At 71.3% G+C, this 114,993-nt stretch carries 97 protein-coding genes and 5 tRNA genes (1 of these 102 only partly in view); 29 read left to right on the forward strand and 73 right to left on the reverse strand.

Features of this window, described 5'->3' with window-relative positions; translation table 11 throughout:
- Window positions 1-86: 86 nt before the first annotated feature.
- Window positions 87-704 carry a serine hydrolase gene (locus tag Bequi_RS09975; protein ID WP_249737797.1) on the reverse strand — a complete coding sequence of 206 codons (618 nt, stop codon included), beginning with the start codon at window positions 702-704 and terminating at the stop codon, window positions 87-89.
- A gap of 60 nt (window positions 705-764) precedes the next feature.
- On the opposite strand from Bequi_RS09975, the gene Bequi_RS09980 reads away from it, so the two are divergent.
- Window positions 765-1,295, forward strand: a complete 531-nt coding sequence (locus tag Bequi_RS09980) for a DUF3515 family protein (protein WP_347271990.1) — start codon at window positions 765-767, stop codon at window positions 1,293-1,295.
- Window positions 1,296-1,314: 19 nt separating this feature from the next.
- Here Bequi_RS09980 and Bequi_RS09985 read toward each other — a convergent pair whose 3' ends face one another.
- From Bequi_RS09985 to leuC, 6 genes are all read right to left on the reverse strand, one after another.
- Window positions 1,315-2,430, reverse strand: a complete 1,116-nt coding sequence (locus tag Bequi_RS09985) for a D-alanine--D-alanine ligase family protein (RefSeq protein ID WP_249737799.1) — start codon at window positions 2,428-2,430, stop codon at window positions 1,315-1,317.
- Between the two features lie 40 nt (window positions 2,431-2,470).
- A complete protein-coding gene (locus tag Bequi_RS09990) occupies window positions 2,471-3,481 on the reverse strand; it encodes an NAD(P)H-dependent glycerol-3-phosphate dehydrogenase (protein ID WP_249737800.1) in 1,011 nt (336 codons plus the stop codon).
- 46 nt (window positions 3,482-3,527) lie between these two features.
- Window positions 3,528-4,208: a DUF2867 domain-containing protein gene (locus Bequi_RS09995; RefSeq protein ID WP_249737801.1), complete on the reverse strand. Its 681-nt coding sequence runs from the start codon at window positions 4,206-4,208 to the stop codon at window positions 3,528-3,530.
- 6 nt (window positions 4,209-4,214) lie between these two features.
- Entirely contained in the window at window positions 4,215-5,531 is a 1,317-nt protein-coding gene (murA, locus tag Bequi_RS10000) for a UDP-N-acetylglucosamine 1-carboxyvinyltransferase (protein WP_249737802.1), read from the reverse strand.
- 143 nt (window positions 5,532-5,674) lie between these two features.
- Window positions 5,675-6,280: a 3-isopropylmalate dehydratase small subunit gene (leuD, locus tag Bequi_RS10005; RefSeq protein ID WP_249737803.1), complete on the reverse strand. Its 606-nt coding sequence runs from the start codon at window positions 6,278-6,280 to the stop codon at window positions 5,675-5,677.
- A gap of 81 nt (window positions 6,281-6,361) precedes the next feature.
- Entirely contained in the window at window positions 6,362-7,813 is a 1,452-nt protein-coding gene (gene leuC, locus Bequi_RS10010) for a 3-isopropylmalate dehydratase large subunit (protein WP_249737804.1), read from the reverse strand.
- Window positions 7,814-7,961: 148 nt separating this feature from the next.
- Between leuC and Bequi_RS10015 the strand changes: the two genes are divergently transcribed.
- Entirely contained in the window at window positions 7,962-8,699 is a 738-nt protein-coding gene (locus Bequi_RS10015; protein ID WP_249737805.1) for an IclR family transcriptional regulator, read from the forward strand.
- Window positions 8,700-8,830: 131 nt separating this feature from the next.
- Here the strand turns inward: Bequi_RS10015 and Bequi_RS10020 are convergent.
- From Bequi_RS10020 to Bequi_RS10040, 5 genes are all read right to left on the reverse strand, one after another.
- Window positions 8,831-8,903 (reverse strand) — tRNA-Glu (locus tag Bequi_RS10020).
- A 77-nt stretch (window positions 8,904-8,980) separates the two neighbouring features.
- Window positions 8,981-9,053, reverse strand: a tRNA-Glu gene (locus Bequi_RS10025).
- Window positions 9,054-9,086: 33 nt separating this feature from the next.
- Window positions 9,087-9,158, reverse strand: a tRNA-Gln gene (locus tag Bequi_RS10030).
- A 204-nt stretch (window positions 9,159-9,362) separates the two neighbouring features.
- A complete protein-coding gene (gene gltX / locus Bequi_RS10035) occupies window positions 9,363-10,889 on the reverse strand; it encodes a glutamate--tRNA ligase (RefSeq protein WP_347271991.1) in 1,527 nt (508 codons plus the stop codon).
- A gap of 111 nt (window positions 10,890-11,000) precedes the next feature.
- Window positions 11,001-11,777 carry a fumarylacetoacetate hydrolase family protein gene (locus Bequi_RS10040; RefSeq protein ID WP_249737806.1) on the reverse strand — a complete coding sequence of 259 codons (777 nt, stop codon included), beginning with the start codon at window positions 11,775-11,777 and terminating at the stop codon, window positions 11,001-11,003.
- Between the two features lie 58 nt (window positions 11,778-11,835).
- Here Bequi_RS10040 and Bequi_RS10045 point away from each other — a divergent pair, with 58 nt between their 5' ends.
- The 3 genes from Bequi_RS10045 to Bequi_RS10055 are packed head-to-tail and all read left to right on the forward strand — an operon-like array spanning window position 11,836 to window position 16,018.
- A complete protein-coding gene (locus Bequi_RS10045) occupies window positions 11,836-12,792 on the forward strand; it encodes a 3-methyladenine DNA glycosylase (protein ID WP_249737807.1) in 957 nt (318 codons plus the stop codon).
- Between the two features lie 40 nt (window positions 12,793-12,832).
- Window positions 12,833-13,417: a PH domain-containing protein gene (locus tag Bequi_RS10050; protein ID WP_249737808.1), complete on the forward strand. Its 585-nt coding sequence runs from the start codon at window positions 12,833-12,835 to the stop codon at window positions 13,415-13,417.
- Window positions 13,418-13,468: 51 nt separating this feature from the next.
- Window positions 13,469-16,018 carry a DEAD/DEAH box helicase gene (locus Bequi_RS10055; RefSeq protein ID WP_249737809.1) on the forward strand — a complete coding sequence of 850 codons (2,550 nt, stop codon included), beginning with the start codon at window positions 13,469-13,471 and terminating at the stop codon, window positions 16,016-16,018.
- A 36-nt stretch (window positions 16,019-16,054) separates the two neighbouring features.
- Here Bequi_RS10055 and Bequi_RS10060 read toward each other — a convergent pair whose 3' ends face one another.
- From Bequi_RS10060 to Bequi_RS10095, 8 genes are all read right to left on the reverse strand, one after another.
- Entirely contained in the window at window positions 16,055-16,672 is a 618-nt protein-coding gene (locus Bequi_RS10060; protein WP_249737810.1) for a glycine cleavage system transcriptional repressor, read from the reverse strand.
- Window positions 16,673-16,742: 70 nt separating this feature from the next.
- Entirely contained in the window at window positions 16,743-17,834 is a 1,092-nt protein-coding gene (locus Bequi_RS10065; RefSeq protein WP_249737811.1) for a branched-chain amino acid aminotransferase, read from the reverse strand.
- 94 nt (window positions 17,835-17,928) lie between these two features.
- Window positions 17,929-18,990: a 3-isopropylmalate dehydrogenase gene (locus Bequi_RS10070; protein WP_249737812.1), complete on the reverse strand. Its 1,062-nt coding sequence runs from the start codon at window positions 18,988-18,990 to the stop codon at window positions 17,929-17,931.
- Between the two features lie 25 nt (window positions 18,991-19,015).
- A complete protein-coding gene (gene serA / locus Bequi_RS10075; protein WP_249737813.1) occupies window positions 19,016-20,638 on the reverse strand; it encodes a phosphoglycerate dehydrogenase in 1,623 nt (540 codons plus the stop codon).
- 105 nt (window positions 20,639-20,743) lie between these two features.
- Complete coding sequence (locus Bequi_RS10080; protein ID WP_249737814.1) at window positions 20,744-22,051, reverse strand: hypothetical protein; 1,308 nt, start codon at window positions 22,049-22,051, stop codon at window positions 20,744-20,746.
- A gap of 160 nt (window positions 22,052-22,211) precedes the next feature.
- Window positions 22,212-23,243: a ketol-acid reductoisomerase gene (gene ilvC, locus Bequi_RS10085; RefSeq protein WP_249737815.1), complete on the reverse strand. Its 1,032-nt coding sequence runs from the start codon at window positions 23,241-23,243 to the stop codon at window positions 22,212-22,214.
- 131 nt (window positions 23,244-23,374) lie between these two features.
- On the reverse strand, window positions 23,375-23,908 hold the full coding sequence (gene ilvN / locus Bequi_RS10090) for an acetolactate synthase small subunit (RefSeq protein WP_249737816.1): 534 nt from the start codon (window positions 23,906-23,908) through the stop codon (window positions 23,375-23,377).
- Between the two features lie 2 nt (window positions 23,909-23,910).
- Window positions 23,911-25,668, reverse strand: coding sequence for an acetolactate synthase large subunit (locus Bequi_RS10095; protein WP_249737817.1), 1,758 nt, complete (start codon window positions 25,666-25,668; stop codon window positions 23,911-23,913).
- A 516-nt stretch (window positions 25,669-26,184) separates the two neighbouring features.
- On the opposite strand from Bequi_RS10095, the gene nirB reads away from it, so the two are divergent.
- The 4 genes from nirB to Bequi_RS10115 all read left to right on the forward strand — a co-directional run bounded on the left by nirB (window position 26,185) and on the right by Bequi_RS10115 (window position 31,342).
- Window positions 26,185-28,770, forward strand: coding sequence for a nitrite reductase large subunit NirB (gene nirB / locus Bequi_RS10100; protein ID WP_249737934.1), 2,586 nt, complete (start codon window positions 26,185-26,187; stop codon window positions 28,768-28,770).
- Window positions 28,771-28,802: 32 nt separating this feature from the next.
- Window positions 28,803-29,201, forward strand: a complete 399-nt coding sequence (locus Bequi_RS10105) for a nitrite reductase small subunit NirD (RefSeq protein ID WP_249737818.1) — start codon at window positions 28,803-28,805, stop codon at window positions 29,199-29,201.
- Window positions 29,201-30,805, forward strand: a complete 1,605-nt coding sequence (gene cobA, locus Bequi_RS10110) for a uroporphyrinogen-III C-methyltransferase (protein ID WP_249737819.1) — start codon at window positions 29,201-29,203, stop codon at window positions 30,803-30,805. Before Bequi_RS10105 ends, cobA begins: the two co-directional genes overlap by 1 nt.
- A 78-nt stretch (window positions 30,806-30,883) precedes the next feature.
- Window positions 30,884-31,342 (forward strand): DUF3817 domain-containing protein, encoded by a 459-nt coding sequence (locus tag Bequi_RS10115; RefSeq protein ID WP_249737820.1) that lies wholly within the window; start codon window positions 30,884-30,886, stop codon window positions 31,340-31,342.
- 106 nt (window positions 31,343-31,448) lie between these two features.
- Here the strand turns inward: Bequi_RS10115 and ilvD are convergent, their stop codons facing one another.
- The 5 genes from ilvD to Bequi_RS10140 all read right to left on the reverse strand — a co-directional run bounded on the left by ilvD (window position 31,449) and on the right by Bequi_RS10140 (window position 37,618).
- Window positions 31,449-33,281, reverse strand: coding sequence for a dihydroxy-acid dehydratase (gene ilvD / locus Bequi_RS10120; RefSeq protein WP_249737821.1), 1,833 nt, complete (start codon window positions 33,279-33,281; stop codon window positions 31,449-31,451).
- Between the two features lie 133 nt (window positions 33,282-33,414).
- On the reverse strand, window positions 33,415-34,929 hold the full coding sequence (gatB, locus tag Bequi_RS10125; RefSeq protein ID WP_249737822.1) for an Asp-tRNA(Asn)/Glu-tRNA(Gln) amidotransferase subunit GatB: 1,515 nt from the start codon (window positions 34,927-34,929) through the stop codon (window positions 33,415-33,417).
- Complete coding sequence (gatA, locus tag Bequi_RS10130) at window positions 34,926-36,440, reverse strand: Asp-tRNA(Asn)/Glu-tRNA(Gln) amidotransferase subunit GatA (RefSeq protein ID WP_249737823.1); 1,515 nt, start codon at window positions 36,438-36,440, stop codon at window positions 34,926-34,928. Before gatA ends, gatB begins: the two co-directional genes overlap by 4 nt.
- A 2-nt stretch (window positions 36,441-36,442) precedes the next feature.
- Window positions 36,443-36,739 carry an Asp-tRNA(Asn)/Glu-tRNA(Gln) amidotransferase subunit GatC gene (gene gatC, locus Bequi_RS10135; RefSeq protein ID WP_249737824.1) on the reverse strand — a complete coding sequence of 99 codons (297 nt, stop codon included), beginning with the start codon at window positions 36,737-36,739 and terminating at the stop codon, window positions 36,443-36,445.
- Between the two features lie 51 nt (window positions 36,740-36,790).
- Window positions 36,791-37,618 carry a GNAT family N-acetyltransferase gene (locus Bequi_RS10140; protein WP_249737825.1) on the reverse strand — a complete coding sequence of 276 codons (828 nt, stop codon included), beginning with the start codon at window positions 37,616-37,618 and terminating at the stop codon, window positions 36,791-36,793.
- Between the two features lie 96 nt (window positions 37,619-37,714).
- Between Bequi_RS10140 and Bequi_RS10145 the strand changes: the two genes are divergently transcribed.
- Both Bequi_RS10145 and Bequi_RS10150 read left to right on the forward strand, forming a co-directional pair.
- Window positions 37,715-37,960, forward strand: a complete 246-nt coding sequence (locus tag Bequi_RS10145) for a hypothetical protein (protein WP_249737826.1) — start codon at window positions 37,715-37,717, stop codon at window positions 37,958-37,960.
- A 148-nt stretch (window positions 37,961-38,108) separates the two neighbouring features.
- Window positions 38,109-40,334 (forward strand): DEAD/DEAH box helicase, encoded by a 2,226-nt coding sequence (locus tag Bequi_RS10150; RefSeq protein ID WP_249737827.1) that lies wholly within the window; start codon window positions 38,109-38,111, stop codon window positions 40,332-40,334.
- A gap of 3 nt (window positions 40,335-40,337) precedes the next feature.
- Here the strand turns inward: Bequi_RS10150 and Bequi_RS10155 are convergent, their stop codons facing one another.
- The 16 genes from Bequi_RS10155 to Bequi_RS10230 all read right to left on the reverse strand — a co-directional run bounded on the left by Bequi_RS10155 (window position 40,338) and on the right by Bequi_RS10230 (window position 58,659).
- On the reverse strand, window positions 40,338-41,360 hold the full coding sequence (locus Bequi_RS10155; RefSeq protein ID WP_249737828.1) for a LacI family DNA-binding transcriptional regulator: 1,023 nt from the start codon (window positions 41,358-41,360) through the stop codon (window positions 40,338-40,340).
- Window positions 41,361-41,518: 158 nt separating this feature from the next.
- Window positions 41,519-42,619 (reverse strand): substrate-binding domain-containing protein, encoded by a 1,101-nt coding sequence (locus Bequi_RS10160; protein WP_249737829.1) that lies wholly within the window; start codon window positions 42,617-42,619, stop codon window positions 41,519-41,521.
- Window positions 42,620-42,699: 80 nt separating this feature from the next.
- Entirely contained in the window at window positions 42,700-43,989 is a 1,290-nt protein-coding gene (locus Bequi_RS10165; RefSeq protein WP_249737830.1) for a sugar ABC transporter permease, read from the reverse strand.
- 23 nt (window positions 43,990-44,012) lie between these two features.
- On the reverse strand, window positions 44,013-45,560 hold the full coding sequence (locus tag Bequi_RS10170) for a sugar ABC transporter ATP-binding protein (protein WP_249737831.1): 1,548 nt from the start codon (window positions 45,558-45,560) through the stop codon (window positions 44,013-44,015).
- 222 nt (window positions 45,561-45,782) lie between these two features.
- Entirely contained in the window at window positions 45,783-46,325 is a 543-nt protein-coding gene (locus Bequi_RS10175) for a YdeI/OmpD-associated family protein (RefSeq protein ID WP_249737832.1), read from the reverse strand.
- 16 nt (window positions 46,326-46,341) lie between these two features.
- Window positions 46,342-48,891 (reverse strand): NAD-dependent DNA ligase LigA, encoded by a 2,550-nt coding sequence (gene ligA, locus Bequi_RS10180; protein WP_430623113.1) that lies wholly within the window; start codon window positions 48,889-48,891, stop codon window positions 46,342-46,344.
- Between the two features lie 52 nt (window positions 48,892-48,943).
- Complete coding sequence (locus Bequi_RS10185) at window positions 48,944-49,804, reverse strand: DUF2127 domain-containing protein (RefSeq protein WP_249737833.1); 861 nt, start codon at window positions 49,802-49,804, stop codon at window positions 48,944-48,946.
- Complete coding sequence (locus tag Bequi_RS10190) at window positions 49,801-50,946, reverse strand: hypothetical protein (RefSeq protein ID WP_249737834.1); 1,146 nt, start codon at window positions 50,944-50,946, stop codon at window positions 49,801-49,803. Before Bequi_RS10190 ends, Bequi_RS10185 begins: the two co-directional genes overlap by 4 nt.
- Window positions 50,943-52,019 (reverse strand): tRNA 2-thiouridine(34) synthase MnmA, encoded by a 1,077-nt coding sequence (mnmA, locus tag Bequi_RS10195; RefSeq protein WP_249737835.1) that lies wholly within the window; start codon window positions 52,017-52,019, stop codon window positions 50,943-50,945. The genes Bequi_RS10190 and mnmA overlap by 4 nt, the downstream gene beginning before the upstream one ends.
- A gap of 51 nt (window positions 52,020-52,070) precedes the next feature.
- The gene (locus Bequi_RS10200) at window positions 52,071-53,267 is read right to left on the reverse strand and encodes a cysteine desulfurase family protein (protein WP_249737836.1); all 1,197 of its coding nucleotides are present in this window, start codon (window positions 53,265-53,267) and stop codon (window positions 52,071-52,073) included.
- Entirely contained in the window at window positions 53,264-54,181 is a 918-nt protein-coding gene (locus tag Bequi_RS10205; protein WP_249737837.1) for a hypothetical protein, read from the reverse strand. Before Bequi_RS10205 ends, Bequi_RS10200 begins: the two co-directional genes overlap by 4 nt.
- The gene (locus tag Bequi_RS10210) at window positions 54,178-55,200 is read right to left on the reverse strand and encodes a vWA domain-containing protein (RefSeq protein ID WP_249737838.1); all 1,023 of its coding nucleotides are present in this window, start codon (window positions 55,198-55,200) and stop codon (window positions 54,178-54,180) included. The genes Bequi_RS10205 and Bequi_RS10210 overlap by 4 nt, the downstream gene beginning before the upstream one ends.
- Window positions 55,201-55,207: 7 nt before the next feature.
- Window positions 55,208-56,230 carry a vWA domain-containing protein gene (locus Bequi_RS10215; protein ID WP_249737839.1) on the reverse strand — a complete coding sequence of 341 codons (1,023 nt, stop codon included), beginning with the start codon at window positions 56,228-56,230 and terminating at the stop codon, window positions 55,208-55,210.
- Window positions 56,221-56,712 (reverse strand): hypothetical protein, encoded by a 492-nt coding sequence (locus Bequi_RS10220; protein ID WP_249737840.1) that lies wholly within the window; start codon window positions 56,710-56,712, stop codon window positions 56,221-56,223. Before Bequi_RS10220 ends, Bequi_RS10215 begins: the two co-directional genes overlap by 10 nt.
- Complete coding sequence (locus Bequi_RS10225) at window positions 56,699-57,580, reverse strand: DUF58 domain-containing protein (protein ID WP_249737841.1); 882 nt, start codon at window positions 57,578-57,580, stop codon at window positions 56,699-56,701. The genes Bequi_RS10220 and Bequi_RS10225 overlap by 14 nt, the downstream gene beginning before the upstream one ends.
- Before the next feature lie 32 nt (window positions 57,581-57,612).
- Entirely contained in the window at window positions 57,613-58,659 is a 1,047-nt protein-coding gene (locus Bequi_RS10230; RefSeq protein ID WP_430623114.1) for an AAA family ATPase, read from the reverse strand.
- A gap of 175 nt (window positions 58,660-58,834) precedes the next feature.
- On the opposite strand from Bequi_RS10230, the gene glgX reads away from it, so the two are divergent.
- From glgX to glgB, 3 genes are all read left to right on the forward strand, one after another.
- Window positions 58,835-61,129: a glycogen debranching protein GlgX gene (glgX, locus tag Bequi_RS10235; protein WP_249737842.1), complete on the forward strand. Its 2,295-nt coding sequence runs from the start codon at window positions 58,835-58,837 to the stop codon at window positions 61,127-61,129.
- A 228-nt stretch (window positions 61,130-61,357) separates the two neighbouring features.
- Complete coding sequence (locus Bequi_RS10240; RefSeq protein ID WP_249737937.1) at window positions 61,358-63,331, forward strand: maltotransferase domain-containing protein; 1,974 nt, start codon at window positions 61,358-61,360, stop codon at window positions 63,329-63,331.
- Window positions 63,332-63,333: 2 nt separating this feature from the next.
- On the forward strand, window positions 63,334-65,580 hold the full coding sequence (glgB, locus tag Bequi_RS10245) for a 1,4-alpha-glucan branching protein GlgB (RefSeq protein ID WP_249737843.1): 2,247 nt from the start codon (window positions 63,334-63,336) through the stop codon (window positions 65,578-65,580).
- Window positions 65,581-65,719: 139 nt separating this feature from the next.
- On the opposite strand, the gene Bequi_RS10250 is transcribed toward glgB, so the two are convergent.
- Genes Bequi_RS10250 through Bequi_RS10260 form a run of 3 tightly spaced genes read right to left on the reverse strand, consistent with a single transcriptional unit; the run spans window position 65,720 to window position 68,786 of the window.
- On the reverse strand, window positions 65,720-66,622 hold the full coding sequence (locus Bequi_RS10250; protein WP_249737844.1) for a co-chaperone YbbN: 903 nt from the start codon (window positions 66,620-66,622) through the stop codon (window positions 65,720-65,722).
- A 29-nt stretch (window positions 66,623-66,651) separates the two neighbouring features.
- Entirely contained in the window at window positions 66,652-67,686 is a 1,035-nt protein-coding gene (locus Bequi_RS10255; protein ID WP_249737845.1) for a DUF8094 domain-containing protein, read from the reverse strand.
- Window positions 67,683-68,786, reverse strand: coding sequence for a hypothetical protein (locus Bequi_RS10260; protein ID WP_249737846.1), 1,104 nt, complete (start codon window positions 68,784-68,786; stop codon window positions 67,683-67,685). Before Bequi_RS10260 ends, Bequi_RS10255 begins: the two co-directional genes overlap by 4 nt.
- A 90-nt stretch (window positions 68,787-68,876) precedes the next feature.
- On the opposite strand from Bequi_RS10260, the gene nucS reads away from it, so the two are divergent.
- Both nucS and Bequi_RS10270 read left to right on the forward strand, forming a co-directional pair.
- The gene (nucS, locus tag Bequi_RS10265) at window positions 68,877-69,584 is read left to right on the forward strand and encodes an endonuclease NucS (protein WP_249737847.1); all 708 of its coding nucleotides are present in this window, start codon (window positions 68,877-68,879) and stop codon (window positions 69,582-69,584) included.
- Between the two features lie 23 nt (window positions 69,585-69,607).
- Entirely contained in the window at window positions 69,608-70,825 is a 1,218-nt protein-coding gene (locus tag Bequi_RS10270) for an N-acetylglucosamine-6-phosphate deacetylase (protein ID WP_249737848.1), read from the forward strand.
- Window positions 70,826-70,828: 3 nt separating this feature from the next.
- On the opposite strand, the gene Bequi_RS10275 is transcribed toward Bequi_RS10270, so the two are convergent.
- The 20 genes from Bequi_RS10275 to lysA all read right to left on the reverse strand — a co-directional run bounded on the left by Bequi_RS10275 (window position 70,829) and on the right by lysA (window position 90,907).
- Window positions 70,829-71,260, reverse strand: a complete 432-nt coding sequence (locus Bequi_RS10275; protein WP_249737849.1) for a DUF2550 family protein — start codon at window positions 71,258-71,260, stop codon at window positions 70,829-70,831.
- A gap of 33 nt (window positions 71,261-71,293) precedes the next feature.
- A complete protein-coding gene (locus Bequi_RS10280; RefSeq protein ID WP_249737850.1) occupies window positions 71,294-71,566 on the reverse strand; it encodes a F0F1 ATP synthase subunit epsilon in 273 nt (90 codons plus the stop codon).
- Entirely contained in the window at window positions 71,563-73,035 is a 1,473-nt protein-coding gene (gene atpD / locus Bequi_RS10285; protein WP_249737851.1) for a F0F1 ATP synthase subunit beta, read from the reverse strand. The genes Bequi_RS10280 and atpD overlap by 4 nt, the downstream gene beginning before the upstream one ends.
- A gap of 49 nt (window positions 73,036-73,084) precedes the next feature.
- Window positions 73,085-73,999, reverse strand: a complete 915-nt coding sequence (locus Bequi_RS10290) for a F0F1 ATP synthase subunit gamma (protein WP_249737852.1) — start codon at window positions 73,997-73,999, stop codon at window positions 73,085-73,087.
- A gap of 75 nt (window positions 74,000-74,074) precedes the next feature.
- A complete protein-coding gene (gene atpA, locus Bequi_RS10295; RefSeq protein ID WP_249737853.1) occupies window positions 74,075-75,700 on the reverse strand; it encodes a F0F1 ATP synthase subunit alpha in 1,626 nt (541 codons plus the stop codon).
- A gap of 77 nt (window positions 75,701-75,777) precedes the next feature.
- Window positions 75,778-76,593 carry a F0F1 ATP synthase subunit delta gene (locus Bequi_RS10300; RefSeq protein ID WP_249737854.1) on the reverse strand — a complete coding sequence of 272 codons (816 nt, stop codon included), beginning with the start codon at window positions 76,591-76,593 and terminating at the stop codon, window positions 75,778-75,780.
- A 9-nt stretch (window positions 76,594-76,602) separates the two neighbouring features.
- On the reverse strand, window positions 76,603-77,151 hold the full coding sequence (locus tag Bequi_RS10305; RefSeq protein WP_249737855.1) for a F0F1 ATP synthase subunit B: 549 nt from the start codon (window positions 77,149-77,151) through the stop codon (window positions 76,603-76,605).
- Between the two features lie 10 nt (window positions 77,152-77,161).
- Window positions 77,162-77,389, reverse strand: coding sequence for an ATP synthase F0 subunit C (atpE, locus tag Bequi_RS10310; protein ID WP_347271992.1), 228 nt, complete (start codon window positions 77,387-77,389; stop codon window positions 77,162-77,164).
- Window positions 77,390-77,460: 71 nt separating this feature from the next.
- The gene (gene atpB, locus Bequi_RS10315; protein ID WP_347271998.1) at window positions 77,461-78,273 is read right to left on the reverse strand and encodes a F0F1 ATP synthase subunit A; all 813 of its coding nucleotides are present in this window, start codon (window positions 78,271-78,273) and stop codon (window positions 77,461-77,463) included.
- Between the two features lie 251 nt (window positions 78,274-78,524).
- The gene (locus Bequi_RS10320) at window positions 78,525-79,007 is read right to left on the reverse strand and encodes a Cg1360 family ATP-synthase-associated protein (RefSeq protein ID WP_249737857.1); all 483 of its coding nucleotides are present in this window, start codon (window positions 79,005-79,007) and stop codon (window positions 78,525-78,527) included.
- On the reverse strand, window positions 78,994-80,121 hold the full coding sequence (locus Bequi_RS10325) for an MraY family glycosyltransferase (RefSeq protein ID WP_249737858.1): 1,128 nt from the start codon (window positions 80,119-80,121) through the stop codon (window positions 78,994-78,996). The genes Bequi_RS10320 and Bequi_RS10325 overlap by 14 nt, the downstream gene beginning before the upstream one ends.
- Window positions 80,118-81,098 (reverse strand): L-threonylcarbamoyladenylate synthase, encoded by a 981-nt coding sequence (locus Bequi_RS10330; RefSeq protein ID WP_249737859.1) that lies wholly within the window; start codon window positions 81,096-81,098, stop codon window positions 80,118-80,120. Before Bequi_RS10330 ends, Bequi_RS10325 begins: the two co-directional genes overlap by 4 nt.
- Window positions 81,095-82,138 carry a N5-glutamine methyltransferase family protein gene (locus Bequi_RS10335; RefSeq protein WP_249737860.1) on the reverse strand — a complete coding sequence of 348 codons (1,044 nt, stop codon included), beginning with the start codon at window positions 82,136-82,138 and terminating at the stop codon, window positions 81,095-81,097. Before Bequi_RS10335 ends, Bequi_RS10330 begins: the two co-directional genes overlap by 4 nt.
- Window positions 82,135-83,271, reverse strand: a complete 1,137-nt coding sequence (prfA, locus tag Bequi_RS10340) for a peptide chain release factor 1 (protein ID WP_249737861.1) — start codon at window positions 83,269-83,271, stop codon at window positions 82,135-82,137. Before prfA ends, Bequi_RS10335 begins: the two co-directional genes overlap by 4 nt.
- 84 nt (window positions 83,272-83,355) lie before the next feature.
- A complete protein-coding gene (rpmE, locus tag Bequi_RS10345; RefSeq protein WP_249737862.1) occupies window positions 83,356-83,568 on the reverse strand; it encodes a 50S ribosomal protein L31 in 213 nt (70 codons plus the stop codon).
- A gap of 162 nt (window positions 83,569-83,730) precedes the next feature.
- Window positions 83,731-85,737 (reverse strand): transcription termination factor Rho, encoded by a 2,007-nt coding sequence (gene rho / locus Bequi_RS10350; RefSeq protein WP_249737863.1) that lies wholly within the window; start codon window positions 85,735-85,737, stop codon window positions 83,731-83,733.
- Window positions 85,738-86,077: 340 nt separating this feature from the next.
- Window positions 86,078-86,989, reverse strand: coding sequence for a homoserine kinase (gene thrB, locus Bequi_RS10355; RefSeq protein ID WP_249737864.1), 912 nt, complete (start codon window positions 86,987-86,989; stop codon window positions 86,078-86,080).
- Window positions 86,986-88,044: a threonine synthase gene (thrC, locus tag Bequi_RS10360; RefSeq protein WP_249737865.1), complete on the reverse strand. Its 1,059-nt coding sequence runs from the start codon at window positions 88,042-88,044 to the stop codon at window positions 86,986-86,988. Before thrC ends, thrB begins: the two co-directional genes overlap by 4 nt.
- Before the next feature lie 3 nt (window positions 88,045-88,047).
- The gene (locus Bequi_RS10365; RefSeq protein WP_249737866.1) at window positions 88,048-89,376 is read right to left on the reverse strand and encodes a homoserine dehydrogenase; all 1,329 of its coding nucleotides are present in this window, start codon (window positions 89,374-89,376) and stop codon (window positions 88,048-88,050) included.
- A 115-nt stretch (window positions 89,377-89,491) separates the two neighbouring features.
- Complete coding sequence (gene lysA, locus Bequi_RS10370) at window positions 89,492-90,907, reverse strand: diaminopimelate decarboxylase (RefSeq protein WP_249737867.1); 1,416 nt, start codon at window positions 90,905-90,907, stop codon at window positions 89,492-89,494.
- 213 nt (window positions 90,908-91,120) lie between these two features.
- Here lysA and Bequi_RS10375 point away from each other — a divergent pair, with 213 nt between their 5' ends.
- A complete protein-coding gene (locus Bequi_RS10375) occupies window positions 91,121-93,373 on the forward strand; it encodes a bifunctional alpha,alpha-trehalose-phosphate synthase (UDP-forming)/trehalose-phosphatase (RefSeq protein ID WP_249737868.1) in 2,253 nt (750 codons plus the stop codon).
- A gap of 85 nt (window positions 93,374-93,458) precedes the next feature.
- On the opposite strand, the gene Bequi_RS10380 is transcribed toward Bequi_RS10375, so the two are convergent.
- From Bequi_RS10380 to Bequi_RS10400, 5 genes are all read right to left on the reverse strand, one after another.
- Window positions 93,459-93,531, reverse strand: a tRNA-Arg gene (locus Bequi_RS10380).
- 104 nt (window positions 93,532-93,635) lie between these two features.
- A complete protein-coding gene (tsaD, locus tag Bequi_RS10385) occupies window positions 93,636-94,700 on the reverse strand; it encodes a tRNA (adenosine(37)-N6)-threonylcarbamoyltransferase complex transferase subunit TsaD (protein WP_249737869.1) in 1,065 nt (354 codons plus the stop codon).
- Window positions 94,697-95,596 carry a peptidoglycan DD-metalloendopeptidase family protein gene (locus Bequi_RS14400; protein ID WP_249737870.1) on the reverse strand — a complete coding sequence of 300 codons (900 nt, stop codon included), beginning with the start codon at window positions 95,594-95,596 and terminating at the stop codon, window positions 94,697-94,699. Before Bequi_RS14400 ends, tsaD begins: the two co-directional genes overlap by 4 nt.
- Window positions 95,597-95,894: 298 nt before the next feature.
- On the reverse strand, window positions 95,895-96,947 hold the full coding sequence (locus Bequi_RS10395; protein ID WP_249737871.1) for a hemolysin family protein: 1,053 nt from the start codon (window positions 96,945-96,947) through the stop codon (window positions 95,895-95,897).
- Complete coding sequence (locus tag Bequi_RS10400) at window positions 96,940-98,274, reverse strand: hemolysin family protein (protein ID WP_249737872.1); 1,335 nt, start codon at window positions 98,272-98,274, stop codon at window positions 96,940-96,942. Before Bequi_RS10400 ends, Bequi_RS10395 begins: the two co-directional genes overlap by 8 nt.
- Window positions 98,275-98,436: 162 nt before the next feature.
- Here Bequi_RS10400 and Bequi_RS10405 point away from each other — a divergent pair, with 162 nt between their 5' ends.
- From Bequi_RS10405 to Bequi_RS14440, 5 genes are all read left to right on the forward strand, one after another.
- Entirely contained in the window at window positions 98,437-99,207 is a 771-nt protein-coding gene (locus Bequi_RS10405) for a response regulator transcription factor (protein WP_249737873.1), read from the forward strand.
- Between the two features lie 38 nt (window positions 99,208-99,245).
- Window positions 99,246-100,340, forward strand: coding sequence for a sensor histidine kinase (locus tag Bequi_RS10410; RefSeq protein WP_249737874.1), 1,095 nt, complete (start codon window positions 99,246-99,248; stop codon window positions 100,338-100,340).
- Between the two features lie 95 nt (window positions 100,341-100,435).
- A complete protein-coding gene (locus tag Bequi_RS10415; protein ID WP_249737875.1) occupies window positions 100,436-104,320 on the forward strand; it encodes a multifunctional oxoglutarate decarboxylase/oxoglutarate dehydrogenase thiamine pyrophosphate-binding subunit/dihydrolipoyllysine-residue succinyltransferase subunit in 3,885 nt (1,294 codons plus the stop codon).
- Window positions 104,321-104,469: 149 nt separating this feature from the next.
- Window positions 104,470-105,117, forward strand: coding sequence for a GDSL-type esterase/lipase family protein (locus tag Bequi_RS10420; RefSeq protein WP_249737876.1), 648 nt, complete (start codon window positions 104,470-104,472; stop codon window positions 105,115-105,117).
- A gap of 59 nt (window positions 105,118-105,176) precedes the next feature.
- Window positions 105,177-105,251: a 50S ribosomal protein bL37 gene (locus Bequi_RS14440; RefSeq protein WP_370297284.1), complete on the forward strand. Its 75-nt coding sequence runs from the start codon at window positions 105,177-105,179 to the stop codon at window positions 105,249-105,251.
- Between the two features lie 132 nt (window positions 105,252-105,383).
- On the opposite strand, the gene rsrA is transcribed toward Bequi_RS14440, so the two are convergent.
- Window positions 105,384-105,695, reverse strand: coding sequence for a mycothiol system anti-sigma-R factor (rsrA, locus tag Bequi_RS10425; protein WP_249737877.1), 312 nt, complete (start codon window positions 105,693-105,695; stop codon window positions 105,384-105,386).
- Complete coding sequence (locus Bequi_RS10430; RefSeq protein WP_249737878.1) at window positions 105,692-106,312, reverse strand: sigma-70 family RNA polymerase sigma factor; 621 nt, start codon at window positions 106,310-106,312, stop codon at window positions 105,692-105,694. The genes rsrA and Bequi_RS10430 overlap by 4 nt, the downstream gene beginning before the upstream one ends.
- 181 nt (window positions 106,313-106,493) lie before the next feature.
- Here Bequi_RS10430 and Bequi_RS10435 point away from each other — a divergent pair, with 181 nt between their 5' ends.
- The 7 genes from Bequi_RS10435 to Bequi_RS14265 all read left to right on the forward strand — a co-directional run bounded on the left by Bequi_RS10435 (window position 106,494) and on the right by Bequi_RS14265 (window position 113,273).
- Window positions 106,494-107,048, forward strand: coding sequence for a hypothetical protein (locus Bequi_RS10435; protein WP_249737879.1), 555 nt, complete (start codon window positions 106,494-106,496; stop codon window positions 107,046-107,048).
- 2 nt (window positions 107,049-107,050) lie between these two features.
- Window positions 107,051-108,376 (forward strand): 3-phosphoshikimate 1-carboxyvinyltransferase, encoded by a 1,326-nt coding sequence (aroA, locus tag Bequi_RS10440; protein WP_249737880.1) that lies wholly within the window; start codon window positions 107,051-107,053, stop codon window positions 108,374-108,376.
- A gap of 11 nt (window positions 108,377-108,387) precedes the next feature.
- On the forward strand, window positions 108,388-109,416 hold the full coding sequence (gene rsgA, locus Bequi_RS10445) for a ribosome small subunit-dependent GTPase A (protein WP_283774928.1): 1,029 nt from the start codon (window positions 108,388-108,390) through the stop codon (window positions 109,414-109,416).
- A 27-nt stretch (window positions 109,417-109,443) separates the two neighbouring features.
- Window positions 109,444-110,235, forward strand: coding sequence for a histidinol-phosphatase (gene hisN, locus Bequi_RS10450; protein ID WP_249737882.1), 792 nt, complete (start codon window positions 109,444-109,446; stop codon window positions 110,233-110,235).
- 162 nt (window positions 110,236-110,397) lie between these two features.
- Window positions 110,398-111,627 carry a pyrophosphate--fructose-6-phosphate 1-phosphotransferase gene (locus tag Bequi_RS10455; protein ID WP_249737883.1) on the forward strand — a complete coding sequence of 410 codons (1,230 nt, stop codon included), beginning with the start codon at window positions 110,398-110,400 and terminating at the stop codon, window positions 111,625-111,627.
- A gap of 52 nt (window positions 111,628-111,679) precedes the next feature.
- Window positions 111,680-112,561: a C2 family cysteine protease gene (locus Bequi_RS10460; protein ID WP_249737884.1), complete on the forward strand. Its 882-nt coding sequence runs from the start codon at window positions 111,680-111,682 to the stop codon at window positions 112,559-112,561.
- A gap of 127 nt (window positions 112,562-112,688) precedes the next feature.
- Window positions 112,689-113,273 (forward strand): DUF937 domain-containing protein, encoded by a 585-nt coding sequence (locus Bequi_RS14265; protein ID WP_283774909.1) that lies wholly within the window; start codon window positions 112,689-112,691, stop codon window positions 113,271-113,273.
- Window positions 113,274-113,398: 125 nt separating this feature from the next.
- Here the strand turns inward: Bequi_RS14265 and Bequi_RS10470 are convergent.
- Window positions 113,399-113,472: transfer RNA gene (locus tag Bequi_RS10470), tRNA-Met, on the reverse strand.
- 104 nt (window positions 113,473-113,576) lie between these two features.
- Window positions 113,577-114,993 carry the 3' portion of a UPF0182 family membrane protein gene (locus Bequi_RS10475; RefSeq protein ID WP_249737885.1) on the reverse strand. Its footprint extends 1,679 nt past the window's final position, so the window shows 1,417 of its 3,096 coding nt (coding positions 1,680-3,096); its start codon lies off the right edge, out of view; its stop codon occupies window positions 113,577-113,579.

Genomic DNA, 114,993 nt, shown 5'->3' on the forward strand with positions numbered 1-114,993 from the left:
ACACCGTGCGACGCCACTCGGCGCTGGGCTACCTCACCCCGGCCGACTATGCTCGCCACTGCACCCACGAAATGGAACCCGACGACTCACACAGAGACCGGACCTAACAACGGGGGCGGCCCAAGGGGATCGAACACGTATCGCTTCGCGAGCGTCCACCAGTCCTGATCGGCCGCTACCTCGAGGACGCGCGTGAGGATGGCATACCCGAGATTCGAGTACTCGAAAGTCCCCACCTGGCCGCGCAGCTGCTCTCCGATGTCCGGCAGAATGTCAGAGTCGAAACGAGCAGTGGTGTACTTCGCGTAGGGATCCCGCGCGTCCCCCATGCTCGTGATCATTCGCCTGGGCAACCGCGGCAGCCCCGAGGTATGTTCCGCGAGGCTGCGAACGTCTGCATCCAGCGGAAGGCGCGACTGCGGCAGGTACTCGGTCACTGGCATCGACAGATCGATCACGCCTTCGCGTCCAAGACGGTCCGCGATGCTTGCGGTGACGGTCTTCGTGACCGATCCCCACTCGAGCATGGGAGCCCCCTGGTGCAAGGTTCCGATCCGCTCCACGTCGACACGGCCGTCGCTTCGGAGGCGGTAGGCCTTGCTCTTCGTGCGCACCATCCAGCTCATTGCCTCGACAGTATCCGCGGCCGCCGACGGCTGTCGAGGCATCTGCGCCGTGCGCGGCGTCCTCGCCTGCAATTCCACCGCCGCACTCTGCCGACTCAGGCCCCGGCCCGGGCCCCTCCCTCCCGGTAGGGTCTTTCAGTGCCCACACGTCATGATTCCCGCTGTTCGGCCACGGCGCTGAGAACCGCTCCCCGCGCTGTAGTCGCCGCCGGTGCCCTGTCGGCCGTGCTCCTCGGCGCTGCGGGTTGCACGGCGGTCACCGTGCCACCGGGCCCGGCGGCTGCGGATCCCGCCTGCGCGGATGTCATCGTCGGCGCGCCCGAGGAGCTGCTCGGGCTTCCCCGCCAGGAGACGACGAGCCAGGGCACCCTCGCCTGGGGCACCGGGGACGGTGCGGTGGTGCTGCGCTGCGGTGTCGCCCCTCCCCCGCCCACCACCGAGCACTGCGCGACTCTCGAGGACACCTCCGGCACGCAGATCGACTGGATCGTGCGTGAAGACGAATCCGGCTACGTGCGGTTCACGACCTACGGGCGCGAGCCCGCGATCGATCTGACGGTTCCGCGGGCCTCCGCACCGGACCAGCCCTCCGCCGCGGCGCTGGATCTCGGGCAGCTTGTCGGCGCGATCCCGGCGACCGCGCACTGCGTAGGCGCCGGCGACCTCTGAGGCCTGGGCGGCGAGCGCCTCAGCGCAGGCCGACGCGCCGGGCGCGGGCCTGCTCGATGAGATCGGCGATGAGGTCGGCGTACTCGAGCCCCATGTTTCGCCACAGGACGGGGAACATCGAGAACGGCGTGAAGCCGGGCATCGTGTTCACCTCGTTCACCACCACCTCGCCGCTCCCGGTCACGAACACGTCCACCCGGGCGAGCCCCTCGAGACCCAGCGCGGTGAACGCGCGCGCGGCGACCTCCCGCACCGCATCCGTCTCCTCGTCCGACAGAGCCGCAGGCACCTCGATCGTGATCGTGCCCTTGCCGAAGTACTTCGACTCGTAGTCGTAGAAGTCGAGGTCATCTCCCACCACGACCTCACCGGGGATGGTGGTGCGCGGCGCCTGCCCGGGCGGCGAGGCGAGCACGCCGCACTCGACCTCGCGGCCCGTGACGCCCTCCTCGATCAGGATGCGGGGGTCTTCGGCGAAGGCGGTCTTCACCGCGTGCTCGAGCGCAGCGGGATCGGTGACCCGGGAGACGCCGAGGCTCGAGCCCGCGCGGGCGGGCTTCACGAACCAGGGTGCGCGCAGCTCCGCGCGCACGCGGGCCAGGGCCTCCTCGCCGCGCGCGGCCCACTCGTCCTCGTGCAGCACGATGCCCCGCGCTGTCGCGATTCCCGCCGCCTCCAGCGCGGCCTTCGTGGCAGCTTTGTCCATGCAGGTCGCCGAGGCGAGCACACCGCTGCCCACATACGGGATGTCCAGCAGCTCGAGCGCTCCCTGGACCGTGCCGTCCTCGCCGTAGGGGCCGTGCAGGAGCGGCAGGACGACGTCGACCGCGGCGAGGTCCTCCACGCGCCCCTCCCGGATCACGCGCAGCTGCACCTTCTCCCCCGGCCTCTTCACGGCGGCGGGCAGCAGCACCTCGTCGCCGTCGGACGGCACCTCGGGCGCCGTGCCGTCGTGCAGGCGCCACTGCGCAGGGTCATCGCTGACGTGGAGCCACCGTCCGTCGGCAGTGATGCCGATCGCGATCACGTCGAAGCGGCTGCGGTCGATCGCGCCGAGGATCCCGCCGGCCGTCACGCAGGAGATGCCGTGCTCGCTCGAGCGTCCGCCGAACAGGAGTGCGATCGTGGTCGTCATCGCTCCAGCGTAGTCACTCGCCGCCGCTGCATGCGACGCGTCATTCGGCGCGGACGGACCTCGACAGGAGCGCCGTGGTGACCTCGCTGATAGGGGTCCCCCCGTCGACCACCGCCACGACTCCGCGGGTGATCGGCATGTCGATCCCGAGGCGCTCGGCCATGTGGGCGACCGCCCGGGCGGTCGCGACGCCCTCGGCGGTCTGGCCGACCTCCCGCACGGCCTCGTCCAGTCCGAGTCCCGCGCCGAGCGCCGCCCCGAGGCGGTGGTTGCGCGAGAGCGGGGAGGCGCACGTGGCGACCAGGTCCCCCATACCGGCGAGACCCGCGAAGGTCTGCGCCTGGCCGCCGAGGGCGACGCCGAAGCGGGAGATCTCCGCGAGACCCCGGGTGATGAGGCTCGCGCGGGTGTTGTCGCCGTAGCCGAGTCCGGCCGCGGCGCCGACGGCGATCGCGATCACGTTCTTCACCGCGCCAGCGACCTCTACCCCGATCACGTCGCTCGAGGTGTACGCGCGGAAGTACGGGGCGTCGCACCAGGAGGCGAGCTCGCGGGCGAGCTGCTCCTGCGGGGCGGCGATCACGCTCGCGCAGGGCTGCTCGGCGGCGATCTCGCCGGCGAGGTTCGGCCCGGAGAGCACTGCGATGAGCGACGGGTCCAGCCCGCCTGCCTCTGCGATCACCTCGCTCATCCGCAGGTCCGTGCCCCGCTCGATGCCCTTGGCGAGGGACAGCACCGGTACGGAGGGAAGGCCTTGCGCGAAGGCGGGAAGACCGCGCCATCGCTCGAGGTTCTCGCGCAGGCTCTGCGCGGGCAGGCTCATCACGATGCCGTCGGCGCCGCTGAGCACCTCGGAGATGTCCGCGCTCGCGCTCAGCGAGTCGGGAAGCTCCCGGTCCCCGAGATACGCGGAGTTCCGCCGGCGCTCCCGGATCTCCCGGGCGACCTCCTCGCGGCGGGTCCACAGCACAGGCGAGTGGCCCGCCGCCGCGAGGACCAGGGCGAAGGTGCTGCCCCAGCTGCCTGCTCCGAGGACTGCGATGCGGGCCATGGGGACCTCCGGGGAGACGTCGGGACGGCGAGGCTGCGGGGCGGGGTCAGCGGCCGGCGGTCGGGCCCCGGCCGATGGCGCGGCGCGCCGCCTGAGCTCCGAGGGAGCGCCGGGGCGCAGCGCCCGCAGCGATCTCGCGCCGACGCACCGTGGCAGGGGCGCGACGAGCGAGCGAGTGCACGGCCGCGGCATGCATCAGGCGCCGAGGGGCGAATGCGAGACGGCCTCGCACGGAGCGGTACTTCACCGCCGTCGTGATCTGAAGCAGCTCGCCGCCCGGCAGGAGGGCGACCCCGATGCGCACCGAGAGCTTGTCGTCGTCGTCCTTGATGAGCGCCTCGCTGCCGCGCACCTCGTCGGTGACGTACTGCCGCTCCGGCGGGGGCACCATGTCGAACAGCCGGACCGCCTCATCGCGCAGGGCGCGCAGACCGCGGCGGGAGAGCGGGGTGTTCTCGTGCGAGAAGATCGCCTCCGCCCAGACGCGCGGATCGCTCTCCTGGACACCCCGCGTCGGCACGATCACCACATCGCAGTAGTCCGGGACGGGGATGTCGCGCAGGGCGAGAGAGGAGACGGCCGACGTAGGCACGACGGCATCCTCCTCCGTCTCGCCGCCCTGGAGGGCGGGGGACGGCGCCTCGCGAAGACCGGCCTCCCGGACCGCCGGGGTCTGCTCGTGCAGGATCTCGCCGTCCAGGATGCCGTCGTCCTCGCGCTGGCTCATCGCCGCTCAGTCCTCCCAGTAGTCGGCGCCGAGCGCCGTGAGCTTCTCGCGGAAGCTCTCGTAGCCGCGGTCGATCAGATCGATCCCGCGGATCGTGGAGACGCCCTCGGCGCCGAGAGCGGCCACGAGGTACGAGAACCCTCCCCGGAGATCGGGGACGGTGATGTCCGCTGCGGTGAGGGCCTTCGGCCCGGAGATCACCGCGGAGTGGTTGAAGTTGCGGCGCCCGAAGCGGCAGCTCGAGCCGCCGAGGCACTCGCGGTACACCTGGATGCGGGCGCCCATGTCGTTGAGGGCCTCCGTGAAGCCGAGGCGGTTCTCGTAGACGGTCTCGTGGACGATCGAGATGCCCTCGGCCTGGGTGAGCGCGACCACGAGCGGCTGCTGCCAGTCGGTCATGAAGCCGGGGTGGACGTCGGTCTCCATGGCGATCGCGCGCAGGGGGGTCTCCGGCATGAAGAAGCGGATCCCCTCCTCGGTGATGTCCATGCCGCCGCCGATCTTGCGGAACACGTTGAGGAACGTGGCCATCGGCTTCTGCTGGGCGCCGCGGACGAGGACGTCGCCCTTGGTCACGAGCGCGGCGCAGGCCCACGAGGCGGCCTCGATGCGGTCGGGGATCGCGACGTGGTCGTAGCCGCCGAGGCGCTCGACGCCCTCGATCGTGATCGTGCGGTCCGTCTGCAGGGAGATGATCGCGCCCATCTTCTGCAGCACCGCGATGAGATCCTCGATCTCCGGCTCGACCGCGGCGTTGCTGAGCTCGGTGATTCCCTCGGCGCGCACGGCCGTGAGCAGCACCTGCTCGGTCGCGCCCACGCTCGGGTAGTCCAGGTGGATCTTCGCGCCCTTGAGCCCGCCGGGAGCGGTGATGTAGATGCCCTGCTCGCGCTTGTCGACCACAGCGCCGAAGTTGCGCAGCACATCCATGTGGAAGTTGATCGGGCGATCGCCGATGCGGCAGCCGCCGAGGTCCGGGATGATCGCCTCGCCGAGGCGATGCAGCAGGGGGCCGCAGAACAGGATCGGGATGCGGGAGGATCCCGCGTGCGCGTCGATCTCGGCGGCATGCGCGCGCTCGACGTTGGTCGAGTCCATGCGGATGGTGCCGGCCTCGACGTCGCGCTCGACCTTGACGCCGTGGACCTTCAGCAGCTCGGTGACGATCTGCACGTCGCGGATATCCGGGACGGAGCGCAGGATGCTGGTCTCGTCGCCGAGGAGCGCTGCGACCATCGCCTTGGAGACGAGGTTCTTCGCTCCGCGCACGGTGATCTCACCGTTCAGAGGCTTCCCGCCGCGGACGTGGAATGTCGAGGTCATGGTGTCCTTGCAGATGTTCGGGGTCGCGACTGCGGCCCGGTTTCCGATCCGCTCACCCTACCGGAGGCCCATCGTCCCGCACCTGCGCGGTGCCTGCATGCTTCACCACATGCCGGCACCGGCACGGAGCACCAGTCGCGGCCTCAGTCCTCGGTGCGCACCGGCAGGGTCTTCGGCATCCACGCGGGGCGGCGGGCCTCGAACGCGGTGATGTCGGCTTCGTGGCGCAGGGTGAGGCCGATATCGTCCAGCCCCTCCATGAGGCGCCAGCGCGTGTACTCGTCCACCTCGAAGCGGAACACGGCTTCGCCGGCGCGCACCTGCTGCGCCTCGAGATCGACCGTGATCTCCGTCCCGGGGTTCTCCTCGAGGATCTTCCAGATCAGCTCGATGTCGTCCTGGGAGAGCTCCGCGGCCACCAGACCCTGCTTGCCGGCGTTGCCGCGGAAGATGTCGGCGAACCGGCTCGAGAGCACGGCGCGGAATCCGTAGTCGCGCAGCGCCCAGACGGCGTGCTCGCGCGAGGAGCCGGTGCCGAAGTCGGAGCCGGCCACGAGCACCGAGCCGCGCGAGTAGGGCTCCTGGTTGAGGATGAACGAGGGGTCCTTGCGCCAGCCCGAGAACAGGCCGTCCTCGAAGCCGGTCTTCGTGACTCGCTTGAGGTACATCGCGGGGATGATCTGGTCGGTGTCGACGTTGCTGCGGCGCAGCGGCACGCCGATGCCGGTGTGGGTGCTGAACTTCTCCATGGGGGTCTCCAAGCGGTGGTGTCGTCGGGCCCTGGCGCGCGGCGGAGCGCGGGCCCCGGGTGCAGTGGGGGCGCGCGGCGGTCAGGCCGCAGCCGCAGCGCCGCCCGCGGGGGCATCGCCGACGGGCGCATCGAGCAGGTCGCCCGGCGAGCTCAGGGTTCCGCGCACGGCGGTCGCGCCGGCGACGACGGGCGAGACCAGGTGGGTGCGGCCTCCCTTGCCCTGTCGGCCCTCGAAGTTGCGGTTCGAGGTGGAGGCGCAGCGCTCCCCGGGAGCGAGCTGATCGGGGTTCATCCCCAGGCACATCGAGCATCCGGCCTGGCGCCATTCCGCGCCGAAGGCGAGGATCTCCTCGTGCAGCCCCTCCTTCTCGGCCTGCAGCTTCACGCGGGCCGATCCGGGGACCACCATGACGCGCACGTCGGGGTGCTTCCGGCGACCGCGGATCACGTCGACGAAGGCCCGCAGATCCTCGATGCGCGAGTTCGTGCACGAGCCCATGAACACCGTGTCCACGGCGATGTCCTTCAGCGGAGTGCCGGGGACGAGGTCCATGTACTCCAGCGCCCGCTCGGCGGCGGAGCGCTCGGTGTCGTCGCCGAAGTCCTCAGGCCCGGGGACGACGGCCGACAGCGGCAGTCCCTGCCCGGGGTTCGTGCCCCAGGTGACGTACGGCTCGAGGGCGTCGGCGTCGATGACGACCTCGGCGTCGAACGTCGCATCGTCGTCGCTGTGCAGCGAGCGCCAATGCTCGACGGCCTCGTCCCACAGCGCGTTCTCGGGCGCATGGGGGCGGCCTTTCAGATACGCGAACGTGGTCTCGTCCGGCGCGATCATGCCGGCGCGCGCCCCGGCCTCGATCGACATGTTGCAGATCGTCATGCGGCCCTCCATGGAGAGCGCGCGGATCGCCTCGCCGCGGTACTCGAGCACGTAGCCCTGCCCGCCGCCGGTGCCGATCTTCGCGATCACGGCGAGGATGATGTCCTTCGCGCTGACGCCAGGCCGCAGCGTCCCGTCGACCGTGATCGCCATGGTGCGGAAGGGCTTGAGCGGCAGGGTCTGCGTCGCCATGACGTGCTCGACCTCGCTCGTGCCGATGCCGAAGGCGAGCGCACCGAAGGCGCCGTGGGTCGAGGTGTGGGAGTCGCCGCATACCACGGTGATCCCCGGCATCGTCAGCCCCAGCTGAGGGCCGACGACGTGCACGATCCCCTGCTCGGCATCGCCCAGGGAGTGCAGGCGCACGCCGAACTCCCGCGCATTGCGGCGCAGGGTCTCGATCTGGGTGCGGGAGGTGATGTCGGCGATCGGCTTGTCGATGTCGATCGTGGGGGTGTTGTGATCCTCTGTGGCGATCGTCTGATCGACGCGGCGCAGGGGGCGTCCCTCCTGGCGGAGTCCGTCGAACGCCTGGGGGCTGGTGACCTCATGGAGGAGCTGGAGGTCGATGTAGAGGAGATCGGGCTCGCCGTTCTCGCCTCGGCGCACCACATGGTCGCTCCACACCTTCTCCGCGAGCGTGCCCGCCATGAAATCCTCGTCCTCTCGTCTGCCCGGCACTTCCGGGCGTCGGCTCGGCGTGCGCCAGCGGCGCGACGACGTCGTTCTCCAGCCATGCTGGCCGTGTCCACGTCGTGATGCACTTGCGTCTCACCAAATAAGACGGCAATATCGGACCATGGACAGCAATTCCCCGGATGAGGGCGGCAGCGGCGTCGGTGTTCTCGACAAGGCCGCGATCGTTCTCGGCGCCCTTGAAGCAGGGCCCGCCACTCTCGCGCAGCTGGTGCAGGCCACTGGTCTCGCCCGGCCCACCGCCCACCGCCTCGCGGTCGCGCTCGAGCACCACCGGATGGTCGCGCGCGACATCCAGGGGCGCTTCATCCTCGGGCCCCGCATGGGCGAGCTCTCCGCGGCCGCGGGCGAGGATCGCCTGCTCGCCGCCGCCGGCCCCGTGCTGGCGGCCCTGCGCGACCACACCGGAGAATCCGCCCAGCTGTACCGCCGCCAGGGCGAGCACCGCATCTGCGTGGCGAGCGCCGAGCCGCCCATCGGCCTGCGCGATTCCGTGCCGCTGGGCTCCACGCTCACCATGAAGGCGGGCTCCGCCGCGCAGATCCTGCTCGCGTGGGAGGAGCCCGATCGCCTGCACCGCGGTCTGCACGGCGCACGGTTCACCGCCACGATGCTCTCGGCCGTGCGCAGGCGCGGCTGGGCGCAGTCCATCGGCGAGCGCGAAGCGGGAGTGGGATCCGTCTCCGCACCCGTGCGCGGCCCCGGCGGGCGCGTCATCGCCGCGCTCAGCGTCTCGGGCCCTCTGGAGCGCATCACCCGCCAGCCCGGCCGTCTCCACGCGGCCGCGGTGATCAGCTCCGCCAACCACCTCAGCGAGATCCTGCGCCGCTCCGCCTCCTGAGGCGGCGGCGCAGCAGCTCGCGGCGCCGGCTCGTCGGGATCGCTCCCGGCGAGCCGGTGCCGGGAGCGGAGGGACCTGCAGACGCACGAAGGGCCGGCACCTTTCGGTGCCGGCCCTTCGTGACCTGCTCGTACCCCGTACCGGATTTGAACCGGTGTTACCGCCGTGAGAGGGCGACGTCCTAGGCCGCTAGACGAACGGGGCCGGTGCGGATCGAGATCCGCTGGAATCCGAGGATTCCGTGCAGTCCTCGCGGACTGCGCAGCTCAGAGAGCTGTTCGTACCCCGTACCGGATTTGAACCGGTGTTACCGCCGTGAGAGGGCGACGTCCTAGGCCGCTAGACGAACGGGGCGCGGGCCATCTCCGAGTCTTCCGGAGGAAAGCGCTGGGGTACCAGGACTCGAACCTAGAATGACGGTACCAGAAACCGTTGTGTTGCCAATTACACCATACCCCAATCATTCCAGCCCTTTCCGGCGATCCGCGGATCATCCGGCGAGCACTGCAACGAGGTAAGACACTACCCGGTCCCCTGGCCCGGGAGCAAAGCGAAAGCCCTGCTGGGGGCTGTGAGGTCCCCCACCTGGCACGACGGCGCCCGCACCGGAAAGGCGCGGGCGCCGTCGGACCGGGCGCTGCCGGACCGGGCGCGGCCCTGGCCTCAGAGCGCGGCGAAGACCTCTCGCCCTGCGCGCAGTCGCCGCAGCGAGGACTCCTGGCCGAGCAGCTCCATCGACTCGAACAGCGGCGGGGAGATGCGCCGGCCCGAGATCGCGCTGCGCAGGGGCCCGAAGGCGAGGCGGGGCTTCACGCCCATCTCATCGATGATCCCGGCGCGCAGCACCTCCTCGAGGCCGGCGGCGGTGAACTCCTCTGCCCCGAGCGATTCGACGGCGCTGATCGCCCGGTCGAGCACCGCGACGGGCTGATCGCCCATCTTCTGCGTGGCGCTCTCCTCGATCACCAGGTCGTCGTCCTCGACGAACAGGAAGCCCAGCATCCCCGGCGCTTCGGCGAGCAGGTTCATGCGGGGCTGCACGAGCGGGGTCGCCGCTTCGAGGATCGCCTGCTCCTGCGCCGTCACGGGATCGGAGACCACGCCCGCCTGCTGGAGGTAGGGGACCATGCGCGAGGTGAAGTCGGCCGGGTCCAGCAGGCGCATGTGGTCGGCGTTGATGGCGGTGGCCTTCTTGAAGTCCACGCGCGCGGGGTTCGGGTTCACGCTGCCGGCGTCGAAGCGCTCGATCATCTGCTCGCGCGTGAAGACGTCCTGGTCGGCGCTGTAGCCCCAGCCCAGCAGCGCGATGTAGTTGATCATGCCCTCGGGCAGGAAGCCCTGCTCGCGGTAGAGGAACAGGTTCGACTCGGGATCCCGCTTGGAGAGCTTCTTGCTCCCCTCCCCCAGCACGTAGGGGAGGTGGCCGAACACGGGGATGCTCTCAGCCGCGCCGATCTCGATCAGCGCGCGGTAGAGCGCGATCTGCCGGGGCGTCGAGGAGAGCAGGTCCTCGCCGCGCAGCACGTGGGTGATGCCCATGAGCGCGTCGTCCACCGGGTTCACCAGCGTGTAGAGCGGCTGGCCGTTGGCGCGCACCACCACGAAATCGGGGGTGGACCCCGCGGGGAAGGTGATCTCCCCGCGCACGAGGTCTGTGAAGGTGATCGCCGTATCGGGCATGCGCAGGCGCCACACGGGCTCGCGGCCCTCGGCGCGGTACGCCTCCTTCTGCGCGTCGGTGAGGTCGCGATCCGAGCCGTCGTAGCCGAGCTGCGGATCGCGGCCTGCCGCGAGGTGGCGCTCCTTGATCTCCTCGGCCGTGGAGTAGGACTCGTAGATCGCGCTGCTGGCCTTGAGCTTCTCGATGATCTCGCGGTAGATCTCGCCGCGCTCGGACTGGCGGTAAGGACCATCGGGCCCGCCCACCTCGACGCCCTCGTCCCAGTCGATGCCGAGCCAGCGCATCGCGTCGAGCAGCTGGTGGTAGGACTCCTCGCTGTCGCGCGCCTGATCGGTGTCCTCGATGCGGAAGATCAGCTTGCCGCCGTGGTGGCGGGCGTGGGCCCAGTTGTAGAGCGCGGTGCGCACCATGCCGACGTGCGGCGTGCCGGTCGGGCTCGGGCAGAAGCGCACGCGGATGTCGGCGCCCGTCGCGGTGGAGGTCGGGGCAGGGGCGGGAGCGTGGGTCACGCGGGGTCTCCTTCGGGAGGGATCGGGAGCAAATGTGCGCCGGAGGGCGCGAGAGAGCGGTGGGGGCGTCGGCCGGGATGGCCGCGAGGCGCCAGGGGCCGAGCGCGAGGATCAGCGGCGCACGACGGGGTTCGACAGCGTGCCGATCCCTTCGATCTCCACGTCGATGCGCGAACCCTCGCCGACGGTCCGCACCCCGGCGGGGGTGCCGGTGAGGATGACGTCGCCGGGCAGGAGCGTGACGACGCGGGAGATCTCCGAGACGAGCTCGGCGACGCCGCGCAGCATGTCGGCGGTGGTGCCGTCCTGCGCGGTCTCGCCGTCGACGCGGGAGGTGATCGAGAGCGCCGCGGTGTCGAGGTCGGTCTCGATCCAGGGGCCGAGCGGGCAGGAGGTGTCGAAGGCCTTCGCCCGGAACCACTGGTTCTCCGCGCGCTGGGCGTCGCGAGCGGTGAGATCGTTCGCGCAGGTGTAGCCGAGGATGACGCCCGGCGCCTGCTCGGGGTCGATGTCCTTGGCCATCCGCTGGATGACCACGGCGAGCTCAGCCTCCAGGCTCATCTCCTCGGTGTACGAGGGCAGGACGATCGGATCATCCGGACCGATGACCGCCGTGTTCGGCTTGAGGAACAGGAGCGGCTGCTCGGGGACCTCCGTGCCCATCTCCGCGGCGTGCGCGGCGTAGTTCTTGCCCACGCACACCACCTTCGAGCGCGGGATGACCGGGGCCAGCAGCCGCACCTCCGAGAGCGGGAGGATCGTGCCGGTCGGCCGGATCTCGGTGTACAGGGGGTCCCCGGTGATGCCGAAGACCATGTCCTGCCCGTCCTTCTCCTGGACGATTCCGAACATGGGGTCCTCGCCGGTGGTGAATCGTGCGATGCGCATGGCGTCAGTCTACGAGCCCCGTCCTCTCCCCTCGTGCCCCGCCTGGGACACTGGGGGCATGGCCCTCCCCGTCTCTCTCCGCGATCCTGCAGCGGCGCCCCCGCTCCGGCTGCTCTCCGCCGACGAGGCCCGGGAGCACCGCCGCGCCCACGAGGCGCGCGCCGACGCCCTCACCGCGGGGTACCGGGAACGCCGTGCCCGCACGGAGAAGCACCCGGTGGAGGACTTCCTGTTCACCTACTACCCCTTCTCCCCCGCCCGGCTGCGGCGCTGGCATCCCGGCTGGGACACCGCCTACGCCGCCGCGGCCGACGCCCCCGGCGCCGACGTGCAGGAGGACGGCTCCCGCTCCTGGTACATCGACTCCGCCTTCCCGGAGCGCGGGATGATCGCGCGCCGCGCCGACGTCGGCCGATATCTCGCCGAGCGTGCCGACGCGCTCGCCTTCATGGCCCGGCTCCTGCGCTCCTCCTCCCTGAGCCGTCGCACCCCGAACTTCTCCTGCTTCGGACTGCACGAGTGGGCGATGGTCTACGGGCTCGCGCCCGGACAGCAGCGGCATGAGGCGCTGCCGCTGCGGCTCAGCCAGGAGCGCACCGACGCGGTCGTGGAGTCCGAACGCCTGGTGTGCTCCCACATCGACGCCTTCCGCTTCTTCACCCCCGGCGCCGCGCCGCGCAACTCGATGACGCCCACCCGCGAGACCCAGGCGATGCGCGACAACCCCGCGTGCCTGCACGTGGGGATGGACCTCTACAAGTGGGCGATGAAACTGGTGCCGCTCGTGCCCTCGGATCTGATCCTCGACTGCTTCGAGCACGCCCGCGCCACGCGCGTGCTCGACATGGAGGCGAGCCCGTATGACGTGCGCCCGCTGGGCTACGGCGCGGTGGAGATCGAGACGGCCGACGGCAAGGCGGAGTACCAGCGCCGCCAGCGCGATCTCGCCGCGACGGCCGACGCGCTGCGCGAGCGGGTCCTCGCCGTCATCGAGCCGCTGGTCGCTTCGGACTGACTCCCGGCGCAGCGGCACGGCCGGGCGGTACTGTTCGGGCATGTCCGCCCCTCTCCCCGATCGCCCCGGATCCTCGGCAGCCACCGGAGCCGAGGCACCTGGGCTGGTCATCACCTGGGCGCCCTGGCTGCGGATCTTCCATGTCCTCGGACTCATCGCCCTGGGCCTGCTCGGAATGTTCTATCTCGGAGGTCTGCTGCTCGCCGCGATCACCGCTCTGCATGACGAGGAGAATCAGCTGGCGCTTCTCTTCGGAAGCCTCGCGGCGACCTGGCTGCTGCTCTTCACTGCGCTCTGGCTGCTGGCGTTCAGGAGCACCAGAGCCGCCCTGATCCTCTCCGATGATGCGATCACGATCCGCGGCACCTATCGCACCCGCGTCATCCCGTGGGAGCAGGTGGCGCGGATCGAGCAGCATGACGGCTGGTACTGGCGCCGTGCCGTCCGCGTCGTCACCCACGAGGGGCAGTCGTGGATCTCCACGGTGACCTCGTACCAGTACGTGATCATGCGCGGAGAGCCCTGGCATCCGCACTCGAGCCCCGACGGCGCCGGACCTCTCGAAGCGCCCGTGCGCGCCGCGATCGCCGCGCACCAGCGCTGGCTCGCTGCACACCGACGCTGAGGCCCGAGCTCGAGGTCATCGTTCGTCGGAGCGCCCTGTCACACTGGAGGCATGGCTTCCCTCTCCGCGTTCCTCCCGCCCGTCCCTGCGTCCCAGGATGAGATCGTGGACGGCTTCATCGCGGCGCAGGGCAGCGTCGGTCGCACGCTGTACCCCCACCAGGAGGATGCGCTCCTCGCGATCGCCGCGGGCGATCACGTCATCGCTGCGACGCCGACCGGGTCGGGGAAGACGACGATCGCCTACGCCGCGATGTTCGCGGCCCTCGCGCGCGGCGAGCAGGCGTACTACACCGCCCCTATCAAGGCGCTCGTGAGCGAGAAGTTCTTCGACCTGGTCGCGATGTTCGGTGCCGAGAACGTCGGCATGATGACCGGCGACTCCTCGGTGAACCATGAGGCGCCGCTGATCGTGTGCACCGCCGAGATCCTCGCGAACCACGCTCTGCGCGACGGGCCGACGTCCGACGTCCGCCTCGTGGTGATGGACGAGTTCCACTACTACGGCGACTCCCAGCGCGGCTGGGCCTGGCAGGTGCCGCTCATCGAGCTGCCCGCCTGCCAGTTCGTCCTGATGAGCGCCACCCTCGGTGACGTCTCCTTCTTCGTCGAGGATCTCGAGGACCGCACCGCACGACCGGTCACCGTGATCGCCGACGCCCCCCGCCCCGTGCCGCTGGACTTCCGCTGGTCGCTCGAGCCGCTGCCCGACACGATCACGCGGATCCTCGAGCAGCAGGACGCCCCCGTCTACATCGTGCACTTCACGCAGAAGGATGCGCTGGACCAGGCGATCGCCCTGCTCGGCACCAAGGTGCTGACCGCCGAGCAGAAGCAGCAGATCCGCGAGCTCATCGGCGACTTCCGCTTCTCCAAGGGCTTCGGGCAGACCCTCTCGAAGCTCGTGCGCGAAGGCATCGGCGTGCACCACGCCGGCATGCTGCCGAAGTATCGACGGCTCGTGGAGCGCCTGGCGCAGTCGGGACTGCTGAAGATCATCTGCGGGACCGACACCCTCGGCGTCGGCATCAACGTGCCGATCCGCACCGTGCTGCTGACGGGGCTCGCGAAGTTCGACGGGAAGCGCATGCGCCTGCTGAACGCGCGCGAGTTCCACCAGATCGCCGGTCGCGCCGGCCGTGCCGGATTCGACACCGTCGGCCACGTGGTCGTCCAGGCTCCCGAGTGGACCATCGAGTTCGAGAAGGAGCAGGCCAGGATCCGCAATCGCCAGCAGGCAGGTGCGGCCCCGAACTCGGCGAAGAAGCGCAAGAAGGAGCCGAAGCCGCGAATCCCCGAGGGCGCGGTGAGCTGGTCGGAGGCGAACATGCTGCGCCTCATCGAGAACGGCCCCGAGACGCTGCGCCCGCACCTCACCATCACCCCCTCGATGGAGCTCGCTCTGATCTCCCGCCCGGGCGATGCGATCGCCTCGGCCCGGCACCTGATCATGGCCTCCCACCAAACCCGCGCCCAGAAGCTGCGCCTGGTGAAGGACGCCGTGGAGATCTTCCGCGGTCTGCGGGAGGCGGAGATCGTGGAGCTGCTGGAGGCGCCGGACCATCTCGGCAGGCGCATCGCGCTGGTGGAGGATCTGCAGCTCGACTTCACGATGAACCAGCCGCTCGCCCCGTTCGCGATCGCCGTGATCGACTCCTTCGACGAGGAGTCCGAGACCCTCACCCTGGACACGGTCTCCACGATCGAGGCGATCCTCGAGGATCCGATGCAGATCCTCCTGGCGCAGCAGAACGCCGCGCGCGGCGAGCTGCTCGCGGAGCTCAAGGCCGACGGCGTCGAGTACACCGAGCGCATGGCGCTGATCGACGAGGTGACCTGGCCGAAGCCGCTCGCCGAGGAGCTCGAGGCCGCTCTCGAGATCTACCGCAAGGACCGGCCGTGGGTGCGTGCCGGCGATCTCTCCCCCAAGTCGATCGTGCGCGAGATGTACGAGACGGGGCAGACGTTCAGCGAGTTCGTGCAGCGCTACAGCCTCATGCGCTCCGAAGGGATCGTGCTGCGCTACCTCTCGAGCGCCTACCAGGCGCTGCGCCGCACGCTCCCCCAGGACCTGCGCACCGAGGAGCTCGAGGATGTCATCGAGTGGCTCGGGGTGCTCGTGCGCGGCATCGACTCCTCGCTCCTGGACGAGTGGGAGGCGCTCTCGCACCCCGAGGACGAGGGCGACGCTGCCAGCGAGGTGCGCCCCACGTCCCCGCGCGGACTCTCCGCTCAGACCAAGGTGCTGCGCCAGATGGTGCGCGCCGCGATGTGGCAGCGGGTGGAGCACTTCGCCTTCGAGCGCGAGGAGAGGCTCGGCCAGCTCGACGCCGCCTCCGGCTGGGACCGCCGGAAGTGGGCCGAGGCGATGGACGCCTTCTACGACACCTACGACTCCGTCGGCATCGACGCCCCGGCCCGTTCGCCGAAGCTCCTGCAGATCGACGAGGAGTCGAAGGTGTGGCGGATCCGCCAGGTGATCGACGACCCCGACCGCAACCACGACTGGGGCATCGAGGCCGAGCTCGACCTCGACGCGACCGACGAGGCCGGAGAGCCGGTCCTCGCCATCACGCACGTGGGCGAGTTCGGGAGGGGCTGAGCCCGCTCGGCAGCGGAGGGACCGCGAGCCCGGCGCTCAGGCCTGCTCGCCGGTCTCGGCCTCTCCCCTGCCGTGCAGGCGCCCGCCGAGCTCGAGATCGATCATGAGCTCGTCGGCTATGGGCTCGAGCGCCTCGCGCACAGCATCCTCATCTGCGTCGGAGGGGAGCCGTACGAGCGCCTCGGCCTCGAAGAGAACGCCGCCGTCCATCGGCGCGGCCGAGGTCCAGGAGCGGAAGGTGCTGATGCTGATCCCCTGATCGGCAAGGGCGCCCGTGATCTGACGGACCATCCCGGGGCGGTCCGTGCCGATGAGGTGCACGCGCAGCGGCTCGGCGCGGTACTCGCCCTCGCCCGTCCCGCCCAGGAAGCCCTCGCGCTCGGCGGCGGCATCGTCCTCAGCTGAGGGACCGGCCTCGGCGCGCGTGACCTCGATCTTCCAGCCGACCTCTCGCAGCAGATCGGCCACGGCGCTCTCGAGCTCGTCGGAGCGATCGGCGTCGAGCTCGATGAGCACGAGACCGGCGAACTTCCCTCCGAGGCGCGCGAACTGGGAATCCAGCCAGTTCCCGCCGTGGGAATCCACCACGCGGGAGAGAGCGGACACGAGGCCGGCGCGATCATCGCCGATCGCCGAGAGCACGAGTTTCGTCATGCGTTCAGAATAGACGACGCCCCGAGCCGCTGTGATCGCGGTCTCAGGGCGTCGTGCGCGCGGCCGCGGCTCAGACGAGCTGCGTCAGCCAGCCGTGGCGGTCCTCGATGCGGCCGTACTGGATGCCGGTGAGCTCCTCGCGCAGAGACATCGTCACCTCTCCCGGTCCGCCGTCGCCGATGGTCCAGGAGCCGACCGCCGAGCGGAACTCGCCGATGGGGTTGATGACGGCGGCGGTGCCGCAGGCGAACATCTCCACGATGTCACCGGAGGCGATGCGGTCCAGGACCTCGCTCATCACGAGGCGGTCCTCGGACGGTGCGAGGCCGCGATCCGCCGCCAGCTGCAGGATCGAGTCGCGAGTGACGCCCTCGAGGATCGAGCCGGTCAGCGCCGGGGTCTGCAGACGGCCGTCCTTCGTGATCACGACGACGTTCATGCCGGAGAGCTCGTCGATCGCGGTGTGGGTCTCGGAGTCGAGGAAGAGCACCTCGTCGGCCCCGTTCGCCTGCGCCTCCTTCTTGCCGAGCATGGAGGAGGCGTAGTTGCCGCCGCACTTGGCGGCGCCGGTGCCGCCCGCGCCGGCACGCGCATAGGAGTCGGAGATCCACACGACCAGCGGCTGGATCCCGCGCGGGAAGTAGGCGCCGGCCGGGGAGGCGATCACGTAGTAGTCCACACCGTGCGCGGCCCGCACCCCGAGGAACTCCTCCGAGGCGAACATGAACGGGCGCAGGTACAGGGACTGCTCGCCCGCGGGAGAGGGCACCCAGGGTTCGTCGGCCTGGACCACGGCGCGCAGCGAGGCGATGAAGTCCTCGGTGGGGAGCTCGGGCAGTGCGAGGCGGCGCGCCGAGCGCTGGAGGCGCTCTGCGTTCTTCTCGGGACGGAAGGTCCATACGGTGCCGTCCTCGTGGCGGAACGCCTTGAGGCCCTCGAAGATCTCCTGCGCGTAGTGCAGGACCGCGGCCGCGGGGCTGAGCTGCAGCGGGCCGAAGGGGATGACCTCGTCGCTCCCCCAGCCCTCGCCCTCGCGCCACTGGGCGTGGGCCATGAAGTCGGTGAAGTGCTGGCCGAAGCCGGGGGCGGCGCGGATCGCCTCGCGGTCCGCGTCGGCGACGCGACGGGCGGGATCGGCCAGCGGGAATGCGAGCGAGGACATGAGGTCTCCTTCGTGGGGCGTCAGATGCAGGATACGGCGGCGGGCCGGGCGGCGGCAGCGCCGCGCCCTGCGGACCGGTCGCGGCGCGGAGCGCTCAGCTGGAGCGGACCGCCGCGGCGAGGGCATCGCCGATCTGGGAGGTGGAGCGGGGGGCTCCGGAGGTGCGGCCTGCGAGATCGGCGTCGACAGCTGTGCGCACCCGGGCGGCCTGCGCGGGCAGTCCCAGATGGTCCAGCAGCATCGCGACCGACAGCACCGTGGCGGTGGGATCGGCGATCCCCTGCCCGGCGATGTCGGGAGCCGAGCCGTGGACGGGCTCGAACATCGAGGGGAAGGCGCCCGTGGGATTGATGTTCCCGCTCGCCGCGAGGCCGATGCCGCCGCTGATGGCCCCGGCGAGGTCGGTGAGGATGTCGCCGAACAGGTTGTCGGTGACGATCACGTCGAAGCGGGACGGGTCGGTGACGAGGAAGATCGTGGCTGCATCGACGTGCAGATAGTCGACGGCGACGTCAGGGTGCTCAGCGGCGACCTTCTCCACGATGCGCTGCCAGAGCCCGCCCGCGTGCACGAGCACGTTGTGCTTGTGCACGAGGGTGAGCTTCCTGCGGCGGGAGCGGGCCTGGTCGAATGCGAAGCGCACGAGCCGCTCCACGCCCACGGCGGTGTTGAGCGAGACCTCGGTGGCGACCTCGAGATCGGTCCCGACCCGCATCGCTCCGCCGTTGCCGACGTACGGCCCTTCGGTGCCTTCGCGCACCACGACGAAGTCCACCTCGCCCGGATCGGCGAGCGGGGAGTCGACCCCGGGGCTGAGGCGCGTGGGCCGGAGGTTCACGAAGTGGTCGAAGCCGAAGCGCAGGCGCAGCAGCAGGCCGCGCTCGAGCACTCCCGAGGGGACCTCGGGATCGCCGACGGCGCCGAGCAGGATCGCGTCGTGCTGGGCGAGCTGCTCCATATCGGCGTCGGTGAGGGTCTCCCCCGTGCGATGCCAGCGGCCGGCCCCGAGATCGAACGGCGTCTCCTCCAGCGTGCGCCCGCTGCCCTCGAGCGCGGCCCGCAGGACATTCAGGCCCTCGGGCACGACCTCATGGCCGATGCCGTCGCCCTCGATGACGGCGAGGCGGATGGGCTGGGCGGCGGATGCGGCGGTCATGCGCGGGGGCTCCTCTGGGGGGGGATCAGTAGCTGATGTCGACGGCGTCGCAGGCGTGCGCGCCGATGGTCTCGCCGATGTGCGCGGCGAGCTCGGGGCTGACGGGCGAGTCGAGCGTGAGCACCACGAGCGCCTCAGCCCCGGGCTCCGCGGAGCGGCGCGAGACCTGCATGCCGGCGATGTTCACCTGCGACTGCCCGAGGAGGGCACCGTACTGGCCGACCAGGCCCGGCCGGTCCTCGTAGCGGATCAGCAGGAGATGGTCGCTGAGCGGGACGTCGAGCTCGTGGCCGTCGACCTCGATCAGCTTGTGCGCCTGCTCGGTGCCGGCGAGGGTCCCCGAGACGGAGACGACGGAGCCGTCGCGCAGCGTGCCGCGCAGCTGGATGGTGCTGCGGAAGCGATCCGCGGCGTCCTCGGTGAGGAGCTCGACGCGGATGCCGCGCTCCTGCGCGAGCACGGGGGCGTTCACATAGGAGACCTGCTCGGTGACGACCTGGCGGAACATTCCGCGCAGCGCCGAGAGCTTGATGGCCGTGACGTCCTTGCTCGCGATCTCGCCGCGCACGGCGATCTCCAGCAGCTCGGGACTTCCGCCGGCGAGAGCCGTGAAGAGCTGGCCGAGACGATCGGCGAGGCCGATCCCGGGCCGCACCGCATCATCGATCGCCCCGCCGGCGACGTTGACCGCGTCCGGCACGAGCTCTCCCGCCAGCGCGAGCCGCACCGAGTGGGCGACGGCGACGCCCGCCTTCTCCTGCGCCTCGGCGGTGGAGGCGCCGAGATGCGGCGTGAGAAGGATGTTCTCCAGCTCGAGCAGCCGGCTCGCGCTCGCAGAGCCCGACGGCGGCTCGCTCGAGTACACATCCAGCGCGGCCCCGGCGATCCGCCCGGCGCTCAGCGCCTCGTAGAGGGCGTTCTCGTCGATGAGCCCGCCGCGCGCGGCATTGACCACGTGCAGGCTCGGCTTGGCGAGCGCGAACTGGGCCTCGCCGATCATGCCGGTGGTCTCCGGGGTCTTCGGCATGTGGACGGTGACCACGTCCGCCAACCGCATCAGCTCGTCGAGCTCGACGACGCGCGCCCCGAGGTCGGCGGCGCGGGCGCGGTTCACGTAGGGGTCATAGGCCAGCAGGTGCACGCCGAAGGGCCGCAGGCGCTCCGCGACGAGCTGGCCGATGCGCCCGAAGCCGACGATCCCCACGGTCTTCTCGTGCAGCTCGGTGCCCGTGAGGTGCTTGCGGTCCCAGCGGCCCGCCTTCACCGAGGCGTCGGCGCGACCGATGTTCCGCAGGGAGGCGAGGATGAGGGCGATCGCGAGCTCTGCGGCGGAGGTGATGTTCGAGGTCGGGGCGTTGATGACCATGACGCCCGCGGCCGTCGCGGCCGGGACGTCGACGTTGTCGAGCCCCACGCCGGCACGCGCCACGACCTGGAGCGTCGGCGCAGCGGCGAACACCTCGGCATCGACCTGCGTGGCGGAGCGCACGAGCAGCGCGCTGGCCTCGCGCACCGCCTCCAGCAGGGCGGCGCGATCAGTGCCGTCGACAGAGCGCACCTCCACATCCGGGCCGAGCACCTCGACCGTTGCCGGGGAGAGCTCCTCGGCGAGCAGGACGACGGGACGGGGGCTGTTCGGGGCAGTCACCGGGAGACCTCCGGGCGGGAGAAGGGGCGCGGCCGCGGTGCGCGGCACGGACCTTCAGCATAGGACGGCGTCCGCTATTCGGTCACATCGCTCACACTGCGGACATCAGGCGGAGAGGTCCAGCCCTCCCGCGAACCGGTGGAGCACATCCTCGACCTCTGCGGCGTCCGTCGCTGCCACGGTCGCCCGCATATCCAGGAGGTCCTCGGTGCGCTGTGCCCGCAGCGCGATCACCCAGGTGCCGTCCCCCTGGTCCGTGGCCGTCGCCACCGCCAGGTCGGCTCCCTCCAGGGGCACGCGGGCGGCGAAGCTCCCGAGCGGCAGGGAGAGCAGCTCGGGGGCAGGCTCCAGCTGGCGCATCAGCGTCCCCTGCTCGCCGGCATCGCCCGCGAAGCCGCTGCCGAACTGGATGGGGCTGGTGACGGCGTATCCCGGCGGGAGCATCGCGCGCGCCCCGGGGATCTCGATCGCGGTCCAGTCCTGACCCGGTTCGAGGGCCTCGACCTCCGGCAGTGCGAGAGGATCCGCGATGAAGAGCACGGCCCGCACACCGGAGGTCAGGGAGAAGATGACCTGGTTCCCGGCCTGGCCGAAGCCCAGCCCGATCTCCCGCTCCAGATGCACGCTCCGCTCACCCCGCATGCCGGGGAAGAGCCCGCGCGCGCAGGTCATGATCATGCCCGCGCCGTCCGGCACGGTGGTCAGGGGAACGATCTGAGTCCCGTGGCCGAGCAGGTGGAAGCGGTGGCGCGTCGGATCATTGGGAGCGGGCTCGGCCCCCAGGTACTCCTCGACCGTCGAACCGGGGATTCCGGAGAGCCCCGCGGGCCGGAGGATCTCCGTGAGCTGATTCGGATCCGCCATCTGCAGTCCAAGCGTCTGAGCGAGAGACGCCGCGTCCTCCCCCAGCCGGGAGTCGTCGGCCTCGAAGGCGGTCTGGGCGTCCAGGAGCGCCGTGATCATGGCCAGTCGCACGTTCGCGGCGGTGGCGTCCGCCTGCGCGGGATCCTGCAGCAGCCGCTGGACGGCGCCCTCGTCGGCGGCCGACGGCGGCGCCGTGCGCACAGGCGAGTCCGGGGTGAAGTCCGGTGCCATCCAGCTGCCGTAGCGATCCGACCTGACCGCCGACCCGGGGATCAGCCCGGCGGCGGCATCGAGGGCGTCGCCGTCCGGGTCGACGCCCTCCAGATCGTCGGTCCTCACCCATTCGGCGAATCCGGCCGGAGCCGCGGAGCTCTCGGCGGGCGTGGAAGGCGCAGCCTGCGAGGGAGCGGAGGATGGATCCTGCCTGCCGGGCAGGAGCGAGCAGGCGCTCCCGCCGGCGATCACGGCGAGCCCCGCGCCGGCGGTCAGCACCGTGCGGCGCGAGCGGAGGGACGACGGACGAGATTCTGCGTGATCTGCATCGCTCATGCCTTCACGGTGCCATGTTCGGCGGCGACGGCGAAGCCCTGCCGCGCGGATTCTCGTGCTCCGGACTCGTGCGATCCGCGCATGCCGAAGGCCGGCCGCACCTGGGGTGCGACCGGCCTTCGGGTTCGAACGGTGCTCGCGCGAGCGGCGAGCAGCGGGATCAGCGGCCTGCGCTGCCCTCGACGTAATCGGAATCCAGCTGCTCGGAGTTCCACGAGAACATCTGGCGCAGCTCCTTGCCGACGGACTCGATCGGGTGGCCGGCCTCCTTCTCGCGCAGCTCGGTGAACTTCGGGGCGCCGCCGTCCTGGTCCTCGATGAAGGTGCGGGCGAAGGTGCCGTCCTGGATGTCCGAGAGCACGGCCTGCATGCTCTTCTTGACGTTCTCGTCGACCACGCGGGGGCCGGAGACGTAGTCGCCGAACTCTGCGGTGTCGGAGATCGACCAGCGCTGCTTGGAGATGCCGCCCTCGATCATGAGGTCGACGATCAGCTTGAGCTCGTGGAGGACCTCGAAGTACGCGATCTCGGGCTGGTAGCCGGCCTCGGTCAGCGTCTCGAAGCCCGCCTGGACGAGGTGGCTCATGCCGCCGCACAGGACGGCCTGCTCGCCGAAGAGATCGGTCTCGGTCTCCTCGGTGAAGGTCGTCTTGATGACGCCTGCGCGCGTGCCGCCGACGCCCTTCGCGTAGGAGAGCGCGGTGTCCCAGGCGGTGCCGGAGGCGTCCTGCTCCACGGCGATGATGTCCGGGATGCCGCGGCCGGCGACGAACTCGCGGCGCACGGTGTGGCCGGGAGCCTTCGGCGCGATGAGGATGACGTCGATGCCGTCCGGCACGGAGATGTAGTCGTACCGGATGTTGAAGCCGTGCGCGAAGGCGAGCGTCTTGCCCTCGGACAGGTTCGGCTCGATCGACTCCGAGTAGATGGATCGCTGGGACTGGTCCGGCGCGAGCACCATGATCAGATCGGCCCAGGCGGTCGCGTCGGCGACGTTCTTGACCTCGAAGCCCTCGTCCTTCGCCTTCTGAGCGGAGCGCGAGCCGTCCTTGAGGGCGACGACGACCTCGACCCCGCTGTCGCGGAGGTTCATCGCGTGGGCGTGGCCCTGGGAGCCGAAGCCGACGATCGCGACCTTCTTCCCCTGGATGATCGAGAGGTCTGCGTCGTCGTCGTACAAGATCTCAGCCATGTGCTGTGCTCCTTCGTGGGTTTTCGCGGGCGTGGCGACGCTGGTCATCCTAGCGTCCGGCCTCGCGGGGGTGTCTTACGTTCTGGTCAGTGAGATCGGAATGTGAGACCGCATCGGGTCTCATCTCCGTCTCAGTCGGCGAGGATCTCGCCGATGATGGAGTCGCCGCCGCGCCCGATGGCCACGGCCCCCGACTTCACGATCTCGCGCACGCCGTACTCATCGAGCATCCCGAGCAGCGCGGAGAGCTTGTCCGCCGTGCCAGTCGCCTCGATCGTGACCGCGCTCGCCGAGGCGTCGACCACCTTCGCGCGGAACATCTGCACGATCTCGAGCACCGAGGTGCGCGTCGTCTGGTCGGCGCCCACCTTGATAAGCACCAGCTCGCGCTGGACCGATTCGCGCGGCTCCAGCTGCACGATGGTCAGGACGTTCACCAGCTTGTCGAGCTGGCGGATGATCTGCTCGAGCGGCTGCTCGGCCACGTTCACCACGACGGTGATGCGGGAGACCTCGGGGTGCTCCGTCGGCCCGACGGCGAGCGAGGCGATGTTGAATCCGCGCCGCGCGAAGAGGGCCGCCACGCGCGTGAGCACGCCGGGCTTGTTCTCCACGAGGACGGAGAGGGTCTGGGTCTGGAGCGGGTCCAGGTGTGCGGTCGCCATGATCAGATGTCCCTCTCCCACTCGGGGCTCATGCCCTGAGCAATCTGGATCTCGTCGTTGGAGACGCCGGCGGGCACCATCGGCCACACCATCGCGTCGGCGCTGACGTGGAAGTCGACGACCACGGGGCGGTCGTTGATCTCCATCGCCGCCTCGATCGTGCGGTCGATGTCCGCATCGCTCTCGCAGCGCAGGCCCGCGCAGCCGTAGGCATCGGCGAGCTTCACGAAGTCGGGGATGCGGCGCGAGCCGTGGCCCGTGTTCAGCTCCGTGTTCGAGAAGCGCTTGTCGTAGAACAGGTTCTGCCACTGGCGCACCATGCCGAGGCTCGAGTTGTTGATGACCGCGACCTTGATCGGGATCTCGTTGATGACGCAGGTCGCGAGCTCCTGATTGGTCATCTGGAAGCAGCCGTCGCCGTCGATCGCCCACACGGTCCGATCGGGCTGGCCGACCTTCGCGCCCATCGCCGCGGGAACGGAGTAGCCCATCGTCCCCAGGCCCCCGGAGTTGATCCAGGAGTTCGGGCGCTCGTAGCGGATGAACTGGCTGGACCACATCTGGTGCTGGCCGACGCCCGACACGAAGATCGACTCGGGACCGGAGATCTCGCCGATGCGCGAGATGACCTTCTGCGGGGCCGTGAAGCCGTCCTCCGTCTGGGTCCATCCCAGGGGGTAGGTGTCGCGCAGGTTCGAGAGCGTCGCCCACCAGGACTCGTAGTCGCGCGGGTCGCCCTGCGCGAGGCGCTCGCGCACGACGCCGGCGAGCGCGGAGGCGGCAGAGCGCGCGTCGGCGATGATCGCGACATCCGCGTGGCGGTTCTTGGAGATCTCCGCCGCGTCGATGTCGATGTGCACGATCCCCGCGTTCGGGGCGAAGGAGTCCAGGCGGCCGGTGACCCGGTCGTCGAACCGCGCGCCGATCGCGATGATGAGATCCGCCCGCTGCAGAGCGGAGACGGCCGCGACCGTCCCGTGCATGCCCGGCATCCCGAGCTGCTGCAGGTGGGAGTCGGGCAGCGCTCCGCGACCCATGAGGGTCGTGACGAAGGGCGCTCCGGACAGCTCGACCAGCTCGCGCACCTGGGCGCTCGCCCCGGAGCGGATCACGCCGCCGCCGAGCAGGAACACCGGGCGCTTCGCGCCGAGCAGGAGATCAGCGGCCTCGCGCACGGCGGCGTCGGCAGGATCCCCAGCGGGCCGGTAGCCGGGGAGGCTGATGTCTCCCGGCCAGGAGAACTCGGTCGTCGCCTGCTGGGCGTCCTTGGTGACATCCACGAGCACCACGCCGGGCCGGCCGGTGGAGGCGATGTGGAACGCCTGCTTGATGACGGTGGGGATCTCCGCAGGATCCTTCACCAGGAAGTTGTGCTTGGTGACGGGCATCGTCATGCCGACGATGTCGGCCTCCTGGAAGGCGTCGGTGCCGATGAAGGAGGAGCCGACCTGCCCGGTGATCGCGACCATCGGGATGGAGTCCATCTGGGCATCGGCGATCGCGGTGATGAGGTTCGTCGCTCCCGGGCCGGAGGTCGCCAGGCACACGCCGACCTTGCCGGTGGCATGGGCGTAGCCGCTCGCTGCGTGGCCTGCGCCCTGCTCGTGGCGCACCAGGATGTGGCGCAGCTTCTCGGCGTCGAGCAGCGGATCGTAGGTGGGGAGGATCGCGCCCCCGGGGAGGCCGAAGACGACCTCGGCCCCGGCGTGCTCGAGCGATCTGATGAGGGACTGCGCGCCGGTGACGCTCTCGCCTGCCATCGGGACTCCTTCTGTGGTGCGGTTCGGGGCTGTGCAGGTGGCCTGGATGCGCCGCGCTCGCCCTGACGCGGGATCCTCTCCCGCGCCGGGACATGAGAAAGCCCCTCGGCCAGGGGCTCTCGAGGGGCGCGCGGGACGTCTCGCTGTGAGAACGGGACGTCAGCCGCGCTCGATAACGACGAGAAGGATGATCTGCATGGATCCACTCTAGCGCTGTGTCCTCCCCCACTCCAGCGCGTCCACGATTCGGACTCCGTGGGACGAAGGCCCAGGCAGGCGAAGGACCGAAGTCCTCTCTTGCCGGCGTCTGCCCGGCTACGGTCGAGGGGAAAGGTCGCCCCCCTTCTCGCCTGAAAGCACGTGAGCCCCATGAGCATCCCCGCCACTCCCGATCCCACCGCCCCGGCCCCGGATCCCCAGGACATCGACGCCCCCGCTCCCGTGGACGCCGCTCCGCTGCGCGGCGGCCCCGCCCGTTCGCTCGACGGCGAGAGGATCGTCGTGATCGGCGGCGGCATGACCGGCCACCGCTTCGCCGCCCGCCTCCAGGCGCAGGACCCCGACGGCCAGTGGCAGCTCACCGTGATCGGCGAGGAGCCGGAGAAGCCGTACGACCGCGTGCACCTGTCGAACTGGTTCACCCGCCAGGACGCCAGCATGCTGACCCTCGATGCCGCCGTCTGGGACGATCCGCGCACCACCCTCGTCACGGGCGATGAGGTCCTCTCCCTCGACCTCGCGGCCCGCACCGTCACCTGCGCCTCGGGCGCCGTGCACCCCTACGACCGCCTCGTGCTCGCCACGGGCTCCTGGGCCTGGTCCCCGCGCGCCGAGGGCAAGGACCTCCCCGGCGCCTTCAACTACCGCACCGTGGCCGACCTCGAGCACATGGCCGCCTGGGTGCGCAGCCGTGGCGAGCAGCTCGGCCGCCCCCTCACGGGCGTCGTCGTCGGCGGCGGCGTGCTGGGCCTCGAGGCCGCAGCCGCCCTGCAGAACCTCGGCGCCGACAGCACCGTCGTCGAGTTCGCCGACCGCCTCATGTCCGTCCAGCTCGACTCCGGCGGCGGCGAGATGCTGCGCCTGCTCGTCCAGGACCGCGGGATCCATGTGCGCACGGGCGTCGGCGCCACCGCCTTCCATCCTGCAGAGGACGGCGCGATGGGCGAGGCGGAGCTGACCGACGGCAGCCGCATCGACGCAGACGTCGTCGTCTTCTCCACCGGCATCCGCCCCCGCGACGGCGTGGGGCGCGAGGCGGGCCTCGCCATCGCCGAGCGCGGAGGGATCATCGTCGGCGAGACCTGCCAGACCTCCGATCCGCACGTCTGGGCGATCGGCGAGTGCGCCTCTTTCGAGGGCGTCTGCGCCGGTCTCATCGCGCCGGGCAACGACATGGCCGACGTGGTCGTGGACCGGTTCCTCGGCGGCTCGCGCGTGCACAAGCGTCTGAACGACGGGACCAAGCTCAAGGGCGTGGATGTGGACGCGGCCTCCTTCGGCGACGTCAACGCCCTCACGGCCGACGCGCTCGAGGTCTCCTTCGTGGATCCCGTGAACCGCAAGTACCGCAAGCTCGTGATGAGCGATGACGCGAAGATCCTGCTCGGCGGCGTGTTCGTCGGCGATATCGACCTGTATTCGCAGCTGCGGCCGATGATCGGCCGCGAGCTCGGCGCGGACCCGTCGGCCGTGATCGCCCCCGAGGGCGGAGCCGACGCGATGGCCGGAGCCGAGCTGCCGGACGATGCGATCGTCTGCTCCTGCAACAACGTCGAGGCCGGCGCGATCCGCCACGCCGTCAACGAGCAGGGCTGCCACACGCTCGGCGCGGTCAAGGAGTGCACGAGCGCGGGCACGGTCTGCGGCTCCTGCGTGCCGAGCCTGACGAAGATCCTGAACAGGGAGCTCGAGAAGAGCGGCATCGAGGTCTCCCGGGCGCTGTGCGAGCACTTCGCGCACTCTCGCGCCGAGCTGTTCGCGCTCATCGAGGAGGGCGGGCAGGAGACCTTCACCGAGGTCATCGCCGCCCACGGCAACGGGGGCCGCGGCTGCGCCGTGTGCCGCCCGACTGTCGCCTCGATCCTCTCGACCCTCGGGGCGATCTCCGGCAAGCGGCACAACCCGGTGGGCCGCCAGCTGGGCTCGCTCCAGGACACCAACGACTTCGTGATGGCCAACATCCAGAAGGACGGCACCTACTCGGTGATCCCCGCGATGCCGGCGGGCGAGGTCACCCCTGAGGGCCTCATGGTCATCGCGCAGGTCGCCCAGGACTACGGGCTGTACGTCAAGCTCAACGGCGCCCAGCGCGTCGGACTGTTCGGCGCGCGACTGGACCAGCTGCCGGAGATCTGGAAGCGACTGGTCGATGCCGGATTCCAGTCCGGGCACGCCTACGGGAAGTCGCTGCGCATGGTCAAGGCGTGCCTGGGCACGAACTGGTGCCGATTCGGCGTGCAGGACTCCACCACCCTCGCGGTCCACTTCGAGAAGCGCTATCGGGGTCTGCGCTCCCCGCACAAGCTGAAGATCTCGGTCTCGGGCTGCGCGCGCGAGTGCGCCGAGGCCCAGGCCAAGGACGTCGGCATCATCGCCACAAACCGCGGCTGGAACCTCTACGTCGGCGGCAACGGCGGCGCGCAGCCCGCGCACGGCAGACTGCTGGCGGAGGATCTGGACGCCGACACCCTGCAGCGCTGCATCGACCGCTTCCTCATGCTCTACATCCGCGAGGCCGACAAGCTCCAGCGCACCGCGCGCTGGGTCGAGGAGTTCCCCGGCGGCATCGAGGAGCTGCGGCGCATCATCATCGATGACACCCGCGGCATCGGCGAGCAGCTCGAGGAGTCCATGCAGCGCCACGCCGACTCCTACGTCGACGAGTGGGCCGAGGTGGTGAACGACCCCGAGCGCGCGGCGAAGTTCGTCTCCTTCGTCAACGCCCCGGAGGAGATCGACCACGGCCTGCGCTACGTCCCCGAGCGCGGGCAGGCCCGCCCGGCGACGGATGATGATCCCGTCAGCTACGGCTCCCTCCTCGAAGCCCGCGCCCACGCCGGCGAGCACGAGGACCCGGTCCCCGCGTTCGCCCAGCACTCCTGATCAGATCACCGAAGAACGAGAGAGCCGAAGCCATGGTCGAGTCCCCGATGATCGAGATCTGCCCGCTCAGCGCGCTGAGCATCGAGCGCGGCGCAGCGGCGCTGCTGCCGGACGGCACCCAGATCGGCGTGTTCCTGCTGGAGGACGGCAGCGTGCACGCGATCCAGCAGCATGACCCCTACTCGGGCACCAACATCCTCTCCCGCGGACTGGTGGGCACCCACCTGGAGCCGGGAGAGGGCGAGGAGCCCGGGGAGATCGTCCCGACGATCGCCTCCCCGATGTACAAGCAGGTGTGGAACCTCGACACCGGCGAGGTCATCGACGCCGGCGGCGGGGAGAAGAAGCCGATCGACATCTTCGCGGCCGAGATCCGCGACGGGGCCGTCTTCGTCTCCGCCTCCCCGCGACCGCGCTCAGCTGCCGCGTGATGCGGGAGGATCCTCGCCCCGATCCCCTGTCCCTCGAGAGCCTCTCCCCTGCCCGGCTCGAGCCGGGATCCGTCGCCCTGCTGGGCGGCGGTCCGGGAGCTTTCGACCTGCTGACGGTGCGGGCCCTCGCGCTCCTGCGCCAGGCCGATGTGGTGGTCGTGGACCGGCTCGGACCCGCAAGGCTCACCGACCTGCTCGATGCGCACGTGGAGGTCATCGGCGTCGGGAAGACCCCCGGAAGCCACTCGATGCGCCAGGGCGAGATCGAGCAGGTGCTCGTCGCGAAGGCCCTCGAGGGCAAGCGCGTCGTGCGCCTCAAGGGCGGGGACCCGTTCGTCCTCGGCCGCGGCGGGGAGGAGGTGCTCGCCTGCCGCGCAGCGGGCGTGCCCGTGCAGGTCGTCCCCGGCGTGACCTCATCGATCGCCGGCCCTGCCGCGGCAGACATCCCGGTCACGCACCGGGGCACGGCCGTGGCCGTCCACATCGTGAACGCGCACGGGGATCTCGGCCCGGCCGACCTCGCCGCCCTGCGGGATCCCGGCACCACCACGGTGCTCATGATGGGCGTGGAGTGGCTGCCGCGACTGGTCGCCCAGGCGCTGCTGAACGGCATCGATCCCGCGACCCCGGTCGCTGTCGTCCAGAACGCCACCACCCCGCAGCAGCGCGCGGTGCGGGGCACCGTCGGCACGATCGAGGAGATCGTGCGGAGCGAGGGCATCGGCTTCCCTTCCGTGATCGTCATCGGCCGGACGGCGGCAGAGGGCTTCCTCGAGCCGGAGTCCCCGGAGGCGCCCGTCGCTGCCGGCGCACTCGAGGGCTCTGGCCGGCAGGCGCTCGACGCAGGCCTCGAAGCGGCAGGCGCGGAGGCTCCCGCCCGCACGGGCCGTGTGCCCGTCCTGATCGGCTGCTCCCACGGCACTCGCTCCCGCGAGGGCCGCGACGTGCTGCGGGCGCTCCTGCGCCGCATCGCGCAACACGCTCCTGGAGAGGTCCGCGAAGCCTTCGTGGACGTGCAGTCCCCCGATGTCGCAGCCGTGGTCGCCGGCCATGCCCAGCTCACGGCGACCCGCACCCGGGAGGCGGAGTCCGTGCAGGCCGTCGTGGTCCCGCTGCTGCTCTCGCTCGGCTACCACGTCAAGGACGACATCGGCGGGGCCGTCGCCGGGCGCGCGGCCATCGCCGCCGCACCGCTCGGGCCGGACCCGCGTCTCGCCGAGGTCATGGCCCAACGCCTGGACGAAGCGGGGCTGCGCCCGGAGGACACGGTGGTGATGGCGGGATCCGGCACGCGCGATCCCGAAGGCGTCGCCCAGGTCCACGAGATGGCGCGGCTGCTCTCGGAGCAGATCGGGAGAGAGGTCACCACCGGTTTCGCGTACGCCGCGCGTCCGAGCGTGGCCGAGGCAGTGGCAGCCGCACACGGGCGCAGCGGAGCGGACTGCGAGGGGCGAGTCGTGGTCGCGAGCTATGTGCTGGCCCCGGGCCATTTCCATGACCTGGTCGCGGCCGCGGGGGCCGACGTGGTCGCCGCGCCTCTCGGGGATCACGAGCTCGTCGCCCAGATCGCGCTCGAGCGGTACGAGACGGCACTCGGGGCCTGAGCGCGCTCATCCGCGGGCCCTCCGGGTGCCAAGGCGCATGTCGCGGCCGTCCTCAGGCCGGTCTGAGAGGATCGGGGCATGCTGAGCCCCCGTCGCCTGTACCGCGCCCTCGCTCTCGCCGAGGCCGTGACCTGGACCCTCCTCATCGCGGGGATGCTCGCGAAATACGTGCTGCACCTCGGAGAGCTGGGCGTGCGGATCGGCGGATCAGTGCACGGCTTCGTCTTCCTCGCCTACTGCGCGGTGACGGTGCTCGTCGGCATCGACCGTCGCTGGGGCGCGGGCAGGATCCTGCTGGGTCTCGTCAGCGCCGTCGTGCCGTACGCGACGATCCCCTTCGAGCGCTGGATCGAGCGCCAGGGTCTGCTCGCCGATTCCTGGCTCCTGCGGGAAGAGCCCGCCCGCGGGCCGATCGAGTCGCTCGCGGCTCTCGTGCTGCGGCGTCCGCTGCTCTCGGCGCTCGTGATCCTCGTGCTCGTTGCGCTCTTCTTCTCCATGCTGCTGCGGCTCGGCCCGCCGACCCAGTGGTTCGGCTGAGGGCCGCCCCTGCTGAAGAGGGCCCGCCGGCTCCTGGATCCCCAGGTGCCGACGGGCCCTTCGTCTGCCCGGTGGGCGGCCTGCGCCGCCGTGCGGGTGGTCGCTGTCAGTCCAGCGGGCGCCGCGTCGCGCCGTAGGTCGCCGAGCGCACGAGGTGCGCGTAGACCTTGAGCGCCTGGGAGACCTCGCGCTCGCGCTTCTCGGGCCGCCACGGCAGCGGGCCCTTCGCCTCGCGCCGGCGTGCGATCTCCTCATCGGAGACGTCGAGCTGCAGCAGGCGCTGGTCGACGTCGAGGATGATGCGGTCGCCGTCCTCGATGAGCGCGATCAGGCCGCCCTCGGCCGCCTCCGGGGAGATGTGGCCGATGGAGACGCCCGAGGTGCCTCCGGAGAAGCGGCCGTCGGTGATCAGCGCGCACACCTTCCCCAGGCCCCTCCCCTTGAGGAACGAGGTCGGGTAGAGCATCTCCTGCATGCCGGGGCCGCCCTGGGGGCCCTCGTAGCGGATCACCACCACGTCCCCGGCCTTCACGGTCTTGTCGAGGATCTTCTGCACCGCTTCGTCCTGCGAGTCGCACACGACCGCGCTGCCCTCGAAGTGGAAGAGGTCCTCGGTGATGCCGGCCGTCTTGATGACGGCGCCGTCCTCGGCGAGATTGCCCTTGAGGACGCAGAGCCCGCCGTCCTTGGTGAAGGCGTGCGGGACGGCGCGGATCACGCCGCCCTCGGCATCGGTGTCCAGGGTCTCCCACATGTTCATCGTCGAGAACGCCTGGGTGGTGCGCACGCCGCCGGGGGCCGCGTGGAAGAACGCCTCGGCCTCCTTCGACGCGGTGCCCGAGCGGATGTCCCACTCCCCGAGCCAGGTGTCGAGATCGGGGGAATGGATGGAGGTCACCGAGTGGTCGAGCAGTCCCGCCCGGTTCAGCTCCCCGAGGATCGCAGGGATTCCGCCGGCGCGGTGGACGTCCTCGATGTGGGCGGTGCCGTTCGGGGCGACCTTCGCCAGGCACGGCACCGAGCGCGAGAGGCGGTCGATGTCGTCCAGGCCGAAGTCGATCTCGCCCTCGATCGCAGCGGCGAGGATGTGCAGGACCGTGTTGGTGGACCCGCCCATCGCCACGTCCAGGCTCATGGCGTTGGTGAACGCGGCCTTGGTGGCGATATTGCGGGGCAGCGCGGAGGCGTCGTCCTGCTCGTACCAGCGGCGGCACAGGTCCACGATCGTGCGCCCGGCGCGCAGGAAGAGCTCCTTGCGCAGCGCATGGGTGGCGAGGGTGGTGCCGTTGCCGGGCAGGGAGAGGCCGAGAGCCTCGGTCAGGCAGTTCATGGAGTTCGCGGTGAACATGCCCGAGCACGAGCCGCACGTGGGGCAGGCGTTGTCCTCGATCTCGGCGAGCTGCGCATCGGTCACGGACTCGTCGGCCGAGAGCGCCATCGCATCCACGAGGTCCAGGCGGTGGTCGACGACGCCCTCGACGGGCTTGCCGGACTCCATCGGCCCGCCCGAGACGAAGACGACGGGGATGTTCAGGCGCATCGCGGCCATGAGCATGCCGGGGGTGATCTTGTCGCAGTTCGAGATGCACACGAGGGCGTCGGCGCAGTGGGCGTTGGCCATGTACTCGACCGAGTCGGCGATGACGTCGCGGCTGGGCAGCGAGTAGAGCATGCCGCCGTGTCCCATCGCGATCCCGTCGTCGACCGCGATCGTGTTGAACTCGCGGCCGATGCCGCCGGCCTCCTTGATCGCACCGGCGACGAGGTCGCCCATGTTCTTGAGGTGGACGTGCCCTGGCACGAACTGGGTGTACGAGTTCGCGATCGCGATGATCGGCTTGCCGAAATCGGACTTCTCCATGCCGGTGGCGCGCCAGAGGGCGCGGGCGCCTGCCATGTTGCGGCCGTGGGTCGAGGTGCGTGAGCGGAGCTGAGGCATCTGCCGATTCTACGCGCCGGGATCCGAGACGGACAGTCCAGATGCCGGACGTGTCGCGGCTCGCCATCCGAGCGCGAGAGCGCCCCGCAGATCTGTGATCCGCGGGGCGCTCTCTGCCGAGGGGGCGGGAGGCTCAGCCCTGGACGCCCAGGGTCTCCAGGATGATCTCGCGCACGCGGCCGGCATCAGCCTGGCCGCGCGTCGCCTTCATGATCGGGCCGATGAGCGCGCCGATCGCCTGGACCTTGCCGCCGCGGATCTTCTCGACGACGTCCGGGTTCTCCGCGATCGCCTGCTCCACGGCCGAGGTGAGCACGGAGTCGTCGGAGACGACGGCCATGCCCTCGGTCTCGACGATCTCCGCGGGATCGCCCGCGCCCTCGAGGACCTTCGAGAGCACCTGCCGGGCGATCTTGTCGTTGATCTTCTTGGCGTCGATCAGCCCCTGCAGCTGCGCGATCTGCTGCGGGGTGACGGGAAGCGACTCGAGGTCGGCGTCCTGCTCGCGCGCGGTGCGGGCGAGCTCGCCCATCCACCACTTGCGGGCGCTCTGTGCGCTCGCACCGGCGGTGACCGTCTGCTCGATGAGGTCGAGCGCTCCGGCGTTGATCGCGTCGCGCATCTCCATGTCGCTGAAGCCCCACTCGCCGAGCAGGCGCCGGCGCCGCGCGCCGGGCAGCTCGGGGAGGCCCTGGCGCAGCTCCTCGACCCATTCGCGGCTCGGCGCCACCGGCACCAGATCGGGCTCGGGGAAATAGCGGTAGTCCTCCGCATCGGACTTCACGCGCCCGGAGCTCGTGGAGCCGTCCTCCTCGTGGAAGTGGCGCGTCTCCTGGATCACGGTTCCGCTCGCGTCGAGGATCCCCGCCTGGCGGGAGATCTCGTAGCGCACCGTGCGCTCGATCGCGCGGAAGGAGTTGACGTTCTTCGTCTCCGTGCGGGTGCCCAGCGGCGCATCGGCCGAGGGGCGCAGCGAGACGTTGACGTCCGCGCGGACGTTGCCGCGCTCCATCCGCGCCTCCGAGACCTCCAGCGCCCGGAAGATGTCGCGCAGCGTGCGCACGTAGGCAGCCGCGACCTCAGGGGCCCGCTTCCCCGTGGCCGGGATCGGACGGGTCACGATCTCCACCAGGGGGACGCCCGCGCGGTTGTAGTCGATCAGGGAGTGCGTCGCGCCCTGGATGCGACCGGTGGCGCCGCCGACGTGCGTGTTCTTGCCGGCGTCCTCCTCCATGTGCGCGCGCTCGATCTCGACGCGCACGATCTCCCCGTCCTCGAGCTCCACGTCGACCCAGCCGTCAAAGGCGATGGGCTCGTCGTACTGGGAGGTCTGGAAGTTCTTCGTCAGATCCGGGTAGAAGTACTGCTTGCGCGAGAAGCGGCAGGACTCGGCGATCTGGCAGTTCAGCGCCAGACCGATCTTGATGGCGAACTCGACGGCCTTCTCGTTGACCACCGGGAGAGTGCCGGGCAGGCCGAGCGAGACCGGGGTGATCGCCGTGTTGGGCTCGGCGGCGAAGATGTTCGGCGCACCGTCGAACATCTTGGTCGCGGTGCCGAGCTCCACATGGACCTCGATGCCGAGCACCGGGTCGTAGCGGTCGGTCGCCTCGTCGAAGTCGACCAGGGCGGTGTACTCGGCGCTCACTTCGCGCCTCCCTTCAGCTCAGGTGCCTTGTCGAGCAGCGGACCGCCCCAGGAGTCCTCCAGCAGCGCCTCGAGCGCCCCACCGACCTCGTAGAGGCGGTGATCGGCGAACGCGGGCGCGAGGAACTGGATCCCGGCCGGCATGCCGTCCTCGGCGAGGCCCGAGGGCAGCGAGATGCCGGGCACGCCCGCGAGGTTCGCGGGGATGGTCGCCACGTCGTTGAGGTACATGGCCATCGGGTCCTCGGCGTTCTCGCCGAAGCGGAACGCGCCCGTGGGAGCCGTCGGGGAGGCGAGCACATCGACGCTCTCGAAGGCCGCGGCGAAGTCGCGCTGCACCAGCGTGCGCACCTTCTGCGCGCTGCCGTAGTACGCGTCGTAGTAGCCCGCGGAGAGGGCGTAGGTGCCCAGCAGGATGCGGCGCTTCACCTCGGCGCCGAAGCCGGCGCCGCGGGTGGCCTTCATGACGGCCTCGGCCGTCGCCCCGCCCTCGGGCACGATTCGCTGTCCGAAGCGCATGCCGTCGAACTTCGCGAGGTTGCTCGAGGCCTCCGAGGGCATGATCAGGTAGTACGCGCCGAGCGCGTACCGGAAGTTCGGGCAGGCCACGCGCACGATCTCGGCGCCCGCCTGCTCGAGCAGAGCGAGGGACTCCTCGAAGCGCGCGCGGACCTCGGGCGCGAAGCCCTCGCCCTCGAGCTCCTCGATGACGCCGATGCGCATCCCCTTCACATCGCGGCGGCGCGCGTGCTCGCCGAAGGCGGCGACGGGGTCGCGCAGCGAGGTGGAGTCCTTGGGGTCATGGCCCGCGATGAGCTCGTGCAGCAGCGCGGAGTCCTCGACGGTGCGGGTGCAGGGCCCCGCCTGGTCCAGGGAGCTGGCCATCGCGATGAGGCCGTAGCGGGAGACCGAGCCGTAGGTGGGCTTGACGCCCACGGAGCCGGTCATCGCGGCGGGCTGGCGGATCGAGCCGCCGGTATCGGTTCCGATCGCGAGCGGCGCCTCGAAGGCTGCCACTGCGGCGGCGCTGCCGCCGCCGGACCCGCCGGGGATGCGGTCCTCGCCCCAGGGGTTCAGGGTGCGGCCGTAGGCGCTGGACTCGGTGGAGGAGCCCATCGCGAACTCGTCCATGTTCGTCTTGCCGAGGATCGGCAGGCGCGCGTCGCGGATCTTCTCGACGAGGGTGGCGTCGTACGGCGGCACCCAGCCCTCGAGGATCTTGGATCCCGCGGTGGTGGGAATGCCGCGGGTGACCACGACGTCCTTCACCGCGATCGGCACGCCGGCGAGGCGGTGCAGGGTCTCCCCCGCAGCGCGGCGCGCATCGACATCGCGCGCGACCTCGAGGGCCTCCTCGCGGCTGACGTGCAGGAAGGCGTTGAGGTCACCGTCCACCGCGTCGATGCGATCGAGGTGGGCGGCGGTGAGCTCGGCGCTCGAGAAATCGCCGGATGCGAGGCCGTCGGCCTGCGCCGCGGCGCTGAGACGGATCAGATCGTTCTGCTCGGCCATGGTCACTCCTCTCCCAGGATCTGCGGGACCGCGAAGCGGCCGTCCTGCGCATCGGGGGCCCCGGAGAGGGCCTCCTCCTGCGTCAGGGTGCGGGTGACCGCATCCGTGCGGAACACGTTGGTCAGGGGAATGGGGTGGCTCGTCGCGGGGACATCCTCGGAGGCGACCTCGGACACGGAGGCGACAGCGTCCATGATGGCGTCGAACTCGCCCGCGAAGCGGGTGATCTCGTCATCAGTGAGCTGGATCCGTGCAAGGTCGGCGAGGCGTGCGACGTCTTCTCGTCCGATCGCTGGCATGCCTCCCAGTCTAGGGCTCCCTCCCCGGACCCCCTGCACCGGCGCTGCGACTCAGTGCCTGCCTCCGTGCCCCGGCAGCGAGAAGTAGGCGTACGTGCCGAGCGGGCGGAACCTCTCGGACCGATAGAGCCCGAGCGCCGGCGCGTTCGAGGACTCCACCTCGAGGATCGCGCGGCTGGCGCCCTGCTGCGCGGCGAGGGCCAGCAGAGACTGGACAGCCGCGCGGCCGAGGCCTTCGCGCCGCCGCTCCTGATCGACGGCGATCGCGTCCAGCACCGCGACGGCGCCGCGTCGATGCGGGACGAGCGCTGCTCGGCCGACGGCGAGCGCGTCCTCGCGTCCGGCCTCGTGGAGCGCGATGTACACAGCAGGGGTGCCGGACATGATCTCCGCGATGGTCGCGCGCGCCCCGTCCTCCGGGCGCGGGGCCAGGAGCCAGTGCTGGTCGAGGCATTCCCGGGGCGGCGCCCCCACTGCCGCGCGCGCCCGGGGATCGACTCTCCCCGGGCTCTCGAGAGCGCGGTGGAGGATCGCCGTCGGGGCGCTGGGCGCGAAGCCGCGGGACTCGAGAGCCGCACGGACCCCGGTGTGGTCGATCTCCTCGATCTCGAAGAGTCGGTGGACGGGACTCCCGCCTGAGGCTGCCGCGAGCTGCTCGATGGTCTCGAGCGCTCCCGCCAGCGCGGTCGGGTCCGAGGGCGGCGCCAGAGGGACCACGCTGTCGGCCCTCTTCGTGACACCGCGCGAGCGCAGCAGGGCGAAACCGTCGACGTCGATCCGCGCCAGAGCTCTCCAGCCCGCCAGGAGCGTCTCGATGAGGCGGGTTCCGCCGAGATCGCCGTCGGCAGGTCCGTGAGGCCGGGCTGTCTTCCGAGGCATGTCCGGGAGTCTAGGTCGGGGGCCCTTCGCCCTGTCCAGCGACCGGAACGTCGTTAGACTCGAGGCGACCGCTTGACCCCTCGAAAGGACCGCGACATGTCTGTGGACCCGAACATCGACTACCTCTCCCACGATCCCGAGGACTCCGAGGAGCTGAGCGAGGATCCTGCGATCCGTCGCGCGCAGGAGACCGAGCGCAAGATCCGCGGTGCGCTCGCAACCAAGGACAAGCCGCTGCGCGACGACGAGACCACTGCGGAGCGACTGCGCCGCAGCGGCGAGGAGGCGCGCGCCGAGGACTCCGCACAGGATTCCGGCGACTCCGTCGGCGCCGAGGACTGATCCCCCGCTCCCACTCCGCCCGGTCATCGATGCGGGGCGGTCGAAGGGCTCCCGCCGCGGCGGGAGCCCTTCGTCATGTCCGCGTGTCCTCCTGCCTCTGCGCCCACCCCGCTCCTCGATCGTCAGGGGGTGCTGACACACTGGCCGGATGACGAGTCCTCACGCCCCTGCCGCTGCAGCAGCCGCCCATCCTGCGCTCCATTCGGAGGCGCTCGACGCCCTCCACGCTCTCACCGGGAGGGACGACTCCGTGTTCCACGAGGGCCAGTTCGAGGCGATCGCGGCGCTCGTGGCAGAGCATCAGCGAGCGCTCGTGGTCCAGCGCACCGGCTGGGGGAAGTCCGCCGTGTACTTCCTCTCCGCTCTCCTGCAGCGCCGCCGCGGGGCAGGGCCCGCGCTGATCGTCTCGCCGCTCATCGCGCTCATGCGCGACCAGGTCGCCGCCGCCGGCCGCGCCGGAGTGCAGGCCGAAGCGATCAGCTCCGCGAACCCCACCGAGTGGGCCCGGATCGAGCAGGGGCTCGCGGAGGATTCCATCGACGTCCTGCTCGTCTCCCCCGAGCGCCTGGTCAACCCCCGGTTCCGCGAGGAGCAGCTGCCGCGCCTCATCGCCCGCTGCGGGCTGCTGGTGATCGACGAGGCGCACTGCATCTCCGACTGGGGCCACGACTTCCGGCCCGACTACCGCCGGCTGAAGGACCTCATCGCTCAGATGGATCCCGCCGTGCCCGTGCTCGCGACAACCGCGACCGCGAACTCCCGCGTCGTCGCGGACGTCGCCGAGCAGCTCGCCGGGAGCAGCGCCGGCGAGGTGCTCACGATCCGCGGCGGCCTGACCCGCGACTCCCTCCGGCTGGGCAGCCTGCGCCTGCCCTCGGATCGGGACCGCCTGGCCTACCTCGTCGAGCACCTCGACTCGTTCCCGGGGTCGGGGATCATCTACACCCTCACGGTCTCCGCCGCCGAGGACATCGCTCAGCTCCTCAGCACTCCGCAGCGGCCGGTGCGCGCCTACACCGGCCGCACCGACGCCGAGCAGCGCGCGGCGCTCGAGGCGGATCTGAAGGACAACCGGGTGAAGGCGCTGGTCGCGACGAGCGCGCTGGGCATGGGGTTCGACAAGCCCGACCTCGGCTTCGTGATCCACGTCGGCGCGCCCAGCTCCCCCGTCGCCTACTACCAGCAGGTGGGCCGCGCGGGGCGCGGGACCGACCAGGCCGACGTCCTCCTCCTCCCGGGAGAGCAGGACCGGGCGATCTGGGAGTACTTCGCGACCGCCTCGATGCCGTCGAAGGAATCGGCCGGCCAGGTGCTCGCGGCTCTCTCCGCGGCGGGATCGCCGCTGTCGACCCCGGCCCTGGAGGCGCGCGTCGACGTGAAGCGCTCGGCGCTCGAGATGCTGCTGAAGGTGCTCGCGGTGGACGGTGCGGTCCAGGGCGTCCCCGGGGGGTGGATCTCCACGGGCGAGCCCTGGGTCTACGACGCCGAGCGGTACGAGAAAGTCGCTCGCGCTCGGCGCGCCGAGCAGGAGGCGATGATCACCTACGAGGCGCTCTCGGGCGATCCCTCACAGGATCCCGCCCAGTGCCGCATGGTCTTCCTCGCCCGACAGCTCGACGATGCGACCGCTGTGCCCTGCACCCGCTGCGACGTCTGCCTGCGCGCGGCCGGTCAGAGCCCCTGGTACCCGCAGCCCGGCGAGGAGGGTGCTGCGGCCGCGCAGGTCTCCGCACTGCTGGACCGGGTGGGCGTGCCCGTCGAGCCCCGCGGCCAGTGGCCGATGGGCCTGGAGCAGGTGGGCGTGCGGGATGAGAGCGGCCGCGCGCCCGCGGGGCGGATCCCTGCGGCCGAGCGATCCGAGGAGGGCCGGGTGCTCGCCCGGCTCTCGGACCTCGGCTGGGGCGGTCAGCTGCGCGGTCTCCTCACCACCGATGCCGACGGCCGGAAGGTCGACGCGCCGGTGCCGCAGGCGCTCGGCGGCGCGATCGTCGAGGTGCTGAAGGCATGGGACTGGTCGCAGCGCCCGGCCGGGGTCGTCGCGATCCCCTCGACCACCCGGCCCCAGCTCGTCTCCTCGCTCGCGCACGGGATCGCGACCATCGGGCGGCTCGAGGATCTCGGGCAGCTGGACCTCGCCCCTCACGCGGAGCCTCTGCGCGCCACGGGCTCGAGCGCCTACCGGGTGCGGGACGTCTGGGATCGCTTCAGCGTGGGACCGGAGCTCGCGGCGCGCATCGAGGCTCTCGCAGGAGCGCCGATCCTGCTGGTCGACGATGAGATCGCCAGCCGCTGGACGATGACCATCGCCGCCCGCCTGCTGCGCCGCGCCGGATCCGGCCCCGTGCTCCCGCTCGCCCTGGCGTTCGCGGGCTGAGCCTCAGCAGCCGCAGGATCCCCGCACGATGAGGCGGCGGGTGGGGATCGTGATCGTCTCGGGAGCGAGCCGCGGATCCTCCATCCGCGCGAAGACGCGCTCGGCGGCAGCCCGGCCGAGGTCGTAGGCCTCCTGGGTGATGACGGTGAGCGGCGGATCCAGGAGATCCGCCGCCGCGAAGTCGTCGAAGCCGGCGAGCGCGGTGCGCCCCAGCTCCCCGCGCTCGCGCAGGGCCCGGAACGCGCCCGCGCTCACCACGTTCCGCGTGGCGAACAGCGCCGTGGGCGGGTGCTCCAGATCGAGCAGGCGATGCACGGCGCGCGCCGCGTCCTGCTCGTCCTCGAGGCCCTGCACGACGAGCTCGTCCGGGAGCGCAGCGCCGGCCGCGGCCAGGGCCTCCCGCGCACCGGCCAAGCGCTCCGCCGCTGTGTGGAGCGAGGCGAGGTGCCCGAGCACGGCGATGCGACGGTGCCCATGCCCCATCAGGTGCTCGACGCCGGCGCGCGCTCCCCCGCGGTTGTCCGCGAGGACCGCGTCGATGCGCAGTCCGCGGGCGGGCCGGTCCACCGCGACCACCGGCGTGCCCCGCTCGACCTCGCGCGCGAGGTGCGACTGGTCCTGCCCGGCAGGGAGCAGGATCAGCCCGTCCACCCGCCTCGCAGTGAACGCCTGGGCGATGCGGAGCTCGCGCTGCGAGGACTCATCCGAGCTCGCCGCGAGCACGACCGTCCGGCGCTGCGCCGCCACATCCTCGACCCCCCGCTGGATCCAGGCATCGAAGGGGTTCTCCGCGCTGCTGAGCAGCAGCCCCACGGCGTGCGACCGGCGATCGCTGCGCCGCAGGTTCCCGGCTGCCGCGTCGGGCTGATATCCCAGCTCCTCGGCTGCGCGCTGCACCCTCTCGACCCTTCCCGCCGAGACCCCGTCCTCCCGGTTCACGACCCGGGAGACCGTCTTGAGGCTCACGCCTGCGCGCGCGGCGACGTCCTTCATCGTCGGGCGGGGGGCGGAGCGCGGGATAGTCATGGGGCCTCTCGGAGCGGGCACGGCGATGGGTGGCGGGGACGGGCGGCTGCGAACGTGAGGGGACGCGCCTCCCTCCCCGGGAGCACGACTGGCCCCCCGGGATTCTCCCGGAGGACCAGTCGCCGCGGCCGACGCTCAGCGAGCGCGGCCGGAGGGGATCACTTCAGCAGCGCCAGGCGATCGGGATCGTCGGCGAAGACCTCCTTGGCGTTCTCCTTCGTCACCACCACCGGGTCGAGGGCGTAGACGGGCACCTCGATGGAGCCGTTATCGACCTTCTCGGTGGGCGCAGCGGGCTCCTCGCCCTTCTGATAGGCGGCGATGAGCTCGAGGGTCTTGGCCACGAGGTCCTTGGTGGGCTTGTACACGGTGGAGTACTGCTGGCCCTCCCAGATGGAGGTGACCGACTCGGTCTCCGCGTCCAGGCCGTCGACGACCGGGACCTCCTGACCGGCGCCTGCGGCGGAGGTCAGGATGGCGCGAGCGATGCCGTCGTTCGGGGCGAGCACGCCGTGGATCGGCTTGTCGGAGTAGTTGCCCGAGAGCAGCGTGTCCATGCGCGCCTGCGCCTTGCCGTTGTCCCAGTCGGGCGTGGCGCACTGCTGGAAGTCGGTCTCGCCGGAGACGACCACGAGCGTGCCGTCATCGATCTTCGGCTGGAGGACCGACATCGCTCCCTTGAAGAAGTTCGGGGCGTTGGGATCGGCGGGGCCGCCGCCGAAGAGCTCGATGTTGTGGGGCCCGGCGCCCTTGCGCTCGGCGAGGCCGTCGAGGAGCGACTGGCCCTGCAGCTCACCGGTGCGGACGCTGCCGAACTGGACGACGGCGTCCACAGCCTTCGTGTTCTCGATCAGACGGTCGTAGCCGATGACCTTCACGCCTGCGTCGTGCGCGCTCTGCAGCGCAGAGCCGAGCTGGGTGCCGTCGATCGGACCGACGACGATGACCTTCGCGCCCTGCTCGACCATCGCCTCGATCTGCTGCTGCTGCTGGGCGACCTTGTTGTCCGCGGCCTGGATCAGGGGGGAGAAGCCCGCCTTCTTGAGGTCGGTCTCGAACAGGGTCTGGGCCTCGGCCCAGTTCTGGGTGCCGAGCCACGGCAGGGAGATGCCGATGACGGAATCCGCTGCGAACCCGCTGGCGCCGTCGCCGCTGCCCTCGGAGGTGGACCCGCGGCCTCCGCCGCAGGCGCTCATCAGGAAGGTGCCGGCGATCGCGGCGGTCCCGGCGGCGAAGGTGCGCCTGTTGATGCTGCTCATGAGATGTTCTCTTCTCTGTGTCGACCGGTCCGTGATGGACCGGCAGGTTGTGGGGCTGCGATGAGCTGGAGAGGGAAAGTTCAGTCGGCGGTGATCTTGGGCGTGGGCTCTGTGCGCAGGTCATCCTCGGCGACCGCCGTGGAGGCCGTGCCCTGCTGCCCGCCGCCCTTGGTCCCGAAGACGCGCCCGATGACCGAGGGACGGCCCTGGGACTTGTTGTAGACGTCGAAGGCGACAGCCGCGAGGAGCACGAAGCCCTTGATCACCTGGGTCTTGTCGGCGCCGACGCCCATGAGCATGAGGCCGCTGTTGAGGGTGGCCATCACGAGACCGCCGACCATCGTCGCGGCCACGGTACCGATGCCGCCGGAGACCGCGGCGCCGCCGATGAACACGGCCGCGATCGCGTCGAGCTCCCAGCCGTTGCCGTCGTTGGGCCCGGCGGCGGTCGCGCGGCCGACGAACAGGATGCCGGCGAGCGCTGCGAGGAAGGACATGTTCAGCATGACCAGGAAGTACACGCGGCTGACGTTCACGCCCGAGAGCGCGGCTGCCGCCTTGTTGCCGCCGACCGCGTAGATGTGGCGGCCGAAGATCGTGCGCTGGGTGAGCACGTGGTACACGATGACCAGCAGCACGAGGATCACGCCCGGGACGGGGAAGGAGGTGCCGGGACGGCCGGAGCCGAACAGCCAGGTCACGTAGGCGATGACGGCGGCGATGAGGACCACGCGGATGATCACGGGCGTGATGTCGAGGCCCGTCTCGCCGTCGGCCACGCGGCTGCGGTGGGTGCTGATCTGGCTCCAGGCGAGCACCGCGATCGCGAGGATGCCCAGCAGCAGGGTCGAGTTGTTCATGCCGGTGAAGCCGGGTCCCCACTCGGGCAGGTAGCCGGAGCCGAGGAAGTGGATCTGGTCCGGGACGGGAACGCTGACGGAGCCGGAGATCCAGATGGTGAGGCCGCGGAAGATCATCATGCCCGCGAGGGTCGTGATGAAGCCGGGGATCCCGAGCTTCGAGAGCCACAGTCCGTGCCAGGCGCCGATGAGCGCGCCGAGCAGGAGCCCGAGCACGATCGCGATCCACCAGGGCAGCCCGAGCTGATGGATGCCGAGCGCCACGGACATGCCGGTGAATCCGGCGACGGAGCCGACGGAGAGGTCGATGTGGCCGACGACGATGACCATCACCATGCCGATCGCGAGGATCAGCACGTAGGCGTTGCCGGAGATGAGGTTCTGGACGTTCGAGGAGGTCAGCATGCGGCCGCCGGAGGCCAGGTGGAAGCCGACGAGCAGCGCGACGAGGGCGAAGACCATCGTGAACTGCCGGACATTCGTACCGAATACCTGCTTGATGACATTCATGGGGAGTTCCGTGCTTTCTGGGGTCAGGCCGCGGCAGTGCCGGAGGTGGTGGTCATCAGGCGCATGAGCGTCTCCTGATCGGTGGTCTTCGCATCGACCTCGCCGGTGATGCGCCCTTCGCAGATGGTGTGGATGCGGTCGCTGATGCCGAGGAGCTCGGGCAGCTCGGAGGAGATCACGATGACGGCCTTCCCCTGATCGGCGAGATCCTGGATGAGCTTGTAGATCTCGTACTTCGCACCGACGTCGATGCCGCGGGTCGGCTCATCGAGGATCAGCACGTCGGGATCCGGGAACATCCACTTGGCGAGCGCCACCTTCTGCTGGTTGCCGCCGGAGAGCGTGCCCACGCCGATGTCGACGCTCGGCGCCTTGATCCGCAGGGACTTCCGGTAGCCCTCGGCGATACGGCGCTCTGCGCGCTCATCGACCAGCCCTCGCCGCTCCACGCCCTTGAGGTGCGCGGAGACGATCGTGGCCTTGATGGGGTCGATGAGGTTCAGCCCCAGGCTCTTGCGATCCTCGGGGACGTAGGCGAGCCCGTTGCGGATCGCGGAACGCACGTCGGTGAGCTCGACCTCCTGGCCGTGCATGAGCACGGTCCCGGAGCGGTGGATCCCGTAGGAGCGGCCGAACAGGGAGCGCGCGAGCTCGGTGCGGCCGGCTCCCATGAGCCCGGCGAAGCCGAGGATCTCCCCGCGGCGGGCGACGAAATTCGAATGGTCGCAGACGAGACGGCCGGGGACGACGGGGTGCTCGACGACCCAGTCGCGCACCTCGAGGGCGACCTCGCCGGGGTTCGAGACGTGCTCGGGGTAGCGGTTGTCGAGGGAGCGGCCGACCATCGCGCGGATGATGCGGTCCTCGTCGACCTGCCCGGCGACCACGGGGTAGGTCTCCATGGTCCGCCCGTCGCGGATGATGGTGACGGCGTTGGCGACCGCGGCGATCTCGTTGAGCTTGTGGGAGATCATGATGCTCGTGATCCCTCGGCCCTGCAGGCCGCGCATGAGGTCGAGCAGGTTCGCGGAGTCGTCCTCGTTCAGGGCGGCCGTGGGCTCGTCGAGGATCAGCAGGCGCACGTTCTTCGAGAGCGCCTTGGCGATCTCGACGAGCTGCTGCTGGCCGACGCCGAGGTTCTTCACCGGCGTGGAGGGATCGACCTCGAGGCCGACCCGCGCCAGCAGGTCCGTGGCCTCCCGCATGGAGCGGCGGCGGTCGATGAGACCGCGCTGGACGAGCTCGTTGCCCAGGAAGATGTTCTCGGCGACCGAGAGCTCGGGGATCAGCGCGAGCTCCTGGTGGATGATGACGATGCCCTCCTTCTCGGACCCCTTGATGTCCTTGAAGGCGACCTCCTCGCCGCGGTAGATGATCTGGCCCTCGTAGTCCCCGTGCGGGTACACGCCGGAGAGCACCTTCATCAGGGTCGACTTCCCGGCGCCGTTCTCCCCGCAGATCGCGTGGATGTCGCCGGTGTTCACGGTCATCGTCACGCCGTCCAGAGCGCGCACGCCTGGGAAGACCTTCACGATGTCGCGCATCTTGAGGATGGGTGGAGCTGTGGTCATGCCGTGGATCGCCTCGCCTTCGAGTGGAGCGGGATCAGCCTGCAGGCGGTTCTCGCCCGGGGCTCCCCTCGCTGCCAGGAGGCTGTGACGACGCTCTCGACAACGTTGTCTTATTGAGCCCCTTCCCAGGGTTCCCTGTCAACACTCAGGGTTCGGCGTGGAATCACAGTTGGGTAACAGTCTTCTCGGGATCCGAGCCCACCGCGGGCCGCCCCGGGGCGATCAGCCCTCGCGCAGCTTCCCGCTGACGGCCACCTCGGGGTCCGTGCAGGAGGCCAGGTCGGAGCAGCAGGGGCGCCTGCTCCCCTTGCGCAGCTTGTCGATCGAGACGTCGACCCGCTTGGCGCGCGTGGCCTCGCTTTTCGTCGCGCCCACCCAGCGCACCCACTCCCAGCGGGCCATGGGCGTGATCCCCTGCCAGGTCTCCTCCAGATCCTCCGCCGCCGAGAGGGCGGCGCCGAGATCATCCGGCACCTCGGGCTCGGGCCACTCCTCGGCGGTGGTGAGGTCGAACTCCAGCTCCGATCCCTCGGCGAGCTCGAGCTCCTGCGCCTGCTGGGCGGTGAGGGAGATCCAGTGGCCCTTGCGGCCATCGGGCTCGAGGACGGTCTGCGTCGCTCTCCCGCCGATCGTCCCCTCCATCGCGACCTGTCCGCGCGAGGGGAGCTGGGCGCTCGCCTCCTCCGGGAGGAGCGCGAGCAGCCGCTCCCCCACGGCCCGGACCTCCGCGGTCCCCTCGATGTGCGCGCTCTTCTTCGCAGCCATGCCTGCTCCTCCGTCCTCAGTCCTTCTCGGTCGCTGCGGCCTCGTCGGCCTCCGTCGTCTCCGTCGCCTCTGCGGCATCGCCGACGGCCTCGGGCCCGCCTGCGAGCAGGGCCTCGAAGCCCGCCTCGTCGAGGATCCGCAAGCCGAGGTCTGCGGCTTTGTCGGCCTTGGAGCCCGCGTTCTCGCCGACCACGACGTAGTCGGTCTTCTTCGAGACGGAGCCCGAGGCCTTGCCGCCGCGCGCGATGATCGCCTCCTTCGCCCCGTCGCGGGTGAAGCCCTCGAGGCCTCCGGTGACCACGACCGTGAGGCCCTCGAGCGTGCGCACGAAGCCCTCCTCGACCTCGTCGGCCATCCGCACCCCGCTCGCGGCCCAGGCGTCGACCAGTGCGCCGTGCCAGTCCACCGCGAACCAGTCGCGCACGGCCTCGGCGATGATCGGGCCGACGCCGTCGGTGCCGGTCAGCTCCTCGAGGCTCGCCGCGCGGATCGCGTCCATGGATCCGTAGGCCGTCGCGAGGGACCGCGCGGCCGTCGGCCCGACGTGCCGGATCGAGAGCGCCACGAGCACGCGCCAGAGCGGCTGCTCCTTCGCATGCTCGAGCTGGTCCATCAGCAGGTCGGTCGTCTTCCCGGGCTGGGAGGGCTTGGTGAGGCGCCACTCGGAGGTCGTCTTGTAGTAGCGCCAGATCTGGCGGGACCAGAACGAGGGCACGATCTGCCAGTCGCCGGTGCTCTCCCCGCCGCGGCGCAGCGGCTGCCACACGACCACGTGCTCGAGGTCGCCGGGGGTGAGGTCGAACAGGTTGTCGCCGATCGTCACCACGCCGTGCTGGGGCGGCGGCAGGAGATCCTGGTTCTCCTCGGTGATGCGCAGCATCGGCACCCCGTCGGTCCCGCGGGACTCCTCGCCGTTCTTCATCACGACGAAGGCGGGGCTCGCCAGATCCTCGGCCGAGCGGATCGGCAGGTAGACCGCGTGACCGGCGCGCAGTGCGGCGAGCGCCTCGGGCCGGCGGCGGTCGGGATCGGTGAGCGCGATCGCGCTCTCCTCTCCGAGGGACTCGATGTCGAAGGCGCCGCGGGAGGCGGCGTGCTCGACGCGGCCCGCGACCTGCGCGGGGCAGGACTTCGTGTTCGGGCAGCGCCAGTCCTTGTCGCCCTCCTTCTCGGGGGCGATCGGCGTGCCGCAGGCGGGGCAGTCCTCGGGCATGACGAAGGGACGCTCGCTGCCGTCGCGCAGAGCCTCCACGGGGCCGACGATCTCGGGGATCACGTCTCCGGCCTTGCGCAGGATGATCGTGTCCCCGATGAGGACGCCCTTGCGCTCGACGTCGAACTGGTTGTGCAGCGTCGCCATCTCCACGGTGGATCCGGCGACCTTCACCGGCTCCATCACCCCGTACGGGGTGACGCGCCCGGTGCGGCCGACGTTCACCGCGATGTCCAGGAGCTTCGTGGTGACCTCTTCGGGCGGGTACTTGTAGGCGATCGCCCAGCGCGGGGCGCGGGAGGTCGCTCCGAGCTGGCGCTGCTGCGCGAAGGAGTCGATCTTGATGACGATGCCGTCGATCTCGTGCTCGACGTCATGGCGGTGCTCACCGCGATCGGTGATGAAGTCCCGCACGGCGCCCAGATCCTGCAGCACCCGCCAGTGGGGCGAGGTGGGCAGGCCCCATTCCTGCAGCTGCGCGTACACGGCGGACTGCGAGGCGGCCTCGAGACCGTCGTGGGCGCCGAGGCCGTGCACGTAGACGGCGAGCGCGCGCGAGGCCGTGACGGCGGGGTCCTTCTGGCGCAGGGACCCTGCCGCGGTGTTGCGCGGGTTCGCGAACTCCGCGAGCCCGGCCTCGCGCCGCTGGTCGTTCAGCTCCTCGAAGGCCGCCGAGGGGTAGAACACCTCTCCGCGGACCTCCAGGATCGCGGGCGGGTTCGGCGTGCCAAGGCGCTCCGGGACGTTCGCGATCGTGCGCACGTTGGCGGTGACGTCCTCGCCGACGCGGCCGTCACCCCGTGTCACGCCGCGCGCGAGGACGCCGTTCTCGTAGACGAGGTCGATCGCGAGCCCGTCGATCTTCAGCTCGCACAGGAACTCGGCCTTCGCTCCTGCTCCGAGGCCGTCCAGGGCCCGGGCGGCCCAGGCATCGACCTCCTCGAGGCTGAAGGCGTTGTCCAGGCTCATCATGCGCTCGAGGTGCGCGACGGGCGCGAATCCTGGGGCTGCCTGCCCGCCGACGGTCTGCGTGGGCGAGTCGACGCGGGCGAGCTGGGGGTTCTCGGCCTCGAGCTCCCGCAGCTCGCGCTCGAGGCGGTCGTACTCGGCGTCGGCCAGGGTCGGGGCGTCGCGCACGTAGTACTCCTCGCGCGCCTGCTCGATCTGCGCGGTGAGCTCGGCGATCCGCTCCTGCGCGGATCGGGCCTGCGGATCGTGCGCCGGCGTGCCGTCGGCGGCGTCGGCGGCGGGCGGTTCGACCGGCGCCGAGCCGGCGTCGGGGGCATCCGCGGCGCCGCGATCGGGGCCGCTGCTCGCGGGGTCGAGGTCCTGGGGCTGGGGCTTCGTGCTCACCGCTCCATTGTCCCCTTCCGCGACCAGGCGCGCACCCTGCGGCCCGGTCGCCTCAGTGCGAGGCGGCCTCGACCTGCAGGATGGCTTCGCTCTCGCGGGCGGCGTGGAAGGCGCGCACTCCCCCGCGGACGCCGAACAGCCGCTTCGAGCACATGAGCCAGACCACGATCGCGAGATTGACGGCGAAGGTGGCGATGCGCAGGGGCGTCACCGCCTCGACGAGGTCGTAGATCTCGTAGGGGAGGAAGACCGAGGTGGCGATCACCGCGACGTACTCGCCCCAGCGCCGCATCGACCACAGCCCGACGGCCTCGATCAGCACGATCGCCCCGTACCCGGCGATGAGCCCCACGGCGAGCATGAGGCTCGAGTGGGGGATCGCCAGCGCCTGCTCGGCGAGGCGCAGCGGAAGGGTGTCCTCGAGCTGGATGCCGAGGGTCTCCGCGGCCGTCTTCACCTGCGGGAGGTACTCGTGGAAGAGCCGGTCCAGGGCGGCCTGGGCGTCGTCGAACTCGGCGATGCCATAGGCGACGACCAGGAGCAGGAGCGCGCGCAGCGCCCGCTCCACGGCGAGCACTCGCAGGATGAAGGCGTCGCGCAGGGCCGCTCCGCGCAGCGGCCTCGGCGCGTGCGCGGCGGCGCCGCTGCTGCGGGGCGGGCCGAGGACGAAGTCGCCGCAGCGCAGGCAGCGCCAGGCCTCGCCGTGGCTGGTGCTGGTGCGCAGGCCCGGGCGCAGATCAGGGCGGTCGGCGGGGTCGAAGGTCAGGTGGCCATGACGCCCGCAGGCGCGCAGCTCCCACCGTCGCGCGATCCGCTCGCGCCGCTCCTTCCGCGCGCTCCGGCGCGGGCGCTCGTGCCGGGAGGAGGGCTCATCCGGTGAATGCGCAGCCCCGGCCGCGGCGGCCGTGCTCATCCCTGCACCCGCTCGGCCCAGGCGGGGGCCAGCCGCAGCACGCGCTCGAGATCCTCGGCGCGCAGCAGCGCGTCCGCGGCCGGCTCCTGCGCAGGATCCTCTGCCTGCCCCGGGCTCGCGCGGTCGGCGGTGCGATGGGCGAGGATCGTGATCCCCGCGAGATCCTTCGGACCGAAGCCCAGCTGGTGCCATGCGTCCGCGGCGCTCTCGAGCTGCGCCGAGGCCCGCGCGGGATCCACCACGAGCTCGAGGGCGGCTCCCGCGTCGCGAGCCTCGGCCAGGCTCTCCCAGATCGCGCGACCGCGCGGGCTGCTGAGAGCGGGGATGCGCGCGGGCGCGATCGCGAGCGCGGCGGCGCTCGCGCGGCGCGCGGTCTCAAGCAGGGCGCGATCGGAGCCCGCGGCGAGCGTGATCTCCCCTGCCTCGAGTCCCGCCTGGGTGCGCAGAGCCTCGAGCAGCGCGCGCCAGAGGAGCCCGATCTCGTCGGCCGGCAGAGGATCGTAGGTGCGATAGCCCGAGGGGACCCGCACCTGCCCGTGCAGCACCGCGCCCGCCGCGTCCTCGCGCAGCAGCACGCGCGGGCGGGCCCCGGGCACGCGCTCGCGGAGGTCCGCGATCTGGCCTGCCAGTCCGTCGGCGAGCAGGTGCGGGAGATCCCGCAGCGCCCCGCGATCGGCGAGGGTGCGCTCGCCGGAGGAGAGGAAGGTCGCCGCTGCCAGCGTGAGCGGCCCGAGCGCCGTCACCGCGAGGGGCCCCTCCCAGCCGAGCAGGCCGATCTGGGCCGCCTCCGCGGTGCGCTCGCGCAGCTCGCGGGCGCGGTGCCAGGCGAGCCCCGCACCGGGCCCGACCCTCCAGCCGTAGCTCGCGAGGTCGCCGGTGGTGCCGGCGAGCAGGGAGAGCGAGGCGGGCAGGAGGTGGTCCGCGCTCTCGGTGCCGAGAGCGGCGGGGAGGTAGGCGCGCGCGGCGACCTGCTCCTCGAGATCGTCTCCCAGCAGGGATCGCACCGCGAGGACTGCTGCGAGGCGCGGATCCTCCCCTGCAGTCGCGACGGGGCGCGTTGCGCCAGCGCGCGCGGTCGCCGTCTGCTCCGAGCGCGGCGCGGCGAAGGTGCCGTCGCCCGTGATCGTGACCAGGGCGCTCATGCGCGCCGCTCGAGGGTCGCGGCGGCGATCACGCGGTCGCCGTCGTAGAGGACGAGCGCCTGCCCCGGTGCGACCCCTCGCACGGGAGCGTCCAGGCGCACCTCGATCTCCTCGCCGATCCGCTCGATGACTCCCGGCACGGCCTCGCCGTGCGCGCGGATCTGCGCGCGAACTCGCCGCCCGGTCTCCAGCGGCTCGAAGGGGATGAGCGCGGAGGCGACGAGCACGCGCGTGGAGAGGAGCTCGGCGGCGCCCACGATCACCTGCCGGGTCTCGGGGCGCACATCGAGGACGTAGCGGGGGGCGCCGTCCGGAGCGGGGCGCTCCAGGCCCAGTCCCTTGCGCTGGCCGACGGTGAAGCCGTGCGTGCCGCGGTGCTCGCCGAGCACGGCGCCGTCGGCATCGAGGATCTCCCCGGGCGCCTCCCCCAGGCGGCGCTCCAGGAAGCCGCGGGTGTCGCCGTCGGCGATGAAGCAGATGTCGTAGCTGTCGGGCTTGGTGGAGACGCCGAGGCGCCGCTCGCGCGCCTCGGCGCGCACCTCCGCCTTGTCCGCGAAGCCCCCCAGGGGGAACAGGGCGCGGGAGATCGCCTGCGGACCCATGACCGCGAGGACGTAGGACTGGTCCTTCGGGAGATTCGCCGCGCGGTGGAGCGAGGGCGCTCCGCCGGGGCCTTCGGCGCCGATGCGGGCGTAGTGCCCCGTGGCGACCGCGTCGAAGCCCAGCAGCAGGGCCCGCTCCATGAGCGTGGCGAACTTGATGTGCTCGTTGCAGCGCACGCAGGGGTTCGGGGTGCGCCCTGCCGCGTACTCCGACAGGAAGTCCTCGACCACCAGGTCGTGGAAGTCATCGGCGAGGTCCCACACGTAGTACGGGATGCCGATCCGCTCGGCGGCGCGGCGCGCATCGGAGGCGTCCTCCACCGTGCAGCAGCCTCGCGATCCGCTGCGCGTCTGCGCGCGGCTGCGGGAGAGCGCCATGTGCACGCCTGTGACCTCATGTCCCGCGTCCACCGCCCGTGCGGCCGCGACGGCGGAGTCCACTCCGCCGCTCATCGCTGCCAGGACCTTCATGCGGATTCCTCCTCTGCGCTCGCCCGCGGGCGCGGGAGAGCCCGCTGCAGTCTACGGCGAGCGGCGCCGCAGGCCCCTCACGGCCCGGGCGCGCTCGAGCGCCTGCGGGAGCGCGGCGAGCACGCGGTCGATCTGCGCTGCGGTGCTCGTCCAGCCCAGGGAGAAGCGCAGGGCGCCGCGTGCCAGCTCCTCGTCGACCCCCATCGCCGCGAGGACGTGGCTGGACTGGGTGACGCCGGCGGTGCAGGCGGATCCGGCCGAGGCGTCGATCCCTTCCTGGTCCAGCAGGAGCAGCAGGGAGTCCTGGTCCGCGCCGGGGAAGAGAGCGTGGACGATGTGGGGCGAGCGGGGAGCGCCCTCGCCGGTGAGCACCGCGCGGGGGTCCAGGTGCGCGATCCCTGCGTGCAGCTGGGCTGCGAGCGCCGCCAGCCGGGCCGCCTCGCGCTCCTGCTCGCCGATCGCCGCCGCGAGCGCCGCCGCGAGCGCGGCCGCGTGCGGCGCATCCAGGGTGCCCGAGCGGACCGCACGCTGCTGGCCGCCGCCCACGAGCACCGGCTGCAGGGGGATGTGCGGCGGCGCGACCAGCAGGCCGACCCCGATCGGGGCGCCGATCTTGTGCCCGGAGAGAGTCATCAGATCCGGGGACTCCTCCCCCGCGCCGATGCGCGGCAGAGCGATGTGCCCGGCCGCCTGCACCGCGTCGGTGTGCACGAGCGCGCCGTGCTCATGCGCGATCCGGGACAGGGCGGGAAGATCCTGGATCGCTCCGGTCTCGTTGTTCACGAGCGCCGCGCTGAGCAGGGAGACTGCGCCGTCGGAGAGAGCAGCGCCCAGCGCCTCCTGCTCGACGAGTCCTTCGCGGCCCACCGGGATCTCCCGCACCTCCAGGCCTTCAGGGCGCAGCGCGCGTGCGCTCTCGAGCACCGCAGGGTGGTCGCTGGCGGCGACCGCCACAGCCAGACGCCCCGGGTCCCTCTTCTGCGCGGCGAGAGCCGCCCCCCGGATGGCGAGGTTGTCCGCCTCGGTGCCGCCCGAGGTGAGCAGGAGCCAGGAGGTCGGGACCCCCAGGAGCTCCCCCATGTGCTCCAGCGCATCGTCCAGCACCCCGCGCGCACGCCTGCCGGAGGAGTGCTGCGCGGCGGGATTGCCCAGCACCCCCGCCGCCTCGACGTAGGCCACGAGGGCCGCGGGGCGCAGCGCCGTCGTCGCCGCGTGGTCCAGGTAGGCGCGCTCGGACACGGCGCTCACCAGGGACGCACCGGATCCTGGGGGGCTCCGCTGCTCTCCTCGCCCGTATCGCCCTGGTTCGCATCGCGGTTGCGCTGCTCGAGCTCCTCCTGGCGCTGCTGCTCCTCGCTGTCCCCTTGGGTCGGCGCCTCTTCGGGCGGCTCCTGGCCCGAGGGGTCCTCGCGCACGGGATCGCCGGGATCCGGGGCTCCGCCGCCGCCCGGCTCGTCCCCCGGATCGCCTCCCTGACCTGTGTCCCGAGCATCCGGATCGTTGCCGGCCTGCTCGTCGGCCTCGCGGCGCTCCTGCTCGATGCGCTCGCCGTTGCCGCCCGTGGTCCCCTCGTCCTCGTTGCCGTTGCCGCCGCCGGAGCCGTCCCCGCCGCCGCCTCCGCCGCTCGCGCACGGCGCGATGATCTGCTCGGCCTCGAAGAGGCGGTCGGCGCGAGCAGCGGGATCCGTGATGCCGGCAGCCTGGCGCTCGATGGCGATGGCGAGGTTGTTGCGGATCTTGCACATCGCGTGCTGCGGCTGGTTAAGGTCGCGCGCGCCCTCCCACTTCTCCAGCGAGGTCCGCAGCTGCTCCTCGGCGGCTGCGTCCTGTCCCTGCTGCAGGAGATCGGTGCCGCGCGTCAGATACGGGAGGTAGGGCTCGAACCAGTTCGCGAAGAGCACCGGCTCCAAGCGGTCGGAGGCCTCCGCATAGCTGCCCTGGTCGTATGCGCCGTCATGCCAGGCCTGCGTGAGCGGCATCGAGATGAACTTCGCGCACAGCAGGCCCAGCGCGAGGAGGGGCAGAGCCAGCACGGCGAAGGCGATCCGGCGGATCCGGCGCAGGCGCCGCAGATCCAGGCCGAAGTCCCGGGGGCGGCGGGGCTCGGTCTGGCGCAGCGCGGGGTCGAGCGCGCCGGGGTCGGGCGCGGTGCTCGGGCTCATCGTGCGCCTCCCCCGGTGCTCGTGCGTGCGCGTTCGCCCGGGCGCGCCGGGGTCCGTTCGCGCGGCAGCCGGTAGGTCATGGCTCCCAGCTCCCAGATGAACAGCGCGGCCAGCGGGATCGCCGCGACCCAGTACCAGTCCTCGAAGCTCGGCACCTGCGCGCGGGAGGTGGTGGGGACGGGTCGCAGGGTGATGCCGTCCATCGTGCCCTCGATCGGCTCCCCCGGGAGGGTGCGGTGGAGGTAGGGGACATCCATCTGATCGGCCACCGCCTGCAGCTGCTCCTCGTCGATGCGGGAGATGCCCCGGGCGCCCGAGGCATCGGTGATGTATTCGCCGTCGGTCCCGGCACCCGCGGCCCGCATCGGTCCGCCCTCGGCGGTCCCGTAGCCCAGCACCGCTCCGCCGTCGATCATCACGGCCGCGGGGGCGAAGGACTCGGACTCCCGGTCATCGGTGTTCTCCCCATCGGAGAGGAAGTAGACGAGGATCGAGGAGTCGGGATCCTCGGTGGAGGTCTCGGAGAGCGCGCGCAGGAGCGCCTGCAGCGGACGGTCGATGTTCGAGCCGCGCGAGGAGGAGGTCGGCTCCGTGCCGGCCGTCTCCACCCACGCGCGCACCGCCCCCGCATCAGTGGTCAGCGGCAGCTGCGAGGCGGCCGAGGAGTCGAAGGCGATGATCGAGAAGCGGGCGCCCTCGGTCATCCCCATGATCTGCTCGATATCCGCGCGCACCCCGTCCATCCGCGGCTCGCCGTCGGCATAGTCCTCCGCGTTCATCGAGCCGGTCCGGTCCACCACGAAGAACACGTTCGCGTTCATCCGCTCGGTCTGCTCCGCGTCGATCAGCGTCACCGGTCGCAGGGCGACCACCGCCAGCAGGACGACCATCAGCGCGCGCCGCAACCAGGCGAGCCGCTGCCGAGGCCGGCGCACGAGCATCACCGCGCACAGCACGAGCAGCGGGACGAACAGGAGGATGCTCGCCCACAGGGGGATCAGATGCTGCAGCTGCCACATGCCCGCCTCACCTCCCCCGCCAGCCGAGGAGCACCACGCCCACCAGCGCGAGGAACGTCAGCACGAACGGCACCAACGGATGGTCGGTGCGGACCACGGCCGGGTTCGCGCCCATCTTCGCGGCCTGGGACTTCTGGATCTGCTGGATGATCGAGGGCACCGCATCCGGGTCGGAGGACTGGTAGATCGTCCCGCCGACGGACTGCGTGGCCGACTGCAGCTCGGCGACGCACTCCGGGCCGCAGTCGTAGGCGCCGGGGTAGAAGACGTACAGGTCGATGTCGCGCTGGGCGACCGAGTCGGCGGCCTGCTCGAGCGTGTAGATCGGCTCGCCGTTGACCTCGTTGTCGGTCGCCAGGATGATCGAGCGGCTGCGATCGGTCTCGGCCTGGTCGAACAGCTGGCCGCACGCGGCCAGGCCGTCCGGGATGATCGAGGCCTGATCGTCGAGCCCGCGCGTGCCCTCCACGAACTCGGCGTACTGCGCGACCTTCTGGGGCGTGTAGTCGCGGGTGCCCAGGCGGTAGCCGAACTCGTCGAAGTCGATGGACTCGGCGCCCTCGGCGAGCTCGCGCTCGATGAGGTCGTAGTCGTTCGTCAGCGGGAAGACGGTGCGGGAGGTCGAGTTGAAGATCGACAGCGCGACCCTTTCGCCGTGGAAGTCCTTCACCATCCCCGCGAAGGTCTGGAGGATCTCGGTGTCGTACTCGTACATCGAGCCCGACACGTCCAGGCACAGCACGATGTCGCGCGAGGCGAAATCTGGGGTCTGGATCCGCTCCGAGGCGATGCGCCCCGACAGCAGCGAGGCCGCGAGCACCCCGCACACCGCGATGGCGACCTGCGCGATGCGCAGCACCCGCGCGAGCCGCTGCGAGCGCACGAAGCTCGGCACCGCATCGAGGAACTCGGTGTTCGCCACCAGCACCGGGTCGCGGTGCATCGCGCGCCGGTTCCAGAAGGCGATCGCCCACACCGCGAGGCCCGCGACCAGCAGCAGGAGCGTGACCCACCACAGCGTCATGCCCATCGCCGGATCACCCCTCTCGCCTCGTGCACGGACGCCGCGAGCTCGCGGTCACTGTGCAGCGCGAATCCGGGCTCGTAGAGACGACCGATGAGCACGCCGATGTCATGCGTGGCCGGATCGGCGAGCAGAGCGCCGACGTCGCGGGAGGTGATGTCCCGGCCCGAGGTCCGCTGCGCGAAGCGGCGCATGACGGCGGTGAGCTCGTGATGGCCGGTGCGCGCATCGATCTGCCCCGCATCGTGGCGGGCGGCGATGTCGTTGACCGCGCGCAGGAACTCCGCCTTCAGGCCCTCCGGCTCCGTGGGGCGGCGGCGGTAGGCGGCGCGGGAGACGACCGCCCTGCTGAGGCGGAGGGTCCCGACGATCAGTGCGGCCATCACGATGAGGCACAGCGCGGCGAGGATCAGCCACGCCACGGAGTACTGGGGCGGGTCGATGATCTCGGGCGCCGGCGCGGCGCGCAGAAGGTCAGGCACGGGCATGACGGTGCTCCTTCGCGCGCAGCATGGCGATCACGTCGGCCACGACCGCCGAGTCGCCTGCGGTCAGCACATGCGTGACGTGGAGGGCGTCGAGCATGCGCGCCGTCTCCTCGCGGCGGGCGCGGCGATGGGCCGCGACCTCGCGCGCCACGCGCCGGGACTCCCTGGCGAGCTCCGAGATCTCGCGCGGTCGCGCCACATCCACCACCTCGTGGTCGAGATCGTCGGCCAGCAGCGGATCCGCATCCGCGATCCGCACCACCATCACGTCGTGGCGCGTGGTGAGGCGGCGCAGCAGCGCGAAGTCCTCCGGGCGGGGATGCGCCTCATCGGTGATCACCGTCATCAGCGTCGGCCGGGCGGTGACGCGGAACGCGCGCTCGAGCAGCCAGGCGCTGTCGGCCGCGGGCGCCTGGGGCACGGCCGCCTGCTGGATCGTGCGCAGCAGCAGCTCGAGATGGCCGTCGCTCGCCCGGGAGGGCAGCTGGAGGGGGCGGGAGGCGCTGCCCGCGACCAGTCCCACCATGTCCCCGCTCTGCTGCGCGAGGTAGCAGATGACTCCCGCGGCGGTCACCATGGCATCCCGCTTGGAGGTGCCGTCCTCCGCTCGGGCCGCCATCGCCGAGGACGTGTCGGCCACGATCGAGAGGTGGCGGGCGCGCTCCTCGTTGAACTGCCGGATCAGCGGCTCGCCCGAGCGGGCCGTCGCCTTCCAGTCGATATCGGAGACGCGATCACCGGGCTGGTAGTACTTCAGGTCGTCGAAGTCCTCGCCGCTCCCCTTGAACAGCGACTTCCCGCGGCCCTGGATCAGCCCGCGCGCCCGGCTGGAGGTGGTGAGCTCCACCCGTGCCGTGACGCGGGTCATCAGCGAGGCCGCCATGGCGAGACCTGGTCCGCTCAGGGCATCGGCACGGCGCTGAACACCGCGTCGATGATCTGCTCGGGGGAGACGCCCCCGGCGAGGGCGTCGAAGGTCAGCACGAGGCGGTGGCGCAGCACGCTGTAGCGCATCTGGCGCACGTCGTCGGGAGTGACGTAGCTGCGGCCGTGCAGCAGCGCGTTCGCCTGGCCCACCCGCATCAGCGCCAGCGAGCCGCGGGGGCTCGCTCCGACCCGGACGGACTGGGTCAGGTTCGCGACGGGCCGGGGGCCCGATCCGCGGGTGGTGAAGACCAGGTCGATGATGTACCGCTTCACCGCTGGATCCACATGCACCCGGTCGACCATCTGCTGGAGGAAGCGGACGTCCTCCAGGGAGACCGTCGCGACCGGCTCCTTGGGAGCCGCGAGCCGGCCCGCGGTCGAGCGGTCGAGGATCTCGTGCTCCTCGGCGGGGCGGGGATAGGTCAGCACCTCCTTCATCAGGAAGCGGTCCATCTGGGCCTCGGGGAGCACGTACGTCCCCTCCTCCTCGATGGGGTTCTGGGTGGCGAGCACCATGAACGGCTCGGGGAGCTTGTAGACCTCGCCGCCGATGGAGGTCTGGCGCTCCTGCATCGCCTCGAGCATCGCGGACTGCGTCTTCGCGCTCGAGCGGTTGATCTCGTCCAGCAGTACGACGTTCGCGTGCACCGGGCCGAGCTGCGTGGTGAAGGTGCCCGAGCCGTAGTTGAAGATCTGCGTGCCGATGATGTCGTTCGGCATCAGGTCGGGGGTGCACTGAATGCGCGCGAAAGAGCCGGTGATCGCCGAGGCCAGGGCCGAGGCGGCGGTCGTCTTCGCGAGGCCCGGCACGGATTCGAGCAGCACGTGGCCGCCTGCGGCGAGCGCCGCGAGGAGAGTCAGGCGCAGGTTCTCCTGGCCGACGACGCGGGAGGCGAACACCCCGCTGATCGTGCGCACGATGTCCGTGGCGCGCTCCATGTCGGCAGGAGAGATCGCTCCCGAGGGCGCCTGCGCGGATCGCGAGGGCCCGTCGGTGCTCACCGGTGCTGGCTGGCTCATGTGCGGGTCCCCCAGGGTTGGTCGTGCGCTCCGGGTGCGATCCTATCCCCCGCACCCTCCGCCCGTGCGCGGCCCGGCATCCCCTCCCCCGTCGCACCGCTCGGCGGATCCCCTCGCGCCGCCCCGCCGGGCAGCGGACGACGAATCGGGCGCTGACCTCTGGAACAATGCCGCTGTGCACGATTCCTCCCCATCCTCCTCACCCTCCTCCGCGCGCGGTTCCTCCCCCGCCGGAGACTCCGCGCCCCCCTCGGCCCCGGGACTGCACGTCGACGCTCGCGGGCGCGGCGTGATCGCCGTGGCGGCCCCGCGGGCCGAGCGCATCGAGCTGTGCGTGCTGAGCGAGGGAGCGGAATCCCGGCGCACCCTCCGGCACGTCCAGGGAGGACTGCACTGGGACGAGGTGGAGGGGATGGTGCCCGGAACGCTGTACGGGCTTCGCGCCCATGGTCCCTGGGATCCCGCCTCCGGCCACCGCTTCAATCCCGCGAAGGTCCTGCTGGATCCCTATGCGCGCGGCGTCTCGCACGCCTCGCCGCTGCTGTCGGGGATGTTCGGCCACGAGGTGACCGCGATGCTCGACCCCGTCGGCGATGCGCCGCAGCGCAGCGAGTCGGACAACGCCGACCTCGCCGTGTGGTCCCAGGTCACCTTGGACGGCTTCGACTGGCAGGGCGACGCTTCCCCGCGCACCGCGTGGGAGGCGAGCAGCATCTACGAGCTCCACGTCAAGGGCTTCACGCAGCTGCATCCGGTCCTGCCCGCGGAGCTGCGCGGCACCTACGCCGGCCTCGGCCACCCCGCCGTCACCGGCTACCTGAGGGACCTCGGGGTCACGACCGTCGAGCTGCTGCCGATCCACGCGATGATGGACGAGCCTCACCTGACGAGCCTGGGGCTGACGAACTACTGGGGATATTCGACCCTCTCGTTCTTCGCCCCGAACCCCTCCTACGCGACTGCGGCCGCCCAGCACGCCGGCGCCCAGGCGGTGCTCGACGAGGTCAAGGAGATGGTCCGCGCGCTCCACGCGGCGGGCATCGAGGTGATCCTGGACGTGGTCTACAATCACACCGCCGAGGGCGGCCACGGCGGCCCCACCCTGAGCTTCCGCGGACTGGACAACATCACGTACTACTGGATGGACGGCGGCGCCTTCGTGGACGTCACCGGCACCGGCGGCACCTTCGATCCGCGCTCCCTGCCGGTGATGGACCTGATCCTCGCCTCGCTGCGCTTCTGGGTCCAGGAGGTGCACATCGACGGCTTCCGCTTCGACCTGGCCGCGACCCTCGGCCGCGACGACCACGGCTACCGGCGCGACCATCCGCTCCTGCGGGCGATCATCACCGATCCCGTGCTGCGCGGGGTGAAGCTCATCGCCGAGCCGTGGGACGTCGGCGGAGGCGGATGGCAGACCGGCGGCTTCCCCGCGCCCTTCGCCGAATGGAACGACGCCTTCCGCGACACGGTGCGCTCGCACTGGCTCTCCGATCGTGCGCACCGGATCCGCACGGGAGACGACGGGGTCGGCGGGGTGCGCGACCTCGCGAGCCGCCTCGCGGGCTCCCGGGACGTGCTGGGCGCGCGCGATCCCGTCGGCCTGCCCGCCGGGCGCAGCCTGCGCGCTCCCTGGGCCTCGGTCAACTACATCACCGCGCACGACGGCTTCACCCTCGAGGACCTCGTCACCTACGACCACAAGCACAACGAGGCCAACGGCGAGGGCAACCGGGACGGCACCGACGGCAACCGCTCCTGGAACCACGGGCACGAGGGGCCCGTCCCGGACGGCGCACCCGGGGCCGAGGAGATCCGAGCCCTGCGCGAGCGCTCGGCCCGCAGCCTGCTGGCCACCCTCATCCTCGCCGCCGGGACCCCCCTCATCACGGCGGGCGATGAGTTCGGGCGCACCCAGCAGGGCAACAACAACGCCTACTGCCAGGACAACGAGATCTCCTGGGTCGACTGGTCCCTCGCGCACGCCCCCGCGGGCCGGGCCCGGATCGAGGCCGTGCGCACCCTGCTCGCACTGCGCGCCCGCTTCGCCCAGCTGCGTCCCTCCCACTACCTCGTGCCCGTGGATCCTGCGGCTCCCGCTCCCGGCCAGGTCGCCTGGTTCGGCGCGGAGGGATCGCCGCTGGAGCACGAGGAATGGCAGGATCCGCGCCGCCATGTGCTGCAGATGGCGCTCCCCGGCACCGGACAGGGCGCGGGGGGCGAGCATCTCGTGGTCGTGCTGTCCTCGCGTCGGGAGGACATGGAGATCCATCGCCCCTCGGCGCCGTGGCTGCGTGGCGCGGCGCGGGTCCTCTTCGACTCGTCCGGTCGCCGGGAGCCGGGCGCCCGGGTGCCCGAGGCGCTCGACCTCCCCGCAGGCTCGGTGCTCGTGCTGGCCGTCTTCCCCGCGCCGACCGCCGCTCGGGACGCGACCGCCACCCCGCCGGGAGTGACCGAGCCGATACAGTGAACCCGTCGCCGTTCGACTCGGACGGCATCCCTCCACCGAGCAGGAGACGTGATGACCGCTCCCCGCGGAACCCAGCCCTCTGATCCCCGCCCCACCGCCGCCACCGGCGCGGCGGACGTCCCCGGGGACAGCCCCGCCGTCGCTCCCGCTGCGCTCAGCGCCGCTCCCGCCGATTCCAGCGCGCACGGCGAGCACGGCCTCGGCGCCGGCGTCGGCCGCATCCCGATCATGGACGCGTGGCCCGTCGTCGACGGCGGCCGCTTCCCCGCCTCGTGCGCGCAGGGCGAGCCGGTCTCCTTCGGCGCCAACGCCTTCCGCGAGGGCCACGACTCCATGGGCGTGCAGGCGATCCTCACCGATCCCGACGGCGCGGAGACCGCGCTGCCCCTGGTCAGCACGAACCCGGGGCTGGATCTCTGGGAAGCGCGCTTCACCCCTCGGGCCACCGGCCGCTGGAGCTTCCGGATCGAGGCCTTCAGCGCCCCGTACGACACCTGGGCCCATATCGCCGAGGTGAAGATCCCCGCCGCCATGGACGAGGACCTCGTGATCGCCGAGGGCATCGAGGTCCTCGAGCGCGCCGCGGGAGAGGCCGCTGCCGGCGAGCGGCCCGCGAGCGACGCGGCGCTCCTGCGCGCCGCCCTCGAGACCCTGCGCGACACCGACCTCGCCCCCGGCGCCCGGGTCGCCCTCGCGCTCGGCGAGGACCTCCGCGCCATCATGCGCGAGCGCCCGCTGCGCGACGGCGTCACCACCGCCGGCCCCTACGACCTGGTCGTGCACCGCCGCCTCGCGCTCGCAGGCTCGTGGTACGAGTTCTTCCCCCGCTCCGAGGGCGCGCGGTTCTCCCCCGAGGAGGGCGGCTGGATCTCCGGCACGCTGCGCACCGCCGCGGACAGCCTCGAGCGCGTCGCGGCCATGGGCTTCGACGTCGCCTACCTGACCCCGATCCACCCGATCGGCCAGGCGTTCCGCAAGGGCCGCAACAACACCCTGGACCCGAAGCCCGGTGATCCCGGCTCCCCCTATGCGATCGGCGCGGCGGAGGGCGGCCACGACGCGATCCACCCCGATCTCGGCACGATGGAGGACTTCGACGCCTTCGTCGGCCGTGCGAAGGAGCTGGGCCTCGAGGTCGCGATGGACATCGCCCTGCAGTGCTCCCCCGACCACCCGTGGGTCGCCGAGCACCCCGAGTGGTTCGTGGTGCGGCCCGACGGGACCATCGCCTACGCCGAGAACCCGCCGAAGAAGTACCAGGACATCTACCCCCTGAGCTTCGACACCGACTACGAGGGCCTGTACGCGGCGATCCGCGACATGCTCGAGCACTGGGTGGAGCATGGGGTCACGCTGTTCCGGGTCGACAACCCCCACACCAAGCCCGTGCGCTTCTGGGAGGAGCTGCTCGCCGAGTTCGACGAGAAGCACCCGGAGGTCATCTTCCTCGCGGAGGCGTTCACCCGCCCCACGATGATGCACACCCTGGGCAAGATCGGCTTCCACCAGTCGTACACGTACTTCACCTGGCGGCACACCCCCGAGGAGCTCGAGGAGTACCTCGGCGAGCTCACCGCGGCGGCCCGCTACATGGTGCCGAGCTTCTGGCCCACCACCCACGACATCCTCACCCCCTTCATGAGCCAGGGCGGGCGCAGCGCGTTCACCCTGCGCGCGATCCTCGCCGCGACGCTGGTCCCGACCTGGGGCATCTACACCGGCTACGAGCTCATCGAGGACGTCCCCCGCCCCGGCGCGGAGGAGCAGATCGACAACGAGAAATACGAGTTCAAGCCGCGTGACTTCGCCGGCGCGCTCGAGAAGGGCCGCAGCATCCAGCCCCTCCTCACGCGCCTGAACACGATCCGCCGCGAGCACCCGGCGCTGCAGACGCTCACCGACATCGCCTTCCACCGGGCCGACGACCCCCAGGTGCTGGTCTTCTCCAAGCACCTCGACGCCGCGGAGACGGGAACCGGGAGCGCCGACACGATCATCGTCGCCTCGCTGACGGCCCACGACCGCGACGCGTGGACCACCCTGCACCTGGATCTCTCCGCGCTCGGCGTCGCAGGCGGTTTCGAGGTAGAGGACCTGCTCACCGGGGAGCGCTTCACCTGGGGATCGGATCCCTACGTCGAGCTCAGCACCCACCATCGTCCTGCGCACATCCTGCGCGTCATCCACCACCAGGAGTCCTGATCATGAGCGAGCTTCCCCACCGGACCGCGGAGCAGATCCCCTCGGCCGACGGCACCGTCCCCGCCCCGGTCGTCCCCGCCGGGCCCCAGCGGCTGCCGCTGGGCGAGCACGAGCTCGGCGCGACCGCCACCGGCAGCTATCACGAGCCCCACGCGGTGCTCGGCGCGCACCCGTACCACGACGCGGTCACCGTGCGCACCCTCAAGCCCCTCGCGCACGCGGTCGAGGTCGTCCTCGAGGACGGCACCAGCGCAGCGATGGAGCACGAGTACGACGGCATCTGGACCGCCGTCCTCGACCAGCCGTCCGTGCCGCGCTACCGGCTGCGGGTGACCTGGCACGAGGGCGCCGAGCCCGTCGAGGTCGAGGAGCCCTACCGCTTCCTGCCGACGCTCGGAGAGCTCGATCTGCACCTGATCGGCGAAGGGCGCCACGAGCAGCTCTGGGAGGTGCTCGGGGCGCACCTGCGCACCATCGACGGCGTCGCCGGCGCGTCCTTCGCGGTCTGGGCGCCCAGCGCCCGCGCCGTGCAGGTCATCGGCGCGTTCAACCACTGGGACGGCCGCGGCAGCGCCCTGCGCAGCCTCGGCTCCTCGGGCGTGTGGGAGCTGTTCGTGCCCGGCGTCGCCGAGGGCGATGTCTACAAGTTCCGGATCCTCGGCGCCGACTCCCAGTGGCGCGACAAGGCCGACCCGATGGCGCGGTTCTCCGAGATCCCGCCCGCGACCGGCTCGATCGTCACCGCCAGCGACTACACCTGGCAGGACGACTCCTGGCTCGCCGCGCGCGCCCAGACCGACGCCCTGAGCGCGCCGATGTCGATCTACGAGGTGCACCTGGCGAGCTGGCGGCCGGGACTGGGGTACGTCGAGCTCGCCGAGCAGCTCGTCGCCTACGTGAAGGAGATGGGCTTCACGCACGTCGAGTTCATGCCGGTCGCCGAGCATCCCTTCGGCGGCTCCTGGGGCTACCAGGTCACCGGTTACTTCGCGCCGACCTCGCGCCTGGGCTCCCCCGATGAGCTGCGCCATCTGATCGACGCGTTCCACGCCGCCGGCATCGGCGTGATCGTGGACTGGGTGCCCGCCCACTTCCCCAAGGACGAGTTCGCCCTCGCCCGCTTCGACGGCACCCCGCTGTACGAGCACGCGGATCCGCGCCGCGGCGAGCACCCCGACTGGGGCACGTACATCTTCGACTTGGGCCGCAAGGAGGTGCGCAACTTCCTGGTCTCCAACGCGTGCTACTGGCTCGAGGAGTTCCACGTCGACGGCCTGCGCGTGGACGCCGTCGCGTCGATGCTGTACCTCGACTACTCCCGCAACGACGGCGAGTGGCTGCCCAACCAGTTCGGCGGCCGCGAGAACCTCGAGGCGATCGACTTCCTGCAGGAGACCAATGCGACCGCGTACAAGCGCGCTCCCGGTATCGTGATGATCGCCGAGGAGTCGACGTCCTTCCCCGGCGTCACCCGCCCCACCGACCAGGGCGGGCTCGGCTTCGGCTTCAAGTGGAACATGGGCTGGATGCACGACACCCTCGAGTACCTGGGCGAGGATCCCATCTACCGCCAGTACAGCCACAGCGACCTGACGTTCTCGATGGTCTACCAGTACTCCGAGAACTTCGTGCTGCCGATCTCGCACGACGAGGTCGTGCACGGGAAGGGCTCGCTGATCCGCAAGGCGCCCGGCGACGCCTGGCAGCAGGCGGCCTCCGAGCGCGCCTACCTCGCGCTGCAGTGGACCCACCCGGGCAAGCAGCTCCTGTTCATGGGCAGCGAGTACGGCCAGACCTCCGAGTGGAACGAGGCCAAGGGCCTGGACTGGTGGCTCCTGGAGCATGCTCCGCACCAGGGCCAGCAGGCCTTCGTGCGCGACCTCAACGCCCTCATGCACGCGAGCCCCGCCCTGTACGAGCTCGACCAGGACCCGGCCGGCTTCGAGTGGCTGATCGGCGATGACGCCCAGCGCAACACGATCGCGTTCGTGCGCCGCGACCGCTCCGGGGACCCGCTGGTGGTGGTCATCAACTTCGCGCCCGAGCCCTGGCACGGCTACCGCGTGCCCCTCCCCCAGGGCGGCGCGTGGAGCGAGGTGCTGAACTCCGACGCCCCCGTCTACGGGGGCAGCGGCGTGGGCAACCTCGGTCGCGTCGAGTCCGAGGCCGTGCCCATGCACGGTCGCGAGCACTCGGTGCGGCTCGAGGTGCCGCCGCTGGGCGCTGTGGTGCTCCGCCCCGAGCGCTGATCCTGCCAGTGCGCTGATCCCGCCCGTGCGCTGATCCCGCCCGTGCGCTGATCGCACGTGCGGAAGCACGGAAAAGGCCGGGCCCCCTCGGGGCCCGGCCTTCTCCATGTCCTGCCGCTCGACTCTGCGGCGAGGCAGCTCAGAACAGCAGGTTCGCCAGTCGCTTGCGGGCCGCGCCCACGCGGGCATCATCGGGCCCGGCGATCTCGAAGAGCTCCAGCAGCCGGTCCCGCACCGCCGCCTTCGTCTCGGGATCGGCGCCGCGCAGCAGCTCCAGGAGCCGGCCGAAGGCGTCGTCCACATGGCCGCCGAGCATGTCGATGTCGGCGGCGGCGAGCTGCGCCTCCACGTCGCCGGGGGCCTCGGCTGCGGCCGCCCGGACCGCGATCAGATCGGCGCCCTGGGTGCGGGACATCAGGCGCACCGTCGCGAGCCCGGCCTTCGCCTCCGCATCGGCCGGGTTCTGCGAGAGGTGCTCGGTGAACGCCTCGCGGGCGCCGTCCAGATCGCCCGCCTCGATCGCGTCGTAGGCGCTCTGGACCAGCGGCGGCAGCTCGGGCTCCGCCGGGGCACCGGCCTCAGCGCCCTCGGGCAGCTCGCCCGCGCCGCTGACGTCGAATCCCACCTGCGCGGCGAGCTGAACGAGCTGGTCGAACAGGGTCGGAAGCTCCTCCTCGGGCAGGAGCGCCTCCACGATCGGCTGGATCTGGCCCTGGATGAGCAGCATGAGCGACGGGAGCTGCTGCACGCGCAGCGCCGCGGCGACCCGTGGCTGGGCATCCGCATCCACGGTCGCCAGCAGCACGGCCCCTCCCCGCGCGTCGACCTCGCGCCGCAGGGCCGCGAGGAACTCCCCGATCCCGGGCACGCGCGCGCTCGTGACCACGAGCAGCGTGGCCACCTGCTGGGATCCGGCGATGACCTGCTCGAGGTTCGACTCCTCGACGCGCACCTCGTGCGCAGCGGCAGGGCCCGCGCCGGCATCCTGGCCCGCGGGCTGCGCGAGCGACGAGAGATCGATGACGCCGAAGGGATCGGTCATGGGGCACTCCTCAGTTCAGTGGTCGTGGATCATTCGCCGTGGGCGCCGAGCACGGTGCGTGTCGCGCCGATCGGCTGGACCTGCCCGCCGACCGCGGCCGCGGGGATGTAGAGAGCGACGGTGGTGCCGTAGTCGCGCACGTACTCCTTGGAGAACTCCTTGCGCCCGATGATCCGGGTGTAGATGTTGTCCTCCGCGTAGTTGACCTTGGCGCCGTCCTTGATGGCGACGGTCCGCGAGGAGGTCAGCGTGCCGAGGATGATCGCCCCGCCGTCCTCGGTGCGCATTCCGGCGATCTCATCGGGAGACGCCGCGTACTCCTCGTGGATCGTCGCGACCTCGTCCTGCTGGACGCCCGCGTTGAGCTCGGCGCGCTCCGTCTGGATCTGCTGGAAGGTGCCGGTCTGGAAGGGGTTCGGGGCGAGCTTGTCCTCGGGGTCGACGGTGTCGCCGTTCGAGAGGACGGAGGCGTACAGGGCAAGGGCGTCGGCCGGGGTCATCACGAGGTCCGCGGCGTCGGCCGGCACGCTCTCGCCGCCCACCTGCGGCGATGCCACCGCAGGCATGTCGATCCCGACGGCCTGCTGCGCCCAGCCCCACGTCGTGTACGGCGAGCGGGCGTCGGCCTGCTGCAGGATCATGAAGTACGGCGCGGCTCCCTCGGTCTCCGCAGCGGCCAGGGCCATGGCGGTGCGGGGGAACTCCGCCTGCGTCGAGGTGATCGGGACGACGGCGCTCGCACCGGGGCGCGCGAGGTTCTGCGCCCAGGTGTCGTCCTTCGCGATGATCTCGTAGGTCGCCTGGCGGAAGCGGGCCGCCGAGCCGACCACGCGCGGCGCCAGGAGCGCGGCGTCGCGCGCCTCGTCGGCCTGCTGCAGCGACGAGTGGATCGCCTCGAGGTAGGAGCCGAGCTGCTCTGCGGTGACGACGGGGAGGGAGCTCTCCGCCTTGGGGCCGGTGGGCACGGCGGGCGGCGGCGCCTCCTCGGAGCAGGCGGTCAGGAAGCCCGCGAGGGCGAGCGCTCCGCCTCCGGTCAGGAGGCTGCGGCGGTTCAGGGTGCTCATCGGTTGTCCTCCTGGGCCGACGTCGAGGGGTCCTCGACGATGCGGTCCGCGTCGTTCTCGAGCGCAGCGGCGGGGTTCTCGTCCATCGGCGCATCGCCGTCCAGTCCCTCGTCCACGCGGGCGAGGCGCTCAGTGGGCTGCTCCGCTGTCGGGAGCTCGGAGCTCTCGGCGACCGGGGCGAGGGGCTGCTCGGGATCCGGCGCGATGCGCTCGGCACGGTGCGATCCCGGTGCCGCAGCAGGGACCGCGGGGTCCGATCCGGGTCCGGACGCGGCGACCGGTGCCTCAGGCGCGGAGACCGGCGCGACCGAGGCGTCGGCGGGAGCGACCGAGGCGCCGGCGGGGGCGGCCGAGGCGTCGAAGGGCGCGGCGAGCGCGGGTGACGATGCTGGGACGCTCTCCCGTCGGCGCGAACTGCCGAGGGAGACCACCAGGAGCAGCAGGCCGAGGATCGCGAGGGTCGCGCCTGCGGCGTAGGCGTAGGGCACCCATGCGTTCTTCGCATCGACCGGCCACGTGATGGAGACCTGCTCGGCGCCCGGGCTCGCGCCGTCGGTCACGAGAAGGATCGGGCGGTAGGGCTGCGGATTCGTGCGCGTCTCCTCCTGGGAGAACGCGGCGATGTCGATCGTGGCGGGGCTGGGCTGCGTGTCCACGCTGCGCCACAGATCGGAGGCGGTCGGAGAGTCCAGGGTCGCCGGCCCCTCGGGGTTCACGACCTCGGTCGACAGGGTGCTCCAGTCGGGCACGCCGGTGACGCGCGTGTACTTCGCATCGCCGAGGTAGGCGGTGATGTCCTCCGGGCCCGCGGTGATGACCGAGACGTCGCTCGCACCGGTGATGGTGGCCTCGCCCTCATGCCCTCCCACGTAGAGCAGGCCCGGGTCCAGGACGACGGCCGCACCGGGATCGGACAGAGCGACGCTCGCCGTGCGCGAGGTCTCCGGCGCCCAGACGGTCTCGCCGAGGCGGCCGAGCGCCAGCCCCGTGAGACCCAGGACGATCAGGACGATGGCAATGATCTTGTGGATGATGACGGACTCCTTCTCGTCGCAGTCCTTCCACGATACTGAAACGGGAACTTCTGCACACCCCTGCACCGCCCGAGCGTGAGAGTGAGCACGGACGCCACGGGGGTCGCCGGGCACGTCCGCGGGTGAGGGGACGCAGGCGTGTCGTAGCCTGGCGGGGTGCGTCTCGTCGTTGCCCAGTGCTCAGTCGACTACACCGGTCGGCTCACCGCCCATCTCCCCCTCGCTCGCCGCCTTCTCATCGTCAAGGCCGACGGCTCCGTGCTCGTGCACTCCGACGGCGGCAGCTACAAGCCGCTGAACTGGATGAGCCCCCCGTGCTCGCTGCGGGTGACCCCTCGCGAGGACGCCGGCGAGCTCTCCGATCTCGAGCCGGACTGGGTGGAGCAGTGGGACGTCACGCATGCGAAGACCGGCGACCGCCTGCGCGTGCGGATCCACGAGAAGCTCTCGGACACCGCCCACGAGCTGGGCATCGATCCCGGACTGCAGAAGGACGGCGTCGAAGCGCACCTGCAGGCGCTGCTGGCCGAGAACATCCAGACGCTCGGCGAGGGCTGGAGCCTGGTGCGGCGCGAGTACGGCACGGCGATCGGCCCCGTGGACATCCTCGCGCGCGACGCAGAGGGCCGCACCGTGGCCATCGAGATCAAGCGGCGCGGCGAGATCGACGGCGTCGAGCAGCTGACCCGCTACCTCGCTCTCCTGAACCGCGATCCCCTGCTCGCCCCGGTGCGCGGGATCTTCGCCGCGCAGGCGATCAAGCAGCAGGCGCGCGTGCTGGCCGGCGACCGGGGCATCGACTGCGTGACCCTGGACTACGACGCGCTGCGCGGCATCGACGATGCCGATTCGCGACTCTTCTGACCCGACGCTTCTGAGAGGTGCCGATGAACGCCGCCGAACCCCTGCACGCAGATCTGGCCGTCCACGGCACCGCCGTGCTCCCCCACGGGGTCGTGCCCGGCGCCCTCGTGCTCGTGGGCGGGAACCGGATCCTGTTCGCCGGCCCCGCCTCCCGCGCACCTCAGCACCATGCGGATCGCGTGGTGGAGCATGCCGGTCTCATCCTCCCCGGCCTCGTGGATCTCCACTGCCACGGAGGCGGTGGCGCCTCCTTCCCCGACTGCGCCGATGCGGACGAGGCCCTGATCGCCGTGCGCGAGCACCTGCGCAGCGGCACCACCTCGCTCGTCGGCTCACTGGTCACCGCCTCCCCCGCCGACCTCCTCGCGCGCACCGCCATGCTCGCTCCCCTCGTGCGCAGCGGCGATCTGGCCGCCCTGCACCTCGAGGGACCCTTCATCTCCCCTGCGCGCAAGGGCGCCCAGAACCCCGAGCACATCAGCGGCGGCGACGCGGCTCTCGTCGACGCGCTGGTCGAGGCGGCAGGCGGCGCGCTCGCCACGATGACGCTGGCCCCGGAGACCGAGGACGCGCCCGAGGTCATGCGCGCTCTCGCCCGCGGCGGAGCGGTGCCCTCGCTCGGGCACACGGATGCGAGCAGCGCCGTCATGACCGCTGCCCTCGCCGATGCCTCCCGCGTCCTGCGCGCGCATCCCTCGCGCTCGGCCCGACCGACCGTCACGCACCTGTTCAACGGCATGCGACCGATCCACCATCGCGATCCAGGCCCGGCGCTCGCCGCCCTCGATGCCGCCGCCCGCGGCGAGGCGGTCGTCGAGCTGGTCGCCGACGGCGTGCACCTCGACCCGAGGACGACCGCGCACGTCTTCGCCATCGCCGCCGAGGGCGCCGTGGTGCTGGTGACCGATGCGATGGCCGCCGCCGGGATGGCCGACGGCCGCTATCGGCTCGGCGCCCTGGACGTCACGGTGCAGGAGGGCGTCGCTACCCTGACCGACGGCGGCGCCATCGCAGGCGGCACCACGCACCTCATCGACGTGGTCCGCTGCGCGGTGCTCGAAGCGGGCGTGGATCTCTCGGCCGCTGTGCGCGCGGCGAGCTCCGCTCCGGCCGCCGTGCTCGGGCTCCAGGACGAGATCGGGTCCCTGCAGGAGGGGCTGCGCGCAGATCTGCTGCTCGTGGACGAGGAGCTGCGCCCGGTCCAGGTGCTGCGCGGCGGGCAGACGGTCGAGCGGGACTGAGGATCAGTCGGCGTCGCCGACGAACCCGCCTGTCGGCGCAGCCTCGTACCAGGCCACGATGGCGCTGGCCGCCTGAGGGGAGAGCACCGTGCGCAGCTGGGGCCTGCTCCCCCGCTCGAACGCGAGCAGCACGTAGTCGTCCATCCCTGGGAGGGCAGAGGGCAGAGGCTGACGCTGCAGATCGGTGATGTCCTCGCGCCGCAGCACCTCCTCGGGCTTCAGTCGCAGCGAGAAGGCCCGGAACCAGCGCAGGCGGTCGCTGCCGAAGCGCATGAGCCCGCTCTGCCAGGTGATGCCGTGCATCCGGGAGGGGCGCTGGACGCTGCACTCGAAGCTCCCCCGCGGGCGCGCCACGAGGATCTGCCGCAGCACCACGGCAAGCGCCCCTGCAACGACGAACGCCCCGATCACCACGAGGATGATCGGGACGTCCATGTGCGGAATGTGCACGCTCGGCTCTCGCTCAGCTCAGCGGGAGGTCTCGTGGCGCGCGGCCGTGTCCACCGCGATGGTGACCACGTCCTGGTCCATCGAGACGAATCCGCCGTCGATCTCGCGCTCGCTGGCCTCGCCGTTCTCCGCGATGATGCGCACCCGGCCCTGGCCGAGGACGGCCAGGGTGGGCTGCATGCGCGGCAGGATGCCCATCGAGCCGTCGATCGCGGGGACCACGACCTGGGCGGCCTCGCCGGTCCACAGGGTGCGATCCGCGCTGACGAAGGTCACCGCGAGGGTGCTCACTGACCGAGCTCCTTCTGGATGCGGTGCCAGTTCTCCAGGACCATGTCGATGCCGCCGACGTTGAAGAACGCCTGCTCGCTGATGTGGTCGAACTCGCCGTCGCAGATGCCCTTGAAGCCCTCGATGTTGTCGCGCAGCGGCACATCCGAGCCGTCCACGCCCGTGAACTGCTTGGCGAGGTGGGTGTTCTGCGAGAGGAACTGCTGGATGCGACGTGCGCGCGACACGATGACCTTGTCCTCCTCGGACAGCTCATCGACGCCGAGCATCGCGATGATGTCCTGGAGCTCCTTATTGCGCTGCAGGATCTGCTTCACGCGCACCGCGGTGTCGTAGTGGTCCTGGCCGATGTAGCGGGGATCCAGGATGCGCGAGGTCGAGGACAGCGGGTCGATCGCCGGGTACAGACCGCGCGAGGCGATCTCGCGGGAGAGCTCGGTGGTCGCGTCCAGGTGGGCGAAGGTGGTCGCCGGAGCCGGATCCGTGTAGTCGTCGGCCGGCACGTAGATCGCCTGCATCGAGGTGATCGAGTTGCCGCGCGTCGAGGTGATGCGCTCCTGGAGCACACCCATCTCGTCGGCGAGGTTCGGCTGGTAGCCCACGGCGGAGGGCATGCGGCCCAGCAGCGTGGAGACCTCGGAGCCGGCCTGCGTGAAGCGGAAGATGTTGTCGATGAACAGCAGCACGTCCTGGTTCTGCACATCGCGGAAGTACTCCGCCATGGTCAGAGCGGACAGCGCCACGCGCAGTCGCGTGCCCGGCGGCTCATCCATCTGGCCGAACACGAGGGCCGTCTTGTCGATGACGCCCGACTCGGTCATCTCCTCGATCAGGTCCCAGCCCTCACGGGTGCGCTCGCCCACGCCGGCGAACACCGAGACGCCGTCGTGGTTGTTCGCCACGCGGTAGATCATCTCCTGGATGAGGACGGTCTTGCCGACGCCGGCGCCGCCGAACAGGCCGATCTTGCCGCCCTGCACGTACGGGGTCAGGAGGTCGATCGACTTGATGCCCGTCTCGAACATCTGGGTCTTCGCCTCGAGCTCGTCGAAGTTCGGAGCCTTGCGGTGGATGGGCCAGCGCTCGGTGACCTCGAGGCGCTCCTCGCCGCGGTTCAGGGCGTTGCCCACCACGTCGAACACGGTGCCGAGGGTGACGTCGCCGACAGGCACCGAGATCGGTGCGCCGGTGTCGGTCACGGCCTGGCCGCGGATGAGGCCGTCGGTGGGCTTGAGCGCGACGGCGCGGACCATGCCGTCGCCGAGGTGCTGCGCGGTCTCGAGCGTGAGGACGCTGCGCTCGAGGCCGGCGCCGGGCACGTCGATGACGGTGGTGAGGGCGTTGTAGATCTCGGGGATCTTCCCGGGGGGGAACTCGATGTCCACGACCGCGCCGGTCACGCGCGCGATGCGGCCAGCGGCCTCCGGGGCGGAGGTCTCGGTCTCGTCGATGTAAGCGGGGCTGCTCATAAGGTTCTCTCCAAACGATGGGGCCGGCGCGAGGAGCGCCTGCGGAGTGTCAGCGTTCCTTGCGACCTGATCCGGCGAGGGCATCGGCGCCGCCGACGATCTCCGTGAGCTCCTGGGTGATCTCCGCCTGTCGAGCGGAGTTCGCCAGTCGCGTGAACTTCCTGATCTGGGTCTCTGCGTTGTCGGTCGCGGTCTTCATGGCCTTCTGGCGGGAGGCGTGCTCCGAGGCCATGGACTGCATGAGGATGTTGACGATGCGCGACTCGAGGTAGCGCGGGATGAGCTGGTCCAGGACGGCTTCGGCGTCCGGGGCGAACTCGTAGAGCGGATAGGTCGGTGCGGTGCCGGTCTCGCTGCCGTCGACCACCTGGATCGGGACCAGGCGCGTCGCCCGGGCGAACTGCTGGAACCGGCTCACGAAGCGCGTGCCGACCGCGTACAGCTCATCCAGGTGGACCGCAGGATCCGTGCTGAGGAGATCCGCGGTGACGACGTCGGCGATCTCGGCGCCGAGAGCACCGAGCTCCTCCTCGCGGTACGGAGCCCACGCGCGGTGGGCGGGGCGGTTGCGGAACCGGTAGTACGTCTCGCCCTTGCGGCCGACGACGTACATGACCGGGGTCTTCCCCTCGGCGCGCAGCTTGTTGGCGAGCTCCTCCGCCATGCGGATCGCGGTGGGCGAGTACGAGCCCGCCATCCCCCGGTCCGAGGTGATGAGGAGGATCCCGGCGCGCCCGGTGCTCGTGCGGTCCTGCTCGAGGAACGGGTGCTCGAGATCCGACGAGTGCGTCGCGACGGAGCCGATCGCCCGCGTGATCGCATCCGCGTAGGGCGTGGTGGCGAGCACGCGAGCGTGCGCCTTGGAGATGCGCGCCGCGGCGATCATCTCCTGGGCCTTGAAGATCTTCTTCATGCCCTGAGCGGAGCGGATCCGCTTCTTGTACTCCCGTTGCTGGGCTCCCATGTCTCTCCTCGTGCAGTCGCAGCCGTGCGGTGGTCCGGGCCGCCGCCCTCGGTGGAGGGCGGCGGCGTCAGCGGATCAGCCGCGGACGATGCGCTCCTGGTCGATGTCGGCATCGTCAGCGCGCGTGTGCACGTCGTTCACGGGCGCGCCATCGGTCCGGCCGGCCAGGTAGTCGGACTTGACCTGGTCGAGGATGCTCGAGAGCTCCGCTTCCGTGTCGGCGTCGAACTTCTTGGTCTCGCGGATCGTCGAGAGCACCGAGCCGTTGTGGCGCAGGTGCTCCAGGAGCTGCGCCTCGAAGGCGCGGACGTCCTCGACCTCGATCTCGTCGAACTTGCCGTTGGTGCCGGCCCAGACGGAGACGACCTGCTCCTCGACCGGCATCGGCGAGTTCTGGGGCTGCTTGAGCAGCTCCATGAGTCGTGCGCCGCGGCTGAGCTGCTGCTTGGAGGCGGCATCCAGGTCCGAGGCGAACATGGCGAAGGACTCGAGGTCGCGGTACTGCGCGAGCGAGAGCTTCAGGGTGCCGGAGACGCCCTTCATAGCCTTGATCTGCGCGGAGCCGCCGACGCGGGACACCGAGATGCCGACGTCGACCGCGGGGCGCTGGTTCGCGTTGAACAGATCCGACTGGAGGAAGACCTGGCCGTCGGTGATCGAGATGACGTTGGTCGGGATGTACGCCGAGACGTCGTTGGCCTTCGTCTCGATGATCGGCAGGCCGGTCATCGAGCCGCCGCCCATCTCGTCGGACAGCTTCGCGCAGCGCTCCAGCAGACGGGAGTGCAGGTAGAAGACGTCGCCCGGGTAGGCCTCGCGACCCGGCGGGCGGCGCAGCAGCAGCGACACGGCGCGGTACGCCTCGGCCTGCTTGGACAGGTCGTCGAAGACGATGAGGACGTGCTTGCCCTCGTACATCCACTGCTGGCCGATCGCGGAGCCCGCGTAGGGAGCGATGTACTTGAAGCCGGCGGGATCGGATGCGGGAGCGGCGACGATCGTCGTGTACTCGAGCGCGCCGTTCTCCTCGAGGGTCGCGCGCACCGAGGCGATGGTCGAGCCCTTCTGGCCGATCGCGACGTAGATGCAGCGCACCTGCTGGGAGGGGTCGCCCGACTCCCAGTTCGCCTTCTGGTTGAGGATCGTGTCGATCGCGATCGTGGTCTTGCCGGTCTGGCGGTCGCCGATGATCAGCTGACGCTGGCCGCGGCCGATCGGGATCATCGCGTCGATCGCCTTGAGGCCCGTCTGCAGGGGCTCCTTGACGCTCTTGCGCATCATCACGCCGGGAGCCTGGAGCTCGAGGGCGCGGCGGCCCGAGGTCTGGATCTCGCCGAGACCGTCGATGGGCGCGCCGGTCGGATCGACCACGCGGCCGAGGAAGCCCTCGCCGACGGGGACCGAGAGGACCTCGCCGGTGCGGCGGACCTGCTGGCCCTCCTCTATGCCGCTGAACTCGCCGAGGATCACGACGCCGATCTCGCGGAGGTCGAGGTTCAGGGCGAGGCCCAGCGTGCCGTCCTCGAAGCGGACGAGCTCGTTGGCCATGACGTTGGGGAGGCCCTCGACACGGGCGATTCCATCGGCGGATTCGGTGACCCGGCCGATCTCCTCGCGGTCGGTGCCGCCGACCTGGTAGGTGGACACTGCTGTGTCCAGGGCGTTCCGGATGTCCTCCGGACGGATGCTGAGCTCGGCCATCGCGCTGCTTCGCTTCCTCTCGCCCCCGCGTGCGGGGGATGGTCGTGTGGTGCTGGGGTAACGCCGGAACGGGGCCGTCAGGCCGCCAGGCGGTTGCGCGCCTGTGCCAGGCGAGCGAGGACAGTGGCGTCGAAGAGGTCGTCGCCGACCTGGATGCGGAGTCCGCCGATGACCGCGGGATCGTGCTCCACGTTCATCTGGACCTCGCGGCCGTAGACACGGGCCAGGATCGCTCCCAGCCGCGCCTGCTGCTGATCGCTCAGCGGAGCGGCGCTGGAGACCACGGCGAGCAGCCGCTGGCGGCGGGCCGAGGCGAACCGTGCGAACTCGAGCAGGCGCCGAGCGGGCTTGGTCTCTGTGCTGCGGCCGACGGCGCGGCGCGCCAGGAGCACGGCCGTGCGATCGGCGCGGCCCTCGAGGAGCCGGGACATGATGCCGGCTCGGCGCTCGCTGTCGTCGCGCGCGTCGACGAGAGCACCGCTGAGAGCGCTGCTGTCGTCGATCGCGCGCGAGACCTGGAAGAGCTGCTCCTCGACGGCGCCCAGGGTCCCGTCGCGATCCGCCTGCTCGAGCAGGGCCTCGATGCCCAGGAACTCCAGGGCGTCGAGGACGTCGTCCTGCTCGGACCAGCGGCGGCGCACGACCTCGAGGGTGAGCTCGAGCGCAGCAGGGCTGATCCGGCCGTCGAAGAGGGAGCGCACGACGGCCTCCTTCTCCTCGGCAGGGCGGCCTGCATCGCTGAGCGCGCGTACGAGCTGATTGCTGGAGTCGATGGCATCGGCCACCGAGAACAGCTCATCTGCGGTGCGGCCCAGGTCGCCGCCGTCCTGCCGGAACAGCTCGCCGGCCCTGCGGCTCGCCTCGGTAAGAGACGTGGAGGAGGTTCCTCGCATGGTGTTCCTTTATCGAGTGGTGGCCGACGACGACTCGAGGTCGTCGAGGAACCGGTCGATCACGCGGCGCGAGCGCTCGTCATCCGTGAGCGACTCCCCGACGATCTTCGAGGCGAGATCGCTCGCGAGCGCTCCGACCTCGCCGCGCAGCTGCGCGGCGGCCGAGGTGCGCTCGGCGGACAGCTGCTGCTGGCCGGCGACGAGGATGCGGGTGGACTCGGCCTCTGCGCGAGCGCGGGCCTCCTCCACGATGCGGGCGCCGTCCTGGCGCGCCTTGTCGCGGATGCTCGCAGCCTCCTGGCGCGCGGCGGCGAGCTCATGGGCCTGATCGGCCTTGAGCTGATCAGCCTGCTGCTGGACCTCTTCCGCCTTTTTCAGACCGCCCTCGATCTTCTCGGCACGCTCCTCGAGCACGGCGTTGAGCCGCGGGAGGATGAACCGCATGAAGACGAGCGCGAAGATGACGAGGAAGATCAGCGTCCAGACGATCTCCTGCGGCTCGGGGACGAGCAGCCGCCACCCGGGGGTGACGCCCCCTTCTCCTTCAGCGAGAATCATGGCGCGGGCCTCAGAAGATGAAGCCGGTGACGATCGCCAGCAGCGTCAGGATCTCGGTGAAGGCGATGCCGATGAACATGGTGGTCTGCAGCTGGCCGCGCAGCTCGGGCTGGCGCGCCATGGCCTCAGCCGTCTTGCCGACGATGATGCCGATGCCGATGCCGGGGCCGATCGCGGCGAGGCCGTAGCCGACGGTGGCGATGTTGCCGGTCATCTCAGCGAGGGTCGTGGTGTCCACGGGGTTTCCTTTCGTTGTGCCGGCCGGTCGGACGACAAGGGTGGGGACGGTGGGGAGAGCGGGGACGAGGCTCAGTGCTCGTCGGAGGTAGCCATCTGGATGTAGACGGCGGACAGCATGGTGAAGATGAAGGCCTGCAGCGCGGCGACGAAGATCTCGAAGCCGTAGATGCCGATGGCGAGAGCACCTGCGAACGGCGACAGGGCGATGAGCGCGGAGCCCGAGAAGAGCAGGGCGTGCGTCATGCCGATGAAGACGACCATCATGATGTGGCCGGCGACCATGTTCGCGAGCAGTCGGATCGTGAGGGAGGCCCAGCGGATCACCGCGACCTGCAGGAACTCGATCGGGATCAGCAGCAGGTAGATGATCTTCGGGACGCCGGGCGGCATGGTCTCGTGCTTGAGGTAGCCGACCACGCCGTGCTTGCGCACGCCGAAGATCACGTAGGTGGCGAAGGTCCACAGCGCGAGCAGCAGCGGCAGGCCGATCACCGAGTTGCCCGAGAGGTTCAGGCCCGGGATCACGCCCGCGAGATTCATCGAGAAGATGAGGAAGAACATCGTGATGAGCATGGGCGCGTACTGCTTGCCCGCGCGCAGGCCCAGGGTGTTCTGGATGATCGAGGTGTTCACGAACTCGATCAGCATCTCCACGATGCTCTGCGCCTTGCCCGGCACGAGCTTCGCCCGTGCGGCGATCACGCACATGACGGTGAGGACCACCAGGAGCACGATGAGGCGGACGAGCTGGACGCGGTTGAACTCGAACCACGTGCCCTCCCACAGCAGCGCACCCGGGAAGAACTGATCCAGAGAGGGGACGTGAAGGTTGAAACCGCCTTCGGCGAGAAGGCGTGTGGTGTCGGCGGTGTTCAGCGCGATCTCCCCTGGTCGTCATGCCGGCGACGGGCCGGCTCGGCCGTGAAACTGGTGGGTGCGGGATCCGGCTGCTGGGACCTGCCGCGCCGGATCGCAGGACCCGGATCAAGACGTGCCCCGCTGCGATGCCGGGCCGGGAAGGAGCCCCCTGCAGCACTGCACGCAAGGACCTTCCCGCGGAGCCGGCGGCGACCGCGCTGGGACTCCCCCACCATAGCAGAGGCACGGCCGGTCGGACCGTCCGCAGCGACTCCTCAGGAGTGCTCTGCGTCGCTCCTGCCGGAACCTGCCACCTCGAGCCGCGGGCGGCTGCGCACCATGCCCAGGGCTTCGGCGAAGGCGGCCGCGAGCGCTCCGGCCAGCAGGGCGATCCCGAGCCACGGCCGGGAGATGCCGGGGATCTCGGCGAGGAGCAGCAGCGCGATGATCAGCAGCAGCATCTTCACCATCCAGCTCCCCATGAGCACCATCGCCCAGGAGACGGGCGGCAGCCTGCGCGACAGCAGCGCGGACGCCAGGGTGGGCAGCGTGACGATCAGGGCGAGGCCGCTGCCGATCAGCGCTCCGCGCAGCGCGGAGCCGTCGCCGAGGATGGCAGCGAGGGCCAGGACGACGAGATCCGCGGCGATCCCCACGCCGACGGCGACCAGCAGCGCGCGCATCAGCATGCGATCGTTCTTCGCCCGGGCGGCGAGCACGGAGGGATCGGCGGGAGCGGACGGCTCAGGAGAGGGCATCGGGCTCTTTCTGTTCGGGTGCGCGGCGGCGGAGCCGGGCGACGGGGTCCAGGGTCACGAGCACCGCGCCGAGCAGGCCCACGGCCCAGAAGGCCAGGGTCATCCGCGTGCTGAGGAATGCGGGCAGGAGCAGGCCGAGGGCGACCACGATCGTCCACACGTACATGATCGCGACGGCGCGCGCATGCGAGTGGCCGATCGCCAGCAGCCGATGGTGCAGATGGCGCTTGTCGGCGTGGAAGGGCGACTTCCCCGAGCCGATCCTCCGCACCACGGCGAGAGCGAAGTCGAGGAACGGGATGAACATGACGCCGATCGGCAGCAGGATCGGGAGGAACTGGCCGAGCGCGTCCGCTCCCGAGAGCCGTCCGGGGTCGATCTGGCCGGTCACCGTGATCGTGCTGGCCGCCAGGAGGAGCCCGAGGAGCATGGAGCCGGAGTCCCCCATGAAGATCCGAGCCCGGTGCAGGTTGTGCGGCAGGAAGCCGATGCAGGCGCCCACCATGATCGCGGTGATCAGGGCCGCGAGGGACGAGTAGTCCGTGGTGCTGGCCGTGCGGGTGAGCATGTACGCGTAGAGGAAGAACGCGCCGCCTCCGATGGCCATGACTCCTGCCGCCAGTCCGTCGAGCCCGTCGACGAAGTTGACCGCGTTCATAGAGACCACGACCACCAGGACCGTGAGGAGGATCGCGCTGCGCGGCGAGAGCAGGGTGATACCCCCGATCGGCAGGGAGACCAGGCGCACTCCCTCGGCCGCGAGGATGACCGCCGCGAGCACCTGCCCGCCGAGCTTGATGAACCAGTCCAGATCCCACTTGTCGTCCGCCGCGCCGAGCAGGCACACCAGCGCCGCGGCGGCCAGGATCGCCCAGGGCTGAGCGGAGTCCTGGAAGAGCGCGGAGAGGAAGGGGACCTGCGAGGCGGCGAGCATCGCGGCGGTGATCCCGGCCAGCATCGCGAGGCCGCCGAGCCGCGGGGTGACGGCGGTGTGGACATCCCTCGAGCGCACTGCGGTGAGCGCCCCGGCCCTGCGCGCCACGAGCCGCGCCGCAGGGGTCACGAGGAAGGTGACCGCTGCGGCGAGGAGCAGGAGGAAGAGGTAGATCCTCACGCGGAGGGCTTCTCGCTCTCCCCTGCATCCGGCGGGACGATCGAGGTGCGCGAGGGGATCGCGAACGCGTCGACGCCGATCCCTCCGGCGGGGGCTGCTGCGGCGGGGCGCTCGTCGGCGGGGGCGGTCTCGTCGATGCCTGCGGTTCCGTCCGCGCCCGCGGGCGCGGCGGTCCCCTCGGAGCCCGCGCTCTCGGAGCCTGCGCTCTCGGAATCCGTGCTCTCGGCACCGCCGTCGGCCTCGCGCGCAGGAGCGCCGTCGACTGCCTCCCCGGCGGCATCAGGATCCGTCGTGCCCTCGGGCGCGGGTGCGGAACCCTCAGCGGGCTCCGGCTCGGGCGCGGCGAAGATGTCGCCCACTGCCGCGATGATCTCGTCCTTCGACAGAGCGCCTTCGCGCACGATCTGCGGGGGCTCCACCGTCAGGTCGATGATCGTCGAGGAGGTGCCGATCCGGGCCGGGCCTCCGTCCAGATAGATCGAGACCTGATCGCCGAGCTGCGTGGCCGCGTCCATGACGGAGAGCGCCGCGGGGCGCCCGTGGCGGTTCGCGCTCGAGACGGCGAGGGGACCGGTGCGGCGCAGCAGGGCCAGGGCGGTCTCGTCGTCGGGCATGCGCAGGGCGACGGTGCCGCGGGTCTCGCCGAGGTCCCAGGTCAGGGACGGCTGCGCCCGCAGGATGAGGGTGAGGGCCCCGGGCCAGAAAGCGTTGGCGAGGTCCTCGGCGCTGTCGGGCACATCGACCGCGAGAGCGTGCAGGACTGCGGGATCGCCGACCAGGACGGGAGGCGGCACGTCGCGGCCGCGCCCCTTCGCCATCAGGAGATCCTGCACGGCGTCAGGGGTGAAGGCATCGGCGCCGATCCCGTAGACGGTGTCGGTCGGCAGGACGATGAGTCCCCCGTCCCGCACAGCCTGCGCCGCTGCGTCCAGGGCGCTCTCTCGGGTCAGCTCGTTCCGGGTGTCGTACACGCTCACGGCGCCAGTCTCTCATTCCGTTGGGGCGGCAGCAGGGATTCTCCGTCTCCGCGCGGCCGACGGCGGGCCACGAGGAAGCGGTCGCGACCGGTGAGGTCGCGGTCGGTGCGTATGTCGGCGAACGCGCCCGTGGCCTCGGCGAGGTCTCGCAGGGCGGGTCCCTGGACGTCGGCATGCTCCATCACGAGCAGCCCCCCCGTGCGCAGGAGAGCCGCCGCACGGGCGATGAGGGCTGCTGGAATCTCGAGACCGTCCTCTCCGCCCCCGTACAGGGCGGCCGCAGGATCGTGCTCGCGCACCTCGCGCTCCCGCGGCACCGCGCCCGCGGGCACATACGGCGGGTTGCTCAGCACCGCATCGGCCGTGCCGGGCTCCACCGCGCTCGCGAGGACTGACGGATCGGTGGCATCCCCCACGTGCAGCTCCCATCGCGGCTCCGCCTCCGGGGCGCCGCCCTGCGGGTTCGACCCCGGGCCATCGGAGCGCGCGGCGGCGGCGATGTTCTCGGCTGCGAGCTGCGCGGCGGCGGCATCGAGCTCGACGGCCACGACGTGCGCCGCGGGGAGCTCGTCGAGGACGGCGGCGGCGATGGCGCCGCTGCCCGTGCACAGATCCACCACGAGGCGCGCGCCGTGGACGCGGTCGAACTCGAGGAGGTGATCGATCATCAGCTCCGTCTCGGGCCTCGGGATGAACACGCCCGCTCGCGTGCGCAGCAGCAGCCGGCGGAACGGGGCCTCGCCGAGGATGAGCTGGAGCGGCTCGCGAGACGCCCTGCGCGCCACCAGGGCCTCGAGGCGCTCCTCGAAGTCCGCGGGCAGGGCGTCGACCATCACCAGCGGACCGCGGATCTCCCCCGCCCGCACGATGAGCGCGCGAGCGTCGACACTGGGCGAGGGCACCCCGGCCCGCTGGAGCGCCTCGGTGCTGCGGCCGAGCGCCGCGCGCAGGCGCTCGCGAGGATCCGGCGCATTCGCACCGGCGGCCTTCGCGGCGCCCGCGGCGCCCTGCGCGGCGCTCTCGGCGCCCGTCGCGCTCACGCGCCCGGTTCCATGAGTGCCGCGGCGCTCATCCGCGCCTCCGCCTCGGCCCGCCGGGAGGACTCGATGAGCGCGTCCATGTCGCCGGCGAGGACCTGATCGAGGTTGCTGGCCTTGAAGCCGGTGCGGTGATCGGCCACACGCGACTCGGGGAAGTTGTACGTGCGGATCCGCTCCGAACGGTCCACGGTGCGCACCTGGGTGCGACGCACGGCGGAGGCCTCGGCGTCCTGCTGCGCCCGGTGCAGGTCCAGGAGCCGCGAGCGGAGGATCCGCAGCGCCTGCTCGCGGTTCTGCAGCTGGCTCTTCTCGTTCTGGCAGGAGACGACCAGGCCCGTGGGCACGTGGGTGATGCGCACTGCGGAGTCCGTCGTGTTCACGCTCTGCCCGCCCGGCCCCGAGGAGCGGTACACGTCGATGCGGAGGTTCGCAGGGGCGAGCTCCCCGGCGAGCAGCTCCGCCTCATCGGTCTCGTCGGCCTCCGGGACCACGAGCACCCCGACGGCGGAGGTGTGGATGCGGCCCGCCGATTCGGTGACCGGGACGCGCTGCACGCGGTGCACTCCGCCCTCATGCTTGAGGTGCGCCCAGACCCCGTCTGCCGTCGCCGCACCGCGGGCGCGGATCGAGACGGTGGCGTCCTTGATGCCTCCGAGATCCGACCCGGTCTCCTCGAGGACCTCGAGGACCCAGCCGTGCGCGGTCGCGTACTGGCGGTACATCCGCAGCATCTCGGCGGCGAAGAGGGCTGACTCCTCTCCCCCGGCTCCCGCCTTGATCTCCATGATGACGTCGCGGCCGTCGTCCTCATCGCGCGGGGCGAGGAGCTCTCGCAGGCGCTCAGCCCGATCGCGCACCTCGACCTCGAGGCGATCGGCCTCCTCGGCGAGATCCGGATCCTCCGGTGCGAGCTCGCGGGCGGTGGCGAGATCCTGCGCGGCGGCGATCAGATCGGCGTCGGTGCCCAGGAGCTGCTCGAGCTCCGCATAGCGCCGGCCCACGCGCCGCGCGCGGGAGGCGTCCTCGTGGAGCGCCGGATCGGCCATCTCCGCCTGGAGGGCCGCGCGCTCCTCGCGCAGGGCGGCGCGGCGCGCGGCAGGCAGCGGCGAGGCGCCCTCGGGCTCAGTCGGCATGGCGGTCTCCTGCTCGGCGCGGGTGCATGGGCATACGACGACGCCGGCGGCCCCCACAGGGTGCCGCCGGCGTCGCGCGAGAAGTCAGCTGGACTTCTTACCGTACCGGGCCTCGAAGCGGGCCACACGGCCACCGGTGTCAAGAATCTTCTGCTTGCCCGTGTAGAACGGGTGGCAGGCGGAGCAGACCTCAGCGCGGATCTGGCCGTCGCTCTTGGTGCTGCGGGTCGTGAAGGTGTTGCCGCAGGAGCAGGACACCTCGGTCACGACGTACTCAGGATGGATGTTCGCCTTCATGCTGTCTCTCCTTCTCAGGGTCGCTGGGTCGGTGCCCGGCGGGCGCCGTGAACCAGAACCGTCTACGGATACTGCCATGCGCAGCGCCCGGCCGCCATGCTGTTCGCCACCGGCGTGACGAATCTCCTGGCCGGGCCCTCCGCGCACGGACCGGGCGGCTGATCAGCCGACGGTCGGGGTGTTCTTCTGCACGGTCATGAGGAACTCGTTGTTGGAGGAGGTCTTCTTGACCCGCTCCAGCAGCAGCTCGATCGCCTGCTGCTGCTCGAGCGTCCCGAGCACGCGGCGCAGCTTCCACATCACCATGAGCTCCTCGGGGCTCATGAGCTCCTCCTCGTGGCGCGTGGACGAGGCGTTGACGTCCACCGCGGGGAAGATGCGGCGCTCGGCGAGCGTGCGCGACAGGCGCAGCTCCATGTTGCCGGTGCCCTTGAACTCCTGGAAGATCACCTCGTCCATCGTGGAGCCGGTCTCGATGAGCGCGGTGGCGAGGATGGTGAGCGAGCCGCCGTGCTCGATGTTGCGCGCAGCGCCGAAGAAGCGCTTCGGCGGGTAGAGCGCCGACGCGTCCACGCCGCCCGAGAGGATGCGGCCCGAGGCCGGGGCGGCGAGGTTGTAGGCGCGCGCGAGCCGCGTGATGGAGTCCAGCAGCACCACGACGTCCTTGCCCATCTCCACCAGGCGCTTCGCGCGCTCGATGGCGAGCTCGGCGACGATCGTGTGATCGGCCGAGGGGCGGTCGAAGGTCGAGGCGATGACCTCGCCCTTGACCGTGCGCTGCATGTCGGTGACCTCCTCGGGGCGCTCGTCTACTAGCACGACCATGAGGTGGACCTCGGGATTGTTCGTGGTGATCGCGTTGGCGATCTGCTGCATGATCATCGTCTTGCCGGTCTTCGGCGGTGCGACGATGAGCCCGCGCTGCCCCTTGCCGATCGGCGAGACCAGATCGATCACGCGCGGCGAGATCGCGGTGGGAGCGGTCTCCAGGCGCAGGCGGTCCTCGGGGTAGAGGGGGGTGAGCTTGGAGAAGTCGGCGCGCGTGCGTGCACGCTCCGGGGAGAGGCCGTTGATCGTGTCGACCTGGAGGAGCGGCGTCGCCTTGCTCTGCTGCTGCTGGCCCTTGCTGCGCCGGTTGCCGTAGCGGCCGCCGGAGCTGTGCTGCTCGACGTGCTGCTGCTCCTCGCCTTCGCGCGGCGGGCGCATCTTGCCGGTGATGGCGTCGCCCTTGCGCAGACCGCTCTTGCGCACCATGTTCTGCGGCACGAAGACGTCACTCGGGCCGGGGAGATATCCGGTGGTGCGCACGTAGGCGTTGGAGTCGCGGATGTCGAGGATGCCGGCGACGGTCACCAGCTCCTCGCCCTCGCGCGCCTCGGACTCCTCGTGCGAGGCGCCGCCGGCGGACTGGGCGCCGCCCTGCTCGCCGTAGCTGTCGCTGCCGCCGCGACCGCGGCGCTTGCGATCCCGGCTGCGGCTGCGCGAGCGGCGGTTGCGGCGGTCGTCGTCCTCGCCCTCGCGCCCCTGGCGATCATCGCGGTCGCTGCGCGCGGGGCCTGCGTCCTCGCCGCTGCGGTCGGGCAGCTCGATGTCCTCGATGCGACGCGGCCGCTGACCGCGATCCTCGCGCTGGCCGCGGTCCTCCCGCTGACCGCGATCTTCGCGCTGGCTGCGGTCCTCGCGTGCGGGGCGGCCCTCGCGCGGCGCCCGCTCAGTGCGCTGGCCGCGCTCCTCGCGCTGGCCGCGCTCCTCGCGCTCTTCGCGCTGCGTGCGCTCACCGCGCTGGTCGCTCTCCTCGCGAGCAGTCTGGCCCTCCTGCTGCGAGCGCTCCTGCCGAGGCGCCTGCTCCTCGCGCGGGGCGTCGGCTGCGCGCGGCGCCCGCTCCTCGCGAGGGCTCTCGCCGCGCTGCTGGAAGCGCGGATCCCGCTGAGGGGCGATGTCGCTGCGCTGTGCCCTCTCCTCGCGCGCAGGTGCGCTCTCGCCCTGCTCGGCGCGGTCGCGGCCCGCGGTCGAGGCCGCCGAGCCGCCGCGGATGGCGTCGATCAGCTCGCCCTTGCGGAGCTTGCGCACTCCGCGGATGCCCATGTCGGCGGCGATCTGCTGGAGCTCGGGGAGCTTCTTGGCCGAGAGCGCGCTGCCCTCGCCGGATGCTGCGGTGGTGTCGTTCACCCAGGTTCCTTCCTGTGGAGAGCCGCTCGCGGCTCTCGGTGCTGTCCTGAAGCGCCGGGGCCGGGCTCTGCGATCGCAGAGGCCGGGGCGGCGGAGTTCTCGGGTCCCGGATCCTGCGTGCTGCAGCACGCCGCATGCGCGGATGCGGCCGTGCCAGGCAGGAAAGGGGATGCGCTCTCGACGCCCTCTGGCGGCCGCTGAGGCGCGCCGTGCGATCGAGGGGGTGTGCTGCGGCCGGATGGTGGCCGCATATGCCCGCAGCGTGGCTGCCGAGCGCAGGCTCACGCTACCACAGAGGGGCCGGCTTCCCGCGTGCCGTCCGTCGGCCGCGAGCGGCTGGTCAGCCGAGCGGGCCGCCGCCCTGGAGGGAGAGCCCGGTGCGGGCGATCCGCCACGATGCGGGATCCTCGACGACCTGGCCCACCACCTCGGAGAGCCGAGCGTCCGCGCCGGCCAGCACGAGGACGGAGGGGCCCGCCCCCGAGATGACCGCGGGGTACCCCTCCGCGCGCAGCACGCGCACGAGCTCCACGCTCTGCGGCATGCCGGGAGCGCGCTGCTCCTGGTGGAGCCGGTCCTCGGTCGCCGTGAGCAGCAGCTCGGGAGCCTCGGCGAGAGCGTGCACCAGCAGCGCGGCTCGGCCGGCGTTGAACGCCGCGTCGGCGTGCGGCACCTGCTCCGGCAGGAGCGAGCGCGCGGAGCTGGTGGACAGTCGCGCCGCCGGCAGCAGGATCACCGGCTCGATGCCGGCCTCCGCCACCCGGAGCGGGACGGCGCGGGCATGCGCGCCCTCCATCCAGGAGGCGACGACGCCGCCGAGCAGCGCCGGGGCGGCATTGTCCGGATGGTGCTCCATCTGGGTCGCGAGATCGAGCACGGTCGCATCGTCCAGGGCTCCGGGATCGGAGATCAGCTCCCGCGCGAGGAGCAGACCGGCTACCGTCGCGGCCGCGCTCGAGCCGAGCCCGCGGCCGTGCGGGATGCGGTTGCGGCACAGCAGGCGCAGCCCCACCTGCGGAGCGCCCGCATGATCCAGTCCCAGGCGCAGCGCGCGCACGACGAGGTGGTCCTCCCCCGTCGGCACCTCCCCCGCGCCCTCGCCCTCGACCACGACCTCGGCGGGAGAGGTGGTCGCCTCCAGCTCGAGCTCGTCGAACAGGCGCAGCGCGAGGCCCAGGGCATCGAACCCGGGGCCGAGGTTCGCGCTCGTCGCGGGCACGCGCACGCCGACGCGCGACTGGGTGATCCTCACAGGCCCATGGCCTCCGCGGCGGCGTCGATGTCGACGGGGATCACGGTGGGGGTCAGATCCGCGCGGCTCAGCGCGGTGTCGATGTCCTTGAGCCCGTTGCCCGTCACGGTGATCGCGATGCGCGCACCGCGGGGCACGGCGCCCCGCTCGGCCTGCTGGAGCAGTCCCGCGACTCCCGCGGCGGAGGCGGGCTCGACGAAGATGCCGACCTCGCCTGCGAGGATCGCCTGCGCATCGAGGATCTGCTCGTCGGAGACCGCGTCGATCAGGCCGCCGGAGTCGTCGCGCGCGGCGCTGGCGAGCGCCCAGGACGCAGGGGCGCCGATGCGGATCGCCGTCGCGATCGTCTCGGGGTTCGGGATCGGCCGACCGGCGACGAAGGGCGCCGCGCCCTCGGCCTGGAAGCCCCACATCGCGGGGGTCCGCGTCGAGATCCCCTTGTCGCGGTACTCCTGGTAGCCCATCCAGTAGGCGGAGATGTTCCCGGCGTTGCCGACGGGCAGGATGTGGATGTCGGGGGCGTCCTCGAGCGCATCGCACACCTCGAAGGCGGCCGTCTTCTGGCCCTGCAGGCGGTAGGGGTTCACCGAGTTCACGAGCTCGACGGGGAACGCGGCATCGAGCTTCCGCGCGATCTCCAGGCAGTCGTCGAAGTTGCCGTCGACCTGGATCAGCCGTGCGCCGTGGACGACGGCCTGGGCGAGCTTCCCGGCGGCGATCTTCCCCTTCGGCAGCAGCACGGCGCAGGTCAGGCCTGCACGCGTGGCATAGGCGGCCGCGGAGGCGGAGGTGTTGCCCGTGGAGGCGCACACGACGCTCTTCGCACCGTCGGACAGTGCCCGGCTCATCGCCGAGACCATTCCGCGGTCCTTGAAGGAGCCGGTCGGGTTCATGCCCTCGACCTTGATGTGCACCTCGGCTCCGACCTGCGCCGAGAGGCTCGGGGAGTGCACCAGAGGGGTACCGCCCTCACCGAGGGTGAGGAGGGTGTCGGTGTCGCTGAACGGCAGGTGCTCCCGGTACTCGGCGAGCAGGCCGCGCCACTGATGGGCCATGGGTCATTCTCCTTCGATGCGCAGCACGGAGTCGATCGCGATGACCGCTCCGGAGCTGTCCAGGACGTCGAGTGCGGAGTCCACCGAGGATTCGGCGGCGGCGTAGGTCGCGATCCCGATGCGGGCGCGATCCTCTGTCCCCTCGGCCTGCGGCAGAGGCTCCTGATGGATGGTGGAGATCGAGATGCCGTGCGCGGAGAGCGTGCCGGCGACCTCGGCCAGGACGCCGGGGCGGTCCTGCACGGTGAGGGAGAGGTAGAAGCCGTTGCGGAGCGATCCGATGCCGACGATCTCCAGATCGGCGTAGCGGCTCTCGCGCGGCCCCACTCCCCCGAGCACGCGCTGGCGCGCCACGGTCACGAGGTCGCCGAGGATCGCCGAGGCGGTCGGCGCGCCGCCCGCGCCCTGCCCGTAGAACATGAGCGATCCGGCGGCCTCGGCCTCGATGAACACGGCGTTGTACGCCTCGCCGACGGACGCCAGCGGGTGCGAGCTCGGGATCATGGCCGGGTAGACCCGGGCGGAGATGCGCTCGGTGCCCTCGGCGTCGGCGATCCGCTCGACGATCGCGAGCAGCTTGATGGTGCGCCCCATCCGCGCGGCGGCCGCGATATCGGCCGAGGTGACGGACGTGATGCCCTCGCAGTGGACGTCCTGGAGCCCCACGCGGGTGTGGAAGGCCAGCGAGGCGAGGATCGACGCCTTCGCGGCGGCGTCGTGGCCCTCGACGTCGGCGGTCGGATCCGCCTCGGCGAACCCCAGCTCCTGGGCGCGGGCGAGGGCGTCCTCGAAGGCCGCGCCGGTGCGCGCCATCGCGTCGAGGATGTAGTTGGTGGTGCCGTTGACGATGCCGAGGACGCGCTGGATCCGATCCCCTGCGAGCGACTCGCGGATCGGCCTCACCAGCGGGATCGCGCCGGCGACGGCGGCCTCGAAGTGGAGGTCCACGCCGTGCTCGTCGGCCGCCTCGTAGAGCGTGACGCCGTCCTGGGCGAGGAGCGCCTTGTTGGCGGTGACGACGCTCGCGCCGTTCTCGATCGCCTCGAGCAGCAGGCCGCGGGCCGGCTCGATGCCGCCCATCACCTCGACCACGAGATCCGCTTCGCGCACCAGTGCCGACGCGTCGGTCGTCAGCAGAGCGTGATCCACGTGCTCCCCGCGATCCTTGCTGACGTCCTGGACCGCGATGCCGATGACGCGCAGCGGCGCGCCAATCCGATGGGCGAGCTCCTCGCCGTTGAGGCGGATCAGGCGCAGCACGTCGGCGCCGACGGTGCCGGCGCCGAGCACCGCGACCCGCAGGGGCTCGTGATCGGGCAGGGGATCGGTCATGGGGGAATCCTCACGCAGGGGCAGTCAGGGGGAAGGGATGGCACTGGGCTCTGGCACTGTATCCCGATCCGCCCGTCCGAACGGAGCTCGTGTCACAGTGCGTCGGCGCGGGCGCTCAGCCGGCGTCGAGTCCGAGCAGATCCTCCTCGGTCTCACGGCGCAGGAGGGTCGTGATGCGGCCGTCCTTCACCGCGACGACCGGAGGCCGGGGCACGTGGTTGTAGTTCGAGGCGAGCGAATAGCAGTAGGCGCCGGTCACGGGCACGGAGATCAGGTCCCCGCGCCCCACGTCGCCCGGGAGGTACTCGTCCTTGACGATGATGTCGCCGCTCTCGCAGTGCTTGCCCACCACGCGCACCACCTGCGGCTGCGCGTCCGAGACGCGGGAGGCGAGGAGAGTCGAGTAGTCCGCGTCGTACAGCGCGGTGCGGATATTGTCGCTCATGCCGCCGTCGACTGCGACGTAGAGGCGGTGCTGCTGGCCCCCGAGCTGCACGTCCTTGACGGTGCCGACGGTGTAGAGGGTCTGGGTGGAGGGGCCTGCGATCGCGCGGCCGGGCTCGAAGGCGACCCGCGGGATCTCGATCTCGAGATCGAGGCAGCCCTTCTCGATGATCGTGGAGATGCCGGTGGCGAGCGCCTCGGGGGTCTGCGGGGTGTGCTGCGTGTTGTACATGACGCCGAAGCCGCCGCCGAGATCCAGGTGGGTGATCGTCGCGCCGAGCTCGTCGCGCACCTGCGCCACCAGCCCGAGGATGCGGCGCGCCGCGACCTCGAAGCCGCCGGTGTCGAAGATCTGGGAGCCGATGTGCGAGTGCAGGCCCAGCAGCTCGAGCGCATCCTCCTGCGCGAGCACGCGGCGCAGCGCCTCGAGGGCGTCTCCGGAGGCGAGGGAGATCCCGAACTTCTGGTCCTCGTGGGAGGTGGCGATGAACTCGTGGGTGTGCGCCTCCACGCCCGTGGTGATGCGCAGCATGACCGCAGGCCGCGCCCCGGACTCCCGGGCGAGGCGCGCGAGCTGGTCGATCTCCTCGAGGGAGTCGATGACGATCCTGCCCACTCCCGCCTCGAGCGCACGGCGGATCTCGGCGTCGGACTTGTTGTTGCCGTGCAGGGCGAGGCGCTCGGGCGGGAAGCCGGCGCGCAGCGCGACGGCGAGCTCTCCCCCGGTGCAGACGTCGAGCCCCAGCCCGTCCTCCTCCATCCAGCGGGCGACGGCCACGCAGAGGAACGACTTGCCGGCGTAGTAGATGTCGGCGCCGCTGAGGGGGCGGAACGCCTCGGTGAACGCCTCGCGGAAGCGGAGGGCGCGCGTGCGCATGTCGTCCTCGTCCAGCACGAACGCCGGCGTGCCGACCTCCTCGGCGATGCGCAGGGCGCTCACCCCGCCGACCTCCAGGGCGCCGTCGGCGCCGCGGGCAGTCGTCTGCGACCACAGTCCCGGCAGCAGCGCGTTGACGTCCTGGGGATAGGGCAGCCACGTGGGGGCGATGTCGTTGCCGTGCAGGGCGCCGGCCTCATGGGCTCGCATCGGGAGGCCCTCCTGGATTCGGGGAAGCGCGCGCGGCGCGGGTACCGCAGAACCCTATGGGACGGCCGTGCGGGGCCGCGCGCCGGTCCGCCCGTCGGGCCTCGTCGGGCCTTCCCGCCGGGCCCCCGCCGGGCCCCGCCTTGCCCCGCATCGGCGCAGGCCGCGTTGGTAGCCTGGCGCCATACCCCCCTCGATCCTGAAGGAGCATGATCCATGTCCCAGCATGATCTCGTCATCGTCGCCAACCGCCTCCCCGTCGACTCCCGCACCCTGCCCGACGGGGCGACCGAATGGGTCACGAGCCCCGGCGGGCTCGTGACCGCCATGGAATCCGTGATGAAGGGCGTCGACTCGGGCGCGTGGGTCGGATGGGCGGGATCCCCGGGCGAGGCGCCGGATCCCTTCGAGGCCGACGGCATGCACCTCTACCCCGTCCGGCTCGAGGCGGAGGACGTCGAGAAGTACTACGAGGGCTTCTCCAACGGCACGCTCTGGCCGCTGTACCACGACGTCATCGTCGACCCCGAGTTCCATCGCACCTGGTGGGACAGCTATGTCGCCGTGAACCGCCGCTTCGCGAAGGCCGCCGCGGAGGTCGCCTCCCCCGGCGGCACCATCTGGGTGCACGACTACCAGCTCCAGCTGGTGCCCGAGATGATCCGCTCGGAGCGCCCCGACGTGCGGATCGGATTCTTCAACCACATCCCCTTCCCGCCGCTCGAGCTGTTCAGCCAGCTCCCCAAGCGCAACCAGGTGCTGCGGGGCCTGCTGGGCGCCGACCTCGTCGGCTTCCAGCGGGAGAGCGATGCCCTGAACTTCACCGCCGCGGCGCGCAAGCTCCTGGGATACCAGGTCGACCAGCACACGGTGACCGTCCCCGGCATCGGCGCGAGCGAGCCGCGCCAGGTGCTCGCCAAGTGCTTCCCGATCTCGATCGATGCCGGCGCGATCACGGCGCTGACCGAGGATCCCGAGCTGCGCGAGCGCGCGGCGCAGCTGCGCCGGGACCTGGGCGATCCGAAGCGGATCGTGCTGGGCGTGGACCGGCTGGATTACACCAAGGGCATCCGGCACCGGCTGAAGGCCTGGGGCGAGCTGCTCAACGACGACCTCATCGATCCCTCCGAGACCGTGCTGGTGCAGGTCGCGACGCCCTCGCGCGAGCGCGTGGACGCCTACCGCCAGCTGCGCGACGAGGTGGAGCTCACCGTCGGCCGCATCAACGGCGACTTCGCGCCGATCGGCCGCCCCGCGATCTCGTATCTCCACCGCTCCTTCGACCGCCGCGACATGACGGCCCTCTACATGGCTGCCGACGTCGCCCTCGTGACCTCTCTGCGCGACGGCATGAACCTCGTCGCCAAGGAGTACGTCGCCTCCCGGCCGGATCTGCGCGGGGTCCTCGTGCTGTCGGAATTCACCGGCGCGGCCGACGAGCTGCGCGCCGCGATCCTGGTGAATCCTCACGACATCGACGATCTGAAGTCCTCGGTGCTGCGCGCCCTCACCATGAGCGAGGAGGAGCAGGAGGAGGCGATGCGCTCGCTGCGCCGGCAGGTCCTCGACCATGACGTGCAGACCTGGGCGAAGCTGTTCCTCGAGGACCTCGAGGAGATCGGCCGCACTGCGAAGCCCGGCAGGCCCGCCATCCGCCTCCACGGCGAGGATGCCCCGGCGCGCGCGGAGCTCGAGGAGGCGCTCGCCGCCTTCGCGCGCACTCCCCGGATCCTGGTGGCGAGCGACTTCGACGGCGTGATCGCCCCGATCGTCGCCGATCGCGACGCGGTCCAGCCCGATCCGCGCTCCCTCACGGCGCTGCGCGAGCTCACCGAGCTGCCCGGCGTGAACGTCGCCCTGGTCTCCGGTCGCGCTCTCGCCGATCTCGACCACCACACCCGCATGCCGAGCACCGTCGCCCTGATCGGATCCCACGGCGCCGAGGTCGGGGCGCTGCCCGCGGACTTCCACGCGGACGTGCTGGATGCCGCGGCGCTGACGATGGACGACTCCAAGCAGTCCCTGCTGGAGTCGATCATCCGCCGCCTGCGGCTGATCTCCTCGCAGTACCCGGGCACCGAGGTCGAGATCAAGCCGACCGCGGCCGTGCTCCACACCCGCCAGGCGCGCGGTCGCGGGGCCGGCAACGCCACCGAGGCCGCCCTCGAGTACGCGCGCACGCTGCCCGACGTCTACGTCACCCCCGGCAAGAAGGTCGTCGAGTTCTCGGTGGTGCACACCTCCAAGGGCTCCGCGGTCCAGGCGCTCGCCCGCGCCGCCGCGGCCGACGCCGTCCTCTATCTGGGCGACGATGTCACCGACGAGACGGTCTTCACCGTGCTCGACGAGGGCGACCTCGGGATCAAGGTGGGAGCGGGCGACACCGCCGCGCAGTGGCGGATCGCGGATACCGAGGCCGCAGCGCAGCTGCTCACCGCTCTGCGAGAGCGGCGCGGCCAGGACCGCTGAGGCGGAGCACCTGGGCAGGCGCGCTCGCGCACAGCAGAGCCCCCGCCCCTCCCGCAGCTGCGGAGAAGGACGGGGGCTCACTCGGTGCCCGCGACAGGATTCGAACCTACGACCTTCTGCTCCGGAGGCAGACGCTCTATCCACTGAGCTACGCGGGCGGACCTCGACAGTCTAGCGCGGACCGGGGGGCGCGTCGCGCTGGGAGCGGCGTGAGGGTGCGACTGAGGTGCAGGTCTCAGCGTTGCGCGAGCGCCCTCGAGGCTCAGACGCTCAGTGCGGCAGGCAGGGGCAGCTGCGCCCCGTGGAGCACGGCCGAGGGGTCCGCAGGGATCGCGAGACCGCTGGGCTCGGCGCCTGCGCGCACCAGGAGATCGCCGACGGCGGCGATCATCGCGCCGTTGTCGGTGCACAGGCTGATCGGCGGGATGCGCAGCTCGATGCCGGCGCGGTCGCAGGCCTCCTGGGCGCTCGTGCGCAGACGGGCGTTCGCGGCCACTCCCCCGACGATCACGAGGGTCTGAAGGTCCTTCTCGCGCACAGCCTTCAGCGCCTTCGCGACCAGCACGTCCACGACCGCCTGCTCGAACGAGGCGGCGATGTCCGCGATCGGCACCGCGGCGCCGTCGCGCTCGATGGTCTCGACGGTGCGCGCCACAGCCGTCTTGAGGCCGGAGAAGGAGAACATGTAGGGCGCGTCGCCTCCGCGCATGAGAGCGCGCGGGAAGGTGAACGCCCGGGGGTCTCCCCCGGCAGCGGCCTTCGAGACCACGGGGCCGCCGGGATAGCCGAGACCGAGGAGCCGGGCGACCTTGTCGAAGGCTTCTCCGGCGGCGTCGTCCAGCGTGTCTCCGAGGTGCACGATCGGATCGCGCACGAGGTCGCGCACATGCAGGATCGAGGTGTGGCCGCCGGAGACGATCAGCACGATGCTCTCGTCCGGCAGAGGGCCGTGCTCGAGGGTGTCGGCGGCGGCGTGGCCGGCGAGATGGTGGACTCCGTACAGCGGGACATCGAGCGCCCAGGCGATCGACTTCGCGGCGGCGAGGCCCACATGGACCGCGGTGGCGAGTCCCGGGCCGGAGGTCGCGGCCACGTGCGTGATGTCGCCGAGCTCGACGCCGGCGTCGGCCAGGGCGATCTGCAGGGTGGGGACCGCGGCGTCGAGGTGCGCGCGGGCGGCGATCTCAGGGACCACTCCCCCGAACTCCGCGTGCTGGCGGGCGCTCGAGGCGAGGCCCTGGCCGAGCAGGACGCCGTCGCTGACGATCCCGAAGCCGGTCTCGTCGCACGAGGACTCGACCCCGAGGACGACCGGGGCCGAGGTCACTTGAACAGCGACATCGGGTCGGAGTAGGTCCCTGCCGTGTCCGCCTTGATAAGGTGGAGGTGGCAGCCGGTGGAGCGGCCGGTGCTGCCGACGAGGCCGATGGTGTCGCCCTGGGCGACCGTCGCGCCGACGGTGGTCTTGAACTCCGAGAGGTGGTAATAGCCGGTGACGACGCCGTTGCCGTGATCGATCTTCACGCGGTTGCCCGAGGACGAGTTGTACTCGACCGCGATCACGGTGCCCGCGGCGGCCGCCTGGACCTCGGTGCCGCAGGCCGCGGCGAAATCGACGCCGTCGTGCATCTTCGCGTAGCCGAGCACGGGGTGCACGCGCATGCCGTAGCCGGAGGAGATCGCCCCGGCGACGGGGTGGATGTAGCCCTCTGCCGAGGGAGCCGAGGCGCCGCCGGTGACGGTGACCGCGCCGGTCGCCTCGTCGACGACGGTCACGGGCTCCGGTGCGGCCTGGACGGTGAGCGGGGTGGCGGCGTCGGCGGTGCTCGCGACAGCCTGCTCGTTGCCCGCGGTGTCGACGGTGACGGCCTGGCCGGGATCGGCGACGGCCGGGGCCACCAGGGCCGAGTCCGATGCAGCGGTCTCGCTGACCGCGACGGCGGGGACGGCCTCGATCTGCACGGGCGCGGAGTCCGCGACCTGCTCGATCTGCTCCTGGGTCTGCTCGGTCTCGGCGACGGAGGTGTCGTGCTGGAGCGGGAGGGTCTGATCGGTGCCGCTGGCGGCAGCGGAGGCGAGGGGGACTGCGATCGTCGCGGTGGCCAGGGCGCCGAGCACGCCGACCTTCACCACTCCGGCCTGGAACGCGGAGCCGCGGTGGGAGACGGTGGAGGTCCGGAGCTGACGGACCTGTGCACGGCCTGCTGCGCGATGATTCCCCACGTGATGACTCCCAGTTCTCTCGACGACGTTCGGTGCTTCGTGTCCGGTGGGCGACGCCGGACGGGAAGACGCGTCGCCGAACAACTTCCCCCAACCTAACGAGCCGATCGGCGGGATCCAGGCCCCATGCGGCCCCCATTGCCGAACCTTTGCCGCCTCCGCGAGGAAGGTAAAGAGCCTTTACCCAGGTTCCTCTGCGCCCATGACCGCGGTCACACAGGCTCTCCTCGACCGCCCCCTCACGCACGCGGAACGGCCCGCCGCGGATGCGACGGGCCGTTCTCGCGGTGCTGGGCTCTCAGGCCCGGCTGCGCTGCATGACGTCCTTGACCTCGCCGACGAGCTCCTCGAGCACGTCCTCGAGGAAGACGGCGCCGACGCTGCGCGAGGCGGGGGCGTCCACCCGGGCGAGGTGCGCGCCGTTGTACTGCATCGCGCGCAGCGCCTCCTCGATCTCGTCGTGGGAGGCGACGGACACGACGGCTCGCACGATCCCGGGGTGGATCGGGCGCTGGTACTCCTCCTCCGGGGCGTCGGCCGGCAGCAGCACGTCCTTGAGGTGGATGTAGCCGACGAGGTCTCCCGCGTCGTTGCGCACGCCCACGCGGCTGAATCCGGTGCGCGCGACGATCTCCTCGATCTGAGCAGGAGTGACGTCGTAGGTGACGGTGACGACGTCCTCCATCGGCACCATCACGTCTCCCGCGGTGCGATCGGAGAACTGGATGGCGCCCTGGAGCAGCCCGTGCTCGTCGGCCAGCAGGCCCTCGCGGCGGGACTCGTCGACGATCGCCGAGATCTCCTCCGCGGTGAAGCGGCTCTCGACCTCGTCCTTCGGCTCGATCTGCAGCAGGCGCAGAATCGCGTTCGCCGTGTGGTTGAGGATCCAGATGATGGGGCTGAAGATCCGCGCGACGATCGCGAGCGGCGTCGCCAGCACGATCACCGCTCCCACCGGCAGGGCGATGGAGATGTTCTTGGGGACCATCTCGCCGAGCACCACGTGGAGATACGAGGCGATCAGCAGGGCGAGGGCGAAGGCGATCGGGTGCACGAGCACCTCTGGAGCGCCCGCCTTCTCCAGGAGCGGCTCGATGTAGTGGGCGATCGCGGGCTCCGCAACGGCGCCGAGGGTGACCGAGCAGATGGTCACGCCGAACTGGGCGGCCGCGAGCATGACCGAGACGTGCTCGATCGCCCACAGGGCGGTCTTCGCGCCGGGGCGCCCCGCCTCGACGAGCGGCTCGAGCTGGCTGCGCCGGGCGCTCATGATCGCGAACTCCGCAGCCACGAAGAAGGCGTTGCCCACGAGCATGGCGAGTCCCAGCAGGAGTGCTGCGGTGTCACTCATCGTCGGCCTCCTCCGCCACGGGCACGAGGGCCTCGTCATCCACCACCGACAGACGCACCTGGTCCACGCGGCGCCCGTCCATTTCGATCACCTCGAGCCGCAGCCCGTGCGCCTCGACCACGTCGCCGAGAGCGGGGATTCGCCGCAGCGTCCTCATCATGAGTCCGCCGAGGGTGTCGTAGTCGCTGGACTCGGGGACGATCACGCCGAGCTCGCGGCGGATCTCGTCGGGCCGCATCAGCCCGCTGACCGTCCAGCCGCGCTCCCCTTCGGCCACGAAGCGGTCGGGCTCGTCGTCGTGCTCGTCGCTCACCTCGCCGACGATCTCCTCGATCACGTCCTCGAGGGTGACGATCCCCGAGGTGCCGCCGTACTCGTCGAGCACGACGGCGAGCTGCGCGCCGACTCCGCGCAGATCCAGGAGGAGGTCGTCCAGCGGGACGGTCTCCGGGACGCGAGGGATCTCGGCCATGAGGTCGCGCACTGCGGTGGAGGCGCGGTGCGCACGGGGGACGCTGACGGCCTGGCGCACCTGGACGACGCCGACGACGTCGTCCTCGCTGCCGTCGGTGACGGGGAAGCGCGAATGGCCCGTGGTGCGGCTGGCCTCGAGGACGTCGAGGGCGCTGGCGTCGGCGGCGACGCTGATCATCGCGCCGCGGTGGGTCATCACGTCCCCCGCCTCGCGGTCGGCGAGGTGGAGCGTGCGGCTCAGCAGCACGGCCGTGCCCTCATCCAGGGTGCCGGCGCGCGCGGAGTGGCGCACGAGGGAGTCGAGCTCCGCGGGAGAGCGCGCCGCGGACAGCTCCTCCTGAGGCTCGATGTTCACCAGGCGCAGGACTGCGTTCGCGGTCGCGTTGAAGATCGCGATGAACGGCCGGAACGCCACGGTGAAGCCGTGCTGAAGCGGGGCGACGACGCGCGCTGTGCCCAGCGGAGCGGCGATCGCGAGGTTCTTGGGCACCAGCTCGCCGAAGACCATCGAGAACGCGTAGGCGATCGCCATCGCGAGGCCCACGGAGACGGGGCCGACGAGACCGGCGGAGAGTCCGGCGGACTGGGCCAGCGGAGTGATCAGGCTCGCCAGCGGATCCTGCACGGCGAAGCCGAACAGCAGCGTGGTGATGGTGATGCCCAGCTGCGCGCCCGAGAGGTTCGTCGAGAGGTGGGTCAGCGCGTGCAGGACGCTCCCGGCCCGCTTGTCCCCGGCGGCATGCGCCTTCTCGACCGTGTGGCGATCCAGCGCCACCAGGGAGAACTCGGATGCCACGAAGACTGCTGTGCCCGCGGTGAGGAGCACTCCCGCGAGCAGAAGGATCCAGGTCATCGGCGGACGGCTCCCCGTGCGGGGAGGGCGCGCATCGCGGGCGAGGTGCTCGCTCCGGTGCGCGCGCCGGTACTCGGCGCAGGCGAATCGCTCATGATGCGGGTCATCATATACGCGCACCCCTCCCGTATCGCTGTGCGGGGGCGTCGGTACAGTGTGCGCATGTCGAACGCCTCAGCGAGCTCCCCCTCGCCCGCTCCCCGCACACGCGTCGTCGTCATCGAGGACGAGCCCACGATCGCGGGGGCGATCGCCGACCGGCTCACCGCCGAGGGCTGGGAGGTGTCCACGGCGCCCGACGGCCCCGCCGGGGTCGAGGCGGTCCAGCGTGCACGGCCCGACGTCGTCGTGCTGGACGTGATGCTCCCCGGGTTCGACGGCCTCGAGGTGTGCCGCCGCATCCAGGCCGACGAGCCCGTCCCCGTGCTCATGCTGACCGCCCGGGACGACGAGACCGACATGCTGGTGGGACTCGGCGTCGGCGCCGACGACTACATGACCAAGCCCTTCTCCATGCGCGAGCTCGTGGCCCGCCTGAAGGCGCTCCTGCGCCGAGTGCAGCGCACCGCCCCCGCCCCTGAGCCCGACGGCGCGGAAGCGCAGACCTCGACCCTCGAGATCGGCGATCTCGTCATCGATCGCGCTGCGCACCGCGTGACCCGCGCGGGCGAGCCCGCGCACCTCACCCCCACGGAGTTCGATCTCCTCCTGTGCCTCGCCCTCGCTCCCGGGACGGTGCTGACCCGCGAGCATCTGCTGGCGGAGGTCTGGGACTGGGTCGACGCGACGGGCACGAGGACGGTCGACTCCCACGTGAAGGCCCTGCGGCGCAAGCTCGGCGCGGATCTCGTGCGGACCGTGCACGGGGTCGGCTACGCGCTCGAGCCCCCTGCCGCGGCGGCGTCGGATCCCGCCGGCGGAGCGCAGTCCTGAAGCGCCCGAGCCGGGCGGCCGTGCAGGAGTCGCTCGAGGTGCGTCCCCTGGACAGCCTGCGCTCCTTCAAGGTCAAGCTCGGGGTGCTGGTCGCCGTCAGCGTGAGCGTGGCCGTGTTCCTCACCTGGGCGAGCGTGAAGGCGGGCCTGTCCTCCTTCGTCACGCTGCCGCTCGTGGTGCTCGCCGCGCTCGTGGTGACGCAGGTGCTCGCCCGCGGCATGACCTCTCCGCTGCGCCAGATGACGCGGGCCGCGCAGGCGATGGCCAAGGGCGACTACAGCCAGCGCATCGCCTCCTCGAGCAGGGACGAGGTGGGGCAGCTCGCCGAGGCCTTCACCCGCATGGCGAGCGATCTGCAGCAGACCGACCAGATGCGGCGCGATCTCGTCGCCAACGTCTCCCATGAGCTGCGCACGCCGGTGGCGGGGCTGCGCGCCCAGCTGGAGAACATGGTCGACGGGGTGACCGAGCCCGATCCTGCGGCGCTGGCCGTTGCGCTCACCGAGACCGAGCGGCTCTCCTCGCTCGTGGACCACCTCCTGGACCTCTCGCGGCTGGACGCCGGCGTGATCCAGGTCCAGACCGAGACGTTCGCTCTGACCCCGTTCCTCCACGAGGCCGTGGACGCCGCCGAGCTCGGTGCGCGGTCCGGGGAGCGCGGACTGCACTGGGCGATCGAGGTCGATCCCCCCGACCTCGAGGCCACGGCCGACGCCGCCCGGATCCGCCAGGTGATCGCGAACCTCCTGGACAACGCCGCCCGCCACTCCCCCCCGGGCGGCCGCGTGCGGCTGCACGCCCGGCCCGCCGAGCCGTCCCCGGGACCGGCGGAGAGCGGGGCCCCGGATCACGGCGCGGACGCGCCGCCGCGGGAGACGGGCATCTGGATCGAGGTCAGCGACCAGGGCCCGGGGATCGCGCGCGCGGACCGGGAGCGCGTGTTCGAGCGCTTCCAGCGCGGCGGCGGCTCCGACGGGTCCGGAGGCACGGGTCTCGGCCTCGCCATCGCGCGCTGGGCCGTGGAGCTGCACGGCGGGACGATCGAGGTGATCGACGATCCCGCGCGGGAGCGCGAGAACGACCGCTCCTCGGTGATCCGCGTCCACCTGCCGCCCCCGCGATCGGCGGGCTGAGACGCGGCGCCGGACCGTCCCCCGCGCTCAGGAGCCTCGGCTAGGGTGGTCGCACCCGCTCCATTCGACTTTCACTGAAGGCTGGCGATCGCAGAGTGTCACAGCAGACACCCCATTCAGAACCGGGCGCCGACGAACCCGAGTTCGGCCCCAATCAATGGCTGGTGGACGAGCTCCATGAGCAGTGGTCGCAGGACCCCGCCAGCGTCGATCCGAGCTGGGCGGAGTTCTTCTCCGCGCGGTCGGGATCCTCCGCAGGCGCCGCTCCCGACTCGCCCGAGCTGGCCGCCGAGCAGCCCTCCCCCGCCCCTGTCTCGGATCCCGGAGCCTCTGCAGTGCCGCAGACCGCGCCCGCGGACGCCACTGAGAAGGGCGGCGCCCCCGCTCCCGCAGCGAAGCCCGCTGAAGCGGCGAAGCCCGCTGCTGCGCCGTCCCCGCAGGAGGACTCCTCGCCGTCCTCCACCTCCCCCTCGCGCGCAGAGGGCCCCACTGCTGCGCGCGACACCCCGAACTCGCCCCGCTCTGCGAAGGATGCCCCGGCCGTGAACGACGCCCCCGCCTCGAAGGTCTCGAACACCTCGGACCGACCGATCAGGTCCACCGTCCCCAGCTCGGAGATTCCCGAGCGGGTGGTCCACGAGCCCGAGCCCGTGAAGCTGCGCGGACCGGCCGCCGCCGTGGTGCGGAACATGGATGAGTCGCTCACCGTCCCCACCGCGACCTCCGTGCGCGACGTCCCGGTGAAGCTCCTGTTCGACAACCGCCTCGTGATCAACAACCACCTCAAGCGCCACCGCATGGGCAAGGTGTCCTTCACCCACCTCATCGGCTGGGCGATGGTGGAGTCGATCACCGAGATGCCCGATCTCAACAACGGCTTCGAGGTCGTCGACGGCAAGCCGATGATGATGAAGCGCGAGGACGTCAACTTCGGTCTCGCGATCGACATGCCCCGTCCCGACGGCTCCCGCTCCCTCGTGGTGCCCAGCATCAAGGGCGCCCAGCAGCTGGACTTCCGCACCTTCTGGAACGCCTACGAGGAGGTCGTGCGCAGGGCCCGCGGCGGCAAGCTGACGATGGACGACTTCACCGGCACTACCGTGTCGCTGACGAACCCCGGCGGCATCGGCACCGTCCACTCGATCCCGCGCCTGATGAAGGGCCAGGGCGTGATCGTGGGCGTCGGCGCGATGGACTACCCCGCGCAGTTCCAGGGCGCGAGCCAGGCCACCCTCGCCGAGCTCGCGGTCTCCAAGGTCATGACGCTGACCTCGACCTACGACCACCGCATCATCCAGGGCGCCGCCTCCGGCGAGTTCCTCAAGCGCATGGCCGACAAGCTCCTCGGGCTGGACGGCTTCTACGACCGCGTCTTCGCGGCGCTGCGGATCCCCTACGAGCCCGTGCGCTGGGTGCAGGACAACCCCATGCGCGACACGCAGGCCGAGAAGTTCGCGCACGTCATGGACCTCATCAACGCCTACCGCGTGCGCGGCCACCTCATGGCGGACACCGACCCGCTGCAGTACCGCGTGCGCACCCACCCGGACCTCGACGTGCAGACCTACGGCCTCACGCTGTGGGATCTCGACCGCACCTTCCCCACGCGGGGCCTCGGCGGAAAGCAGCAGGCCACGCTGCGCGACATCCTCGGGATCCTGCGCGATGCGTACTGCCGCACCATCGGCGTGGAGTACATGCACCTGGACGATCCGACCGAGCGCGCCTGGCTGCAGAAGGAGTTCGAGACTCCCCGCCAGTCGCTCACGAAGGACCAGGTCACCCACATCATGGACCGTCTCAACGCCGCCGAGGCGTTCGAGACCTTCCTGCAGACCAAGTTCGTCGGCCAGAAGCGCTTCTCGCTGGAGGGCGGGGAGTCCGTGATCGCCCTGCTCGACTCCGTGCTGCACGACGCGGCGCACGACGATGTCGACGAGGTCTGCATCGGCATGGCGCACCGCGGCCGCCTGAACGTGCTCTCGAACCTCGCCGGCAAGAGCTACGGACAGATCTTCCAGGAGTTCGAGGGCGCCACCAGCGGCGTCGGCTCGGGCGACGTCAAGTACCACCTGGGCACCGAGGGCACCTACACGGCGTCCGACGGCGAGACCACCAAGGTGTACCTCGCGGCGAACCCCTCGCACCTCGAGGCCGTGAACCCGGTCCTCGAGGGCATCGTGCGGGCGAAGCAGGATCGCCTGGAGCGCGTGACGGACTTCCCGGTCCTGCCGATCCTCATCCACGGCGATGCGGCCTTCGCCGGACAGGGCGTAGTCCCCGAGACCCTCAACCTCTCGGAGCTGCGCGGCTACCGCACCGGCGGCACCATCCACGTCATCATCAACAACCAGATCGGCTTCACCACTCTGCCGGACTCCTCGCGGTCCTCGTACTACTCGAGCGACGTCGCCAAGGCCACGCAGCTGCCGATCTTCCACGTCAACGGCGATGATCCCGAGGCGTGCGTGCGCGTGGCGGAGATCGCCTTCCGCTACCGCCAGAAGTTCCATCGCGACGTCGTCATCGACATGGTGTGCTACCGCCGCCGCGGCCACAACGAGGGCGACGATCCCTCGATGACCCAGCCGCTGATGTACTCGCTGGTGAACGAGAAGCCCTCGGTGCGCAACATCTACACCCAGGCGCTGATCGAGCGCGGCGACCTCACCGAGGACGAGACCGCCGAGGTCGTCAGCAACTTCCAGCAGCACCTGGATCAGGCGTTCGCCGCAGCCCGGGATGCGAGCTCGGAGGCCGATCCCTCGAACTCGGTGCAGGGGCTCGACCTCCCCGCCGCCCAGCGCAGCAGCGGCTCCGCCGAGCCGGTGCGCACCGCTGTGGACGCCTCGGTGCTGGAGCGGATCGGAGATGCGCATGTGGGCATGCCCTCCTCGTTCACGGTGCACTCGAAGCTGAAGTCGCTGATCGCCAAGCGCCAGGAGATGTCGCGCTCGGGCGGGATCGACTGGGCCTACGGCGAGCTGCTGGCCTTCGGATCGCTGGTGCTCGAGGGCACTCGCGTGCGCCTGGCCGGGCAGGACTCGCGCCGCGGCACGTTCACCCAGCGCCACGCGGTCCTCATCGACAGCGTGGACCAGGACACCTGGACCCCGCTGCTGCACCTGGGCGATGACCAGGCGCGGTTCAACGTCTACGACTCCTCGCTCTCGGAGTTCGCCGCGCTCGGCTTCGAGTACGGCTACTCGGTCGAGTGCCCCAACGCCCTGGTGCTGTGGGAGGCGCAGTTCGGCGACTTCGTCAACGGCGCGCAGACGATCATCGACGAGTTCATCTCCGCCTCCGAGCAGAAGTGGGGCCAGCAGTCCTCGGTCGTGCTGCTCCTGCCGCACGGCTACGAGGGCCAGGGGCCGGACCACTCCTCCGCCCGCATCGAGCGCTTCCTGCAGCTGTGCGCCGAGGACAACATGCGCGTCTCCACGCCCTCGACCCCGGCCAGCTACTTCCACCTGCTGCGCCGCCAGGCGAAGACGGAGCCCCGCAAGCCGCTCATCGTCTTCACCCCGAAGTCGATGCTGCGCAACAAGGCGGCCGTCAGCGCGGTGGAGGACTTCACCGAGGGCAGCTTCCAGCCCGTCATCCCCGACACCACCGTGGCGGCCTCGGCCGTCACGCGGGTGCTGCTCACCAGCGGCAAGGTGTACTGGGACCTGGTGGCGCGCCGGGAGTCCGAGGGCATCGACGACGTCGCGATCGTGCGCGTCGAGCAGCTCTATCCCCTGCCCGTCGCCGAGCTCGCCGAGGCCCTCGCGCCCTACGGCGATGCGGCCCTCACCTGGGTGCAGGACGAGCCGGAGAACCAGGGCGCCTGGTCCTTCATCGCCATGAACGTCCCCGCCGAGATCCGCTCCCGCCTCGGCGTAGCCGCTCGGCCCGCCTCGGCCTCGCCGGCGACGGGATCGGCCCGCCAGCACAAAGCCGAGCAGGAGTCGCTCATCACGCGGGCGCTCGGTCTCTGACCGCGGAGCCCGCCGCCGCGCGCGCCTGTGCGATCGCACAGGCGCGCGCAGGCGATGATGGAGCGGTGCGCGATCCGGCGGGCCGGGCAGATGCCCGCGCCTGCCGGGCACCGCACAGCACTCACCAGCACTGACGACAAGGAGAAGCCGTGGACGCGAGCGAAGGCCTGAGCGGCCCCCCGGCACGACCTGTGCCGATCCGACTGATCGCCCTGGGCGACGAGATCCTGGCCGGTGCCGGCGATACGCGCGCACTGGGCTGGCTCGGCCGGGCGGTCGCCCGCGAGCAGGGCGCCCGGGCCCGCATCGAGCTGTTCTCCTCGGCGCTCCCCCGGGAGACGTCCGCAGAGCTCGCGGAGCGCTGGGACGCCGAGGTCGAGCAGCGGATGGACAGCCTGGAGGGCAGCGGCGCTCCGCTGGACGTCCGGGTCGTCCTCGGACTCGGCGCGGCGGACATCGATCACGGGGTGTCCCTGGCGCGCTCGCGCCTGAATCTCGCGAAGGTGCTCGACGGGCTCGAGCGCCTGCGGATCCCGGCGTTCGTCGTCGGCCCCCCGCCCAGTGCGGATCCCGGCCGCACCGCCTCGATCCGCGAGCTCTCCGGGGCCTTCGACGATGTCTGCGCGCGACGTCGCGTGGCCTACGTCGACACGGTCCGCGCCCTCGAGGACCACGAGCAGTGGAGGGGCGACCTCGCCCGCAGCGGGTCCGACCTTCCGGGCCAGACCGGCTACGGGCTGATGGCGTGGCTGGTCCTCCATGGTGGCTTCGGTCGCTTCCTGGGGACCTCGGACTGAACGACCGCCCCGCCTGTGACAGAATGCGGGGGTTGATCCGGCGAAGGAAGGAGAGCGTGATGAGCAAGCGTGGACGCAAGCGCAAGTCGCGTCGCAAGAGCGGCGCCAATCACGGCAAGCGCCCCAACGCCTGAGCCGTGATGTAGATCGACGAGGACCCCGCCGGATTCCGGCGGGGTCCTCGTCTGCTCTGCCTCAGCGCCGCGCAGGTGCAGAACTGCCCGTGCACCGTGCCCGACGCGTGCACTGCGCCCGGCGCGCGGCGATCAGCTGCTGCGGCGCACGGTGCGCGTCTCGATGCTCGCGCTCCCCTGGGAGTGCGTCACCTCGATGCGGCTGTACTGGATGCTGATGCGCTCCCGGAGCGTGCGGGGCGCCGTCTCGCTCGCGCAGCTGCGGCGCACGAGCTCCTTGAGCGCGCGCAGGCGAGCCATCTCCTCCGCGCACTCGGGGCAGCCCTCTGCGTGCGCGGTCATGCGCGCGACGGTCTCGCGGGGCAGCTCGCCGTCGAGCGCCGTCTCGAGGCCGAAGCGGTCCGTCGCGTCGGCAGTCCCCTGGGGGCTGGTGTTCTCGCTCATGCGTCCTTCGTCCCTCGGTCCTCATCCTCATCGCGCAGGTAGCCGCTCTCGCGGGCGTAGCCGCTGAGGGCCTCGCGCAGCTGGCGCCGCCCTCGGTGGAGCCGCGACATGACCGTCCCGATGGGGGTGTCCATGATCTCGGCGATCTCCTTGTAGGCGAATCCCTCGACATCGGCGAGGTAGACCGCCATCCGGTAATCCTCCCGCAGCTGCGCGAGGGCGTCCTTCACGGCGGAGTCCGGGAGCGCGTCCAGCGCCTCGGTCTCCGCGGAGCGCAGACCGCGGCTGGTGTGGGACTCGACCTGCGCGAGCTGCCAGTCCTCGACGTCCTCGCTCCAGGATTCCCGGGGGCGGCGCTGCTTCTGCCGGTACGACGAGATGTAGGTGTTCGTCATGATCCGGTAGAGCCAGGCGCGCAGATTGGTCCCCGGGGTGAAGCGGTCGCGCGCCCGCAGCGCCTTGAAGAACGTCTCCTGGACGAGGTCCTCGGCGTCCTGCGGATTGCGAGTCATGCGCAGGGCTCCGCCGTAGAGGGAGTCCAGGTGCGCGAGGGCCTCCGCCTCGAAGTCGAAGTCCGGCGGAGGCGAGGAGGGCGGTTCGTGGTCGATGGTCGTCATCGTGCTCAACGGTACGTCACCCCTCTCCGCTCCCGGCGCTGTTCACACTGTCGGCTCTTCCAACGCCGTGGCCCGGCCGGATGTTCCCGGAGGCCGGGCGAGGGCTGCGCAGGATAGGCTGGCCGCACCGCGGGCTGCGCGCCCGCACGACCGCCACTCCCACAGAAAAAGCGAGGACCCCATGTCGCTCCTGCGTCGTCTTGCTCGCCCTGCACTGGCCGCCCCCTTCATCGTCGAGGGCGTGCGCACCGCCATCTCCCCCGAGCGCGAGATCAGCGTGGCTCCGGCCGCCTTCGCCCAGGTCGACCGGGCGCTCCAGAGCTCCCCCGCTCCGTCCTTCCTCGACGCGCGCAGCATCCTGCGCCTCAGCGGCGCTGTCGCCGCCGGTGCCGGCTTCCTTTACGCCACGGGCCGCGCCCCCCGGCTCGCCTCGGGAGTGCTCCTGGCGACCACGACCGTCGGCCTCGCGGGCCGCAAGAAGGTCTGGGAGCTCAAGGGCGCCGAGCGCACCGACGAGATCACCTCGATCCTGAAGGATGCCGGCCTCCTCGGCGGCATCATGCTCGCGCTCGTGGACCGCGAAGGCCGGCCCTCGCTCGGCTACCAGGTGGGCCAGTTCGTCGAGCGCACGCAGAAGCAGGCCACGAAGTCGCAGCAGCGCCTGGAGAAGAAGGCCGATGCGCTCGGCAAGAAGGTCCAGAAGAAGGCTGACGAGCTCGCAGACCAGTTCAGCTGACCATGTCGGACGTCCTGTGGTCGGCGCCGGTCGCCGAGGAGCCGGTGGACGCGCTCGTGCGCGTCCCCGGCTCGAAGTCCCTGACCGCGCGCTGGATGCTGATCGCAGCGCTGGCCGACGCCCCGGCGCTCCTGCGCGGAGTGCTCGTCTCCCGCGACACGCGGCTGATGAGCGACGCGCTGGAGCGCCTGGGCGCCCAGCTCGCGGTGGAGGACAGCGCACTGCGCGTCACCCCGATCCCCCCGCCGGCGGAGCATCCCGCCGAGCCCGTCGAGATCCACGCGGGTCTCGCCGGCACCGTGATGCGCTTCGTCCCCCTGCTCGCCGCGCTCCACAACGGCGACGTCTCCTTCACGGGGGATGAGGGCGCTCTCGTGCGCCCCATGGGTCCCGTGATCGCCGCGCTGCGCTCCCAGGGCGTCGAGGTCATCGAGCACGGCGAGGCCGGGCGCCTCCCGTTCACCGTGCGCGGCACGGGCAGCCTCCCCGGCGGCCGGCTCGAGATCGATGCCTCCGCCTCGAGCCAGTTCATCTCCAATCTGCTCCTCATGGGAGCCCGCTGCGAGAGCGACCTCGTCGTGTGCCACACGGGAGAGTCCCTGCCGTCCCTCCCGCATATCGAGATGACCGTCTCCGAGCTCGCGCGGGCCGGGGTGGCCGTCCGCCACCGCCTCGACGAGCAGGGCCGCCACGAGTGGACCGTGCCCGCAGGGCCCATCCTCGTCGACGAGATCCTCATCGAGCCCGACCTCTCCAACGCCGGTCCCTTCCTCGCCGCCGCGATGGTCACGGGCGGGGAGATCGCGATCGCCGACTGGCCGCGCACCACCGATCAGCCCGGAGACGCCTACCGCGATCTGCTCACGCGGATGGGCGGCACCTTCTGGTGGGAGGACGAGGACCTGTGCCTGCGCGGCACCGGCGAGATCCACGGGATCGACGCGGACCTCTCCGCCACCGGCGAGCTCACCCCGACGATCGCGGCGCTCGCCGCCCTCGCCGACTCGCCCAGCCACCTGCGCGGCATCGGCCATCTCCGCGGCCACGAGACCGATCGCATCCACGCCCTCGCGGTCGAGCTCGAGAAGGTCGGCTGCCGCACCGTGGAGCATGCGGACTCCCTCGAGATCCATCCCGGGGCGCTGCACGGCGTCGAGTTCGAGACCTACGAGGACCACCGCATGGCGACCGCCGGCGCGATCATCGGCCTGTGCGTGCCGGACACGAAGGTCCTGAACATCTCCACCACGCAGAAGACTCTCCCCGACTTCGTCGGCATGTGGCTGACCATGCTGCACACCGAGGCGCAGGCCGGGGAGATCTGGTGAGCCCGCGGGGGATGCGCTTCGACGAGTCCGACGTCCGGATCCGGCCCAACAAGCGCGGCAGCCGCCCGCGCACGAAGATCCGGCCTGCCCACGAGGACGCGATCCCCGCGGTCGTGACGGCAGTGGACCGGGGCCGCTGGCGCACCACCGCAGAGCCCGGCACTCCCCAGGAGCGCCAGGTCACCGCCATGCGAGCGCGAGAGCTCGGGCGCTCCCCCGTCGTCCCCGGGGACGTGGTCGGGATCGTCGGGGACACGAGCGGCGCCGAAGGCTCGCTCGCACGGATCGTGCGGATCGAGCCGCGCACCTCGTTCCTGCGCCGCAGCGCCGACGACGACGACACCACCGAGCGTCCCCTCGTCGCGAACGCCGACCTCATGGTCATGGTCACGGCGCTGGCCGATCCGGAGCCGCGCGGCGGGATGATCGATCGCTGCCTCGTGGCCGCCTACGTCGCGGGCGTGGACACTCTCCTGTGCCTGACGAAGGCGGATCTGCGTGATCCGAAGGGCTTCCTGCAGCAGTACGCGCCGCTGGGTGTGGACCACGTCGTCACGCACCGCGGCGAGGACGGGGGGATCGTCGGCCTGGAGGCGCTGCGGGAGAAGCTGGCCGGCCGCACGAGCGTGCTGATCGGGCACTCGGGGGTCGGCAAGTCGACCCTCCTGAATGCGCTCATCCCCGGCGCAGGTCGCGCCACGGGCGTGGTCAACGACGTCACCGGCCGGGGTCGGCACACGTCGTCGTCGGCGCTCGCGCTGCAGCTCCCGGGCGAGAGCGGATGGGTGATCGACACGCCCGGAGTGCGCTCCTTCGGCCTCGGGCACGTGAGTCCCGAGGAGCTGCTGGAGGCGTTCGGCGATCTCGCACCGCTCGCCGAGGCGTGCCCTCGCGGCTGCACCCATACCGCCGACGCTCCCGACTGCGCCCTGGACGGGGCGGTCGAGCGCGGCGAGGCCGGACCGGCGGGCCCGGCGCGCCTGGCCTCCTATCGCCGGCTCGACGAGGCCCTGCGGCGCAACGACCCGTGGGAGGCCTGAGGGCGAGGTGCATCGTAGGGTGGCTCCATGACCAGTCCCTATGCCGATGATCTGCGCCTCGCGCACGTCCTCGCCGATGCCGTCGAACAGCTGACCACCTCGCGCTTCAAGGCGCAGGACCTCCAGGTGGAGACCAAGCCCGATCTCACCGAGGTCACCGATGCCGACCGTGCCGCCGAGCAGCTCGTGCGCTCGCTGCTCTCGCGCTCCCGCTCGCGCGACCAGGTGATCGGCGAGGAGTACGGCACGACCGGCAGCTCCTCCCGGCAGTGGGTCGTGGACCCGATCGACGGCACCGCGAACTTCGTGCGCGGCGTGCCGGTCTGGGCCACCCTCATCGGGCTCGTCGAGGACGGCGAGGTCGTCGTCGGAGTCGTCTCCGCCCCCGCGCTCTCGCGCCGCTGGTGGGCCGGGAAGGGCACCGGCGCCTGGACGGGCGCACGCCTGAGCTCGGCCACGCAGATCCGGGTCTCGGAGGTCTCGAAGCTGGAGGACGCCTCCCTCTCCTACTCCTCGCTGCACGGCTGGGCGGAGCACGACCGCCTGCCCCAGATGCTGAACCTGATGCAGCGCTTCTGGCGCACCCGCGCCTACGGAGACTTCTGGTCGTACATGCTGCTGGCCGAGGGGGCCGTCGACGCCGCCGCCGAGCCCGAGCTCGCGCTGCACGACATGACCGCGCTGGTGCCGATCGTCACCGAGGCCGGGGGCCGGTTCAGCTCGCTCGCCGGCGAGGACGGACCCTTCGGCGGCAACGCGGTCGCGACCAACGGGCTGCTCCACGAGGAGATCCTCGAGGCGCTCGCCCTGCGCGGCTGAAACGAGCCCCGCGCCCGCGCTGGAGCGGCAGGGGTGCGGGTGTCCACGCGGGACCTGGGCCCGGGCGGGAGCGGGCCGGTTCGATACGATGACGGAGAACCTCGCAGCCCCTTCGCGCTCCGGCGCGGCGGGGGTCGCGTCTCCGATCTGTGAAGGACAGCCATGACTCTCAAGCGCGTCGCCCTGCTCACCGCCGGCGGCTATGCCCCCTGCCTCTCCTCCGCCGTCGGCGGGCTCATCGAGCGGTACACCGAGCTCGTCCCGGATGTGGAGATCATCGCGTACAAGCACGGCTACTGGGGCCTGCTCTCGGGCGAGAAGATCGTGGTGGACGAGGAGACCCGTCAGCACGCCGCGCGCCTGCACGATTTCGGCGGCTCCCCCATCGGCAACTCGCGCGTGAAGCTCACCAACACCAAGGACCTCGTGAAGCGCGGGCTGATCCAGGAGGGCGAGAACGCCCTCGAGGTCGCCGCCCGCAAGCTCCAGGAGGACGGCGTCGACGTCCTGCACACCATCGGCGGCGACGACACCAACACCACCGCGGCGGATCTGGCGAAGTACCTCCACGACAACGACTACGACCTCCAGGTCGTCGGCCTTCCCAAGACGATCGACAACGACATCGTCCCCATCCGCCAGTCCCTCGGCGCGAAGACCGCCGCCGAGCAGACCAGCCTGTTCGCGCAGAACGTGCTCGCCGAGCACGGCTCGAACCCGCGCATGCTCATCGTCCACGAGATCATGGGCCGCGCCTGCGGCTACCTGACCGCGGAGGCGGCGCGCTTCTACCAGGAGTGGCACGGCCAGCAGCAGTGGCTGCCCCAGATCGGCCTGTCCGCGGACCGCTGGGACGTGCACGCCGTGTTCCTCCCGGAGATGGCGCTGGACATCGAGGGCGAGGCCGCGCGCCTCAAGCAGGTCATGGACGAGACCGGCTGCGTGAACATCTTCCTCTCGGAGGGCGCCGGCATCCCCGAGATCGTCGCCGAGATGCAGGCACGCGGCGAGGAGCCCGAGAAGGACCCCTTCGGCCACGTCAAGCTCGACACCATCAACCCCGGCCAGTGGTTCGCCAAGCAGTTCGCGGAGAAGCTCGGCGCCGAGAAGACCATGGTGCAGAAGTCGGGCTACTTCGCCCGCTCCGCGAAGGCGAACGCCTACGACCTGCGCCTGATCAAGTCGATGACCGACCTCGCCGTGCAGGTCGCCCTCGAGGGCGATTCGGGCCTCATCGGTCACGACGAGGAGCGCGGCGACATCCTGCGCGCCGTCGAGTTCGACCGCGTCGCCGGCCACAAGGCCTTCGACATCGACCAGCCCTGGTTCCGCGAGGTCATGGAGCGCGTAGGCCAGAAGGTCGAGCCCGCCGCCCCCGCCGAGTCCCACTGAGACCGGGCCGTCCCATGCCGCCGCTCGTCCGCTCCCACGGCCGGCACGGCGCATGAGATGGCGCCATGCGCTGCGCGCGCTCGCAGATCTGCGAGCGCGCGCAGTCGTGCATCCGGGCCCCGGCATCGGGGTCGGTGCGGCTCCCGACGAGCCTTTCGAGACCTGCGCGGCCGCCCCGCAGACCGTGGGCCTCGGCCCTCACGCGAGCGGCTTCCGGGAGGACCGCACCCGCATCGATCTGCGGGCGCGACCCCGGCAGGGTCGGCTCGGGGACTGCTGGGTGATGGCGGGGTTGCTCGCGATCCACAGCGCCGCTCCCGAGCTGATCGACGAGCTCGTGGGCGTGAGCACCGATGTGCGCACCGGCGTCTCCACGGGGCGGGTGCGGCTCTTCGAGAGGCAAGGCGGCCGGCTCGCGCCGGCATCGCGGCGCCTGCAGCGCATCGAGGTGGAGGTCGACCGGATGATGCCGGTGGACTCCGCCGGCGCGTGGGTCTATGCGACCCAGTCGGGCCGGGGCGCCGCCGCCGGCCCCGGGTGGGCGGGCATCGTCGAGAAGGCGCTCGCGCAGCGCCTCGCGGGCTCCTACCGCTTCCTCGCCCGCGGCCTCGGGCGCTACGGGCTGCAGGCGCTGACGGGTGCGCGCGTGCGCACGCACCTGCTGCTGCCCTCCTCGCGCCGCCTCGCCCGCTGGACGGCCGACGGGCACGCCGTGCTCGCCTCCACCCATCCCCTCTCGTTCCTCGTGCGGACCTCGCAGGGACGGGTCCCCACCTCTCATGTGATGGCAGTGGTGGGAGCGGATCGCCGCACCGGCCACGTGCACCTGCGGAACCCGTGGCGGCCCGACGACCTCCTGGTCATCGACCGCCGCTCCTTCCGGCGCGCGTTCGTGTCCGTCGATCGGACTGCGCGGCCGCTGCGCCGATCCTGAACCCGCCGGCTGCAGGGACAGGAGACCGGGGCATCAGGAAGCTGAGGATCGGGAATGGCAGGATTCTCCCCACCATGACCGGTTCCGGCTCCCTCGCCGCGAGGCGAGCCCTGACGAAAGGCCCACCATGACCAGTGCAGCGGATGACATCCTCGGCCAGCTCCCCCTCGATCAGCTGGCGCAGCAGCTCGGGCGGCAGCCCGAGGAGATCGAGGAGGCGGTCCGCTCGGCCGTGCCGAGCATGATCGGCGGCCTCGAGCGCAACGCCGTCGAGGGCGGCCAGGAGGAGTCGATCGCGAAGGCGCTGTCCGCGCACAGCGCCTCTCCCCTGTTCGCCTCGGGCAGCGTCCCCCTGGACCAGGTGGACGCGGAGGACGGCTCGAAGATCGTGCGTCACATCTTCGGAGAGGACCCCGCTGCGGCGGCGCGTCAGGTGAGCGCCCGCAGCGGTGGCGATCAGGACCTCCTGCGCCAGCTCCTCCCGATCCTCGCCCCGATCGTGCTGGGCTACCTGGCCCGGCGCATGGGAGGCGGCCAGGGCGGCAGCGGCGGCGGGATCCTCGGCGACATCCTGGGCGGCCTGGTTGGCGGGATGGGCTCCACGCCGGGCAGCGGCGGTCTCGGCGGGGGCACCGGATCCGGCGGCCTCGGAGGCGGTCTGAACGGCGGGCTCGGAGCGATCCTCGGGCAGATCCTTCGCGGAGGCCGCTGACCGCGTGCCGCGAGCGCCGCGCGCTGGGCCCTGGCCTGCAGAGGCCAGGGCCCGGGCGGGAGTCCCGCGCACAGCACAGCAGAAGGGCCTGATCAGCATTGCTGCTGATCAGGCCCTTCATCTCGTAGCGGGGGCAGGATTTGAACCTACGACCTCCGGGTTATGAGCCCGGCGAGCTACCGAACTGCTCCACCCCGCGTCGACAAGAACTACTCTACGTCGCCCCGCCGGGCCGGTCCAGCCGAGAGGCGGTGAACGTGAACGACGCCACGTCCACCGCCTCGGCCGGGCACGGAGCGCCGATCAGCCGCCGCTGCCCCCGGTCGCGCTCTGCACCTCGGCATTGGCCTCGACGGCGCGGGTGAGGGCGTCGGCCAGCTTGTCCTGCGCAGCGCCGTACGCCGCCCAGTCGCCGGCCTGCATCGCCGCATCGGCCTCCGCGGTGGCCGCTTCCGCGTCCCGCAGAGCCGTGTCCAGGCGCTCCTGGGGCGTTCCCGCCGCGGGAGCGGGTGCAGGTTCAGCAGCCGGGTCCGTCGGAGCCGGAGCGGGGGTTCCCGCGCCCTCCTCGACCGTCCCCTCGCCCGTGACGGTGTCGGCCGAGCCGGAGACGCCGTCGGCCTGCACCGCGGCATCTCCGGCGCTCGCACCGGAGTCGCCGCCGAAGACCTTGTCCAGCGCCTCGTCGAGCGTCGGAGCGAACCCGATCTTCTCGCCGAAGGAGACCAGCACCATCTGCAGCAGCGGATACTGCGTGCCGCCGCCGGAGGTCGAGGACTGGATGTATACGGGCTGCACGTACAGCAGCCCGCCGCCCACCGGCATCGTCAGCAGGTTGCCGTTGATGACCTCGGAGTTGCCCGACTTCAGCAGGTTCAGCGCCTGGGACACGTTGGGCTCGGCGTTGAAGATCGCCTGCACCTGGCTGGGCCCGTTGACCGGATTGGTGGTGGGCAGCACCAGCAGGCGCATCTTCCCGTAGCTGTCAGCGGGGTTGCCGCTCTCGCTGCCCGTCTCGGAGTCGACCCCGAGGAAGCCGGTCATGACGTTCTGACCGCCCTGTCCCTGCACCGGGATGTAGTTCGAGGAGAGGGTGAAGCGCGGGGTCTCGTCACCCGGCATCTGCATGCTCAGGTAGTACGGGGGCTGCGGGAGCTGCGGCCCCGAGGTGCCGTCGGCCCGCTGGGACGCCGCGGCTGTCGGGTCGGGCGAGACCTGCCAGAAGTCCTGCTGGCCGAAGAACTCATCGGCGTCGGTGACGTGGTAGGTCGCGAGGATCTCGCGCTGGGCCTTGAAGTAGTCCGCCGGGTACCGCAGGTGGCCCATGAGATCGCCCGAGATCTCGGATGCGGGCTTGAGCGCGCCGGGGAAGACCTCGTTCCAGGACTTGAGGATCGGGTCCTCGGTGTCCCAGGCGTACAGCGTCACGGTGCCGTCGTAGGCGTCGACGGTGGCCTTGACGCCGTTCCGCAGGTAGTTCACGGACTGGGCGCGATGGGTGCCGCCGTCCTCCTGGCTGGTCTGCGAGTCCAGCGTCGCCCGGGGCAGGTCCAGAGTACGCGAGTACGGGTACCGATCCGTCGTCGTGTAGGCGTCGATCACCCACACCAGCGAGCCGTCGACCACCGCCGGGTACATCTGCGAGTCCAGCGAGAGGAACGGCGCGACCGCGTTCACGCGGTCCTGGGGGGCGCGGTCGTAGAGGATCTGCGAGCTCTCGTTC

Origin of the sequence: Brachybacterium equifaecis (assembly GCF_023509525.1) — a bacterium.
Taxonomy (GTDB): Bacteria; Actinomycetota; Actinomycetes; order Actinomycetales; family Dermabacteraceae; genus Brachybacterium; species Brachybacterium equifaecis.

Coding starts and splice junctions, on each gene's coding strand:
- Bequi_RS09985 (WP_249737799.1), bottom strand. CDS start 2,430: ATGACGACCACGATCGCACTCCTGTTCGGCGGACGCTCGAGCGAGCAC.
- Bequi_RS09990 (WP_249737800.1), bottom strand. CDS start 3,481: ATGGCCCGCATCGCAGTCCTCGGAGCAGGCAGCTGGGGCAGCACCTTC.
- Bequi_RS09995 (WP_249737801.1), bottom strand. CDS start 4,208: ATGAGCCAGCGCGAGGACGACGGCATCCTGGACGGCGAGATCCTGCAC.
- murA (WP_249737802.1), bottom strand. CDS start 5,531: ATGACCTCGACATTCCACGTCCGCGGCGGGAAGCCTCTGAACGGTGAG.
- leuD (WP_249737803.1), bottom strand. CDS start 6,280: ATGGAGAAGTTCAGCACCCACACCGGCATCGGCGTGCCGCTGCGCCGC.
- leuC (WP_249737804.1), bottom strand. CDS start 7,813: ATGGCGGGCACGCTCGCGGAGAAGGTGTGGAGCGACCATGTGGTGCGC.
- Bequi_RS10015 (WP_249737805.1), top strand. CDS start 7,962: ATGGACAGCAATTCCCCGGATGAGGGCGGCAGCGGCGTCGGTGTTCTC.
- Bequi_RS10040 (WP_249737806.1), bottom strand. CDS start 11,777: ATGCGCATCGCACGATTCACCACCGGCGAGGACCCCATGTTCGGAATC.
- Bequi_RS10045 (WP_249737807.1), top strand. CDS start 11,836: ATGGCCCTCCCCGTCTCTCTCCGCGATCCTGCAGCGGCGCCCCCGCTC.
- Bequi_RS10050 (WP_249737808.1), top strand. CDS start 12,833: ATGTCCGCCCCTCTCCCCGATCGCCCCGGATCCTCGGCAGCCACCGGA.
- Bequi_RS10055 (WP_249737809.1), top strand. CDS start 13,469: ATGGCTTCCCTCTCCGCGTTCCTCCCGCCCGTCCCTGCGTCCCAGGAT.
- Bequi_RS10060 (WP_249737810.1), bottom strand. CDS start 16,672: ATGACGAAACTCGTGCTCTCGGCGATCGGCGATGATCGCGCCGGCCTC.
- Bequi_RS10065 (WP_249737811.1), bottom strand. CDS start 17,834: ATGTCCTCGCTCGCATTCCCGCTGGCCGATCCCGCCCGTCGCGTCGCC.
- Bequi_RS10070 (WP_249737812.1), bottom strand. CDS start 18,990: ATGACCGCCGCATCCGCCGCCCAGCCCATCCGCCTCGCCGTCATCGAG.
- Bequi_RS10080 (WP_249737814.1), bottom strand. CDS start 22,051: ATGAGCGATGCAGATCACGCAGAATCTCGTCCGTCGTCCCTCCGCTCG.
- ilvC (WP_249737815.1), bottom strand. CDS start 23,243: ATGGCTGAGATCTTGTACGACGACGACGCAGACCTCTCGATCATCCAG.
- ilvN (WP_249737816.1), bottom strand. CDS start 23,908: ATGGCGACCGCACACCTGGACCCGCTCCAGACCCAGACCCTCTCCGTC.
- Bequi_RS10095 (WP_249737817.1), bottom strand. CDS start 25,668: ATGGCAGGCGAGAGCGTCACCGGCGCGCAGTCCCTCATCAGATCGCTC.
- nirB (WP_249737934.1), top strand. CDS start 26,185: ATGACCGGCCACCGCTTCGCCGCCCGCCTCCAGGCGCAGGACCCCGAC.
- Bequi_RS10105 (WP_249737818.1), top strand. CDS start 28,803: ATGGTCGAGTCCCCGATGATCGAGATCTGCCCGCTCAGCGCGCTGAGC.
- cobA (WP_249737819.1), top strand. CDS start 29,201: ATGCGGGAGGATCCTCGCCCCGATCCCCTGTCCCTCGAGAGCCTCTCC.
- Bequi_RS10115 (WP_249737820.1), top strand. CDS start 30,884: ATGCTGAGCCCCCGTCGCCTGTACCGCGCCCTCGCTCTCGCCGAGGCC.
- ilvD (WP_249737821.1), bottom strand. CDS start 33,281: ATGCCTCAGCTCCGCTCACGCACCTCGACCCACGGCCGCAACATGGCA.
- gatA (WP_249737823.1), bottom strand. CDS start 36,440: ATGGCCGAGCAGAACGATCTGATCCGTCTCAGCGCCGCGGCGCAGGCC.
- gatC (WP_249737824.1), bottom strand. CDS start 36,739: ATGCCAGCGATCGGACGAGAAGACGTCGCACGCCTCGCCGACCTTGCA.
- Bequi_RS10140 (WP_249737825.1), bottom strand. CDS start 37,618: ATGCCTCGGAAGACAGCCCGGCCTCACGGACCTGCCGACGGCGATCTC.
- Bequi_RS10145 (WP_249737826.1), top strand. CDS start 37,715: ATGTCTGTGGACCCGAACATCGACTACCTCTCCCACGATCCCGAGGAC.
- Bequi_RS10150 (WP_249737827.1), top strand. CDS start 38,109: ATGACGAGTCCTCACGCCCCTGCCGCTGCAGCAGCCGCCCATCCTGCG.
- Bequi_RS10155 (WP_249737828.1), bottom strand. CDS start 41,360: ATGACTATCCCGCGCTCCGCCCCCCGCCCGACGATGAAGGACGTCGCC.
- Bequi_RS10160 (WP_249737829.1), bottom strand. CDS start 42,619: ATGAGCAGCATCAACAGGCGCACCTTCGCCGCCGGGACCGCCGCGATC.
- Bequi_RS10165 (WP_249737830.1), bottom strand. CDS start 43,989: ATGAATGTCATCAAGCAGGTATTCGGTACGAATGTCCGGCAGTTCACG.
- Bequi_RS10170 (WP_249737831.1), bottom strand. CDS start 45,560: ATGACCACAGCTCCACCCATCCTCAAGATGCGCGACATCGTGAAGGTC.
- Bequi_RS10175 (WP_249737832.1), bottom strand. CDS start 46,325: ATGGCTGCGAAGAAGAGCGCGCACATCGAGGGGACCGCGGAGGTCCGG.
- Bequi_RS10185 (WP_249737833.1), bottom strand. CDS start 49,804: ATGAGCACGGCCGCCGCGGCCGGGGCTGCGCATTCACCGGATGAGCCC.
- Bequi_RS10190 (WP_249737834.1), bottom strand. CDS start 50,946: ATGAGCGCCCTGGTCACGATCACGGGCGACGGCACCTTCGCCGCGCCG.
- mnmA (WP_249737835.1), bottom strand. CDS start 52,019: ATGAAGGTCCTGGCAGCGATGAGCGGCGGAGTGGACTCCGCCGTCGCG.
- Bequi_RS10205 (WP_249737837.1), bottom strand. CDS start 54,181: ATGAGCCCGAGCACCGCGCCCGACCCCGGCGCGCTCGACCCCGCGCTG.
- Bequi_RS10210 (WP_249737838.1), bottom strand. CDS start 55,200: ATGTGGCAGCTGCAGCATCTGATCCCCCTGTGGGCGAGCATCCTCCTG.
- Bequi_RS10215 (WP_249737839.1), bottom strand. CDS start 56,230: ATGGGCATGACGCTGTGGTGGGTCACGCTCCTGCTGCTGGTCGCGGGC.
- Bequi_RS10220 (WP_249737840.1), bottom strand. CDS start 56,712: ATGCCCGTGCCTGACCTTCTGCGCGCCGCGCCGGCGCCCGAGATCATC.
- Bequi_RS10225 (WP_249737841.1), bottom strand. CDS start 57,580: ATGACCCGCGTCACGGCACGGGTGGAGCTCACCACCTCCAGCCGGGCG.
- Bequi_RS10230 (WP_430623114.1), bottom strand. CDS start 58,659: ATGAGCCAGCCAGCACCGGTGAGCACCGACGGGCCCTCGCGATCCGCG.
- Bequi_RS10240 (WP_249737937.1), top strand. CDS start 61,358: ATGGACGCGTGGCCCGTCGTCGACGGCGGCCGCTTCCCCGCCTCGTGC.
- glgB (WP_249737843.1), top strand. CDS start 63,334: ATGAGCGAGCTTCCCCACCGGACCGCGGAGCAGATCCCCTCGGCCGAC.
- Bequi_RS10250 (WP_249737844.1), bottom strand. CDS start 66,622: ATGACCGATCCCTTCGGCGTCATCGATCTCTCGTCGCTCGCGCAGCCC.
- Bequi_RS10255 (WP_249737845.1), bottom strand. CDS start 67,686: ATGAGCACCCTGAACCGCCGCAGCCTCCTGACCGGAGGCGGAGCGCTC.
- Bequi_RS10270 (WP_249737848.1), top strand. CDS start 69,608: ATGAACGCCGCCGAACCCCTGCACGCAGATCTGGCCGTCCACGGCACC.
- Bequi_RS10275 (WP_249737849.1), bottom strand. CDS start 71,260: ATGGACGTCCCGATCATCCTCGTGGTGATCGGGGCGTTCGTCGTTGCA.
- atpD (WP_249737851.1), bottom strand. CDS start 73,035: ATGAGCAGCCCCGCTTACATCGACGAGACCGAGACCTCCGCCCCGGAG.
- Bequi_RS10290 (WP_249737852.1), bottom strand. CDS start 73,999: ATGGGAGCCCAGCAACGGGAGTACAAGAAGCGGATCCGCTCCGCTCAG.
- atpA (WP_249737853.1), bottom strand. CDS start 75,700: ATGGCCGAGCTCAGCATCCGTCCGGAGGACATCCGGAACGCCCTGGAC.
- Bequi_RS10300 (WP_249737854.1), bottom strand. CDS start 76,593: ATGCGAGGAACCTCCTCCACGTCTCTTACCGAGGCGAGCCGCAGGGCC.
- Bequi_RS10305 (WP_249737855.1), bottom strand. CDS start 77,151: ATGATTCTCGCTGAAGGAGAAGGGGGCGTCACCCCCGGGTGGCGGCTG.
- Bequi_RS10320 (WP_249737857.1), bottom strand. CDS start 79,007: ATGCCCTCTCCTGAGCCGTCCGCTCCCGCCGATCCCTCCGTGCTCGCC.
- prfA (WP_249737861.1), bottom strand. CDS start 83,271: ATGCCGACTGAGCCCGAGGGCGCCTCGCCGCTGCCTGCCGCGCGCCGC.
- rpmE (WP_249737862.1), bottom strand. CDS start 83,568: ATGAAGGCGAACATCCATCCTGAGTACGTCGTGACCGAGGTGTCCTGC.
- thrC (WP_249737865.1), bottom strand. CDS start 88,044: ATGGCCCATCAGTGGCGCGGCCTGCTCGCCGAGTACCGGGAGCACCTG.
- Bequi_RS10365 (WP_249737866.1), bottom strand. CDS start 89,376: ATGACCGATCCCCTGCCCGATCACGAGCCCCTGCGGGTCGCGGTGCTC.
- lysA (WP_249737867.1), bottom strand. CDS start 90,907: ATGCGAGCCCATGAGGCCGGCGCCCTGCACGGCAACGACATCGCCCCC.
- Bequi_RS10375 (WP_249737868.1), top strand. CDS start 91,121: ATGTCCCAGCATGATCTCGTCATCGTCGCCAACCGCCTCCCCGTCGAC.
- Bequi_RS10395 (WP_249737871.1), bottom strand. CDS start 96,947: ATGAGTGACACCGCAGCACTCCTGCTGGGACTCGCCATGCTCGTGGGC.
- Bequi_RS10400 (WP_249737872.1), bottom strand. CDS start 98,274: ATGACCTGGATCCTTCTGCTCGCGGGAGTGCTCCTCACCGCGGGCACA.
- Bequi_RS10405 (WP_249737873.1), top strand. CDS start 98,437: ATGTCGAACGCCTCAGCGAGCTCCCCCTCGCCCGCTCCCCGCACACGC.
- rsrA (WP_249737877.1), bottom strand. CDS start 105,695: ATGAGCGAGAACACCAGCCCCCAGGGGACTGCCGACGCGACGGACCGC.
- Bequi_RS10430 (WP_249737878.1), bottom strand. CDS start 106,312: ATGACGACCATCGACCACGAACCGCCCTCCTCGCCTCCGCCGGACTTC.
- Bequi_RS10435 (WP_249737879.1), top strand. CDS start 106,494: ATGTCGCTCCTGCGTCGTCTTGCTCGCCCTGCACTGGCCGCCCCCTTC.
- aroA (WP_249737880.1), top strand. CDS start 107,051: ATGTCGGACGTCCTGTGGTCGGCGCCGGTCGCCGAGGAGCCGGTGGAC.
- rsgA (WP_283774928.1), top strand. CDS start 108,388: ATGCGCTTCGACGAGTCCGACGTCCGGATCCGGCCCAACAAGCGCGGC.
- hisN (WP_249737882.1), top strand. CDS start 109,444: ATGACCAGTCCCTATGCCGATGATCTGCGCCTCGCGCACGTCCTCGCC.
- Bequi_RS10455 (WP_249737883.1), top strand. CDS start 110,398: ATGACTCTCAAGCGCGTCGCCCTGCTCACCGCCGGCGGCTATGCCCCC.
- Bequi_RS10460 (WP_249737884.1), top strand. CDS start 111,680: ATGAGATGGCGCCATGCGCTGCGCGCGCTCGCAGATCTGCGAGCGCGC.
- Bequi_RS14265 (WP_283774909.1), top strand. CDS start 112,689: ATGACCAGTGCAGCGGATGACATCCTCGGCCAGCTCCCCCTCGATCAG.